General features: G+C 74.5%; 113 protein-coding genes, 3 pseudogenes and 1 riboswitch (1 of these 117 only partly in view). Of the genes and pseudogenes, 54 read left to right on the forward strand and 62 right to left on the reverse strand.

All coding sequences use genetic code 11. From position 1 onward, the window contains the following. Positions 1–573: WD40 repeat domain-containing protein (locus tag AB7J25_RS01475; protein ID WP_428504141.1), on the forward strand; the 573-nt coding region annotated here is incomplete at its 5' end. Positions 574–1,105: 532 nt separating this feature from the next. On the opposite strand, the pseudogene AB7J25_RS01480 reads toward AB7J25_RS01475, so the two are convergent. Further along, positions 1,106–1,654 (reverse strand): annotated as a pseudogene (locus tag AB7J25_RS01480) (TetR/AcrR family transcriptional regulator); the annotation flags it as partial. A gap of 95 nt (positions 1,655–1,749) precedes the next feature. On the opposite strand from AB7J25_RS01480, the gene AB7J25_RS01485 reads away from it, so the two are divergent. Further along, positions 1,750–2,265 (forward strand): DoxX family protein, encoded by a 516-nt coding sequence (locus tag AB7J25_RS01485; protein ID WP_428504143.1) that lies wholly within the window; start codon positions 1,750–1,752, stop codon positions 2,263–2,265. Between the two features lie 640 nt (positions 2,266–2,905). Here the strand turns inward: AB7J25_RS01485 and AB7J25_RS01490 are convergent. The 3 genes from AB7J25_RS01490 to AB7J25_RS01500 all read right to left on the reverse strand — a co-directional run bounded on the left by AB7J25_RS01490 (position 2,906) and on the right by AB7J25_RS01500 (position 6,611). After that, complete coding sequence (locus AB7J25_RS01490; RefSeq protein ID WP_428504145.1) at positions 2,906–4,714, reverse strand: sigma-54-dependent Fis family transcriptional regulator; 1,809 nt, start codon at positions 4,712–4,714, stop codon at positions 2,906–2,908. A gap of 147 nt (positions 4,715–4,861) precedes the next feature. Then, positions 4,862–5,692 (reverse strand): mycofactocin-coupled SDR family oxidoreductase, encoded by an 831-nt coding sequence (locus AB7J25_RS01495; RefSeq protein WP_428504147.1) that lies wholly within the window; start codon positions 5,690–5,692, stop codon positions 4,862–4,864. A 25-nt stretch (positions 5,693–5,717) separates the two neighbouring features. Continuing rightward, on the reverse strand, positions 5,718–6,611 hold the full coding sequence (locus AB7J25_RS01500; protein WP_428504149.1) for a polysaccharide deacetylase family protein: 894 nt from the start codon (positions 6,609–6,611) through the stop codon (positions 5,718–5,720). Positions 6,612–6,774: 163 nt separating this feature from the next. Between AB7J25_RS01500 and AB7J25_RS01505 the strand changes: the two genes are divergently transcribed. The 5 genes from AB7J25_RS01505 to AB7J25_RS01525 all read left to right on the forward strand — a co-directional run bounded on the left by AB7J25_RS01505 (position 6,775) and on the right by AB7J25_RS01525 (position 10,012). Then, positions 6,775–7,107 carry a response regulator transcription factor gene (locus tag AB7J25_RS01505; protein ID WP_428504151.1) on the forward strand — a complete coding sequence of 111 codons (333 nt, stop codon included), beginning with the start codon at positions 6,775–6,777 and terminating at the stop codon, positions 7,105–7,107. A gap of 60 nt (positions 7,108–7,167) precedes the next feature. After that, on the forward strand, positions 7,168–7,830 hold the full coding sequence (locus AB7J25_RS01510) for a helix-turn-helix domain-containing protein (protein WP_428504153.1): 663 nt from the start codon (positions 7,168–7,170) through the stop codon (positions 7,828–7,830). Continuing rightward, the gene (locus AB7J25_RS01515; RefSeq protein ID WP_428504155.1) at positions 7,827–8,477 is read left to right on the forward strand and encodes an arsenate reductase ArsC; all 651 of its coding nucleotides are present in this window, start codon (positions 7,827–7,829) and stop codon (positions 8,475–8,477) included. Before AB7J25_RS01510 ends, AB7J25_RS01515 begins: the two co-directional genes overlap by 4 nt. Continuing rightward, entirely contained in the window at positions 8,470–9,216 is a 747-nt protein-coding gene (locus tag AB7J25_RS01520; RefSeq protein ID WP_428504157.1) for an aquaporin, read from the forward strand. Before AB7J25_RS01515 ends, AB7J25_RS01520 begins: the two co-directional genes overlap by 8 nt. 208 nt (positions 9,217–9,424) lie before the next feature. Further along, positions 9,425–10,012: a sigma-70 family RNA polymerase sigma factor gene (locus tag AB7J25_RS01525; protein WP_428504159.1), complete on the forward strand. Its 588-nt coding sequence runs from the start codon at positions 9,425–9,427 to the stop codon at positions 10,010–10,012. Positions 10,013–10,052: 40 nt separating this feature from the next. On the opposite strand, the gene AB7J25_RS01530 is transcribed toward AB7J25_RS01525, so the two are convergent. The 4 genes from AB7J25_RS01530 to AB7J25_RS01545 all read right to left on the reverse strand — a co-directional run bounded on the left by AB7J25_RS01530 (position 10,053) and on the right by AB7J25_RS01545 (position 12,000). Next, the gene (locus AB7J25_RS01530) at positions 10,053–10,514 is read right to left on the reverse strand and encodes an ArsI/CadI family heavy metal resistance metalloenzyme (RefSeq protein WP_428504161.1); all 462 of its coding nucleotides are present in this window, start codon (positions 10,512–10,514) and stop codon (positions 10,053–10,055) included. An 85-nt stretch (positions 10,515–10,599) separates the two neighbouring features. Next, a complete protein-coding gene (locus tag AB7J25_RS01535) occupies positions 10,600–11,151 on the reverse strand; it encodes a TetR/AcrR family transcriptional regulator (RefSeq protein ID WP_428504163.1) in 552 nt (183 codons plus the stop codon). Continuing rightward, on the reverse strand, positions 11,148–11,465 hold the full coding sequence (locus AB7J25_RS01540) for a DMT family transporter (protein ID WP_428504165.1): 318 nt from the start codon (positions 11,463–11,465) through the stop codon (positions 11,148–11,150). The genes AB7J25_RS01535 and AB7J25_RS01540 overlap by 4 nt, the downstream gene beginning before the upstream one ends. 79 nt (positions 11,466–11,544) lie before the next feature. Beyond that, positions 11,545–12,000 carry a hypothetical protein gene (locus AB7J25_RS01545; RefSeq protein ID WP_428504167.1) on the reverse strand — a complete coding sequence of 152 codons (456 nt, stop codon included), beginning with the start codon at positions 11,998–12,000 and terminating at the stop codon, positions 11,545–11,547. A 92-nt stretch (positions 12,001–12,092) separates the two neighbouring features. Here AB7J25_RS01545 and AB7J25_RS01550 point away from each other — a divergent pair, with 92 nt between their 5' ends. Then, positions 12,093–12,284, forward strand: a complete 192-nt coding sequence (locus AB7J25_RS01550; protein ID WP_428504169.1) for a hypothetical protein — start codon at positions 12,093–12,095, stop codon at positions 12,282–12,284. After that, positions 12,277–13,173, forward strand: coding sequence for a helix-turn-helix domain-containing protein (locus AB7J25_RS01555; RefSeq protein WP_428504171.1), 897 nt, complete (start codon positions 12,277–12,279; stop codon positions 13,171–13,173). Before AB7J25_RS01550 ends, AB7J25_RS01555 begins: the two co-directional genes overlap by 8 nt. Positions 13,174–13,337: 164 nt before the next feature. Here the strand turns inward: AB7J25_RS01555 and AB7J25_RS01560 are convergent, their stop codons facing one another. Then, positions 13,338–13,892 carry a hypothetical protein gene (locus tag AB7J25_RS01560; protein WP_428504173.1) on the reverse strand — a complete coding sequence of 185 codons (555 nt, stop codon included), beginning with the start codon at positions 13,890–13,892 and terminating at the stop codon, positions 13,338–13,340. A 164-nt stretch (positions 13,893–14,056) separates the two neighbouring features. On the opposite strand from AB7J25_RS01560, the gene AB7J25_RS01565 reads away from it, so the two are divergent. Next, on the forward strand, positions 14,057–16,516 hold the full coding sequence (locus AB7J25_RS01565; protein ID WP_428504175.1) for a glycoside hydrolase family 65 protein: 2,460 nt from the start codon (positions 14,057–14,059) through the stop codon (positions 16,514–16,516). 53 nt (positions 16,517–16,569) lie between these two features. Here AB7J25_RS01565 and AB7J25_RS01570 read toward each other — a convergent pair whose 3' ends face one another. Further along, on the reverse strand, positions 16,570–16,788 hold the full coding sequence (locus AB7J25_RS01570; RefSeq protein WP_428504177.1) for a DUF1918 domain-containing protein: 219 nt from the start codon (positions 16,786–16,788) through the stop codon (positions 16,570–16,572). Between the two features lie 327 nt (positions 16,789–17,115). On the opposite strand from AB7J25_RS01570, the gene AB7J25_RS01575 reads away from it, so the two are divergent. After that, entirely contained in the window at positions 17,116–17,385 is a 270-nt protein-coding gene (locus AB7J25_RS01575) for a DUF1876 domain-containing protein (RefSeq protein ID WP_428504179.1), read from the forward strand. Between the two features lie 132 nt (positions 17,386–17,517). On the opposite strand, the gene AB7J25_RS01580 is transcribed toward AB7J25_RS01575, so the two are convergent. Both AB7J25_RS01580 and AB7J25_RS01585 read right to left on the reverse strand, forming a co-directional pair. Then, positions 17,518–18,312 (reverse strand): SDR family NAD(P)-dependent oxidoreductase, encoded by a 795-nt coding sequence (locus AB7J25_RS01580; RefSeq protein ID WP_428504425.1) that lies wholly within the window; start codon positions 18,310–18,312, stop codon positions 17,518–17,520. Between the two features lie 110 nt (positions 18,313–18,422). Further along, on the reverse strand, positions 18,423–19,073 hold the full coding sequence (locus AB7J25_RS01585) for an FMN-dependent NADH-azoreductase (protein ID WP_428504181.1): 651 nt from the start codon (positions 19,071–19,073) through the stop codon (positions 18,423–18,425). A gap of 111 nt (positions 19,074–19,184) precedes the next feature. Between AB7J25_RS01585 and AB7J25_RS01590 the strand changes: the two genes are divergently transcribed. Both AB7J25_RS01590 and AB7J25_RS01595 read left to right on the forward strand, forming a co-directional pair. Further along, positions 19,185–19,703 carry a MarR family winged helix-turn-helix transcriptional regulator gene (locus AB7J25_RS01590; RefSeq protein WP_428504183.1) on the forward strand — a complete coding sequence of 173 codons (519 nt, stop codon included), beginning with the start codon at positions 19,185–19,187 and terminating at the stop codon, positions 19,701–19,703. A gap of 172 nt (positions 19,704–19,875) precedes the next feature. Beyond that, positions 19,876–20,076, forward strand: a complete 201-nt coding sequence (locus tag AB7J25_RS01595) for a hypothetical protein (RefSeq protein ID WP_428504185.1) — start codon at positions 19,876–19,878, stop codon at positions 20,074–20,076. Between the two features lie 870 nt (positions 20,077–20,946). Here AB7J25_RS01595 and AB7J25_RS01600 read toward each other — a convergent pair. The 5 genes from AB7J25_RS01600 to AB7J25_RS01620 all read right to left on the reverse strand — a co-directional run bounded on the left by AB7J25_RS01600 (position 20,947) and on the right by AB7J25_RS01620 (position 26,682). Next, positions 20,947–21,852: a Dyp-type peroxidase gene (locus tag AB7J25_RS01600; protein ID WP_428504187.1), complete on the reverse strand. Its 906-nt coding sequence runs from the start codon at positions 21,850–21,852 to the stop codon at positions 20,947–20,949. 63 nt (positions 21,853–21,915) lie between these two features. After that, positions 21,916–24,432: a bifunctional lysylphosphatidylglycerol flippase/synthetase MprF gene (locus AB7J25_RS01605; RefSeq protein WP_428504189.1), complete on the reverse strand. Its 2,517-nt coding sequence runs from the start codon at positions 24,430–24,432 to the stop codon at positions 21,916–21,918. Beyond that, positions 24,429–25,733 carry an alpha/beta hydrolase gene (locus AB7J25_RS01610; protein ID WP_428504191.1) on the reverse strand — a complete coding sequence of 435 codons (1,305 nt, stop codon included), beginning with the start codon at positions 25,731–25,733 and terminating at the stop codon, positions 24,429–24,431. Before AB7J25_RS01610 ends, AB7J25_RS01605 begins: the two co-directional genes overlap by 4 nt. 67 nt (positions 25,734–25,800) lie before the next feature. Continuing rightward, entirely contained in the window at positions 25,801–26,049 is a 249-nt protein-coding gene (locus tag AB7J25_RS01615; protein WP_428504193.1) for a hypothetical protein, read from the reverse strand. 48 nt (positions 26,050–26,097) lie between these two features. Then, a complete protein-coding gene (locus tag AB7J25_RS01620; RefSeq protein WP_428504195.1) occupies positions 26,098–26,682 on the reverse strand; it encodes a DUF4232 domain-containing protein in 585 nt (194 codons plus the stop codon). A 155-nt stretch (positions 26,683–26,837) separates the two neighbouring features. Here AB7J25_RS01620 and AB7J25_RS01625 point away from each other — a divergent pair, with 155 nt between their 5' ends. The 6 genes and pseudogenes from AB7J25_RS01625 to AB7J25_RS01650 all read left to right on the forward strand — a co-directional run bounded on the left by AB7J25_RS01625 (position 26,838) and on the right by AB7J25_RS01650 (position 32,575). After that, positions 26,838–28,802, forward strand: coding sequence for an alpha-amylase family protein (locus tag AB7J25_RS01625; RefSeq protein WP_428504427.1), 1,965 nt, complete (start codon positions 26,838–26,840; stop codon positions 28,800–28,802). Between the two features lie 78 nt (positions 28,803–28,880). Further along, positions 28,881–29,534: a universal stress protein gene (locus AB7J25_RS01630; protein WP_428504196.1), complete on the forward strand. Its 654-nt coding sequence runs from the start codon at positions 28,881–28,883 to the stop codon at positions 29,532–29,534. Between the two features lie 5 nt (positions 29,535–29,539). Continuing rightward, complete coding sequence (locus AB7J25_RS01635; RefSeq protein WP_428504198.1) at positions 29,540–30,745, forward strand: ABC transporter permease; 1,206 nt, start codon at positions 29,540–29,542, stop codon at positions 30,743–30,745. Between the two features lie 275 nt (positions 30,746–31,020). Then, positions 31,021–31,365: pseudogene (locus AB7J25_RS01640) on the forward strand (site-2 protease family protein); the annotation flags it as partial. Between the two features lie 137 nt (positions 31,366–31,502). Then, positions 31,503–31,976: a CBS domain-containing protein gene (locus tag AB7J25_RS01645; RefSeq protein ID WP_428504200.1), complete on the forward strand. Its 474-nt coding sequence runs from the start codon at positions 31,503–31,505 to the stop codon at positions 31,974–31,976. 56 nt (positions 31,977–32,032) lie between these two features. Next, positions 32,033–32,575: a flavodoxin domain-containing protein gene (locus AB7J25_RS01650; protein ID WP_428504202.1), complete on the forward strand. Its 543-nt coding sequence runs from the start codon at positions 32,033–32,035 to the stop codon at positions 32,573–32,575. An 8-nt stretch (positions 32,576–32,583) separates the two neighbouring features. Here the strand turns inward: AB7J25_RS01650 and AB7J25_RS01655 are convergent, their stop codons facing one another. Beyond that, entirely contained in the window at positions 32,584–33,342 is a 759-nt protein-coding gene (locus AB7J25_RS01655; RefSeq protein ID WP_428504204.1) for an SDR family NAD(P)-dependent oxidoreductase, read from the reverse strand. 20 nt (positions 33,343–33,362) lie between these two features. After that, positions 33,363–34,502: an acyl-CoA dehydrogenase family protein gene (locus AB7J25_RS01660; protein ID WP_428504206.1), complete on the reverse strand. Its 1,140-nt coding sequence runs from the start codon at positions 34,500–34,502 to the stop codon at positions 33,363–33,365. A gap of 74 nt (positions 34,503–34,576) precedes the next feature. Between AB7J25_RS01660 and AB7J25_RS01665 the strand changes: the two genes are divergently transcribed. The 5 genes from AB7J25_RS01665 to AB7J25_RS01685 all read left to right on the forward strand — a co-directional run bounded on the left by AB7J25_RS01665 (position 34,577) and on the right by AB7J25_RS01685 (position 37,800). Further along, entirely contained in the window at positions 34,577–35,164 is a 588-nt protein-coding gene (locus AB7J25_RS01665; protein WP_428504208.1) for a TetR/AcrR family transcriptional regulator, read from the forward strand. Between the two features lie 46 nt (positions 35,165–35,210). Next, positions 35,211–35,402: a ferredoxin gene (locus AB7J25_RS01670; protein WP_428504210.1), complete on the forward strand. Its 192-nt coding sequence runs from the start codon at positions 35,211–35,213 to the stop codon at positions 35,400–35,402. A gap of 226 nt (positions 35,403–35,628) precedes the next feature. Then, positions 35,629–36,165 (forward strand): hypothetical protein, encoded by a 537-nt coding sequence (locus tag AB7J25_RS01675; RefSeq protein ID WP_428504212.1) that lies wholly within the window; start codon positions 35,629–35,631, stop codon positions 36,163–36,165. Positions 36,166–36,334: 169 nt separating this feature from the next. Further along, positions 36,335–37,054: a YcnI family protein gene (locus tag AB7J25_RS01680; RefSeq protein WP_428504214.1), complete on the forward strand. Its 720-nt coding sequence runs from the start codon at positions 36,335–36,337 to the stop codon at positions 37,052–37,054. A gap of 185 nt (positions 37,055–37,239) precedes the next feature. Then, the gene (locus AB7J25_RS01685) at positions 37,240–37,800 is read left to right on the forward strand and encodes a copper resistance CopC family protein (protein ID WP_428504216.1); all 561 of its coding nucleotides are present in this window, start codon (positions 37,240–37,242) and stop codon (positions 37,798–37,800) included. 1,003 nt (positions 37,801–38,803) lie between these two features. Here AB7J25_RS01685 and AB7J25_RS01690 read toward each other — a convergent pair. The 6 genes from AB7J25_RS01690 to AB7J25_RS01715 are packed head-to-tail and all read right to left on the reverse strand — an operon-like array spanning position 38,804 to position 44,437. Continuing rightward, positions 38,804–39,391: a superoxide dismutase gene (locus tag AB7J25_RS01690; protein ID WP_428504218.1), complete on the reverse strand. Its 588-nt coding sequence runs from the start codon at positions 39,389–39,391 to the stop codon at positions 38,804–38,806. Beyond that, entirely contained in the window at positions 39,388–40,065 is a 678-nt protein-coding gene (locus tag AB7J25_RS01695) for an ABC transporter ATP-binding protein (protein ID WP_428504220.1), read from the reverse strand. The genes AB7J25_RS01690 and AB7J25_RS01695 overlap by 4 nt, the downstream gene beginning before the upstream one ends. After that, positions 40,047–40,958 carry an ABC transporter ATP-binding protein gene (locus tag AB7J25_RS01700; protein WP_428504222.1) on the reverse strand — a complete coding sequence of 304 codons (912 nt, stop codon included), beginning with the start codon at positions 40,956–40,958 and terminating at the stop codon, positions 40,047–40,049. The genes AB7J25_RS01695 and AB7J25_RS01700 overlap by 19 nt, the downstream gene beginning before the upstream one ends. Further along, positions 40,952–41,860: an ABC transporter permease gene (locus AB7J25_RS01705; RefSeq protein WP_428504224.1), complete on the reverse strand. Its 909-nt coding sequence runs from the start codon at positions 41,858–41,860 to the stop codon at positions 40,952–40,954. Before AB7J25_RS01705 ends, AB7J25_RS01700 begins: the two co-directional genes overlap by 7 nt. Continuing rightward, entirely contained in the window at positions 41,853–42,842 is a 990-nt protein-coding gene (locus tag AB7J25_RS01710; RefSeq protein ID WP_428504226.1) for an ABC transporter permease, read from the reverse strand. Before AB7J25_RS01710 ends, AB7J25_RS01705 begins: the two co-directional genes overlap by 8 nt. After that, on the reverse strand, positions 42,839–44,437 hold the full coding sequence (locus tag AB7J25_RS01715) for an ABC transporter substrate-binding protein (RefSeq protein WP_428504228.1): 1,599 nt from the start codon (positions 44,435–44,437) through the stop codon (positions 42,839–42,841). The genes AB7J25_RS01710 and AB7J25_RS01715 overlap by 4 nt, the downstream gene beginning before the upstream one ends. Positions 44,438–44,652: 215 nt before the next feature. Between AB7J25_RS01715 and AB7J25_RS01720 the strand changes: the two genes are divergently transcribed. Further along, complete coding sequence (locus tag AB7J25_RS01720; protein ID WP_428504230.1) at positions 44,653–45,321, forward strand: hypothetical protein; 669 nt, start codon at positions 44,653–44,655, stop codon at positions 45,319–45,321. A gap of 59 nt (positions 45,322–45,380) precedes the next feature. On the opposite strand, the gene AB7J25_RS01725 is transcribed toward AB7J25_RS01720, so the two are convergent. Next, positions 45,381–46,868: a PepSY-associated TM helix domain-containing protein gene (locus AB7J25_RS01725; protein ID WP_428504232.1), complete on the reverse strand. Its 1,488-nt coding sequence runs from the start codon at positions 46,866–46,868 to the stop codon at positions 45,381–45,383. Between the two features lie 171 nt (positions 46,869–47,039). Continuing rightward, complete coding sequence (locus AB7J25_RS01730) at positions 47,040–47,630, reverse strand: hypothetical protein (protein ID WP_428504234.1); 591 nt, start codon at positions 47,628–47,630, stop codon at positions 47,040–47,042. Positions 47,631–47,809: 179 nt separating this feature from the next. On the opposite strand from AB7J25_RS01730, the gene AB7J25_RS01735 reads away from it, so the two are divergent. The 8 genes from AB7J25_RS01735 to AB7J25_RS01770 all read left to right on the forward strand — a co-directional run bounded on the left by AB7J25_RS01735 (position 47,810) and on the right by AB7J25_RS01770 (position 56,532). Further along, positions 47,810–48,748, forward strand: a complete 939-nt coding sequence (locus AB7J25_RS01735; RefSeq protein ID WP_428504236.1) for a LysR family transcriptional regulator — start codon at positions 47,810–47,812, stop codon at positions 48,746–48,748. Between the two features lie 70 nt (positions 48,749–48,818). Then, positions 48,819–49,295, forward strand: coding sequence for a formate dehydrogenase subunit gamma (locus tag AB7J25_RS01740; RefSeq protein ID WP_428504238.1), 477 nt, complete (start codon positions 48,819–48,821; stop codon positions 49,293–49,295). Positions 49,296–49,303: 8 nt separating this feature from the next. Further along, entirely contained in the window at positions 49,304–50,833 is a 1,530-nt protein-coding gene (locus AB7J25_RS01745; RefSeq protein WP_428504240.1) for a formate dehydrogenase beta subunit, read from the forward strand. Continuing rightward, positions 50,830–53,652, forward strand: a complete 2,823-nt coding sequence (gene fdhF / locus AB7J25_RS01750) for a formate dehydrogenase subunit alpha (RefSeq protein WP_428504242.1) — start codon at positions 50,830–50,832, stop codon at positions 53,650–53,652. The genes AB7J25_RS01745 and fdhF overlap by 4 nt, the downstream gene beginning before the upstream one ends. A gap of 14 nt (positions 53,653–53,666) precedes the next feature. Then, complete coding sequence (locus AB7J25_RS01755) at positions 53,667–53,882, forward strand: formate dehydrogenase subunit delta (RefSeq protein WP_428504244.1); 216 nt, start codon at positions 53,667–53,669, stop codon at positions 53,880–53,882. Continuing rightward, positions 53,879–55,054 carry a molybdopterin molybdotransferase MoeA gene (locus tag AB7J25_RS01760; RefSeq protein WP_428504246.1) on the forward strand — a complete coding sequence of 392 codons (1,176 nt, stop codon included), beginning with the start codon at positions 53,879–53,881 and terminating at the stop codon, positions 55,052–55,054. Before AB7J25_RS01755 ends, AB7J25_RS01760 begins: the two co-directional genes overlap by 4 nt. Further along, the gene (fdhD, locus tag AB7J25_RS01765; RefSeq protein WP_428504247.1) at positions 55,042–55,863 is read left to right on the forward strand and encodes a formate dehydrogenase accessory sulfurtransferase FdhD; all 822 of its coding nucleotides are present in this window, start codon (positions 55,042–55,044) and stop codon (positions 55,861–55,863) included. The genes AB7J25_RS01760 and fdhD overlap by 13 nt, the downstream gene beginning before the upstream one ends. Positions 55,864–55,980: 117 nt before the next feature. After that, complete coding sequence (locus AB7J25_RS01770; protein WP_428504248.1) at positions 55,981–56,532, forward strand: Dps family protein; 552 nt, start codon at positions 55,981–55,983, stop codon at positions 56,530–56,532. Positions 56,533–56,733: 201 nt separating this feature from the next. Here AB7J25_RS01770 and cydD read toward each other — a convergent pair whose 3' ends face one another. From cydD to AB7J25_RS01785, 3 genes are read right to left on the reverse strand one after another with little or no spacing between them, the layout of a single operon-like run. Continuing rightward, entirely contained in the window at positions 56,734–60,567 is a 3,834-nt protein-coding gene (gene cydD, locus AB7J25_RS01775) for a thiol reductant ABC exporter subunit CydD (protein WP_428504250.1), read from the reverse strand. After that, a complete protein-coding gene (gene cydB / locus AB7J25_RS01780; RefSeq protein ID WP_428504252.1) occupies positions 60,564–61,580 on the reverse strand; it encodes a cytochrome d ubiquinol oxidase subunit II in 1,017 nt (338 codons plus the stop codon). Before cydB ends, cydD begins: the two co-directional genes overlap by 4 nt. A gap of 12 nt (positions 61,581–61,592) precedes the next feature. Further along, positions 61,593–62,984 carry a cytochrome ubiquinol oxidase subunit I gene (locus AB7J25_RS01785; protein WP_428504254.1) on the reverse strand — a complete coding sequence of 464 codons (1,392 nt, stop codon included), beginning with the start codon at positions 62,982–62,984 and terminating at the stop codon, positions 61,593–61,595. Between the two features lie 233 nt (positions 62,985–63,217). Here AB7J25_RS01785 and AB7J25_RS01790 point away from each other — a divergent pair, with 233 nt between their 5' ends. Then, positions 63,218–64,096 (forward strand): universal stress protein, encoded by an 879-nt coding sequence (locus tag AB7J25_RS01790; RefSeq protein WP_428504256.1) that lies wholly within the window; start codon positions 63,218–63,220, stop codon positions 64,094–64,096. 131 nt (positions 64,097–64,227) lie between these two features. On the opposite strand, the gene AB7J25_RS01795 is transcribed toward AB7J25_RS01790, so the two are convergent. Beyond that, on the reverse strand, positions 64,228–65,235 hold the full coding sequence (locus AB7J25_RS01795) for an Acg family FMN-binding oxidoreductase (protein ID WP_428504258.1): 1,008 nt from the start codon (positions 65,233–65,235) through the stop codon (positions 64,228–64,230). A 138-nt stretch (positions 65,236–65,373) separates the two neighbouring features. On the opposite strand from AB7J25_RS01795, the gene AB7J25_RS01800 reads away from it, so the two are divergent. Genes AB7J25_RS01800 through AB7J25_RS01810 form a run of 3 tightly spaced genes read left to right on the forward strand, consistent with a single transcriptional unit; the run spans position 65,374 to position 68,449 of the window. After that, the gene (locus tag AB7J25_RS01800) at positions 65,374–66,999 is read left to right on the forward strand and encodes a GAF domain-containing protein (protein WP_428504260.1); all 1,626 of its coding nucleotides are present in this window, start codon (positions 65,374–65,376) and stop codon (positions 66,997–66,999) included. 56 nt (positions 67,000–67,055) lie between these two features. Continuing rightward, the gene (locus tag AB7J25_RS01805) at positions 67,056–67,493 is read left to right on the forward strand and encodes a CBS domain-containing protein (protein WP_428504262.1); all 438 of its coding nucleotides are present in this window, start codon (positions 67,056–67,058) and stop codon (positions 67,491–67,493) included. Then, the gene (locus AB7J25_RS01810) at positions 67,490–68,449 is read left to right on the forward strand and encodes an Acg family FMN-binding oxidoreductase (protein WP_428504264.1); all 960 of its coding nucleotides are present in this window, start codon (positions 67,490–67,492) and stop codon (positions 68,447–68,449) included. Before AB7J25_RS01805 ends, AB7J25_RS01810 begins: the two co-directional genes overlap by 4 nt. Before the next feature lie 42 nt (positions 68,450–68,491). On the opposite strand, the gene AB7J25_RS01815 is transcribed toward AB7J25_RS01810, so the two are convergent. Further along, a complete protein-coding gene (locus AB7J25_RS01815) occupies positions 68,492–69,172 on the reverse strand; it encodes a CDP-alcohol phosphatidyltransferase family protein (RefSeq protein WP_428504266.1) in 681 nt (226 codons plus the stop codon). A 150-nt stretch (positions 69,173–69,322) separates the two neighbouring features. Here AB7J25_RS01815 and AB7J25_RS01820 point away from each other — a divergent pair, with 150 nt between their 5' ends. From AB7J25_RS01820 to AB7J25_RS01835, 4 genes and pseudogenes are all read left to right on the forward strand, one after another. Further along, the gene (locus AB7J25_RS01820) at positions 69,323–70,294 is read left to right on the forward strand and encodes a zinc-dependent alcohol dehydrogenase (protein ID WP_428504268.1); all 972 of its coding nucleotides are present in this window, start codon (positions 69,323–69,325) and stop codon (positions 70,292–70,294) included. Positions 70,295–70,306: 12 nt separating this feature from the next. Continuing rightward, the gene (locus tag AB7J25_RS01825; RefSeq protein WP_428504270.1) at positions 70,307–70,705 is read left to right on the forward strand and encodes a 6-pyruvoyl trahydropterin synthase family protein; all 399 of its coding nucleotides are present in this window, start codon (positions 70,307–70,309) and stop codon (positions 70,703–70,705) included. A 59-nt stretch (positions 70,706–70,764) separates the two neighbouring features. After that, the gene (locus AB7J25_RS01830; protein ID WP_428504429.1) at positions 70,765–71,820 is read left to right on the forward strand and encodes a glycosyltransferase family 4 protein; all 1,056 of its coding nucleotides are present in this window, start codon (positions 70,765–70,767) and stop codon (positions 71,818–71,820) included. An 86-nt stretch (positions 71,821–71,906) separates the two neighbouring features. Next, a pseudogene (locus AB7J25_RS01835) lies at positions 71,907–72,710 on the forward strand (lysylphosphatidylglycerol synthase domain-containing protein); the annotation flags it as partial. A 31-nt stretch (positions 72,711–72,741) separates the two neighbouring features. On the opposite strand, the gene AB7J25_RS01840 reads toward AB7J25_RS01835, so the two are convergent. Then, positions 72,742–73,428 (reverse strand): creatininase family protein, encoded by a 687-nt coding sequence (locus tag AB7J25_RS01840; protein WP_428504272.1) that lies wholly within the window; start codon positions 73,426–73,428, stop codon positions 72,742–72,744. A gap of 53 nt (positions 73,429–73,481) precedes the next feature. Between AB7J25_RS01840 and AB7J25_RS01845 the strand changes: the two genes are divergently transcribed. The 3 genes from AB7J25_RS01845 to AB7J25_RS01855 are packed head-to-tail and all read left to right on the forward strand — an operon-like array spanning position 73,482 to position 76,530. Further along, positions 73,482–74,114, forward strand: coding sequence for a GTP cyclohydrolase II (locus AB7J25_RS01845; protein ID WP_428504274.1), 633 nt, complete (start codon positions 73,482–73,484; stop codon positions 74,112–74,114). Continuing rightward, positions 74,111–75,772 (forward strand): sulfatase, encoded by a 1,662-nt coding sequence (locus AB7J25_RS01850; protein WP_428504276.1) that lies wholly within the window; start codon positions 74,111–74,113, stop codon positions 75,770–75,772. Before AB7J25_RS01845 ends, AB7J25_RS01850 begins: the two co-directional genes overlap by 4 nt. A gap of 8 nt (positions 75,773–75,780) precedes the next feature. Then, positions 75,781–76,530: an FkbM family methyltransferase gene (locus AB7J25_RS01855; RefSeq protein ID WP_428504278.1), complete on the forward strand. Its 750-nt coding sequence runs from the start codon at positions 75,781–75,783 to the stop codon at positions 76,528–76,530. Between the two features lie 65 nt (positions 76,531–76,595). Here AB7J25_RS01855 and AB7J25_RS01860 read toward each other — a convergent pair whose 3' ends face one another. The 6 genes from AB7J25_RS01860 to AB7J25_RS01885 all read right to left on the reverse strand — a co-directional run bounded on the left by AB7J25_RS01860 (position 76,596) and on the right by AB7J25_RS01885 (position 82,603). Then, a complete protein-coding gene (locus AB7J25_RS01860) occupies positions 76,596–77,759 on the reverse strand; it encodes an alpha/beta hydrolase (protein ID WP_428504280.1) in 1,164 nt (387 codons plus the stop codon). A gap of 92 nt (positions 77,760–77,851) precedes the next feature. Further along, positions 77,852–78,691 carry a class I SAM-dependent methyltransferase gene (locus tag AB7J25_RS01865; protein ID WP_428504282.1) on the reverse strand — a complete coding sequence of 280 codons (840 nt, stop codon included), beginning with the start codon at positions 78,689–78,691 and terminating at the stop codon, positions 77,852–77,854. 42 nt (positions 78,692–78,733) lie between these two features. After that, entirely contained in the window at positions 78,734–80,533 is a 1,800-nt protein-coding gene (locus AB7J25_RS01870; protein WP_428504284.1) for a choline/carnitine O-acyltransferase, read from the reverse strand. Between the two features lie 37 nt (positions 80,534–80,570). Continuing rightward, entirely contained in the window at positions 80,571–81,452 is an 882-nt protein-coding gene (locus AB7J25_RS01875) for a HalD/BesD family halogenase (protein WP_428504286.1), read from the reverse strand. 110 nt (positions 81,453–81,562) lie between these two features. Further along, positions 81,563–81,709, reverse strand: coding sequence for a hypothetical protein (locus tag AB7J25_RS01880; RefSeq protein ID WP_428504440.1), 147 nt, complete (start codon positions 81,707–81,709; stop codon positions 81,563–81,565). 93 nt (positions 81,710–81,802) lie between these two features. Next, on the reverse strand, positions 81,803–82,603 hold the full coding sequence (locus AB7J25_RS01885) for an SGNH/GDSL hydrolase family protein (protein WP_428504288.1): 801 nt from the start codon (positions 82,601–82,603) through the stop codon (positions 81,803–81,805). Between the two features lie 100 nt (positions 82,604–82,703). Between AB7J25_RS01885 and AB7J25_RS01890 the strand changes: the two genes are divergently transcribed. Both AB7J25_RS01890 and AB7J25_RS01895 read left to right on the forward strand, forming a co-directional pair. Continuing rightward, entirely contained in the window at positions 82,704–83,381 is a 678-nt protein-coding gene (locus AB7J25_RS01890) for a DUF3159 domain-containing protein (protein ID WP_428504290.1), read from the forward strand. A 95-nt stretch (positions 83,382–83,476) separates the two neighbouring features. Beyond that, positions 83,477–84,739, forward strand: a complete 1,263-nt coding sequence (locus AB7J25_RS01895; protein ID WP_428504292.1) for a hypothetical protein — start codon at positions 83,477–83,479, stop codon at positions 84,737–84,739. A 45-nt stretch (positions 84,740–84,784) separates the two neighbouring features. On the opposite strand, the gene thiE is transcribed toward AB7J25_RS01895, so the two are convergent. Then, positions 84,785–85,450: a thiamine phosphate synthase gene (thiE, locus tag AB7J25_RS01900; RefSeq protein ID WP_428504294.1), complete on the reverse strand. Its 666-nt coding sequence runs from the start codon at positions 85,448–85,450 to the stop codon at positions 84,785–84,787. A 36-nt stretch (positions 85,451–85,486) separates the two neighbouring features. Then, a riboswitch (TPP riboswitch) is annotated at positions 85,487–85,593 on the forward strand. On the opposite strand from thiE, the gene thiO reads away from it, so the two are divergent. The 3 genes from thiO to AB7J25_RS01915 all read left to right on the forward strand — a co-directional run bounded on the left by thiO (position 85,591) and on the right by AB7J25_RS01915 (position 87,679). After that, positions 85,591–86,730 (forward strand): glycine oxidase ThiO, encoded by a 1,140-nt coding sequence (gene thiO / locus AB7J25_RS01905; RefSeq protein ID WP_428504431.1) that lies wholly within the window; start codon positions 85,591–85,593, stop codon positions 86,728–86,730. Its footprint overlaps the riboswitch before it by 3 nt. After that, positions 86,708–86,908 carry a sulfur carrier protein ThiS gene (thiS, locus tag AB7J25_RS01910; protein WP_428504296.1) on the forward strand — a complete coding sequence of 67 codons (201 nt, stop codon included), beginning with the start codon at positions 86,708–86,710 and terminating at the stop codon, positions 86,906–86,908. The genes thiO and thiS overlap by 23 nt, the downstream gene beginning before the upstream one ends. A 6-nt stretch (positions 86,909–86,914) precedes the next feature. Then, complete coding sequence (locus tag AB7J25_RS01915; protein WP_428504298.1) at positions 86,915–87,679, forward strand: thiazole synthase; 765 nt, start codon at positions 86,915–86,917, stop codon at positions 87,677–87,679. Positions 87,680–87,734: 55 nt separating this feature from the next. On the opposite strand, the gene AB7J25_RS01920 is transcribed toward AB7J25_RS01915, so the two are convergent. The 3 genes from AB7J25_RS01920 to AB7J25_RS01930 form a co-directional block, all read right to left on the reverse strand. Continuing rightward, positions 87,735–89,273: an MDR family MFS transporter gene (locus AB7J25_RS01920; RefSeq protein WP_428504300.1), complete on the reverse strand. Its 1,539-nt coding sequence runs from the start codon at positions 89,271–89,273 to the stop codon at positions 87,735–87,737. Between the two features lie 81 nt (positions 89,274–89,354). Further along, positions 89,355–89,801 carry a MarR family winged helix-turn-helix transcriptional regulator gene (locus AB7J25_RS01925; RefSeq protein WP_428504302.1) on the reverse strand — a complete coding sequence of 149 codons (447 nt, stop codon included), beginning with the start codon at positions 89,799–89,801 and terminating at the stop codon, positions 89,355–89,357. A gap of 12 nt (positions 89,802–89,813) precedes the next feature. After that, a complete protein-coding gene (locus AB7J25_RS01930) occupies positions 89,814–90,113 on the reverse strand; it encodes a hypothetical protein (protein WP_428504304.1) in 300 nt (99 codons plus the stop codon). Between the two features lie 41 nt (positions 90,114–90,154). Here AB7J25_RS01930 and AB7J25_RS01935 point away from each other — a divergent pair, with 41 nt between their 5' ends. Next, on the forward strand, positions 90,155–91,132 hold the full coding sequence (locus AB7J25_RS01935) for a Gmad2 immunoglobulin-like domain-containing protein (protein WP_428504433.1): 978 nt from the start codon (positions 90,155–90,157) through the stop codon (positions 91,130–91,132). Positions 91,133–91,149: 17 nt separating this feature from the next. Here AB7J25_RS01935 and AB7J25_RS01940 read toward each other — a convergent pair whose 3' ends face one another. The 4 genes from AB7J25_RS01940 to AB7J25_RS01955 are packed head-to-tail and all read right to left on the reverse strand — an operon-like array spanning position 91,150 to position 95,047. Continuing rightward, positions 91,150–91,758, reverse strand: a complete 609-nt coding sequence (locus AB7J25_RS01940; RefSeq protein WP_428504306.1) for a hypothetical protein — start codon at positions 91,756–91,758, stop codon at positions 91,150–91,152. Between the two features lie 9 nt (positions 91,759–91,767). Continuing rightward, the gene (locus tag AB7J25_RS01945) at positions 91,768–92,442 is read right to left on the reverse strand and encodes a MadR family response regulator transcription factor (RefSeq protein ID WP_428504308.1); all 675 of its coding nucleotides are present in this window, start codon (positions 92,440–92,442) and stop codon (positions 91,768–91,770) included. Next, entirely contained in the window at positions 92,439–93,809 is a 1,371-nt protein-coding gene (locus tag AB7J25_RS01950) for a MadS family sensor histidine kinase (protein ID WP_428504310.1), read from the reverse strand. The genes AB7J25_RS01945 and AB7J25_RS01950 overlap by 4 nt, the downstream gene beginning before the upstream one ends. An 8-nt stretch (positions 93,810–93,817) precedes the next feature. Beyond that, positions 93,818–95,047, reverse strand: coding sequence for an iron-containing alcohol dehydrogenase (locus AB7J25_RS01955; RefSeq protein WP_428504312.1), 1,230 nt, complete (start codon positions 95,045–95,047; stop codon positions 93,818–93,820). Positions 95,048–95,447: 400 nt separating this feature from the next. Here AB7J25_RS01955 and AB7J25_RS01960 point away from each other — a divergent pair, with 400 nt between their 5' ends. Next, positions 95,448–95,945, forward strand: a complete 498-nt coding sequence (locus AB7J25_RS01960; RefSeq protein WP_428504314.1) for a hypothetical protein — start codon at positions 95,448–95,450, stop codon at positions 95,943–95,945. 162 nt (positions 95,946–96,107) lie between these two features. Here the strand turns inward: AB7J25_RS01960 and AB7J25_RS01965 are convergent, their stop codons facing one another. From AB7J25_RS01965 to AB7J25_RS01990, 6 genes are all read right to left on the reverse strand, one after another. Then, complete coding sequence (locus tag AB7J25_RS01965; protein ID WP_428504316.1) at positions 96,108–97,265, reverse strand: acyl-CoA dehydrogenase family protein; 1,158 nt, start codon at positions 97,263–97,265, stop codon at positions 96,108–96,110. After that, positions 97,262–98,155 (reverse strand): alpha/beta fold hydrolase, encoded by an 894-nt coding sequence (locus tag AB7J25_RS01970; RefSeq protein ID WP_428504318.1) that lies wholly within the window; start codon positions 98,153–98,155, stop codon positions 97,262–97,264. Before AB7J25_RS01970 ends, AB7J25_RS01965 begins: the two co-directional genes overlap by 4 nt. 80 nt (positions 98,156–98,235) lie before the next feature. Continuing rightward, complete coding sequence (locus AB7J25_RS01975; protein WP_428504320.1) at positions 98,236–99,882, reverse strand: LuxR C-terminal-related transcriptional regulator; 1,647 nt, start codon at positions 99,880–99,882, stop codon at positions 98,236–98,238. Positions 99,883–99,948: 66 nt separating this feature from the next. Then, positions 99,949–101,073, reverse strand: coding sequence for an XdhC family protein (locus tag AB7J25_RS01980; protein ID WP_428504322.1), 1,125 nt, complete (start codon positions 101,071–101,073; stop codon positions 99,949–99,951). Continuing rightward, a complete protein-coding gene (locus tag AB7J25_RS01985) occupies positions 101,066–102,193 on the reverse strand; it encodes a vWA domain-containing protein (RefSeq protein ID WP_428504324.1) in 1,128 nt (375 codons plus the stop codon). The genes AB7J25_RS01980 and AB7J25_RS01985 overlap by 8 nt, the downstream gene beginning before the upstream one ends. A 4-nt stretch (positions 102,194–102,197) precedes the next feature. Continuing rightward, positions 102,198–103,112, reverse strand: a complete 915-nt coding sequence (locus AB7J25_RS01990) for an AAA family ATPase (protein WP_428504326.1) — start codon at positions 103,110–103,112, stop codon at positions 102,198–102,200. Positions 103,113–103,660: 548 nt separating this feature from the next. On the opposite strand from AB7J25_RS01990, the gene AB7J25_RS01995 reads away from it, so the two are divergent. Continuing rightward, entirely contained in the window at positions 103,661–103,963 is a 303-nt protein-coding gene (locus AB7J25_RS01995) for a transglycosylase family protein (protein ID WP_428504328.1), read from the forward strand. A 106-nt stretch (positions 103,964–104,069) separates the two neighbouring features. Here the strand turns inward: AB7J25_RS01995 and AB7J25_RS02000 are convergent, their stop codons facing one another. From AB7J25_RS02000 to AB7J25_RS02025, 6 genes are all read right to left on the reverse strand, one after another. After that, a complete protein-coding gene (locus AB7J25_RS02000) occupies positions 104,070–104,498 on the reverse strand; it encodes a molybdenum cofactor biosynthesis protein MoaE (protein WP_428504330.1) in 429 nt (142 codons plus the stop codon). After that, complete coding sequence (locus tag AB7J25_RS02005; RefSeq protein WP_428504332.1) at positions 104,498–104,977, reverse strand: MogA/MoaB family molybdenum cofactor biosynthesis protein; 480 nt, start codon at positions 104,975–104,977, stop codon at positions 104,498–104,500. Before AB7J25_RS02005 ends, AB7J25_RS02000 begins: the two co-directional genes overlap by 1 nt. Before the next feature lie 88 nt (positions 104,978–105,065). Further along, entirely contained in the window at positions 105,066–105,545 is a 480-nt protein-coding gene (moaC, locus tag AB7J25_RS02010; RefSeq protein ID WP_428504334.1) for a cyclic pyranopterin monophosphate synthase MoaC, read from the reverse strand. A gap of 46 nt (positions 105,546–105,591) precedes the next feature. Further along, positions 105,592–106,314 carry a hypothetical protein gene (locus AB7J25_RS02015; protein WP_428504336.1) on the reverse strand — a complete coding sequence of 241 codons (723 nt, stop codon included), beginning with the start codon at positions 106,312–106,314 and terminating at the stop codon, positions 105,592–105,594. A gap of 102 nt (positions 106,315–106,416) precedes the next feature. Continuing rightward, positions 106,417–106,989, reverse strand: coding sequence for a nucleotidyltransferase family protein (locus AB7J25_RS02020; protein ID WP_428504435.1), 573 nt, complete (start codon positions 106,987–106,989; stop codon positions 106,417–106,419). Next, on the reverse strand, positions 106,986–107,168 hold the full coding sequence (locus tag AB7J25_RS02025) for a hypothetical protein (RefSeq protein ID WP_428504338.1): 183 nt from the start codon (positions 107,166–107,168) through the stop codon (positions 106,986–106,988). The genes AB7J25_RS02020 and AB7J25_RS02025 overlap by 4 nt, the downstream gene beginning before the upstream one ends. Positions 107,169–107,255: 87 nt before the next feature. On the opposite strand from AB7J25_RS02025, the gene AB7J25_RS02030 reads away from it, so the two are divergent. Both AB7J25_RS02030 and AB7J25_RS02035 read left to right on the forward strand, forming a co-directional pair. Continuing rightward, positions 107,256–109,484: a helicase-associated domain-containing protein gene (locus AB7J25_RS02030; RefSeq protein ID WP_428504340.1), complete on the forward strand. Its 2,229-nt coding sequence runs from the start codon at positions 107,256–107,258 to the stop codon at positions 109,482–109,484. A 33-nt stretch (positions 109,485–109,517) separates the two neighbouring features. Then, the gene (locus AB7J25_RS02035) at positions 109,518–109,988 is read left to right on the forward strand and encodes a hypothetical protein (protein ID WP_428504342.1); all 471 of its coding nucleotides are present in this window, start codon (positions 109,518–109,520) and stop codon (positions 109,986–109,988) included. On the opposite strand, the gene AB7J25_RS02040 is transcribed toward AB7J25_RS02035, so the two are convergent. The 3 genes in view from AB7J25_RS02040 to AB7J25_RS02050 are tightly spaced (at most 40 nt apart) and all read right to left on the reverse strand, a layout consistent with a single transcriptional unit that may run on beyond the window. Next, positions 109,985–110,602 (reverse strand): DUF742 domain-containing protein, encoded by a 618-nt coding sequence (locus tag AB7J25_RS02040; RefSeq protein WP_428504344.1) that lies wholly within the window; start codon positions 110,600–110,602, stop codon positions 109,985–109,987. The genes AB7J25_RS02035 and AB7J25_RS02040 overlap by 4 nt on opposite strands. Positions 110,603–110,642: 40 nt before the next feature. Beyond that, positions 110,643–111,065: a roadblock/LC7 domain-containing protein gene (locus AB7J25_RS02045; RefSeq protein WP_428504346.1), complete on the reverse strand. Its 423-nt coding sequence runs from the start codon at positions 111,063–111,065 to the stop codon at positions 110,643–110,645. Next, positions 111,062–111,156 carry the 3' end of an ABC transporter substrate-binding protein gene (locus AB7J25_RS02050; protein WP_428504348.1) on the reverse strand. The gene runs 1,237 nt beyond the window's last position, so 95 of the gene's 1,332 nt are visible here — the last part of the coding sequence; its start codon lies beyond the right edge, outside the window; its stop codon occupies positions 111,062–111,064. Before AB7J25_RS02050 ends, AB7J25_RS02045 begins: the two co-directional genes overlap by 4 nt.

Raw genomic sequence — 111,156 nt, forward strand, 5'->3', positions numbered from 1 at the left:
GCCGACGGGGCGGTGCGGTTGTGGGACCCGGGCAGCGGGGCGACCGGGCGGGTGCTGGAGGGCCACATCGGCGGGGTGCGGTCGGTGTGTGCGGTGCGGGTCGGGGGTCGGGAGCTGCTGGCCTCGGCCGGCGACGACGGGACGGTGCGGTTGTGGGACCCGGGCAGCGGGGCGACCGAGCGGGTGCTGAAGGGCCGCACCGGCTGGGTGCTCTCGGTGTGTGCGGTGCGGGTCGGGGGTCGGGAGCTGCTGGCCTCGGCCGGCGCCAACGGGGCGGTGCGGTTGTGGGACCCGGGCAGCGGGGCGACCGAGCGGGTGCTGAAGGGCCACACCGACGGGGTGCGGTCGGTGTGTGCGGTGCGGGTCGGGGGTCGGGAGCTGCTGGCCTCGGCCGGCGACGACCGTACGGTGCGGTTGTGGGACCCGGCGATGAAGTCCCGGCCCATCGTGGTCGGGACCAGCGTGCCGGCGTTGTCGGTCGCTCCTTTCAGTGGGGGCCTCTTCATCGGACTTTCGACAGGTGTGCTCGCTCTGCGCCTGGACGGCATCAAACCTGATCAGCCGATGCGGTGAGATCACCTGGACGATGTCAAGGGTAAGGCTGCTTCCATCGCTGAGCCGCTGTCACTTTCGCGGCCGGCTGCGTGGCGACCCGGCGGGGATCCGTGCTGCAACACCCGGGAGGCGAGGCAGCGAGCAGCATTGCGGCCTGAGGCGCACCGATCCGCTGTCGGGCCGGCGGCCGAGCACTCAGCGCCTCCGGCACTTCGGGGAGATGTTCCACCCGTCCCACGCCGACGTGGCATCACATGTGGCGCGAAACGAGGTCAACGAGCGGTGTCAGCGGTGCGGATGAGGTCCGCCGCGCAACCGTTGTCGCAGGTAGAGGCCATGGTCAAGACGGACGGCTTGCCTTGTAAACAGTAGGTCGTCGGTTCGATCCCGACCTCCGGCTCCAGGTTCTGACCAGTAGTTTCCCATTCGGCGTTGGCCACCGGCGCCGTCAGGCTTCTTCAGTTCGAAGCAGTGAGGAAGGACGTCCCGCGCTCGGCTGGGAGACACCTGGGTCTCTGCGCTCCGGCTGGGCGTCCTCGGATCCCGGGCGGAAGAGGACGCCTGCGACGGCGCGGGCCTCGGCCTCGGGATCGTGGCCGAACTCCGGCGGCAGGCCACCGGTGACCCACAGGGTGGCGAAGCCGTGTACCAGCGACCAGGCAGCGATGCCGGTGAGGCGGGGGTCGGCGCCCGCGCGGCCGCCGACCGAACCCACTCCCCCGGCCAGTGCCGCACCGGCCCGTCTGCGCGCGGCGATGAGGTCGGGATTGTCGGCGTGGTAGAGGTCGGGCCGGAACATCACCTCGAAGTGCGCACGGTGCGCGACCGCGAAGGTCACGTACGCCACGCCCATGTCGAGGAAGCTGCCCGTGCCTTCCAGCGCGGCGGCCAGCAGGTTGAAGCCTTCGACGGCGACCGCGGTGAGCACCCCGGCCTTGTCGCCGAAGTGGTGGGCGGGGGCGGCGTGGGAGACGCCGGCCCGGCGCGCGAGGTCGCGCAGGCTCACGCTCGCTGGACCGCGCTCGGTGATGACGTCGACGGCGGCGCGCAGCACCGCCGCACGCAGATCTCCGTGGTGGTAGGGGCGGGGGGTGGACACGGTCACAGGCTAGACGGCGCATCTTTCCGTTGACAAGTTTCGCGTGGAAGCGCAGACTAGTCACTGTCAAGTTCACATCAGCCTAGGGACGCACCATGGCTCCACTCGTCGTTCTCAGCACCGTCACCCTGCTGCTGCTCGCCGCCGGCGCCGCCGGTGTGCGGCGGCTCCGCCCCTGGCCGGTCGCGCTGCGGGGCGGCCTCGCCGCGATGTTCACACTGACCGGGCTGTCGCACTTCATCGGCATGCGCGCCGACCTGATCAGCATGGTGCCACCGGCACTGCCCGAGCCGGCTCTGCTCGTCACGGTCACCGGCATCCTCGAACTCGCTGGCGCGGCCGGCCTGCTCTGGCGGCAGACCGCCCCCTGGGCAGCCGCCGGGCTCTCGGCCCTGCTCGTCGCGATGTTCCCGGCGAACGTGTACGCCGCGGTCGCGGGCCTGACGCTCGGCGGCGAGCCTGCGATGGCCCTGCTGCCTCGCACCCTGCTGCAGCTGCTCTTCCTCGGCGCGACGCTCACCGTGCTGGCGTGGCACGTCCGGCAGCGCCGATCGGCCACCGCGACCGCCGCCGGGGGCGGCGACCAGGCAAGGCCCGCCGTGACCATCTGAGGTTCGCCGCGATCCGCCCGGCACATGCACGCGCCCGGCCCTACCCAGGGCCGGGCGCGTGCCGACACGCGCGGCATCGTCCGGGTGGCGTCCGCGATCGTGGTCGAGAGCTACGTCAGCAGGGACGGCACCCGCGCGTCGCTTGCTCTCGATCACCGGCGCCGGGCGGGGCCGCGGCCCTCGCCATCAGCCGAAGCCTCGGATTCCGCCCGCGCGCTGACGGTCTCGGATCCGGCCGGAACTCGGAGTCCGGTCGCCGGCGGGTCGCCGCACCGTGGCGGTGGCCCCGCCACCGAACCGCGCCGACAGCGCGCGGCCGGGGCACAGCGGTGCCACAGCGGTGGGGCGGCCGTGAAGCGTGTGGCTGCGGTTCGACCGGTGACCCGGCCCCTGTGGCCGTGCCAACTCCCGCCACCGTGCACGGCAACGCGTCGTCGTGCACACGTTCCGCCGTCTGCACGGCGACGTCGCGATGTGCACGGCGCCCGAGGATGTGCACGGCCGGGCTCAGGCCTTCGCGAACTCCTCCACCGTCCCACCCGACTCGGGGCGGCGGACACCTCGGCCGACGAGTCCGCTGCGCCCGCGGCCTCGGCGCCTGGCCGGCGGGCTTCCCAGCAGCACGGTCACAGGCCCTGCCTCACCTGGTCGGGCCGGTCGAGAATCCCCCGTTGTCCCCGAGTCGGTATCGGTGGATCCGCCGGTGGAAGGTCTTGCGGGACATCCCGAGGGCGGCGGCCGCGGCGGACTTGTTGCCGTCCGACTCGACCAGGGCCTGCTGTATCGCCGCGCGTTCCATGGACTCGATCCGCGACAGCCCGGTGCGGCCCGCCGACAGGACCGAGTCCGGCAGGTCGACGCTGGTCAGCACCGGGCCTCGACGCCGGGCCAGCGCTGCACCGATCGCCGCGTGCAGCTCGCGGATGTTGCCCGGCCATGTGTGGCGGGCGAGGGCTGTGGCGGCATCGGCGGACAGCCGCGGCGGCGGACGGTGCGATCCGGCCATGGCCAGGCGGTGTTCGGCCAGGTCGTGCACGTCACGAAGGCGCTCGCGCAGCGGGGGCAGCGCGACGATCTGCAGGTCGTTGAGCCGGTCGACGAGGTTCGCCGGACCGGGATCCACCGTCGACGTGGTCACGGTCGCGACGACGAGACGGTCGCCGTGCGCCGCGCCGATGAGTTCGCTCGCCGCGCGGGCGCATCGGGGACTCAGCTCCTGGGCCTGGAGGATCACGAGGGTGCCGACCGCATCGTCCGACAACGATTCGTGCAGCATCCGGAGCCACTGCTGCGGGCCGTCGACGAGTTCGAGGCTCGCGGGCAGGAGCCGCAGATGCCCCGTGCTGTGGTGGCGGTGCAGGAACTCGGCAATGGCGCGCTTGCCGATGCCCGGCTCGCCGAGGATCGCCACGGGGCGGTCCCGCCGCAACTGCACCACGGTCCGGCAGATGTGTTGCCAGGTCGGGCTGCAGCCGGCGAGGCCGGACGCCCGAAGGCGGGCCATCGCGGCATCCGGGGGCTCCGTGAGCGACAGTCGTCGGACGGACGGATCCGATGCGAACAGGATGATCGACCCGACCGTCCGGCCTTCGACGACGACGCCCCGGAACGTGGCCGGCAGCGTCTCGCGGTCGAGCTGGACCGTGCCGGACAGGGCCGACTCCCCGAGGCGTCCGGGAACCTGCTCCCACAGCGCGCTGCGGGCGACCCCGTCGAGGACGGACGTGGCGGCGGAGTTCGCCATCATGAACGACTCGCTCACGGCGACGATCGGCCCTCGAACGGTCCTGTTCGCGAGAAGGAAGGCCTCGAGGACCGCTTGCTCCCTGTGCGTCGAGCGAGCGTGCATCTCGCGTCCGATCCGCCGTGCGAGATCGATCACCGTGGGTAGCAGGAGTCCGTTCACCTCGGCGTTCGGGCAGGCGAGGTTGACCACACCGTCGATCTGCCGGGACAAGGGGTTGCGCAGTGGAGCACCCGCGCACGTGAGCGCGTGCAGCGACTTCGCGTAGTGCTCGGGTCCGCACACCTTGACGGGGCGCATCGTCTCCAGGGCGGTGCCGATCCCGTTCGTGCCGGCGTGTTCCTCCGACAGCACGAAACCGAGACTGATCGACTCGGCCTCGAGCCGGCGCTCGAGTGCCGTCTCGCCGCTCCACCGGGCCACCACGCGCCCGGTCCGGTCGGCGAGGATCACCGAGACCGGCGATCCGGCGACACTGTCCGCGAACTGGTCGAGCACCGGTTCGGCAGCGAGCAGCAGCCGCGAATCCTCCATCGCGACAGGTGTGAAGGGCAGGTGCAGGCCATCGACCGAGACCTGGCTGAGCTGGCTGCGCCGCCAGGACGCGATGATCTCCGGGCGGACGTCGGCCGGAACCGGTCTCCCCTCGACGAAGGTCGCCCAGGCCTTGCGCAGGTTCCGTACCTCGTCAGCGCTGACGACCACGGCTGCACTCCCTTCCGCGCATGCACGTCGTCGTGCCGACAGGCGGGCGGACGGGTTGTGGGCCTGTTCGGCGAGGGGTCGGTCGAGTATGCCTCGCGGGTATGGGCGAGGCGAGGCGCCTCGGGGCGGCGGGCCCGCCCGCGCCGGTCACGGGAACTTGTTGAACGAGCCCGCGTCGACGAGATGGGCCAGGCCGGTGATGTAGCGGGCGTCGTCGGAAGCCGGGAAGAGGACCATGTTGGAGACGTCCTGCATGTCGATCAGCGCCACCGGCTGCGCGTTGAGGCTCGCCGTGCCGATCAGCTGGTCCTCGCGGGTTCCGCCCGGACCGCCGAAGAGGCTGAACGCCCACTCGTTGTCCATCATGGGTGAGTCGACGGCCGTCGGGCAGACCGCGTTGACCCGGATTCCGAGCTTGGCGGTCTCGTTCGCGAGCGCGCGGGTGATGCCGACGACGCCGTGCTTGGCCGCGGTGTAGTGGGTGATGTTGCTGAATCCCATCAAGCCTGCCGCGGAAGCGGTCATGACGATGCTTCCGCTGCCCTGCGTGATCATGTGCGGCACGACGTACTTGCACATGAGCCACACGCCCTTGAGGTTGACGCGCAGCTCCTCGTCCCACTGGGCTTCCTCGAGCTCCCAGGTCGGTACGCCACCTGCGACGATCCCGTGGTTGACGACGAGGATGTCGATGCGCCCGAACTCGGAGATCGCGGTCTCGGTGAGCCGGCGCGCGCCGTCGGCGGTCGACACATCGGCCTGGACCGCGACGCACCGCCGGTCCAGGTCCTCGATGATCCTGACCGACTCCTGCAGGTCGGCGGGTGTCGAGCCGGGGTAGCTCGTGTGCGGGAACGACTCGCAGATGTCGCCGATGACGATGTCGGCGCCTTCCGCGGCGAGCGTTCGCGCGTGGCTGCGCCCCTGCCCGCGTGCGCCGCCGGTGATCAGAGCGACCTTTCCGTCGAGCTTTCCCATGGATTCCTCCTGGAGTCGGTTTGTGTCAGGAAGTTGCGGGTGCGTGCACCGACGGCGTCGCGCACCATTTGTCGTGGGGGTTTTCCGAGCGCCATCGGGCGGCGTAGGCCCCGAGTGTTTCGAAGACCACGTTGTCGGAGTTCGCGAAGTGCTCCACGAGCCGTTCGAACATCAGCCAGCGGTGGCCGCGCCCGATGGTCTGCGGATGAAGGGTGAGAATGTAGATCCCGCCGGGGTTGCGCTCGACCGCGAAGTCGAAGTCGCCGCGCCAGATCTCCTCGACGGCGGAGGGTGGGCGCAGCCCGGGGAGGGCACCCCAGACGAACTCGAAGCACGGAACGTCGGTGAGCGCCCACGAGGCGGGGAGTTCGACCAGGTCGACGGGACCGCCGAAACGGTACGGCTGCGTGGGCGATGCCTGATCGCCTTCGCGCAGGTAGTAGGCGTTGAAGTCGTCGCCCATGAAGCTGGAGTCGTAGGAGAACCCGAACTCCTGCAGCAGCGAGACCGTCCGTGGGCTGAAGTCGAACCCGGGGGCGCGGTAGCCGGTCGGGCGGATCCCGAGAACCTTCTCGAACGCCTCGAACCCGCGCTCGAAGACCTCGCGTTCGCCGGCCTCGTCCGTCAGGCTCACGAGCTCGTGCACCCAGCCGTGATGGGCGAACTCGTGGCCGTCAGCGGCGATCGCCTTGGCGATGTCGGGGTAGGCGAGCAATGTGTGACCTGGCGTCGCGAAGGTGGCCGGAATCCTGTGCGACCGCAGATAGGTCAGGATTCGGGGCATCGCCACCGCGGCGAACTCGCCCCGCGAGATCTGTGTCGGGTTGGTACTCCCCAGCATTCCCGCCCATAGGGACAGCGCGTCGTAGTCGAACGTGATGCACACGGAAAGTGGTCGTTCTCCCGAACCGTCGGTCACGGCTGCTCCCTCGTCGATATCGGTGCGGTGCTCGTACCGCCAGATGCTGGTCGGCAGGGGGCGGTCCGGGGTGGGTCAATCTGGCCCATCGGTCGTGCAGCGGCCCCGCCGACGATGAGGCGGAGCGGCGTTCGCCGTTCGCGTCGGATCGAGAAGGGCTCACATGGACATGGGTCGGGTCGACAAGTCAGCCGCGCCCGCGGAGCTCGTCGGGTTCGTCCTCGCGCTCTGCCGCCGCTGCCTGGTCGACGACCGCTTCTGCCGGCGAACGGTGTCCCGGACCGGCGCCGGCGCTGCCGGCATCACCCGGCGCGAGCTGGAGGTCCTGGCCCTGTACGCCGACGGGCTGAGCAACAAGCAGGTGGCCCGGCGCCTGCACGTGTCGGAGACGACGGTGCGCTACCACTCGAAGAACATCCTGCGGAAGCTGTCCGCGGCGACCCGGTCGCAGGCCGTCTTCAACGCCGTCCGTGCCGGGATGCTGCGTTCACATTGACATCGGGCATATCACTCAGCAACTATTGACTCAATGAATACTGAGCAGAACGGTCGGTTGATGCGTCGGGCCGCGGTGCACGCCGCGCTCGGCGATCCCGGCCGCCTCGCGATCGTCGATGCGCTCGTCCTCGGCGAGGCGTCGCCGTCGGAGCTGCAGACGCTGCTGGCGATGCCGTCGAACCTGCTCGCCCACCACGTCAAGGTGCTGGAACGCGCCGGCGTGCTCACCCGGCACCGCTCGGAGGGCGATCGCCGTCGCACCTACCTCGCCCTCGACCCCGGCACCGTCGAGGGGCTGTGGCCTGCGCGGATGCGCGACGCCGTGCGGGTGGTGTTCGTCTGCACCGGGAACTCCGCCCGGTCCCAGCTCGCCGCTGCACTCTGGCGGGCCGAGAGCACGGTCCCGGCGGCGTCGGCCGGCACGCATCCCGCTCCTGCGGTGCATCCGGGCGCGCTCGCCGTGGCCCGGCGTCGCGGTGTGCCACTGGCTGCGGCGGCGCCCCGGCACGTCGACGACGTCCTCGCAGCCGACGACGTCGTGATCACCGTCTGCGACGCGGCCCACGAGGAGCTCGGCGATGCGCCCGGGCGGCTGCACTGGTCGGTCGCGGACCCGGTGCGCCGCGGCGACGATGCCGCGTTCGACGCCACGCTCGACGAGCTGAGCGTCCGCATCGCTCGGTTCGCCCCCGCTGTCCGCCCGGCCGAGGAGGTACCGTGACCAGCACCCACCGCCAGTTGTCCATCGACCAGCAACTCGCCCTGCGCACCGCCGCGACCCATCTGGCCCGGGAGTTCGACGGCACGTTCGGCACCGAGACCATCGAGCGGTTCCTGCACAGTTCCTACGACGCGTTCGCCGCCCGCGCCGTCGTGCTCAACCACCTGCCGCTGCTGGCCGAACGGTTCGCCCGCCAGCGCCTGCGCGCCCTGGCCAAGGTCGAGGGCCGCCAAGCCAGCGGGGTGCCGGTGGTGCTGTTCCTGTGCACCCACAACGCCGGGCGCTCGCAGATGGCGCTCGGGTTCTTCACCCATCTCGCGGGTGACCACGCGATCGCCTGGTCCGGCGGCTCCGACCCCGCCGGGCGGATCAACGACGCGGCGATCGCCGCCATGGCCGAGCGTGGCATCGACATCACCGGCGAGTACCCCAAGCCGTGGACCGAGGAGATCGTCCGCGCCGCCGACGTCGTGATCACGATGGGCTGCGGGGACGCCTGCCCGGTCTTCCCCGGCCGCCGCTACGAGGACTGGCAGATCGCGGACCCCGCCGGTCTCGACGTGGCGGAAGTCCGGCCGATCCGCGACGAGATCGAGCGCCGGGTGCATCGCCTGCTCAGCGAGATGAACGTGCCGGCCGGTGGCTGACCGCGCCCCGCTCGGCCGCAGGCTGCTGGCGGAGTTCCTCGGCACCGGGCTGCTGGTCGCCGTCGTCATCGGCTCCGGCATCGCCGCGCAGCGGCTCTCCCCTGACGACACCGGGCTGCAGCTGCTGCAGAACTCGATCACGACGGTGCTCGGGCTCGGTGTGCTGATCGTCGTGCTCGGCCCCGTATCGGGCGCGCATTTCAACCCGGTGGTGTCGGGCGTGGACTGGCTGCTGGGCCGCCGCGCCGGCACCGGGTTGTCCGGCCGGGACACGGCGTCCTACTGCGGTGCGCAGATCCTCGGCGGCGTCGGTGGTGCGGTCCTGGCCAACCTGATGTTCGCGCTCCCGCCGGTGAGCATCTCGTCCACCGCGCGGAACAGCCCGAACCTGTGGCTTGGTGAGGTGGTGGCCACCGCCGGGTTGATCGTGACGATCTGGGCGCTGGCCCGGACCGGGCGCGTCGGGCTGGTCGCCGCCGGGGTGGCGTCGTGGATCGGGGCGGCGTACTGGTTCACGTCCTCGACCTCGTTCGCCAACCCCGCGGTGACGGTCGCCCGGATGTTCAGCGACACGTTCGCCGGTATCAGCCCCTCGTCCGTGCCGGGGTTCGTCGTGGCGCAGATCCTCGGCGCCGGGGTCGGGGCACTCCTCGTCATCGCCCTGTATCCGGACGCGCCACGGATCGCGGACGACGTCGTCGTCGCACACCCCGCGCCCGTCCGCCAGGAGACCACGTGACCGACCGTGGCCGGTGCCCGCCACCCGTGCGGCGAGCGGCCGGCGCCTCGGGTCGGCGAGGACCGGCCCGCCCGATCGGCTCCCGAACCAGCTCCGGGTGTAGCGGAGCCGAGCCGCCGGTTGCGTCCTCGCGGCGTTACCGTCGTCAGTCACGGTGAAGGCGCCGCCCGGGCGCCCGGAAGCGGGAGTGAACGAAGCGGTGGTGAACATGGACGCGACCGGCCGTGCGGCGAGCGTCGACGTCGCTGAGGAGACCTGGCGGGACGTGATCGCGCAGCTTCGCGCGTTCGTCCGGCGCCGCATAGCCGATCCGGACCGGGCCGAGGACCTCGTCGGGGACATCCTGCTGCGGATCCACCGCAACCTCGGCACGGTCGACGACCGCGAACGGCTCGCGCACTGGGTCTCCGGGGTCGCCCGCAACGCCGTCGTCGACGAGTACCGCCGGGCCGGCCGTGGCCGCGAGCAGCTCGTCGCGACCCCGCACGACGTCCCCGCCGCCGAGCCGGACGACGCGAACGAGGCCCTCGATGAACTCGCCCGCTGCCTGCGCCCACTGCTGCCCGGGCTACCGGTCGAGCAGCGCCGGGCCGTCGAGCTGATCGACCTCGACGGCCTGCCCCAGGCCGAAGCCGCCCGCCGCGAGGGCGTGTCGCTGTCCGGGATGAAATCCCGCGTGCAGCGCGGCCGCCGCCGCCTCGCCGAGCTGCTCGACGCGTGCTGCGCCCTGACCCTGGACGCCCGCGGCCTGCCGATGGACTACACACCGACCTCGCGCTGCGACGGCTGCACCTGACCGCGCGGTGGCCGCCCGGCGACCACCGCGCGCCGCGCCGTCATGCGCAACAGCTGACCTCGCCGGCGTCGCCCGCGGCGCAGGTCAGCTCGCACACCGAGGTCGTCGCACCCTCCGGGTCGGCCGGGTCGTCGTCGGTAACCGCGTAGAACTCCCAGAACCCCAGCGGCACGTCCGGGGCGGCCACGAACACCTTGTGCTGCGCGGCATGGCAACACACGTCCTGCTCGGCGACCTCGGCGTGCAGCCCGGCCTGCTGGAACCGGGCCAGCGCCGCATCAACCTGCTCCGAGGTGAGCGCCTCGACACCGAGGTGGTTCAGCCCGCCGCCCGCGCCCGGCTTCTCGATCAGCACCAGCTTCAGCGGCGGGTCGGCGACGACGAAGTTGGCGTAGCCGTCGCGCCGCTTGTGCGCGGGCACGCCGAACAGGCGCTCGTAGAACTCCGTCGCCTCGGTGACGTTCTCCACGTTGAGCGCGAGCTGGATACGGGTGGTCGACATGTCGGGCTCCTCCGGTGAGGGGTTTCGGACACCCCTACTGACGTCGGAGTCGCATCCGGGACGCAGCATCGGCGCCGCGCGCCCGTCATCCGTGCGCGGCGTGCAATAGCACGGCCCGGATCGCGTCGACCGGCAGCGGTTCGAGCAGGACCTGGGTGCACAGCCCGTCGGCGGCGGCGGACACGGCGGACACGGCGAGCGGGTCGTCGGTGTGCTCCCGAGCGGCCTGTGCGACCAGGTCGGGCCAGCGGCGCGCGAGCGGGTACAGCGCCGGCCGCCGGGCCGCCAGCAGCGCGAGCTCGCGTTCGGCGATCCCGCGGCGCCTGCCGTCTCCGGCGCAGTCACCGATGAGCTCGGCGACCGCGTCGAGCGGGTCCGTCCCGGCCTGCCGCCGCGCCGCGTACTGCGCCGTGTACTCCTCGGCTGCGGCCGCGAGGGCGGCGACGAGCAGGTCGTCGAGGGTGGCGAAGTAGTACAGCGCCGAGCTCGCCGGAACTCCGGCCTCCCGGGCCACCGTCCGGTGGCTGACCCCTGCGACCCCGTCCCGCTCCACCACCGCCAGCGTCGCAGCGATGATCGCGGCCCGTCGTCGCTCGCCCCGTGCGCGCCGCCCGTCGACCCGGTCCGGCCCGCTCATCCGCCCAACTCCAGCGAGACGACCCCGCCGACCACGAGCAGCATGCCGAGTACCTGCAGCCCGGACAGCGAGTCGCCCAGCAGCACACCCGCCCCGGCGACCAGCGCGATACCCACCGCCGACCAGATCGCGTACGCCACCCCCAGCTCCATCCCTCGCCGAAGGACCTGAGCCAGGAGGTAGTACGCGGCCAGGACACCCCCGACCGCGACGAGCGTCGGGCCGAGCCGGGTGAAGCCGTCCGACAGCCGTGTCGCGACCGCCGCGATCACCTCGACGACGATCGCCCCGAGCAGCAGTAGGTAAACGACCACCGCGACCTCCTGACCTCCTCAACTTCTTGAACGATCGCACAACTTGTTCGGGCCGTTCAAGCGGTGGCCGGCGGAAAGCTCAGCACTCGGCGAGGTACACCGGATGGACGTCGAGCACGCGGTAGCGCCAGCGGCCGTCCGACCGGGGCGGCTCGGACGTGCGCTGGTAGACCGCCGTCGGACGCCCGGTGGATGTCCGATAGTGGGACATGTCGCGGCGGCTCCGGCCGCTCGACGATGGGGCCGCCCAGTGCCGGGAGGTGGTCGTCATGGTGGAGCCCACGGATCGGCGGCGCCTGCTGGTGACCGCCCGCGACCGGTTCCTCGAGGGCCGCGACTCGTACCTGCGCAGCGTGCCCGCCCACGTGGCCGCGTCCTGGCGGCGGTGCGTCTCGTCGGGTGTGCAGCCGGACGTCGTGTCGAGCGAGTACTTCACCGACGTCGACTTCGGCTCGCGACTGGTCCACTGTGCACAGCCCGTGATGGGCCAGGTCGCCGAGCAGATCGCCGACATGCCCATGTGCCTCGCGCTCACGGACAACCAGGTCCGCCTGCTCACCCGGCGCGACAGCGACCCCGAGTTCGGGCGGCTCGTCGAACGGGTGTGTTTCGCGCGGTCGGCAGGCGGTGCTCGCGGTCGGGCCCCGCCTGGTGATGGCCAACCCGGCCATGCAGGCGCTGGTGGACCCGGGCGACCGGGAGGTGCTGCTCGAGCACATGCGCTTCGTGATGCAGCGCCACCCGACCGTCGACGAAACCGTGGACCTGCCGTCCGGGGTGCAGGTGCCGGGTGCGCGGCTCGACGATCTCCGTGGGTAGCGACGTGGCCGGCATGGTCGCCGTCGTCACGGCGCTCCGCGGGGCCGGTGACGCCACGGCGCCTGCACCTCGGGCGGCCGGGTCCGGAGCGCCTGTGACCGGCGGCTGCCCGGCCTGGCTGGCAGCCGCGTCGACGGTCGAGGCGGCGTTGCGCTCGAAGGCTCCGGTGCTGGTCCTGGGGGAATCGGGAACCGGCCGGACGACCCTGCTGGCGGACCTGTTCGCCCGGCTCCACGACGGCGGTCGCGCGGTCAGCCTGTCGGCCGACGCGGTGGAGGCCGCGCCGCAGGACATCGCGGACCGGCTGACGCGGACGTCGAGCCGGCCCATCCTGCACATCCTGCGCGACGTCGACTCCCTGTCGACGCGGACGGCCGAGATCCTCGCCGCGGCGCTCGGACAGCACCCGCTGCACCTCGCCGCCACCGCGACCGACGGTGGGCGGCCGGACGCGCCGTACCACCCGTTGCTGGCCGTCTTCCGGGCATCGGCGACCGTGCCACCGCTGCGGCACCGCGGATCCGCCATTCAGTCCCTGGTCGAGTCGGTGCTCGCCGATCTCGCACCGCGCCGGGAGGTGCGGCTGTCCCGGGACGCCCTGCGGGTGGTCGGGCAGTACCACTGGCCCGGGAACGTGCGCCAGCTCGTCGACGCGCTCACCTCGGCGCTGCGGCGCCGTCCCGTGGGCCGCATCGAGGCGGAGGACCTGCCCGCGTACTGCCACAGCACACCACGACATGTGCTGCGGCCCGTCGACGAGATCGAGCGCGACGCGATCGTCGCCGCATTGCGGGAGGCCAGCGGGAATCGGGTCGCGGCGGCTGCGGCACTGGGTCTCGCGCGGTCCACCCTGTACCGCAAGATCCGCCATTACGGGATCACCGCCTGAATCTGTCCCATCTGGTCGGCGCGTGCGAGCATTCGAGGCGGCCCGGATGTCGGTGGACCTGGCACTGGAACCGAGGCCTGGTTGACGTACGTCAGGCAGAAGTGCGAGGACGAGGCGGCCGCGGGGCACCCGACCTTCCCGCGACGCTGATGACCCCCGCCCTCTCAGCGGCTCGCGGTGACCGCCCTGAGGGTGGGCACGACCGCGCCGTTCCCCGGCTCGACGGCGAGCAGGAGCCAGGAGCGGATCGCGGACACGCGCGACATGCGCCGGTAGAACGGTCCGAGCTCGTCCGCGATCGCGGCGGTCGGCAGCACCCGCGGCTGCTCGACGGCGTAGCGGGTGCCCCCGACGACCAGCGTCGCGCGACCGGACGCCTGGATGTTGCGCAGCCAGTCCACGTCGGTTCCGTAGGGCAGCGGCACGGCGAACCCGGCCCGCAGCGGCCGGGCAACGACCGGCGTGGCGCGGGCGAGCCCGGAACGGCGGCCGACGTGCTCCAGCCGCGCGGCGTACCAGTGCCTGCGCCCGGCGAGGTGCAGCATCGCCGGGTTGAGGATGTTCCGGTTGAACCGGCGAACCCCGTCGAGCACCGCGGGGCGGTGCCCGCGGAACGCCACGGCGGCGATCACCGGCGCCGCCACCAGGGCGGCGGCGATCCCCCGGACGACGGGTCGGCGCCACCACGCCCGCCGGAGCGACCGTTCCCTCTGCTGCATTCGCCCTCCCTCCGGAGCCTGCCTCACCATCCGCGCCCGGCCCGGTCCCGGCCAGAGCCTTCCGGCCGTCGCTTCCGGGCAGCACGTCCCGCTCGCCGAGGCGATCGGCCGACCGGGCCCGGGCGGGCTCTACGTTCGAGTGGACACCCAGGGGAGGAGCGGTCGTGGAGGACGCGTGGGCGCTGGAGTTCGACGGATGGGACCCGGCGGACGAGGGACGGCGCGAGGCGCTCGGCACGCTGGGCAACGGCCGGTTCGCGACCCGCGGCGCGGCGCCGGAGTCGGTGGCGGACGGCGTGCACTACCCCGGCACCTACGCGGCGGGCTGCTTCAACCGGCTGACCGACGAGATCGACGGCCACACCGTCGAGAACGAGAGCATGGTCAACCTGCCGAACTGGCTCGACCTGCGCGTCGCGGTCGGGGACGGGGACTGGGTGGCGTTGTCCGGGGTCCGCGTACTCGTGCACCGCGTCCGGCTCGACCTGCGGCGCGGGATCCTGATCCGGCAGCTGCGCTTCACCGACGCCGACGGCCGGACCACCTCGATCCGGCAGCGCCGGTTCGTGCACATGGGCCACCCGTACCTGGCCGGCCTGCAGACGGTCGTCACGGCCGAGGACTGGACCGGGCGGCTACGGGTCGAGTCGGGCATCGACGGCCGGGTGACCAACGGCGGAGTGCGGCGCTACCAGGGCCTGGCGGACCGCCATCTCGAGGTGCTCCGGACGGACGCCCCCGACGACTCGACGCTGCTGATGCTGGCCCGCACGGTCCGCTCCGACGTGCGGATCGCCGTGGCCGCGCGCACGACGGTGAACACGCCGGACGGCGACCGTCGCCGTCACGAGGAGCCGGGCCGCATCGCGCACGAGCTGGAGCTGACCGCTCGGGCCGGGGAGCCGGTCGTGGTGGACAAGGTGATCGCCCTGGTCACGTCGCGGGACCCGGCCGTCTCCGAGCCGAGCGGTGCGGCCGTCGACGCGCTGGGGGCGGCCCCCGGGTTCGACGAGCTGCTCGGAAGCCACGAGCTGGCGTGGCACCAGCTGTGGCGGCGGTTCCACCTCGACCTCACCGACGGTCAGGACGCCCACGACGGGAGCCCGGCGGCCGCCGAGACGCTGCGCACCCTGCGGTTGTCGATCTTCCACCTCCTGCAGACGGTCTCGCCGCACAGCGTCGATCTCGACGCGGGCCTGCCCGCACGGGGACTGCACGGGGAGGCCTACCGGGGACACGTGTTCTGGGACGAGCTCTTCGTGTTCCCGGTGCTCACCCTGCGGCTGCCAGGGCTCGCCCGCGCGCTGCTGCGCTACCGGACCCGGCGTCTCGACGCGGCCCGCAGAGCGGCGCGCGAGGCCGGGCACGCGGGGGCGATGTACCCGTGGCAGTCCGGCAGCGACGGGCGTGAGGAGTCGCAGCGCGTCCACCTCAACCCGCTCTCCGGGCGTTGGCTCCCCGACACGAGCCACCTCCAGCGCCACGTCGGGCTGGCCATCGCCTACAGCATCTGGGAGTACTACCAGGCGAGCGGTGATCTCGAGTTCCTCGCCGACCACGGCGCCGAGACGCTTCTGGAGATCGCACGCTTCTTCGCAGGCCTCGCGACCTACGACGCCGCGCGCGACCGCTACCGGATCCGCGGGGTGATGGGGCCCGACGAGTACAGCACGCGCTATCCCGGCGCAGCCGAGCCCGGCATCGACGACAACGCCTACACCAACGTGATGGCGGTCTGGCTGCTGCTGCGCGCGCGGGACGTCCTCGACGTGCTTCCCGCGATCCGGCGGGCCGAGCTGCTGGAGCGCCTGGAGCTGGGACCCGCCGAGCTGCTGCGCTGGCGTGACGTCAGCCGCAGGATGTACGTCCCGATCGCCCCCGACGGCGTCATCAGCCAGTTCGAGGGCTACCACGACCTTCCGGAGCTCGACTGGGACGACTACCGGCGCCGCTACGGTGGCGACATCCAGCGGCTCGACCGGATCCTCGAGGCCGAGGGGCGCTCGGTCGACGACGTCAAGGCGTCCAAGCAGGCCGACGTCCTGATGTTGTTCTACCTGCTGTCGGCCGACGAGCTGCGGGAGCTGCTCGGAGATCTGGGCTACGAGCTGGCACCGGACGCGATCCCACGCACCATCGAGTACTACCTCGCGCGCACCAGCCACGGCTCGACGCTCAGCGCGCTCGTCGGCGCCTGGGTGCTCGCCAGGGCCAACCGGGAGCAGGCCCTGGAGCACTTCGAGCGGGCGCTGCGCAGCGACGTGGCGGACCTTCAGGGCGGCACCACCGCGGAGGGCATCCACGTCGGCGCCATGGCGGGATGCGTCGACCTGCTGCAGCGGTGCTTCGGAGGCCTGGAGACCCGCCAGGACGCGCTGTGGTTCAACCCGAACTGGCCGCGGCGGTTCGGCGGGCTCGAGTTCGCCGTCGAGTACCGGGGACAGCCGTTGACGGTCCGCGTCTCCGGCCGGGCCGTGCGGGTCCGCTCCGAGCCCGGGCCCGGCCGGGTCGTGCGCGTCGGGTGCGGCAGGCAGGTGCACGACCTGCATCCGGGTGACGCGGTCGAGTTCGTCGCCCACCGGCGGGGCTCCGAGTCCGGCCCGGTGGTCGACGGCCGGGTGTGAGGGGCTGCTCCGTGACCGGCAGTGCCGTGCCAAGTGCCGTGCCGAGTGCCCTGTCAGTCGTCGTCCACGCGGATCGACGGTGGGACGGGATGCGGTTCGATACGCGCCTCCGGGCCGGGGAACACGACCGACTCGTGGCCGTCCTCCACCCACCGCACGCGGTAGGGAGGTGAGCCGTCGGCGTGCTGCACCTCCAGGATCTGACCCTGCCGACGTCGGTCGTCGACCTTCCTGCCCTCGATGATCAGCCAGTCCCCGACCTTCGCCCTCATCGCTGCCCTCCTCGCGCGCCGACCCCAGCCTGGGCCACTCGACCGCACCTCGCCAGGGTTTCCACGCCGCGGGGCGGGCCGGGTCACGCCGCGACAGGACGTGCCAGCGGCCGCAGGCGCCTACGGGTGCCGGGTGGGTGGCAGCCATGAGCCTCCTGCAGGGTTCGGGCGGGTAATTCGATGCCGGTTGCGGGTCTTCCGCCACCTCCCCCGCCGGCGCCGCCGCAGGAGCATGAAGGGGCGGGGTCGCCGCCGGACGGGACCGGGCACGGCGCGCACCGCCCGCCGGGACGCGCCGGGCGTGACCGGCAGGGGAGAGGAGGAACGATGAACGTCGCGAAGCAGTGGACCGTCGTCATCGACATCGACGAGCACGACGGCCGGACCCGGGCGGTCGCCCGGTTGGACGCCCACGGCGCCGAGGATCTGGTCGGCACGGGGCTCGCCCGGTGCAACCCGGCCGACCGGGACGTGCCGGAGATCGGCGACGAGCTGGCCGCGGCCCGTGCGCTGTCCGACCTGGGACACCGGCTGCTCGACGCGGCGGCGGGCGACATCGAGCAGATCGTCCGGCGGCCGGTGCATCTGGACCGCTGACCGCCACGCGCGACGGCCCCTCCCCGGGATCCGCGGAGGGGCCGTCCGCTCGCGGTGTCCCGTCCACCGGCAGCGGCGGCCCCGGCCGTCCGGCCGCTGCTCGGCCGGTGTGTGCGGTGCACGCCGCACGGATCAGGGCAGGATCGCGTCGACGTAGCCGCCGTCCACCCGGATCGCCCCGCCCGTCGTCGCCGACGCGAGCGGCGAGCTGAGGTAGGCGACCATGTTCGCGATCTCGGCCGGCTCGATGAGTCGCTGCAGCAGCGACTGCGGGCGGTGCTCGCGCATGAAGGTGCGCTGGGCCTGTTCCCACGGCTGGTCCGCGCCGACCATCTGCTCGACGAGCTCCTCGACGCCCCCGGTGTGGGTCGGCCCGGCCAGCACCGAGTTGACCGTCACCCCGGTGCCGGCGGCGACCTTCGCGAAGCCGCGGGTCACCGCGAGCTGGGCCGTCTTCGTGACCCCGTAGTGCACCATCTCGACCGGGATGACGACCGAGGAGTCGCTGGAGATCGACAGTACCCGGCCGAACCCGCGTGCCATCATCTCCGGCAGGTAGGCGCGGATCAGGCGCACCCCGGCGAGCACGTTGATCTCGAAGTAGCGGCGCCACTCGGCGTCGTCGATCTCCAGGGCGGGGCGGGCGCCGAAGATCCCCAGGTTGTTGACGAGGATGTCGACCGAGGGCACCTCGAGCAGCAGGTCGTCCACCGCCTCGCCGTCGGTCAGGTCGGCGACGACGCCGCGCACCGTCGCGTCCGGGACCGCGTCCCGGATCCGGGCCGCCGCCGCCTCCACCCTGCCGCCGACACGCCCGTTCACCACGACGGCCGCGCCCGCCTGCGCCAGCCGCGTGGCGATCGCGTGACCGATGCCCTGGGTCGAGCCCGTCACCAGGGCGACCCGGCCGCCGAGATCGATGTCCAGGGTGCTGCCGGTGGTCGACACGGGATCCTCCTCGTCGGGAGCCCCCATCCTGCCCGGGACCGCCGACGCTCGGAGGTGCGGCGCCCCGCGGTCGTCGGCGCGGTGCGCCGCTAGGCGGCCCGGGCCGGGACGAGGGTCCGCGCAGCGGCGCGCGCGGCGTGCACCGCGTCGGTGCGCATCTGCTCCGCGACCTCGACGAACTCGTCGAGAGTGGGGTTGACCCCGGCGAGGGTGAACTCGCGCTCGACGACGGTGAGATCGGTCCCCCAGACGTCGCCGACGATGCGGGTGAGGTAGCCCGTCGAGTGGTCCCAGCCGTGCCGCGGGGTGCCCGGGCCGTACGCGCCGCCGCGCACGGTGACGAGGACCGTGGGCTTGCCGGCCAGCATCCCGGCACCGCCGTTGACGGCGCGGGGGTCCGCGGTGACGAGGTCGATCCAGCCCTTGACGTGCTGGGAGACGCCGAAGTTGTACATCGGGACGGCCAGCAGGAGGGCGTCCGCTGCGTGCAGCTCGTCGAACAGCGTCGCGGCGAGCCGGGAGGCCTCCCGCTGCTCCGCGGTGTGCTGCTCGGGCGAGGTCTGTGCGGCGCCGAGGGCCAGCGGCCAGGCATGGGCGGGGACCGGGTCCGTGCCGACGTCGCGGCGCACGACGGGGGAGCCCGGGTGCACAGCGCGCCACTCGGACTCGACGACGTCGGCGAGCTCGCGGCTGGCGGAGCCGTCCAGCCGGATGCTGGCGTCCAGTCGAAATAGGGTCATGCCGGGCCTCCCGTGGGTTCGATTACTTCATGCGTGAAGTTGCGCTCGTACGGTATCACTTCATGTGTGAAGTCACGAGGGAGGCCGTGCCGCCCCGATACGCTGGGCGGCATGGCAAGCCCGACCGGTCCGGACGTCTCCGAGACCAGTGACGCACCGGTCCGGTGGCTCTCCGAGGAGGAGACCGGCGCCTGGAAGGCTCTCGTCAGCCTGCTGCTGCAGCTCACCGGTCCGCTGGACGCCCAGCTCCAGCGCGACTCCGGCCTGAGCCTGTTCGAGTACCTCGTGCTCAGCAGCATGTCGATGGCCCCGGGGAGGGCGCTGCGGATGAGCGAGCTCGCCCGGCTCGCCAACGGATCGCTCTCGCGGCTGTCGAACGTCGTCAAGCGGCTGGAGGCCGCAGGCTGGGTGCGGCGCTGCCCGGACCCGGTCGACGGGCGCTACACCGTCGCCGCGCTGACCGACGAGGGTTTCGCCGTGGTGGAGGCGGCCGCGCCGGGCCACGTCGACGCGGTGCGCCGGCTCGTGATCGACCCCCTCACCGCCGCGCAGCAGCGCTCCCTCACCGCGATCAGCGCGCGGCTCCTGGCCGCGATGCAGAGTTCGGGCGAGGGCGCCGGCACCTGCTGATCGGCGGTCCGCGGTCGCTGATCGCCGTCCGCACGACCCGATCGAGGGTTGCTCACCGTGTCCGCCGATGTGCCCCTCAGGGTGACGATCGTCCCGCCGGACGGGGAGGCCACACCTTCGGGTGATGTCGCTCGTTGGACCGATCGTGACGGACCCGACGGGGAGGCGCGAAATGACGTCGACACTGCAGCGGCTCCGCCGCGCGTACCGCACCGCGAGGAACGCCCGCGACGACGCGCGCCGCCAGGCCCGCCTCGCCACCGCCGGGCGCGGCTACCTGATCACCGACGTCGACGCGCTCCTCGACTCGGGGGAGCCCCCGATCGGCGACGGGTACCTGTTCGTCCCGAACGTGCACGCCGCCCGCGGCTGACCTGGCGGGGTGGGCGTCCGCCGTCGGGGCCTACCTGGTGGGGCACGGCTCGTTGCGCGGGGGGCCGCCTGCTGCTGCGCGGGGCGGCGGGGCCTGCGAGGGTGGTGCTGGGGCTGGGGCTGGTCGCCGGTTGGGCTGGTCGCCGGTTGGGCTGATCGCCGGTTGGGCGGGGTGCCCGGCTGTGGCGCGTGGGTGTCGCCGCTTCGCAGGGTCTGGGTGCGCTTCGCAGATGCTGCGGCGTCTGCGAAGGGTGTGCGAGGTCTGCGGGGACTGCGGTGGGCTCTGCGAAGCAGCGGTGGGGGTCTGCGAGGACTGCGGTGGGGTCTGCGAGGGCGGCGGCGGGGTCTGCGTGGGCGACGGGCGGGGTTGCGAGGGCAGCGGGCGGGGTTGCGAGGGCAGCGGTGCGCTCTGCGAGGGTGGTGCCTGCCGCGCGGTCGATGGGTTGATGGTCCGCCGCCGGGTCGCCCGGCGCTGGGGCTGGTCGCCGACCGGGCGGGGTGCCGGGCTGTGGTGCGTGGGTGTTGCTGCTTCGCAGGGTGTGGGTGCGCTTCGCAGGTGCTGCGGCGTCTGCGAAGGGTGTGCGGGCTCTGCGAAGCAGCGGTGGGCTCTGCGAAGCAGCGGTGGGATCTGCGAAGCAGCGGTGGGATCTGTGAGGGCTGCGGCGGGGTCTGTGAGGGCTGCGGCGGGGTCTGTGAGGGCTGCGGCGGGGTCTGTGAGGGCGAGGGCGGGGTCTGCGAGGGCGAGGGCGGGGTCGGCGGCGGGCCTGGGCCCGGCCGGTGGTCCGGCCCGGTCGGTGGTCCGGCCCGGCCGGTGGTCCGGCCCGGCCGGCGGCCCGGCCCGATCCCCGGGTCAGACCCCGCCGCGGATCCTTCAGTCCTCGTCCGGCGGCGCGTACGCGGCCAGCGCCTCCACCGGCGGGACCGTGTAGTACGCCCCGGTGACCGGCGTCAGGTATTGGGTGAGCGCGCACCGGATCCCGTCAGCGGCCCCGGCCATGCGGCGCAGCATCTCCGCGAGGCGCCACTGCCGCGCCGCGAACCCGACGAAGACCGTGCCGTGCTCGGTGACGCCGCCGTAGGCGACGTTGCGGCGGAAGATCTTCTGCTCCTCGCCGTCGAGGACCAGCGTCGTGCGCGCGACGTGGGCCGTCGCCGGCATGGTGGCGTCGTCGAGCTCGATGCTGTCGGGCTTCGTGCGGCCCATCGCCAGCTCCTGGTCGCGCTGCGTGAGCGCCTCCCAGCCGATCTGGTCGTGCACCCATTTCTGGACGAGCACGACGCTCGACCCGGCCCCCGGCTCGCCCTCGGCGACGCAGGCCACCGCGCGCGCCTCCAGCAGCGACGGGTTCTCCGTGCCGTCGATGAACCCGGTGAGGTCGCGGTCGTGGCGGTAGTGCCAGCCGGTCAGCTCCGAGGCGACGGTCGTGAGGTCGCGCAGCCGCCCGATGACCAGGCGCCCGTTGTCGAACACGAGCGTGCGGTCCGCGCCCGCGATCCACACCCACGCGTCGTGCTGGGTGGCGGGCATCCCGAACCCGTCCACGCCCGCGAGATCCTCGGTCCACCCGGCGGCGTCCGGTGGGCCGTCGCCGAGACCGGCCCACAGCTCAGGGCGCAGGCCGACGACCACGTTGACGCCGCTGGTCGTCGCGAACGGCTCGGCGAGGCCCGCCAGCGCGCGGATCAGCTCCTCGGCGGTGTGGCCCGGTCGCAGGTCCAGCTCCAGGTAGCAGTGCTCCGGTGTGCCCGACGCGAAGATCCCCGGTTGTGGTGTCACGAGCGAAGCATGCCCGCGCGGCCCGGAATCGTCGCAACCGAGGTGGGGTTCGGCGCGCGGGGATCAGGCCCGCAACCCCCGCAACAGCCGCAGGGTGGAGACGGCGTCCAGGTCGGGCAGGTACGCGCGGGTGATCGCGGTCGCGATCGCGGGCAGCGCCGCCACGTCCGGGTAGGCCATGTACAGCGGCCGGTAGCTCGGCTGGAACTTCGCCTTGAACGCGAGCAGCGACCGGAACCCGTAGACCGGTTCGAGCGTGCGCCCGGTGAGGTCCAGGAGCCGCTGCAGCGGGTCGGGCTGCTCGCCGCGGTCGAGCCGCGCCAGGGGAGCGCCGGACAGGCTCATCTCCGGGACGCCCTCGTCGCGGAACCGCAGGGCCGCCGATGCGATGAGGAACTCCATGACACCCCGGAATCCCTGGTCGCGGCGGCGCATGAAGTCCAGCGTCCAGCACGCGATCTTCCCGTCGCGGTAGGCGGGCAACCAGCTCGTCACGCCGTGGACGGTGCGGTCGGCGTCCACCGCCACCAGGCAGCGGACGTGCTCGTCGTCCAGCTCGGCCAGGCCACCGAGGGTGAACCCCATCTCGGGCAGGCCCTTGTCGGTCACCCACTCCTCGGAGATGGCGCGGATCTGGTCGGTGAGCGCGAGCGGCGCGCTCCCGACGGTGATCCACTCGGCGGTGACGCCCGCCTTGCCCGCCTTGTTGAGCGCCGTGCGGACGTCCTGCCACTTCCGCCCGGTGAACGCGAGGTCCGGCAGCGCGACGACGGTCTCCTCCGCCACCTGGACGGCGTCCCAGCCCAGCGCGGCGGTGGCCGTCCGGGTGTCCTCGCCGATGCTGTAGAGGCACGGGGTCCAGGCGCGCTCGGCGCAGAAGCGGGCGAACTGCGCCACCGCAGGCCCGCGGGCAGCCGGTGCGCCGAAGGGGTCGCCGGTGGTGAGCGCGATCCGCCCGATCACCCGGTACGCGACGCCGGCGCGGCCGTCCGGGGCGAACCAGTAGCTGTTGCCCGGCCAGGTGGCCTGCCACGACAGCGCCGTCCCGCCCTCGGTGAGCAGTAGCTCGCGGGCCGCAGCGGCGTCCCCGGTGTCCGTCGCGGTGCGGCGCAGCACCCGCAGTGACGCCACCAGCACGACGGCCCAGAACACGACACCGCCCCACTCGTAGACGACCGTCGCGAGCGTGCCGACCGGGAGGAACCGCACCTCGACCTCGCCGAGGTAGCCGGGCGGGAGGAACCGGGTCGGGACGTCCAGGGCGAGGTCGGCCCACCCGGGCACGGGGGAGAAGTCCTGGCGCAGCGCGTGCCCGAGCAGGACGTACGCCACCGAGACGGCGACGAGGGTGGCGACGACGGTCACCGTCCACCCCCGGTACGTGCCCGGTGGCGCGAGGATCGTGAAGCGGCGCCGCGTGAGCACCAGCAGGCCCGCGACGGCCAGCGGGAGCAGCACCGCCGTCGCGACCGCGGCGTAGAACAGCGCGTCCGTGGCGCCGCCGAACGCGACCAGGCGCTCCGTCGGCGTGCGGGCGGTGGTGAGTGCGAGCGCGAGCCCGAACGCGGCCAGCACCACGTTCACGAGCACCGCACCCCACCAGGCGAAGCGCCTGCCGCGGCGCAGCCCGTCGGCGAGCCCCAGCAACAGCACGACGGGCAGCAGCGACATCACCGCGGGCCCGATCCCGCCGACCCGCAGCCGGAACTGCAGGCCCAGGCAGTCGTCCGACGCGGTGGGGTCGGCGCACAGCGCCTGCACCTGTGCGGGCTCCGGCGGCGGGGGCAGCACCAGGTAGCGCAGCACCGACAGCGGCCCGATGGACGTCCCGGACAGCGCCGCGATCAGCGGCCCCGCCGCCGACGCCGCCACCACCAGCGCGATCAGCACCCGCGTCTCCGCGGCCGACGGTCGTCCGGCCCGCTCCGGGGCGCGCCCGCGCAGCAGCGGTCCCGCGGCGAGGCCGACGAGGCCCGCGACGAGGCGCAGCACGTCCTCCAGCGAGCCCGAGTACAGCGCGAGCATCGCGAGCACCACGAGGGTGACGACGCGGACGCGCCGCCGCCACAACGGGCCCCAGAACGCGCTCGCGGCGAGCCCGACGCCGACGGCGGCGGGCGACGCCCCGACCGCGACGTCCGTGGCGAGGCTCTGCGCCCAGCCGTCCCCGGTGAGCCCGCCGAGCGCCACGAGCCCGGTGCCGAGCGCGGTGCCGACGACCTGGGTGCCGACGAGCAGCAGCGCCGTGCGGGCCGGGCCGAAGCGGCGTTCGGCGGGCACGACGAGGATCAGCAGAAGGGCGGTCGTGGCGAGGTAGCTGACCGCGTCCGCGCCCCACGCGATGCTCGTGAGCGGGGTCCACCAGCGGCCGGCCTGCAGCGACGGCACCCCCACCCCGACGACCTGTTCCAGCGCGGGCGCGGGCCCGGCCACGATGCTGTCGGTCACGAGCCCGACCACCCACAGCGCGACGGCGAACCCCACCGTCACGGGGGCGGCGCGGGCCACGGCCCGGACGCGGCCCGCCGGCAGCGCGAGCCGCCCCGGCGCCCAGCGCCGGGGCGGGGCGGGGGCGCTCATGGCGTGAGCCGCAGCCGGGCGCCCAGCCACGGCAAGGCGTCGGAGAGGCCCGGGCCCCACACGTCGAAGCTGTGGCCGCCGGGGATCACGACGAGCCGCGTGTCAATGCCGGCGGCGCCCGTGGCCTCGTGGACCCGCTCCGCCTGCGGCAGGTAGGTGGCGTCCTGCGCGCCGCCGACGAGGAACCCCGCGCTCGCGGGGAAGCGGGTGCGCGCCAGCACGTCCAGCGGGTTGACGGCGGCGAACGCGGCCTCGTCCCCGGCGAAGGCGGCCTGGACGGTGCGGGCGTGGTCGCCGAGCGTCGGCCCGTCCTCCCCGGAGATGAACACGAACGTCGGATACACCCGGGGGGCGTTCACGGCCAGCTGCAACGCGCACGTCGCGCCGCCTGAGAACCCGCCGACCGCCCACCTCGACGGGTCCGGGTCGACCTGCAGGTGGGTCCGGACCCACCCCGGCACGTCCACGCTCAGGTAGGTGGCGACCCGGCCGAGCCGTGAGTCCATGCACAGCGGGTTGGCGGTGGTGGAGCCGAGGTCGTCCGCGACCACGACGACGGGGGCGAGGCCGTCGTGCGCGCTCGCGTAGGCGTCCATCCGCGCGGCGAGCCGGCCGCCGTCGAACCACTGCTCCGGCGCGCCCGGCTGGCCGCCCATGAGCACCAGCACGGGCAGCAGCGCCCGCGGCGAGGCGAGGTAGGCGGGCGGTAGGTACATCCATGCCTGCCGGGCCACGAACCCGGACCGCGGCCCGGGGATGTCGACCTGGGTGACCGCGCCCTCGGCCGGCATCCCCGCGGGTGGCGTCCACGCCTGCGACAGCGGGTGGCCAGGGCGGGCCGCGACGAGCGGGGCGTGCAGCGGGATGTCGGCGAACAGCCGCTGGTCCGACGGGGGCAGGCCCAGCGCCGTGCGCGGCGTCGGGTAGGCCCCGAACGCGAGGTTGGTCCACTGCGCCCCGCCGAGCAGGACGGCGGGCACCGCGAGCAGCGACACCACGCGCGTCCAGCGGCCCCGCGCGCGCCAGCCGAGCACGGCCAGCACCACGGCCGCGACGAGCGCCCCGGCCGACACCACGACCTGCGCCGGGAGCGGGTCCGGGAACGGCCGCCACACCCGGTCCACCGCCACGGCGACGGCGACCGCCGCGACCGCACCGACCGCGAGCGCCAGCGGGACCGCCCGCAGCCACCACCGCCTGCCGCGGCCCGCGAGCAGCACCAACGCCGCGCCCGCGGCCACGGCGAAGATCGCGACCGGCAGCCCGCCCTGCAGCAGCGACACGTCGAGCAGGCGCGCCATCCCGTCCTCCGCGAACCGCAGCCGGACCGTCCGGCTCGGTTCGGACGCTACCCGCGTGCGGCCCGCGTCAGCGGGGACCGATCCGCCGCACCACCTCGACCCGGGACCCGTCCTCCCCGACGATGCCCGCACCCGGCCACCACAGCTCCAGGACGGTGCGTTCGGAGTGCGGGTTGAGGATCATGCGCAGCTCGCCGGCGACCTCGTCCGGGAGGCGGTCCGGGACGTCGTCGGTCCCGAGCACGGTGCGGGCGAGGTACTCGACGTCGCCGGGGTCGACGGCGAGATGCTCGGCGAGGCGGTCGACGGTGCACACCCTCCCGGAGTAGCACGCCGGTGCCGTCGCGTGCCAGCTCGACCTGACTCAGCTCGCCGCCGTCACCGTCGTCACGGTCAGCTGGGGCTGTGGCGGGGTGCCCGAGCAGCCGGTGCCCTCGGCGGGCACGAAGAGCGAGGCGGTGTCGCCGGGCGGGTAGACGCGCAGCCCGCGCACCGGGACGGGCACGCACGCGGCCTCGTCGAAGTTGCCGACGTTGACGAACCGGACCGTCGCGGACGCCGCCTCCCCCGGCGCGAGCTCGACCTGCGGGCCGCGCTCGCCCTCCTCCTGCGCGGCCGGACCCACCTGCTGGCCGTCGTCGCCGGTCACGTACGAGACGCCGGGGAAGCCGCGCAGCTCGCACGTCCGGGTCCCGGTGTTGGTGAGCAGCAGCGGCCGGTAGGTCGAGCCGGCGGCCCCGTCGGGGGTGCCGAGCGAGCCCGTCAGCTCGGCGGTGGTGCAGCGCGGCACCGCACCCCCGGTCGGCGCGGCCGGGGACGCGGGTGCGGGCGAGGTGGCGGGGGCGGCCGGGGCGGGCCCGGGAGCCGTGCCGCAGGCCGCCAGCAGGGCGGCGAGGGCGGTCACGAGCGCCGTCACGAGCACGGCGGGCAGGGCGTGCGTGCGGCGCACGGGCGCCTCCGATTCTCCGACGGTCACACCGACGATCACCGACGTCGGCCAGTCGACCACGACCCGCCCCACCCGATCCCGCGACGCGCCCGGCGGGGCACCCGGAGGTGTCGCACGATCCCCGCGGGCCGCGGCAGGATGTCCGGGTGATCGCCATGCGGCCGGACGTCGAGCGCCGCCGCCGAGCCGCGTCCGCGCTGGCCCGGCTGCACCCCCGGCTGGACGCGGAGGCCCGGCGCCTCCTCGGTCACGAGGCCGAGGGCTTCCTCGCCCGCCTGGACCTGTGGTTCGCCGACCTGCACGGCCCCCTGGAGCACCTCTACGGCGACGGGGACGACGTGGCCGACCTCCTGGTGCGCCTCGCGCTGGCGGCGGCGGCGCAGCGCCCCGCGGAGCTGCGGGCCCTGGACCGGCGTCGGGAGATCCGGCCGCGCTGGTACCAGGAGCCGGGCATGATCGGCTACGTCGCCTACACCGACCGGTTCTGCGGCACGCTGAAGGACCTGCCGTCGCGGCTGGACCACCTCGCGGACCTGGGCGTGCGCTACCTGCACCTCATGCCGCTGCTGCAGCCCCGTCCCGGGGAGAACGACGGCGGGTACGCCGTCATGGACTATCGCGCCGTCGATCCCCGGCTGGGCACGATGGAGGACCTGGAGTCGGCCGCGCGGGCGTTGCGCCAGCGCGGGATGAGCCTGTGCGTCGATCTCGTGATCAACCACACCGCGCGGGAGCACCCGTGGGCGCGTGGCTGGGTGGCGGGCGAGCCTGCCTACGCGGACTTCTACCTGGCGTTCGCCGACCGCACGATGCCCGACGCCTACGAGGCGACCATCGCCGACGTCTTCCCGGACCGGGCGCCCGGTTCGTTCACGTGGTTCGACGAGGCGAACGGCGGGTGTGGCGGCTGGGTGTGGACGACCTTCTTCGCCTACCAGTGGGATCTCAACTGGGCCAACCCGAACGTCTTCGCCGCCGTCCTGGAGACCGTCCTGTGGCTCGCGAACCGGGGTGTGGAGATCTTCCGGATGGACGCGGTCCCGTTCCTGTGGAAGCGGCTGGGGACGTCGTGTCTCAACCTGCCCGAGGTGCACGAGCTGCTGCAGGCGCTGCACGCGCTGACCAAGCTCGCGGCGCCGGGCACGGTGTTCAAGGCCGAGGCGATCGTCGCGCCCGAGGACCTCGTGCCCTACCTCGGCGGGCACGCCCGCTACCGGCCGGAATGCGAGCTGGCCTACCACAACCAGCTCATGGTGATGCTCTGGTCGAGCCTCGCGACGAAGGACGCGCGGCTGGCCGTCCAGTCGCTGCGGCGGATGGCGCCCGTCCCGGACGAGGCGGCCTGGGCGACGTATGTGCGCTGCCACGACGACATCGGCTGGGCGGTCGCCGACACCGACGCGTGGGCGGTGGGCTACGACCCCTTCGCGCACCGGCGCTTCCTCAACGACTTCTTCGCGGGTGCCTTCCCCCTGTCCTACGCGCGGGGAGCGCTGTTCCAGGACAACCCGGAGACCGGGGACGCCCGCATCTCGGGCACGTGCGCGGCGCTGTGCGGGATCGACGAGGCCCGCGAGCGCGGCGACGAGCACGCGCTGGCCCTCGGCATCCGCCGCCACCTGCTGCTGCACGCCGTGACGTTCGCGTGGGGCGGGGTGCCGCTGCTCTACATGGGCGACGAGCTCGCGCTGGCCAACGACACGGGCTACCTCGAGGATCCGGCGCTGGCCGCGGACAACCGCTGGATGCACCGGCCGTACCTCGACCCGGAGGCGTTCGCCCGCCGTGTCGACCCGGCATCGGTCGAGGGGCGCGTGTACGCCGGGATCCGCACGCTCGCCCGGATCCGCGCGGAGCTGCCCGCGCTGCATGCCGCGGGTGCCTCCGGGGTGCTGGAGCTCGACGACCCGCACGTGCTGGCCTGGTGGCGGCGCCATCCGCGCAGCGGGCACTTCGTGGGGCTGGTCAACGTCGCCGAGCACCCGGTGACGATCGACGCGGGCCTGCTGCGCCGCTTCGGTCCACTCGAGACGGTGCACGCGAGCGACGGGCCGGTGCGCGTCGAGGGCGGGCGGGTGCACCTGCCGGGGCTCGCGTTCGCCTGGCTCGCCGAGCCCTGACCTGCCCGGGCCCTTCGCCTCTTCCCGGTCCGTCGCCCGGGGCACACGCTGTGATGCGGATCCTCGGGGAGGAACGAGATGAGGCGCATCCTGTCTCCGGAGGACGGCACCGACGCGGTCCTCACCCCGGTCCCCGCGCGCGTGGTCCTGCTGACCACCTCCGGCGAGGTACCTCGCTGGACCGCGGACTGGTGCCGGCACACCGGGCGGGTCCTGCACGTCCGCCGCCTGCGGCCGGGTGGCGGGTCGGACGCGGGGGGCCACGCGGTCGAGCGCGTGTGCGCGCTGGCGGGGGATCTCGTGCTCGTCGTGCCTCCCGGCCTCGACGGCGCCACCCCGCGGCGGGTCGTCGCCGCGCTGCGCGATCTCGACGCGGAGCCCGGTGTGCTGCGCCACGCCGCGCAGGTCGCCGAGGAGACCGGGGGCGAGCTCGTCGTCCTGCACGCCGTCCCGCGGTCGTTCGGCGAACGCTCGATCGGCCTCGACGCCGCCGTCGGCGCCGGGCAGGCGCTGGTGGCCGCGGCGGCGCGGTGGACCGCCGCGCGGGCTCCGGACGTCCCGTGCCGGGGCACGCTGGTGCGCGCGCACCCGCACGAGGCGGTCGGGGGGAACCTCCGGGCGGACCTGCTCGTCCTCGGCGGGCCCCGGCCGGGCCGGCCCGAGCCGGGCCCCGTCGTCAGCACCGCGCTGCAGCACGCGCCCTGCCCGGTGCTGCTCGTTCCCCGTGGCTGACGGCCGTGCTCACCCTGCGCGACGCCGGGTCGGCGGCGGTTCAGGCCCTGCAGGCCAACCGGATCCGCTCGGCGCTCACCACCCTCGGCATCGTCATCGGCATCGCCGCGGTCATCGTCGGGGTCGCGCTCGGCAACGGTGTGCAGGCCTACTTCGACGAGATCGTCGGCCCGCTCACCACGCAGATCACGGTGGCCCCCGTGACGCACGTCGCGGGGGGCGGCCGGGCTCGTCCGCTGACCGACGGCGACGTGTCCGCGCTGGACGATCCCGCGCGCGCACCCGACATCGCGTCCGCGACGCCGGTCGTCATCGGCAGCGCCGCGGTGCGCGCTCCTGCGGGGGAGCGGCGGACGACGGTCGTCGGCACGGAGGCCGGCTACTGGGACGTCACGGACCGCGGCCTGGTGGCGGGGCGGTTCTTCGCCGGCGACGGCGACGACCGTGAGGTCGTCCTCGGCCCGGTGACCGCCGCCGAGATGTTCGGCGGGGACGGCTCGGCGGCCGTGGGCACGACCCTGCGGATCGGGCGGCAGCGCTTCCGGGTCGTCGGCGTGCTGACGTCCAACAGCCAGCTCGACGACGTGGCCGTGATGGGCATCGAACCCGCCCGCGCGTACCTCTTCGGCGACAGCGGCGAGCTCAGCCAGATCCTCGTGCGCGCCCGCAGCGCGCAGGCCGTCCCGGCGGCGACCGGGCAGATCGTCACGGTGCTCACCGATCGCCACCGGATCCGCGATCCCGCGGACCGTGACTTCGAGGTCGTCTCGCTGCAGAACCTCATCGAGCAGCGCGAGGAGTTCCTCGGCGTGCTGCGCACGTTCATCGGGTTGGTCGCGGCGATCTCGCTGCTGGTCGGCGGGATCGGGGTCGCGAACATCATGCTGGTGGCGGTCACCGAGCGGACCCCGGAGATCGGTCTGCGTAAGGCGGTCGGGGCCTCGCGGGGGGCGATCGTCGAGCAGTTCCTCACCGAGGCGGCCATGCTGTCCGGCGCGGGCGGGCTCGCCGGGATGGTGCTCGGCGTCGGGTTGTGCGAGCTGGCTGCGCTGGCGTTGCAGGGCTCCACGACCTTCCCCGCTCCCGTCGTGTCCCCGGTGTCGGTGGTGGTGTCCTTCGTGATCAGCGTCGGCGTCGGCCTGGTCGCGGGCAGCTATCCGGCAGGCCGGGCGGCGCGGCTGGAGCCCGCCGACGCCCTGCGCCACCACTGAGCGGGGACCTCTCCCGGCCGGATGCGTGCCGTTCGGCCCGGGTGCCGCGCCCGGCCCAGCGCGCAGCATCGGCAGGAGCGAGGAGGTGCGACGTGCCCGCGACGGTTCCGCTCGGCCGGGTGGCCGGGATCGCTGTGACGGCCCGGTGGTCGGCGCTCGCCGGGACGGCCCTCATCGGCGTGCTGCTGTCCGTGTCGGTGCTGCCGGCGCTCGCGCCCGGGTACGGGAGCGCGGCGTACGCGCTGGCTGGCGGCCTGGCCGCGGTCGGGTTCGGCGTGTCGCTGCTCGCGCACGAGCTCGCCCACTCCGTCGTCGCCCGCCGGGCGAGGGTGGAGGTCCGCGGGATCACGTTGTGGTTGCTCGGCGGCGTGTCGGAGCTGGCGACGCCGCCCCGTGACCCGGCGGCCGAGGTCCGGATCGCGCTGGCCGGGCCGGCGACCAGCGTCGCGCTCGGCATCCTGACCGGGGCGGTGGCAGCCGCCGCTGCCGGCCTCGGCACACCGGCGCTGCCACTGGCGACGCTGTCCTGGCTGGCCACGATGAACCTCGTGCTCGGCGTGTTCAACCTGCTCCCGGGCACCCCCCTCGACGGCGGCCGCGTGCTCCACGGCGTGGTGTGGCGCCACTGCGGGGACCGCGTGCGCGCCACCCGGATCGCGAGCACGGCAGGCCGGGTCCTGGGCGCCGTCCTCGCCGGGCTCGGCGCGATCCTGGCGGTCACCGGCCGCCTCGACGGGCTCTGGCTGGTCCTCGTCGGGTGGTTCATCGCGGGCTCCGCAGCGGCCGAGTCGGATGCGGCGGACGCGGCGCAGGGGTCGGCGCGGCTGGCCGGGCTGCGGGTCGCCGACGCCATGTCCGCCCCGGCGACACCGCCCCCGGATGGCAGACGGTCTCCGCGTTCGCCGAGCGCCTCGCCGCGGGTGGGCCGGAGAGCCGCCACCGCAGCTTCCCGGTCGTCGAGTTCGACGGGCGGGTGGTCGGGACCGTCGAGCTCGCCGATCTCGCCCGCTGCCCGGCCACCGAGCGCCCCCGCACGGTGGTGCGTGAGCTCGCCCGGCCGCTGCCGCCGTCGCAGGTGCTCGCGGCCGGTGCGCCGCTGCGGGAGGTGCTGTCCGGGCCGCTGGCGCGCGGCAGCGGGCTGGGCGTGGTGGTGGACGGCGGCCGGGTCGTCGGTGTCCTCACCGGGGCCGACCTGGTCCGGGCCGAGCTCGGGGCCCTCGCCACGCGCTGAGCCGCCGCCGCGCACCACGGGCGGCGACGGTGGAGAGGCAGGGAAAGGGGACGACGATGAGGATCCTGGTGGCCTACGCGGGCGTGCACGGGGCGACGCGGTCGATCGCCGAACGGATCGCCGACCGCCTGCGCCGCGCCGGGCTCGACGCCGACCTGCGGCCCGCGCACGAGGTGGGATCCGTTGCGGGCCACGACGCGATCGTCCTCGGCAGCGCGATCCACGACGGCCAGTGGCTGCCGGAGGCGGCGGAGCTCGCCGGCCGCGAGGCCGCGGCGCTGGCGGACCACCCGGCATGGCTCTTCAGCGTCGGGATGGTCGGCGACCGGTCCAGCTCGCTGCCGCGCCCGGTCGCGCGGATGCTGCGCTCGCGCCAACCCGTCCCGGATGCCGTCGCCGCGGCCGTCCGCGCGGGCGTGCTCGCGGGACGCCACCACCGGTTCACCGGGGTGTTCCTGCGCGAGCACACCGGCCGCAACGGGGCGCTGCTCTACCGCGCCATGGGCGGCCGGTTCGGCGACCACCGCGACTGGGACGACGTGCACGGCTGGGCCGACAGCATCGCCGCCGCGCTGGTGGGGGAGCGGGCCGGCCGCTGACCGCGCCGTCAGCGGGCGGTCATGCGCAGGGCACCGTCCATCCGGATCGTCTCGCCGTTGAGGTAGTCGTGCTCGACGATCATGGCGACGAGCCGGGCGAACTCGGCCGGGGTCGCGAGCCGGCGCGGGAAGGGCACGCCGGCGGCGAGCCCGGCGCGGATCTCGTCGGAGAACCCGGCCATCATCGGGGTATCGACGATGCCGGGGGCGACGGTGACGACGCGGATGCCGTACTGGGCGAGGTCGCGGGCCGCCGTGACGGTCATCCCGGCCACGCCCGCCTTCGAGGCGGCGTAGGCGATCTGGCCGATCTGGGCCTCGAACGCGGCGATGGACGCGGTGTTCACGATCACCCCGCGCTGGCCGTGCTCGTCGGGTTCGTTGCCCGCCATCGCCTCGGCGGCCAGCCGCATCACGTTGAACGTGCCGAGCAGGTTGACCCGCAGCACGGACTCGAACAGGTCCAGGTCGTGCGGGCCGCGGCGGGACAGGATCCGGGCGGACGGCGCGATTCCGGCGCAGCTCACGGCCACCCGCAGCTCCTGGCCGTCGTCGGCGATGCGGGCGAGGGCGGCGCGGACGGGCAGCTCGGTGGTGACGTCGGCCTCGATCAGAGCGATGCCCGCGGACGGGACGGCCTCCGCGATCGACTTGCCGAGATCCAGGCCGTAGACCGTGGCACCCGCGGCGGCGAGGTGCGTGGCGGTGGCGGCGCCGAGGCCGGAGGCGGCCCCGGTGACGAGCGCGGCGGCTCCGGAGATGTCCATGGAGTGCGGTTCCTCTCGGGTCAGCGGGCGAACTGGCGGCTGATGACGAGGCGCTGGATCTGGTTGGTGCCCTCGAAGATCTGCATGATCTTCGCCTCGCGCATGTAGCGCTCGACCGGGAAGTCGCGCGTGTAGCCGTAGCCGCCGAGCACCTGCACGGCGTCCGTGGTGACCTTCATCGCGGCGTCGGTGCAGACCAGCTTCGCGACGCTGGCCTGCCGACCGTACGGGCGGCCGAGATCGCGGCGGCGGGCGGCGTCCAGGTACGTCGCGCGGGCGGAGTCCACGGCGGCCGCCATGTCGGCGAGCAGGAACCCGAGCCCCTGGTGGTCGACGATCCTCTTCCCGAACGTCGTGCGCTCGTTCGCGTAGTCGACGGCGGTGTCCAGCGCGGCCTGGGCGAGCCCCGTGGCACACGCGGCGATGCCGAGGCGGCCGGAGTCCAGGGCGGCGAACGCGATCGGCAGGCCCTGGCCCTCCGCGCCGATCAGCCGCTCCGCGCCGAGGAGGGCGCCGTCCCAGTTCGCGGTCGTGGTGGGCACGGCGTGCAGGCCCATCTTCTCCTCGGGCCTGCCGAACGACAGGCCCTCGGCCTGCCCGGGCGCGAGGAAGCAGGAGATGCCGCGCGGGCCCTCCCCGGTGCGGGCGAAGAGGGCGTAGAAGTCGGCGATACCGCCGTGGGTGATCCACGCCTTCGTGCCGGTGATCCGGAAGCCGCCGTCGGTCCTCTCGGCCTTGCAGGTGAGCGCCGCGGCGTCCGAGCCCGCCTGCGGTTCGGAGAGCGAGTAGCCGCCGACCAGCTCACCGGCGAGCATGCGCGGTAGCCACTTCTGCTTCTGCTCCTCGGTGCCGAAGGTGAAGACCGGGAAGCAGGCCAGCGTGTGCACGCTCGTGGCGACCGCGACGGCGGCCCACCGGGCGGCCAGCTCCTCGACGACCTGCAGGTACACCTCGTAGGGCTGCTCGCCGCCGCCGTACTCCTCGGGGTAGGCCAGGCCCAGCAGCCCCGCCTGGCCGAGGGTGGCGAACAGGCCCTCCGGGTAGCTCTCGGCGCGCTCGTGCTCCTCGACCCGCGTCGCCAGCTCCTTGTCCGCGATGTCGCGGGTGAGGGCGATGAGATCCTCGGCTTCCTGGGTGGGCAGGAGGCGGTCGACGGCCATGGCGACTCCTAGCGGCGGTACTCTGATAGGTACGAGAGTACCGTAACGCATCGTCCTTCGGATAGCATGGCGACGTGACGAACACCCCTGTGCGTGCCCGGCGGGGCTCGGCGCGGCGCGAGGAGCTGTTCGACGCGCTGGTCGCGCTGCTGCTCGCCGAGGGCTTCGCCCACCTCACCCTGGACGACCTGGCCGCCCGGCTGCGCTGCTCCAAGCGCACCCTCTACGGGCTCGCGGACTCCAAGGAACAGCTCGTCCGCGCCGCGGTCGTGCACTTCTTCCGGCGGGCCACCGCCGACGTCGAGGCCGAGGTCGCCCGCCACGGCGGCGCGCAGGAGCGGTTCGTGGCCTACCTCGGCGCCGTCGCCCGGCAGCTCGAGCCGGCCTCGGCGGTCTTCTTCGACGACGTCGCCGCGTTCGCCCCGGCCGCCGAGATCTACGAGCGCAACACCCGCGCCGCGGCCCGGCGGGTGGAGCAGCTGCTCGACGCCGGCGTGCGCGACGGGGTGTTCCGACCGGTGCACCGGGCGTTCGCGGCGGACGTCATCGCGTCGGTCATGGTGCGCATCCAGCAGCGACAGGTCGCGGCCGCCACCGGGCTCGGGGACGCCGAGGCCTACGAGCAGCTGACCACGCTGCTGCTGCACGGGCTGCGGCGCTAACGTGACCCCGACCGGCCCATCGGGGCTCGCGACCAGGAGGCCAACCGTGAAGATCGTCGTCGACTACAACAAGTGCTCCGGGCTCGGGCTCTGCGAGGCGACCGCGCCGGACTACTTCGAGGTGCAGGACGACGGTTCGCTCACCCTCCTGCGCGAGGAGGGCGACGAGGCCGACCGCGCGATCCTGGAGGAAGCGGTCGTGAGCTGCCCGACGGAGGCGCTGCGCCTGGAAGGCTGAGCCGCGACGGCGGCACAGGCCCGCGGGCGGCGGCACACACCGTCGAGTGGCGGCACACACCGTCGGCGGTGTGTGCGAGGGCCTTGGGGCGTGTGCGAGGGCCGGGCGTCCGACACCCGGATGCGCGAGGACGCCGTTGCCTGCATCACCTGGAGTGCTGTCTGGGCGGTCACCTAGGGTAGTACCGGCCGCACCAGCGGCGACGACCTGACCGAGCGAGGTGCGGATGGGCGAGGCGTACGGCCTGCTGCCGCCTCTGCGGATCGTCCGCGCCGGGGCGTCGGCCGGGGCGGCCACGGCCCTCGGCCTCGCGGGCCACCTCGCTGCGGGTGGCGCGTTCACCCTCACCGGCACCCTGCTCGCGTTCGCCGCCGTACTCGCGCCGTCATGGCTCCTGGCCGGGCGCGAGCGCGGCTGGACGTTCATCGCCACCGTGCAGGTCGTGGCGCAGCAGGTGATCCATCCGCTGCTCACGGGCGTCGCACCCGAGCCCGCCGCGCTGCCGCACGACGTCATGTTCTTCCTGCACGTGCTCGGCGCGCTCGCGATGGCCGCGTGGCTGCGCCTCGGCGAGCGTCGCGCCTGGGCGGCCGCCCGCCGCCTCGCCGCGCGGATCCTCCACTGGGCGATCCGGTTCCTCGCCGGTGCCGCCCGCCCGGCCGGGCCGGTCGTCCGGGCCCGCCCGTCCGGTGCCGTCGCACTCCCCGCGGCGGCGCTGCTGCGCCACGCCGTCGTCCGGCGCGGCCCGCCTCTCCCGGCCTGACGGTCCGACCCCGGCCGGGCTCCGCCCGGCCGCCCGCCCGTCGTGGTGGCCCGCTGCCCGCCCCTCGCGCGTCCTGAGCTCCGCGCGACCCGGTCGGGAGCGCGGCCGTCCGGCCGTCGGTCACCGCCCGGTTCCCGGAGCTCTCCCCACTCCCGAGAGGTTCCCTCCCATGATCGTCCGTTCTCTGGCGCGCACCGCCGCGGTCGTCGCGGCCGCAGCGGCCCTCGTCGTCGCGGCCGCCGCGCCCGCCCTTGCCCACGTCACCGCCCAACCCGGCCGCGCCGAGCAGGGCGGGTACACCGTCGTCTCGATGCGGGTGCCCAACGAGTCCGACACGGCGGGCACCGTGAAGCTGGAGGTCAGCCTGCCCGCCGACACCCCCATCACCGGCGTCCGCACCACGCCGGTCCCCGGCTGGACGGCCACGGTCACGAAGGCCGCGTTGAACCCGCCGCTGGAGCGCCACGGCCGCCAGATCACCGAGGTGGTCCGCACCGTCACGTGGACCGCGCAGCCGGGCACCCGCATCGGGCCGGGGGAGTTCCTCGAGTTCCCGCTCTCGCTCGGGCCGATGCCCACCGGCGTGGACCGCATCCTGCTGCCTGCCGTGCAGACCTACGACGACGGCGAGATCGTCCGCTGGGACCAGCCGCCCGCCGACGGGGCGGAGCCGGAGCGGCCCGCGCCGGTCGTCGAGCTGACGGCGGTGTCGTCAGGCGACGGCCACGGCGCCGCAGCGGCGATCGCGGCCGGTGCCGGCGGCCTCGGGGGCGCGGACGGTACCGACAGCACCGCGCGTTGGCTCGGCGGTGCCGGCCTGCTGCTCGGCGGGCTCGGTCTCGGGCTCGGCGTGGGAGCCCTGCTGCGCGGACGGCGGGGGTCGGCGTGAGCGGCGGGACGGGTGTGGGCCGTGGAGTGCGCGGTGGGATCGGTGTGAGGGGCGGTGGGACCGGCGTGGGCCGTGGGTTGCGCGGCGGGTTCGGTGTGAGGGGCGGCGTGAGCGGTGGGATCGGTGTGAGGGGCAGTGGTCCGGTGGGTCGTCGGGACGGGACGGGCGCGGGGGGCACTGGTCGCGTGGGTCGTGCGGCCGGTGCCAGGCGGCACCTGCGCCGCGGGGTCGCGGTGGTGCTGCTCGCCGTCGCCGCGATGCTGGGCGTCGCCGCGCCCGCGTTCGCGCACACCCGGCTGGAGGGCACGGACCCGGCCGACGGGTCCTCGCTGGCCGAGGCCCCGCAGCGGGTGTCGCTGACGTTCAACGAGAACCTGCCGGCCGAGTTCAGCGCGATCACCGTGATCGGGCCGGACGGCGCGGCCTACCAGAGCGGGGCGGTCTCGGCCCAGGGCACCACGATCTCCACGGCCGTCCGCCCGCTCGGCCCGGCCGGCCGCTACGAGATCGGCTACCGCGTGGTGTCCGACGACGGGCACCCGGTGGAGGGCAAGGTCGCGTTCACGCTGACCGCACCCGGACCGGCCGCCGCCGCCGCGACCTCCCCGAGCGCGGCGTCGCCGGCCCCCGTGGCGGCCACCCCGGCACCGGACGGCGGCTCGGCGCCGGTCTGGCCGTGGATCGCCGGTGCGGTGGTGCTCGTCGCCGCCGGGGTGACGGTGGCGCTGCGGGTGGGCCGCCGGTAGCCGAGGCGCGGCGCCTGATCCGGTGACCGCGCCGGAGGGTGGGTCGGTCGAGCTGGTCGTACACCGTGACGAGTCGGCCGGCCGACCCGGCCCGCTTCGCGGGGGGTTCGGCACTGCTTCGCGGGGGTTCGGCCCGCCTGGATAAGGCTTCGCAGGGGTCCGGTACCGCCTCGCAGGGGGTTCGCAGGGATCCGGTACAGCCTCGCAGGGGTCCGGCACAGCCTCGCAGGGGTTCGACACCGCCTCGCAGGGGTCCGACACCACTTCGCAGGGGTCCGACACCACTTCGCAGGGGTCCGACACGGTTCGCAGGGGCCCGGTACCGCCTCGCAGGGGCCCGGTACGGCCTCGCAGGGGTCCGGTACGGCCTCGCAGGGGTCCGGCACGGTTCGCAGGGGCTGCAGCGTCTGCGAACCGTGCCAGGGGTCTGCGAAGGGCGGCCGCGGACTGGTGTGAGCGGCGATCCGACGGCTCGCGCCGTTCAGGTGGCCGGCGGGCGGCGCCGGGCTGTGCTGCACGGCGGCACCGGGCGTCGGGCCGTGCCGCGGGGCGGCCGGGGTCGGGCCGTCGGCACCGCCTCGCAGGGCTCCGGTACCGCCTCGCAGGGGTCCGGTACCGCTTCGCAGGGGTCCGGTACCGCTTCGCAGGGGTTCGGTACCGCTTCGCAGGGGTTCGGCACCGCTTCGCAGGGGTTCGGCACCGCTTCGCAGGGGTTCGGCACGGTTCGCAGGGGCTGCAGCGTCTGCGAACCGTGCCAGGGGTCTGCGAAGGGCGGCCGCGGACTGGTGCGAGCGGCGATCCGACGGCTCGCGCCGATCAAGTGACCCGGCAGGCGGCGCCGGGGGTCGGGCCGTACCCCACGACGGCGCCGGGGGTCGGGCCGTACCCCACGACGGCACCGGGGTCGGGCCGTGCCATGGCGGCACCGGGGACCGGACCGTGCCCCACCGCTGCGCCCGAGGCCGGGCCGTGCCCCGCGGCGGCGCCGCGATGGGCCCGCGGATCAGCCCCCGAAGCGGGCGGCAGCGTCGGCCCAGTTCACGACGTTCCACCAGGCCTTCACGTAGTCCGGCTTCACGTTCTTGTACTGCAGGTAGAACGCGTGCTCCCACATGTCCAGCATCACCACGGGCGTGAGCCCGACCGGCACGTTGCCCTGCTGGTCGGTGAGCTGGAAGACGTGCAGCCGCCCGGCGATCGGGTCGCGGGCGAGCACGGCCCAGCCGGAGCCCTGGATCGTCGTCGCGGCTGCTGTGAAGTGGGCCTGGAAGGCGTCGAAGGATCCGAACTGGTCCTCGATCGCGGCGGCCAGCTCGCCCTCGGGCGCGCCGCCGCCGTCCGGCGACAGGTTCTGCCAGAAGATCGAGTGGTTGACGTGGCCGCCGAGGTTGAACGCCAGGGTCTTCTCCAGCCCGACGATCGCGCCGAAGTCGCCCTTCTCGCGAGCGGCGGCGAGCTTGTCGAGGGTGTCGTTGAGCCCGTTGACGTAGGTCTGGTGGTGCTTGGAGTGGTGGAGCTGCATGATCTCGCCCGAGATGTGCGGTTCGAGCGCGCCGTAGTCGTAGGGCAGGTCGGGGAGGGTGTAGGTCACGCCGCCACGCTATCGCTCCTACCATTCATGTGCATCTGCACGATCCGGTCCGCCCAACGGCCGAGGAGGACGCCGTCGTGGGAGACCGCGAGCACCGCGCATCCGGTGTCGGCCTGGTACTCGCGGATCACACCGACGAGGGTGGCCGTCGTCGAGGCATCGAGCATGGTCGTCATCTCGTCGCACAGCAGGTACGCCGGGCGCAGCACGAGTGCCCTCGCGAGGCCGGCCCGCTGGAGCTGCCCGTCGCTGACCTCGTGCGGGCGCCTGCCCAGCAGGTCCGGCGTGAGCCCCACGCGCTCGGCGATCTCGGCCACCTGTACGGGCAGCCGGTTGGCCCGCAACGGTTCGGCGATCGTGGCCCGCAGCGTCATCCGCGGATCGATGGCCAGCCGCGGCTGCTGGAAGACCATCCCGACCCGGGTGCGCAGCCCGCGCGACGCACGGTGGCGGAACCCGGGCACGGGCGCACCGTCGATCTCCACGGTGCCCGCGTCGGGACGGTGCAGCAGCGCGAGCACACGCCCCAGGGTCGTCTTGCCGCAGCCGCTGGGGCCCGCGAGCCCGACGGTCTCCCCGCCCCGGACCTCGATGCCGACCCCCTCCAGCACGGGCGCGCTACCGTAGCCCGCGACGACGTCCCGGGCCGCCCAGATCAGATCGGGTGATGACACGCCACACCTCCGACGGGTTCGGGAAGGGTCGCGCACACCGCGTCCGCGTGGTCGCAGCGCGGCGCGAACGCGCACCCCGCGGGTAGGTCGGTGAGCAGCGGCGGGTGCCCCCGGACGGGGACGAACCCGCGGTCCGGGAGGGCATCGACCAGGCCGCGGGTGTAGGGATGGCGGGGCCGGTCCAGTAGCTCCGCCGTCTCGCCGGTCTCGACGATCCGCCCCGCGTACATGACCGCCACGCGGTCGGCGACGACACGGGCGGCGGCGAGGTCGTGGGTGATGAGCAGGACCGCGTGGCCCACCGCGACCAGCCGGGCCAGCTCGCCGACCAGGGCGTCGACGAGCGCGCGGTCCAGCCCGGTGGTGGGCTCGTCCGCGATCAGCAGCGGCGGGTCGCCCACCAGCGCGAGCGCGGTCGCGACCCGCTGCGCCATGCCGCCGGACAGCTCGTGCGGGTAGCGGTCGAGGTCCGCCGGATCGAGCCCGGCGCGGATCGCGGCGGCGTCCGCGCGGACCCGCCGCTGCGGCCGTGGCACGTGGACGGCGGCCGCCTCCTCCAGCTGCGCCCGCGCCGTCCGTACGGGGGTGAGGTGTCCCGCGGGGCTCTGCGGCACCAGCCCGATCCGCCGCCCCCGCACCGCCGTGGCGAGCTCCCGCTCGGAGGCGGTGAGCAGGTCCAGGTCGTCCAGCAGGGCGCGCCCCGCCACCTCCGCGTTCGCCGGCAGGAACCCGAGCAGGGCCGAGGCCAACACGGACTTGCCGCACCCGCTCTCGCCGACCAGCGCGACGCAGCGGCCCGGCTCCAGCGTGAAGCTCACGTCCGACACCGCCGCGACGCTCGCCCCGGGCAGCGCGAACCGCACCGACAGGCCGTCCACCCGCAGGCTCACCACGACAGCTCCGAGCGCCGCCGCGGGTTCAGCCGGTCCCGCCACACCCCGCCCACGCCCGCCACGGCGAGCGTCGCCACGACCAGGACCAGCCCCGGTGCCGCCGACATCCACCAGTGCCCGAGCAGCAGCGAGCGCGACGCGTCGTTGAGCATGTTGCCGATGCTCGCCGTGTGCGCCGGCAGGCCGAGCCCGAGGAACGACAGCGCCGTCTCGTGCCAGATGGCGTGCGGCACCATGAGCGTCGTCGTGAGCAGCACCTGCGGGGCGACGTTGGGCAGCAGGTGCCGCACCATGATCCGGGACCGCGACGAGCCGCCCAGCACCGCCGCGTCGACGAACGGGCGCCCGCGCAGCGCCAGCACCTCGGAGCGGACGATCCGCGCCGACGACAGCCAGTGCGTCAGCGCGATCGATGCGACGACGCTGAACAGGCTCGGCCCGAGGATCGCGACGATCACGATCCCGAGCAGCAGGTGCGGCACCGCCGCGACGCCGTCGACGGTGCGCATCAGCAGCCGGTCCGTCCAGCCGCCCGCCACCCCGGCCAACGCCCCCACCGCCGTCCCGACGACCGACGACACCACCGCGGCCAGCAGCCCGACGGCGAGCGAGATCCGCAGGGCGTAGATGCAGCGCAACAGGACGTCGCGGCCCAGCTCGTCCGTGCCGAACGGGTGCGCGGGCCCCGGCGGCAGGTTCGCGGCCGCGAGATCGACGAACTGCTGGTCGAGCTGCACCACCATGGGCACGACCAGCGCGGCCCCCACCAGGACGGCCAGCACGCCGCCCGACACCCAGGCCCGCAGCCGCGGGGCCCCGCCGGTGCCTGCTGCGGTCAGCCGGGAGCGGGTCGCGGGGCGCCAGGCGGGTGCGGTCTCGCGGCGGCTCAGTACCTCAACCATCGACGGCCACCCTCGGGTCGGCGAGTGCGTACAAGATGTCGGCCAGCAGGTTGCCCATCAGCACCGTGGTGGTGAGGATCAGCGTGCACGCGGCCAGGAGCGCGAGATCGAGGTTCAGCCCGGCCTGCACCGTCGCGCTCGCGATCCCCGGCCAGGAGAACACCACCTCGACGAGCAGCGCTCCCGACACCAGTTCCGCGACGCGCGTGCCGAGCAGGCTCAGGAACGGCAGCAGGGAGGTGCGCAACGCGTGCCCGAGGAGCACCACCCGGTCCGGCACGCCCCTGCTGCGCGCGCCGATGACATGGCTCTGCGAGAGCGACTCGATCAGCGCCTGCCGCACGAACAGCACGAACCAGGGCGCCTGCGAGATCGCCAGCACCGATGCCGGCAGCACCAGGTGGCGCGCCACCTGCGCGACATCGAGTGCTGCTCCCGGGTCGGTCAGGCCGCCGCCTGGCAACCACTGCAGTGCCTGCGCGAAGACGTAGATCGCGAGCAGGCCGATCCAGAACACCGGGGCGGCCTCCAGTGTGAAGCACGTCCCGGTGATCACCCGGTCCGTCCACGTGCCCTGCAGCCAGGCCGAGAGGGTGCCGAGCACCAGTCCGAGGAGCAGCGCCGCCACGAACGCCGTCCCCGCCAGCAGCGCGGACCACGCCAGCCGCTCGCCCAGCACCTGCGCCACGGGCTGGTGCAGGAACAGCGAGTCCCCGAGATCACCCGAGACCACGTTGCCCAGCCACGCCCACCACTGGCTCAGGAGCGGCTCGTCCACCCCCCAGTTCTCCCGGATCTGCGCCACCCGCGCCGGGTCCGCCCCGATGATCCGCACCCCGAAGTAGCGCTCCACCGGGTCGAACGGGGAGAGCTTCGCCAGCGCGAACTGGGCGAAGCTCACCACCACCAGCAGCGGGACCACGAACCACAGTCGCCGCAGCGCCATCCGGGCGATGTCGCGGTATCTGGTGTGTGGCGTCATGCCGGGGACGGCGCCCACTTCTCGAGGTTCCACCACGGCCCGTGCAGCAGCCCGTGGTCATGTGGCTCGACCTGTTCCTGCATGCCGCTCCACCCCGTGCGCATGACGTAGGTGTGGTCGAGGAACACGAGGAACGCCCAGCCGGGATCGGCGACGTAGGCCTCCTGGAACTCGTCGTAGGCGGCCTTGCGGGTGGCCGGGTCCAGGCTGGACCGGCCCCGGTCCAGCGCGGCGTCGACGGTCGCGTTGCGGTAGTGCGTCATGTTCACGTAGCCGTCCTGGCCGATGTACCGCGAGTGCAGCAGGGTGTACGTGGCCGTGTCCGGGTCGTACGGGTCGCCGCCGCCCCAGATCGCCGCCGTCTCCTTCTGCCGCGCCAGCATCACCTCGAACGTGGTGCCCTCCACGGGCGCGTCGATGCCGAGCTTCGCGATGTCCGACGCCGTCGCGAGCGCGAGTTCCTTGCGCAGCGAGTCCGTCCCCGGATACAGCACCGGCAGCCGGGCGCGCACCCCGTCCTTGCTGCGGGCGCCGTCCGGGCCGCGCACCCAGCCGGCGGCGTCGAGCACGCGGCCCGCCTCGTCGGGGCCGTAGGTGAACGTCGCCGCCGGGTCGTACCACTCGGCGAGGTAGGGCGAGATCGGCGTCGCCGCGGGCTTCCCGGCGCCCGCGAGCACGGTGTCGATCATCGCCTGCCGGTTGATGCCGAGGTTGATCGCGCGACGCACCGCGGGGTCGCTCGTCAGCGGCAGGTCCGACGGGATGCCGAGCCCGCGGTAGTCCGCGCTCTCGCTCTGCACGACCTGGTAGCCCTCGCGGCCCTCGTAGGCCTTCGCGAGCTTCGGCGGCAGCGCCGTCGCGTCGAACTCACCCGCGGCCATCCGTTGCGCGCGGGCGTTGTCGTCGGTGACGAACACGAACGTCGCGGAGGTGACCTGGGGCGCCGGGCCCCAGTACTCCGGGTTCGCCTCCAGGACCAGCCGGTCGCCCTTGCGCCACTCGACGACCCGGTAGGGGCCGGTGCCGATCGGTGCGGTGTTGAAGGGCGCGGTGTTCACGTCCTGGCCCTCGAACGCCTTCGCGGGCACGACCCCCAGCGTCAGCCGCTGCGCGAACGGGGCGTACGGGTACTTCAGCCCGAACACCACCGTGCGCGGGTCAGGGGACGTCACCGACTCCAGCGCGTCGAAGCTCGACGCGATCGTCGAGTCGACCTTGGGGTCGATCACCGACGAGTAGGTGAACACCACGTCCTGCGCGGTCAGGGCGGTGCCGTCGGAGAAACGGACGCCATCGCGCAGCGTCGCCGTCCAGGTCAGGCCGTCCGGCGAGGCCGTCGGCAGCGTCTGCGCCAGCGCCGGGACCAGGTCGAGGCCCGCGTCGCGGGCCACGAGACCGTCGAAGATCTTCGAGGCGCCGTCCGGGGCGTACCCGAGTATCGGGTTGAGGCTCTCCTGCTCCGACCCGGCGGCGATGACGATCGACCGCCCGTCCCGCGCCGTTCCGCCGTCGCCGCCGACGCCCGTGGGCGCCGCACATCCCACGGTCGTGAGCAGCACCGCTAGCCCGACCGTCATCATCCTGATCGCCCGCATGGGGGACAGTGAACGTGTTCATGCCATCTATCGGCAATAAGCCAACAGTGGCATGTGCAGTCATCTTGCCAAGTGATGCCACTGCAGGTAATTTGCAGGAAGTCGCAGATCGTTCTGGCAGCTCGATGGCGGCGACGCGAGGGTCCTGGCCGGTGGGGCAGGGCCCTCGCGGCATCTGTTGCGAGTGGGTGGCAACAGTGCGCAGGCTGTGGCCCATGCATCCCGTCGAGATCGAGGTGTTGCTCCTGCGGGCGCTGGCCCCGCCGGGTCCGGGAGTGGCGTACCGGGTGGTGCGGGCTCCTCTCGCCCACGGCACCACCCCGGACGGCGCGGCTTTGCGGCTGGCGGGGATCGAGGGCCCGGCAGCGGGCGGGAGCGCCGAAGCGGGCGGCAGGGCGGTGGCGGGCCACCCGCCCGGGCCCACGGTGGCGGGCGCGTGCGTGCCGGGCGGCGCCGGGTCGGTCCCCGTCGCGGGCCCGGCTACCGTCTGCCACTCGACGTCCTGGCGCCACGAGGCCGGCACCGTCGTCCTCACCTACGCGGCGCTGCCGGATCCGCGGCCCGGCCTGCCCGCCGCGACGCTCGATGCCCCGGCGGTCCTCTGCTCGGAGGACCCGCTGCGCCCCGCACCGGCCGGGCTGCACGGCCACCACGTCGTCGCGCACGCCGTCCGTCACCTCGCCTACCTTGCCGCGCACGATCCCGTCGTCGCCCGAGCAGCCGCCGCGGACCGCACCGGTGTGTGGCGCGCCGTGCTGCACGGTGCCGCGGGGATGCCCGTCGGCACGCACGTCGAGCTGCTGGCCGGTGGTCACCTCCACCCCGGGCGGGGCGGAGCGGCGATGCCCGCGGCGGGCGTGCCGGGGGGCGAGGCGGCCTCCTGATGATCCGTGCGTGCGGTGCGGAGCGGCCACGGATGGCCGCCCCGCACCACGGACGCGGATCATGCGGCCCGGCGGCCGCGCGGGTGCCGGTCCCCGCCGTTCGGAGCCGTTCCGAACGCGCGGGCGAGCGCAGGCACCCGCTGGACGACCAGCGTGTCGAGCACCAGCACCGCCAGGATCGAGGCCCCGAGCAGCGGGAACAGGATCCCGAGCATCGCGATGACGAGCAGCAGCCCGAACCCGAGCGTCCGGCTCGGGACCTTGCGTGGGGCGCCGATCCCCGTCGGGCGCCGCCTGCGCCACATGACGACCGCCGAGGCGAGCGACACGAGCAGCGCCAGGGCGCCGATCGCCGACAGGATCTGGTTGACGGTGCCGAACTCCCGACCCTCGTGCAGGGCGATGCCGACGTTGGTGGACTTGCTGAGCCAGCCGAGGTCGGCGAACCCGTACTGCGAGATCGGCGTGGCGGCGTACTGGTCGATGTAGGCGATGTGGACGTCGGTCGCGCTGCGGTTCGGCTGCTGCGGGCCGTCCTCCCAGCTCGTGGCCAGGTAGGAACCGGTCTCGTCCTCGGGGTAGTACAGCGAGAGCCCGTCGCGGATCACCAGCTGCTGGCCGACGGCGACCACGGCGTCCAGCGGTGCGCCCCGGGCCGGGTCCCAGCTCAGCGGCGCACCGACGGCGCCGGGCGGCGCCGATGCCGGGATCGGCTGGTTGCCGAACGCCCACGCCGACCTGCCGTTGGGCAGCAGCTCGCCGACCGTCGTGGATGTCGTCTCCACCTCCGGGGTGCCCCCGAGCGCGCTGCTCGCCACGGACAGGTAGTTCGGACCCCAGACACCCGTCCAGGCCATGCCGGTGAGCAGGAAGAACAGGGTGACGAAGGAGAACAGCACCCCCGTGACGGCGTGCAGGTCGCGCCAGAACGTGCGGCGGCCCGACGGCCCGCGGACGGCGAGCGCCCGGCGCAGGCCGCGGCCGCGCGGCCACCACAGGTAGCTCCCGGTGATCAGCAGCACCACTCCCCAGCCGGCGACGATCTCGACGAACCCGTCGCCGATCGCCTCGTTGCCGAGCCAGCGACCGGTCATCAGCGAGCCGTGCAGCTCCAGCGCGATCGACGGCAGGTCGGTGGACTTGTCGACCTCGCCGAGGACGGTGCCGCGGTAGGGATCCACGTACACCATGAGCTCGCGCCCGTCGGCCGCGGCGATGTCGAAGATCGTCGAGCGGGTCGCGTCGGCGGGTGTGTAGACGGCGACGAGGGTTGCGTCCGGGTGGGCGGCGAGGACGGCCTGCTCCCGGTCCTCGTAGGTCGCCGTCGTCGCCGCCGGGGTCACGTGCTGGAGATCGCCGTACTGCAGGCTCCAGATCTGCGGCTTGAACAGCCACACCAGACCCGAGAGGCAGAGGATCGCGAGCACGGGGACGACGAAGAGGCCGGCGAAGAAGTGCCAACGCCAGAACGTGCGGTAGAGCGAGCCGGCGGCGGGTGCGGCCGGTTCGGCGGGGTCGATGGCGCTGGTCGAGCCGGTGGTGGTCATCGGGACCGTCCAGGGGTGACGGGCATGTCGGTGCTCCTGTGGATGGGCGCGCGACGGCGGCGCACCGGCCGGGAAGGTCGGCGCGCGCGTGCGCGGGAGGTCAGGGGGGTGGCGTGCCGGCGGGACGGCCGACGCGGGCCGTCCGGACGTGCTCCCGGCGGGGGAGCGGGATCAGGCAGGAAGCGGCGGGCCGCGCAGCGCCGCGCACCCGCGTCCGGAGCGCTGGTGCGCCCGGAACGCCGGTCGGACGGCCGGGATCGCGGCTGGCGCGGAGGCTGTGCTCCCGGGGCCTGCGAGGCGTTCCAGGCACCGGGCGACGGCGGCCGCGACGCGTCCGACGCCCGCCCACAGCCGGCGTTCCGCCGGCCGCAGCAGCGTCGCGGCGAGCAGGCCCGCCACGACGTGCAGGGCGAACATCAGGTCGTGGGGCAGGAGCGCGGCACCGTCCGGCGCGGCCAGGCCCGAGGCTGCGGCGTGCACGACGAGCTGCGTGCCCACCTGCTGGCCGGCAAGCCACAGCCAGCCGCGCTCGCGCCCCGCGAAGGCGGCGGTCACCGCGACGGCCGCCAGCAGCGTGGCGATCGCGGCGGGAGCCGAGACGGCGCCGCCGGCGAGGACGTGGCCGGTCAGACCGCAGCCGACGGCGAGGCTCGCCGCGACGCTCGCGCGCAGCGTCCGCGGAGGCCTGGCGCGCAGGGCCCACGGGTGACCCGGGAGGGGAAGCGACGCGGCAGTGTGGCCGCGTCCCCGCGTCGGGGTCACCGGTGGTCAGCCTGTGGCGGTGTGACGGCGTGGGGTGAGCGGGCGGGGCGTCCCGTCGACATCCACGGGCCCTCCTCACCTCGGCGAGTGACTGCTACGTGACGGTAGGTGATCCGTCGACCACTCTCAATACGGTGGCGGGGTAGGCGGGCGATGCCGCGCTGTTCGGGGCCGCACGCGTGCGGTATGCCGATGCGGTGCTGCTCAACCAGCTCGAGTACCTCACCGCTCTCGCCCGCGAGCGTCACTTCGGCCGGGCCGCGGCGGCGTGCCACGTCTCCCAGCCGGCTCTGTCGTCGGCGATCCGCAAGCTGGAGCAGGACCTGCGCGTGCAGGTGGTGCGCCGGGGTAGGCGGTTCGGCGGGTTCACCCCGGAGGGGGAGGTCGTGCTGGCCTGGGCGCAGCGCATCCTGCAGGACCGCGACAGCCTGCGCCACGAGCTCGACCGGATGGCGGGCGGGCTCGCGGGCAACCTGCAGATCGGCGCGATCCCGTCGGCGCTCATGGTCTCGTCGCTGCTCACCGGGCCGTTCAGCGCACGGCACCCGGGCGTGCGGATCGGGCTCGAGTCGCTGTCGTCGCGGGCGATCGTGCGGCGGCTCGCGGAGTTCGACCTGGACGTCGGCATGACCTACGTGGACGGCGAGCCGCTCGGCCCGGTGCGGACGGTGCCGCTCTACGTCGAGCGCTACCTGCTGCTCGCTCCCGAGGGGATGGCCGCCGCGACGCGCGACGAGATCGGGTGGGCGGAGCTGGCCGAGATCCCGCTGTGCCTGCTGTCGCCGGTCATGCAGAACCGCCGCATCCTGGACCGGAACGCAGCCGTCGCGGGCGTCGTGCTCGCCCCGTCGGTGGAGGCGGACGCGGTGTCGGTCCTCTACTCGCACGTGGCCACCGGCCGGTTCGCGACGGTCGTGGCGCACGCCTGGCTGCACCTGTTCGGCGTGCCGGAGGGGATGCGGGTGGTGCCGATGGCCGAGCCCGCACACAGCCATACGATCGGGTTGGTGCTGCCCGACCGGCAGCCGGGGTCGTTGCTCGCCAGAGCCTTCGTGGACGTGGTCGCCGGGGTGGACCTGCGGGGTGCGCTGGACGTCCTCCTGGCCCGCCACGTGTGATAGACGGCACCTATCAGGCGATGCAAGATGCCCGTTTGACCAGGTCGGACGGGGTGGGCACAGTGGACGAATGACCGAGCGCGACGACGCGCCGCCACGTCCCGATCGCGTCCGTGCGATCGCCGAGGCGCGCCACCGGGAGCGCGGGCCGCTCATGCCCGTGCTGCATGCGGTGCAGGACGAACTGGGGTACATCGACGAGGCCGACGTGGCGGTGATCGCGGACGTGCTCAACCTGGCGGTGGCCGAGGTGCACGGCGTCGTCACCTTCTACAAGGACTTCCGCCGTGCTCCCGCGGGCCGCACGGTGGTGCGGATCTGCCGGGCCGAGGCGTGCCAGGCCGTGGGGGCTGAGGCGCTCGCCGCGCACGCGAAGGCCGGTCTGGGCCTGGAGTTCGGGCAGACGGCACCCGACGGTTCGGTCACCCTGGACGAGGTGTTCTGCCTGGGCAACTGCGCGCTCGGCCCGTCGGTGCAGGTGGACGGCACGCTGCACGGGCGGGTCGGGGACGCGCGGTTCGATGCGTTGATCGGCGGCGTGCGATGAGGGTGTACGTGCCGTGCGACTCCGCTGCGCGGTCGGTCGGCGCCGACGAGGTGGCCGAGCGGATCGCCGCGGTCGGCGGGGACGTCGAGGTGGTCCGCACCGGTTCCCGTGGGCTCCTGTGGCTGGAGCCGCTCGTCGAGGTGGAGACGGCCGCGGGCCGCGTCGGGTACGGGCCCGTCGCCGTCGAGGACGTGGACGGCCTGGTGGCGGCCGGGATGCTCACCGGCGAGGCGATCGACACGGTGGGGCTCGGCCTCGTCGAGGAGCTGCCCTGGCTGCGCCGCCAGCAGCGGTTGACGTTCGCGCGGGTCGGCGTCGTCGATCCGCGGTCGGCCGACGACTACCAGGCGCACGGCGGGATGGCGGGCCTGCGGGCCGCGCTGGCGCTCGACCCGGCCGAGGTGGTCGAGGCCGTGATCGGGTCGGGCCTGCGCGGCCGGGGCGGTGCGGGGTTCCCGGCCGGCATCAAGTGGCGGACGGTCGCGGGCGCGGAGGCGGACGTGAAGTTCGTCTGCTGCAACGCCGACGAGGGCGACTCCGGCACGTTCGCCGACCGCATGCTGATGGAGGGCGACCCGTTCACGCTGCTGGAGGGCATGGCGATCGCCGCCCACGCGGTCGGCGCGGTCGAGGGCTTCGTCTACCTCCGCTCCGAGTACCCGGACGCGATCGCCACGCTCACCGCCGCGATCGAGACCGCGCGGGAGCGTGGCTGGCTGGGCAAGCGGATCCTCGACTCGGACCTGTGCTTCGACGTGGAGGTGCGGGTCGGCGCCGGCGCCTACATCTGCGGCGAGGAGACCTCCATGCTGGAGAGCCTGGAGGGCAAGCGGGGGCAGGTGCGGCCCAAGCCGCCGATCCCCGCGCTGGAAGGCCTGTTCGGCCGCCCCACCGTGGTGAACAACGTGCTCACGCTCGCCGCGGTGCCGTGGATCCTGGAGCACGGCGGCCAGGCCTACGCCGACCTCGGCACCGGCCGCAGCCGCGGCACGAGCGTCTTCCAGCTCGCCGGGAACATCGCCCGCGGCGGGATCGTCGAGACCGCGTTCGGGATCACGCTCGGCGAGCTGGTCGAGGACTTCGGCGGGGGCACCCGGTCCGGGCGCCCGGTGCGCGCGGTGCAGGTCGGCGGCCCGCTGGGGGCCTACCTGCCCGTCGGGCAGTTCGACCTGCCCATGGACTACGAGGCGTTCGCCCGGGCCGGCGCGATGGTCGGGCACGGCGGCGTCGTCGTGTTCGACGACACCGTCGACATGGCCGCCATGGCGAGGTTCGCGATGGAGTTCTGCGCCGAGGAGTCCTGCGGCAAGTGCACCCCGTGCCGCGTCGGTGCGGTGCGCGGCGTCGAGACGATCGACCGGATCCGCGCCGGCGTGGAGCGCGGCCGCAACCTCGTGCTGCTCGACGACCTGTGCGACCTGATGACCGACGGCTCGCTGTGTGCGATGGGCGGGCTCACCCCGATGCCGGTGCGCAGTGCGCTGCGGCACTTCCCCGAGGACTTCGGCGCTGATCGCAGCGAGGAGGCGAAGGCATGAGCCTGCTGAAGGAACCCGATTTCGGCACCCCTGCCCGCGAGGGCGCGATCGTGGAGGTGACGATCGACGGCACCGCGGTGGCCGTCCCGGCAGGGACGTCCGTGCTGCGCGCGGCCAAGCACGCCGGGATCGACATCCCCAAGCTGTGCGCCACGGACTCGCTGGAGGCGTTCGGCTCGTGCCGGCTGTGCATCGTCGAGATCGACGGCGCCAAGGGCGTGCCCGCCTCGTGTACCACGCCCGTCGCGGACGGGATGGTGGTGCGCACGCAGACCGAGAAGGTCGCGAAGCTGCGCCGCGGGGTCATGGAGCTCTACATCTCCGATCACCCGCTGGACTGCCTCACCTGTTCGGCCAACGGCGACTGCGAGCTGCAGGACATGGCGGGCGTGACGGGGCTGCGGGAGGTCCGCTACGGCTCGGGGGTGGACGCGGGGGCGAACCACATGGACGCGCCGACGGACACGTCCAACCCGTACTTCACGTTCGAGGCGTCCAAGTGCATCGTCTGCTCGCGCTGCGTGCGGGCCTGCGACGAGGTGCAGGGCACCATCGCGCTGACGATCGAGGGCCGCGGGTTCGGCTCGAAGGTCGCCGCGGGCGCCGGGGTGTCGTTCTTCGAGTCCGACTGCGTGTCCTGCGGGGCGTGCGTGCAGGCGTGCCCGACGGCGACGCTGCAGGAGAACACCGTCATCGAGCTGGGGATGCCCACCCGCAGCGTCGTCACCACCTGTGCGTACTGCGGGGTGGGCTGCTCGTTCAAGGCCGAGCTGCGCGGGGACGAGCTGGTGCGGATGGTCCCCTACAAGGACGGTGGGGCGAACGAGGGCCACAGCTGCGTCAAGGGGCGGTTCGCGTTCGGCTACGCCAGCCACCCGGACCGCGTGCTGGAACCGATGGTGCGCGACTCCATCGCCGACGACTGGCGCACCGTCTCCTGGGAGGAGGCGATCTCGTTCACCGCGCGGCGGCTGCGCGAGATCCAGGCCGAGCACGGCGCGGGCGCGATCGGCGCGATCACCTCGTCGCGGTGCACGAACGAGGAGGTCTACGTCGTCCAGAAGATGGTGCGGGCGGCGTTCGGCAACAACAACGTCGACACCTGCGCCCGGGTCTGCCACTCGCCGACCGGCTACGGGCTCAAGCAGACCTTCGGCACCTCCGCGGGCACGCAGGACTTCAAGTCCGTGGACCAGGCCGACGTGATCATGGTGATCGGGGCGAACCCGACCGACGGGCACCCCGTGTTCGCCTCCCGGATGAAGCGGCGGCTGCGGCAGGGCGCCAAGCTGATCGTCGTCGATCCGCGCCGGATCGACCTCGTCCGCACCCCGCACATCGAGGCGACACACCACCTCCAGCTCGCGCCCGGCACGAACGTCGCGGTGGTCAACGCGCTGGCGCACGTCGCCGTCACCGAGGGGCTCGCGGACCTGGAGTTCATGGCGGAGCGCTGCGAGGGCGTGCAGGAGTGGACGGCGTTCATCTCCCGGCCTGAGCACTCCCCGGAGGCCGTCGCGGACATCACCGGGGTGCCGGCGGAGGAGCTGCGGGCCGCCGCCCGGCTCTACGCCGGGTCCCGCAACGCCGCCATCTACTACGGCCTGGGCGTCACCGAGCACAGCCAGGGCTCCACGATGGTCATGGGTATGGCCAACCTCGCGATGGCCACCGGCAACATCGGCCGCGACGGCGTCGGCGTGAACCCGCTGCGCGGGCAGAACAACGTCCAGGGCTCCTGCGACATGGGCTCGTTCCCGCACGAGCTGCCCGGCTACCGCCACGTCTCCGACGACGGCGTGCGCGCCATCTACGACGAGCTGTGGGGCGTCGAGGTGCTCGACGAGCCGGGGCTGCGGATCCCGAACATGTTCGACTCCGCGATCGACGGCACCTTCCGGGCGCTGTTCGTGCAGGGCGAGGACATCGCGCAGTCCGACCCCAACACCCACCACGTCCAGGCCGCGCTCGCCGCGCTGGACCTGCTCGTCGTGCAGGACCTGTTCGTCAACGAGACGGCGAAGTTCGCCCACGTACTGCTGCCCGGTACGTCGTTCCTGGAGAAGGACGGTACGTTCACCAACGCCGAGCGGCGCATCAACCGCGTCCGCCCGGTGATGGCGCCGCGCACGGGCAAGCAGGAGTGGGAGATCGTCTGCGAGATCGCCCAGGCCATGGGCTACCCGATGCACTACGACTCGGCCGCAGAGATCATGGACGAGATCGCGCTCACCACGCCCACGTTCGCGGGGGTGTCGTTCGCGCACCTGGACCGCGTCGGCTCGGTGCAGTGGCCCTGCAACGACGCCGCACCCGAGGGCACGCCGATCATGCACGTGGGCGGGTTCGTCCGGGGCAAGGGCAAGCTGGTCCAGACCGTCTACGTGCCCACGAAGGAGCGCTCCACGCGGAAGTTCCCGCTCATCCTCACCACGGGACGGATCCTGTCGCAGTACAACGTGGGCGCGCAGACCCGCCGCACCGCGAACGTCGCCTGGCATCCTGAGGACGTGTTGGAGCTGCACCCGCACGACGCCGAGGTGCGCGGGATCGTGGACGGCGACATCGTCACCCTCGCCAGCCGGGTCGGCGTGACCTCGCTGCACGCGGTGATCTCGGACCGGATGCCCGTCGGGGTCTGCTACACGACGTTCCACCACCCGGTCACGGGTGCGAACGTGGTCACCACCGAGCACTCGGACTGGGCCACGAACTGCCCGGAGTACAAGGTGACGGCCGTGCAGGTGGCACTCGCCACCGAGGCGTCGACGCCACGGCAGCGGGCGGGTGAGCGGCCGGTGCCGGTCGCGGGCCAGTGAGCGACGATGGAGTCATGACCGCTGACGTGGAGGTGCCGCCGTACGTGCGGCTGGTCAACGACATCGCCCTGCAGTTCGGGCACCTGCCACCCGACGCGGGTGCCGCGGCGGTCGCCGCACACCTGCAGACGTTCTGGGATCCGCGGATGCGGACCGCGCTTGTCAGGCACGCCGCCGAGGGCGGCGCCGGGCTGGACCCGCTCGCGGCACGCGCGGCCGGATTGCTGTGACGCCCGGGGGGATCGCCTGGGACGAGGCGCGGCTCGTCGCGCACCGGTCGGCCCGCCGGGGCGCGGTCCGCAGCGTGCCGCTGCCGCAGGCCCTCGGCGCGGTGCTCGCCGCGCCGCTGGTGTCGCAGGTGTCGCTCCCACCCGCCGCGTGCTCGGCGATGGACGGCTTCGCCGTGTCCGGGCCGGGCCCGTGGGCGCTGCTGGCGGCGGGGCCGCTGCGGCCGGGCGAGGCCGTGCCCGTCGTCACCGGCGCGCCCGTCCCGGCGGGGACGACGACCGTGCTCCCCGTCGAGGACGCGACCGTCGACGGCGTCGCGGTGGACGGCGCCCCGGACGCGGCGGTCGCCGGTGCCACTCTTCACGGGCGGGTCGAGCCCGGCCGCCACATCCGGCCCGCGGGGGAGGAGTGCACCGCGGGGGACGTCGTGCTGCCCGCGGGAGGCCGTGCCACGCCTGCCGTTCTCGGGCTCGCCGCAGCGCTCGGCTACGACGCGATCCTCGTCCACCGCCCGCCCGCCGTCGCGGCCCTCGTCACCGGCGACGAGCTCGCCGAGACGGGCCTGCCCGCACCCGGGCGCACCCGGGACGCGATCGGGCCGATGCTGCCCGGTCTCGTCGCCGCCGCCGGGGGCCGCCTCATCGGCGCCGCCCGGGTCCCGGACCGGTCCGACGCGTTCCGCGACGCCCTCGCCACGAACCCCGCCGACCTCGTCCTGCTCTCCGGCGCGTCCGGCAAGGGGCCCGCGGACCACCTCCGGTCCGTCCTGCACGACCTCGGCGCCGAGCTGCTCGTGGACGGCGTCGCGTGCCGCCCCGGGCACCCCCAGACCCTCGCCCGCCTGCCCGGCGGCCGACTTCTCGTCGGCCTGCCGGGAAATCCGTTCGCCGCGCTCACCGCCTTCCTCACCCTCGCCGTGCCCGCCGTCGCCGGCTTCTGCGGGGCCCCGCTCCCGGAGCTGCAGAAGGCCCCCGCGCGCGGCTTCGCCCCCCACGACCACAGCCACCGCGTCGTCCCGGCCCGGCTCGTGGACGGCGTCGCGGAACCGCTCGACCACCGCGGGCCCGCCATGCTCCGCGGGGTCGCGGCCGCGGACTGCCTGGCGGTCGTCGATCCCGGCACCGCGGGCGCGGTCCGGCTGATGGGCCCCGGAGGCACCCCGTGGGCAGGCTGACCGCGCGCCGCCCGGTCGTCCGTATCGGTCCGGGCGTGCGCGCGTCGCGTCCGGACGCGCTGGCCGTCGAGGAGCCCCTGGAGCTGCGCGTCGGCGGGCGCGCGCTCGCCGTCACGATGCGCACGCCGGGCCACGACGTCGAGCTCGCGCACGGGTTCCTGCTCACCGAGGGCGTCATCGGCAGCCCGGCGGACGTCCGCGACGCCCGCTACTGCGACTCCCGTGACGACAGCGGGATGCACACCTACAACGTCCTCGACGTCGGCCTCGCCCCCGGGATCGAACCCCCGGTCGTCGGCGTCGAGCGGAACTTCTACACGACGTCGTCGTGCGGTGTCTGCGGCAAGGCCTCGCTGGACGCGGTGCGGCTCAAGACCCGCTTCCCGCCCGCGGACGATCCGGTGCGCGTGCCGGCCGAGGTGCTCGCGGCCCTGCCGGACGCACTGCGCGCGCAGCAGCGGGTGTTCGACCGCACCGGCGGTCTGCACGCCGCCGGGCTCTTCACCGCCTCCGGGGAACCGGTCGTGGTGCGGGAGGACGTCGGGCGGCACAACGCCGTCGACAAGGTGCTCGGCCGGGTGCTGCTCGACGGCGGGATCCCGGCCCGCGGGAGCGTCCTGATGGTGTCGGGGCGCGCGTCGTTCGAGCTGGTGCAGAAGGCCGTGATGGCCGGGGTGCCGCTGCTCGGCGCGGTGTCCGCCCCCTCGTCGCTGGCCGTCGAGCTGGCCGACGACGCCGGTATGACGCTCGTCGGCTTCATCCGTGGGGACTCGATGAACGTCTACACCCGCCCGGAGCGCGTCGCCTGACGTTGCGTGCGCCACGCCGCGGTTTCCGGCCCGGCCGCACCGGGTACCTTTCTGACAGCCGACGGCGCCCACCCGGCGACCGTCATCCGTGCCCGACGTCGAGCGAGAGGACATCTGATGGCGACCATGAGTTTCACCGTCCCCGGCATGACCACCGAGGACGCCACCGACGTCGTGACCGTGCTCCAGAACCGCCTGCACGCCCTCAACGACCTGCAGCTCACGCTGAAGCACGTCCACTGGAACGTCGTGGGCCCGCACTTCATCGCGGTACACACGATGCTCGACCCCCAGGTCGACAGCGTGCGCACCATGGTCGACGACACCGCGGAGCGGATCGCGACCCTCGGCGGCGCCCCGGACGGGACGCCGGGAGCGATCGTCCGCGAGCGCACCTGGGACGACTACTCGGTCCACCGCGCCGACGCGATCGCCCACCTTGGCGCCCTGGACCTGGTCTACGCGGGCGTCATCGCCGACCACCGGGCGGCGATCGAGCGCACCGAGAAGACCGACCCGATCACCCAGGACATGCTGATCGCGCAGGCGGGCGAGCTCGAGCAGTTCCAGTGGTTCGTGCGCGCCCACCTCGAGAGCGGGGACGGCAGGCTGCGCACCGCGGGTGCGCACACCGAGGCGGAGGCGGCGAAGGCGGGCGCCGGGTCGTAACCCCCACCCGGCCCCGCCCAGCCCCACCCCGGCCGCACCCGGCCCCCACCCCGGCCGCACCCGGCCCCCACCCTGCGCGAACGGCCCATATGGGAAGACCTATTTCCCGTATGGGCCGTTCGCTCGCCCAACCGGGGTGGCGGGGGCAGTAGCGGGGTGGGGCGGCAACGGTGGTGGGGTGGCAGCGGCGGACGGGGCGGGTCAGCGCGGTACGGGCTCCCGCGTGGCAGCCGGCGCGCCGAGCCGTAGCTCCGGCAGGCCCGGGGTCTGCTCCGGGCGGTGCGTGACCAGCAGCGCCGTCCGGCCCTCGGTGGTGGCCAGCAGCTCGGCGGCCAGCGCGTCGCCGGTGGCGGAGTCGAGATGCGCGGTGGGCTCGTCCAGCAGCAGGACGGGCCGGTCCGCGAGCAGCGCGCGGGCGACCCCGAGCCGCTGGCGCTCGCCCCCCGAGACTGCGCCGCCGTGCATCCCGATCGGGGTGTCGAGCCCCTCGGGCAGGCTCGCGTGCCACTCGCCGAGCCGCGCGCGGTGCAGGACGTCGACCAGCTCGGCGTCGGACGCGTCGGGCCGGGCCAGCCGGAGGTTCTCCCGCAAGGTCGAGTCGAACAGGTGCGTCCAGGGCCCGCACCAGGCGATGCCGGCGCGCAGCTCGTCCCCGGTGAGGTCGCGGGCGTCGTGGCCGTCGGCCAGCACCACCCCGGCCGAAGGGTCCAGGCTGCGCATCAGCGCCGCCACCACGGTCGACTTGCCCGAACCGGACGGCCCGGTGAGCGCGAGCCGGGTGCCGCGGTGCAGGTCGAGGTCGACGTCGCGGACGGCGTCGGCGGCCGCCCCCGGCCAGCGGACGGCGAGATCCTCGGTCGCGAGCTCGGTCGGCGGGGCGATCCCGGCCGGCGCCGCGGGTTCGGTGACGGCGGGTTCGCGGCGTTCGAGCGCGCGCAGGCGGCGCGCGGCGGGCAGGGCCGTGAGCAGCCGCACCGCGGCGTCCGGGAGGGTCGCGACGACGTCCGCCAGCGCGAGCGGGGTCAGCGCGAGCACCACGAGCGCCGGGCCGCTGATCGTCCCCGCGCGCAGCGCGGCGATCCCGGCAGCGGTCGCGCCGAGCACGGCGAGGCCCACGCCGGCGACGGCGATCCCCGCTCCCAGGCCACGGGCGGTGGCGGCGCGGCGCAGCAGCGCCCCGAGCCGGGCGTCGGCGAAGCCCAGCTCCTCGCGGTGGCGCGTCGCGGCGCCGAACACGACGAGGTCCGCGGCACCGTCGAGCAGCGCCACCGTGCGGCCGACGACGTCACCGCGCGCGGCGGCCGTCTCCCGCTCGGTGCGGTGTGCCGCCCAGGCCGTGACGGCGGGCGCCACGACGGCGGCGATCAGTGTCCCGGCCGCGACGGCCAGCCCGGCCGCCGGAAGGACGAGGGTCAGCGCGGCAGCCGTGCCCAGCCCGACGAGGCCCGCGGCCGCGGCGGGAAGGAGGCTGCGCAGCAGCAGGTCCTGCTGGGTGTCGACGTCGCCGACCAGCCGGGCGAGCAGGTCCCCGCGGCGCATCCGAGCGGTGTCGGCGGGCCCGAGGCGGACGAGCGCGGTCCAGATCCGCTCGCGCAGCACCGCACCGGCGCGCAGGGCGGCGTCGTGCGCGACGAGCCGCTCCGCATAGCGCAGCACGCCGCGGGAGAGCCCGAACGTGCGCACCGCGACGATCGCGACCATCAGCGTGAGCACGGGCGGGTGCAGCGCGGCGGTCGCGATCAGCCAGGCCGAGGTACCCGCGAGCGCGACCCCGCTGCCCAGGGCGGCCGCGCCGAGGAGCGCCGCGAGGAGCAGCCGCCCCCGCTGCGCCCGCGCGGTGCCGAGCGACCAGCGCAGGGCCGCCCAGGCGGTGTCCGACCCGGCGGGGGCAGCCTCCGCCGTTCCCCCGCCTCGCAGGGTCTGGATGCCCCTCGCAGGGCCTGCAGCCTCTGCGAGGTCCGCCGTTTCCCCACCTCGCAGGGCATGGAGACGCTTCGCAGGGGCTGCGGCGCCTGCGAAGCGTGTGTGATCCCTGCGAGGCAGCGGGATGGCAGCGGGATGGGCCGGATCGGCGGGATCGGCGGTCGTGCGCGCGGCGGCTGCGGGGGGCGCCCCGGGGTCGAGCGGGGCGGAATCGGCGACCGCGGCCGATGCCCCGGGTCCGGGGCCCGCTGCTGCCCCGGGTCCGGCGTCGGCGGTGGCTGTCCCGGGTCCGGCGTCAGTGGCGGTTGCCCCGGGTCCGGCGTCCGCTGCTGCCCCGGGTCCGGCCGCCGCGGCTGCTGCCGTGCGTCCGGCGTCGGCGGCGGGCGTTGCGGGCACCGGCCCCGGCAGCGTCACGACCCGGTCGCACGCGGCGAGCGGCGTCGCCCGGTGGCTCACCACGAGCACCGTTCGTCCCGCCGCGATCTGCGGCAGTGCACAGGCGATAGCCGCCTCGGTGGCGGCGTCGACGCCCTCGGTGGGCTCGTCGAGCAGCAGGAGCGGCCGGTCGGCGAGGACGGCGCGGGCCAGCGCGACGCGGCGGCGCTGCCCCGTCGAGAGCCCGGCCCCGTCCTCGCCGACGCGCGTGTCGAGGTCGACGTCGAGCGCGGCTGCCGCGCCGGCCGCCGCCACCTCCTCGTCCGAGGCCGACGGCAGGGCGAGCCGGATGTTGGCGGCCACCGTCCCGGCGACGAGGACGGGTCGCTGCGGCACCCAGGCGACCCGGCGCAGCCAGGCGGCGCGGTCGATCACGGCGAGATCGACGCCGCCGACGGTGATGCGGCCCTCGTCGGGGGCGCGCAGGTCCAGGAGCAGGTCCACCAGCGTCGACTTGCCTGCCCCGCTCGGGCCGCGCAGGCCCACGACCTCGCCGGGCTGCAGGGTCATGCTGAACCCGTCGAGGATCGGGCCCGACCGGCCCCGCACGCCGACCGCCTCGACCCGCACCGGCACGCGCGACGGGTCCGGGGCGGGGGTGCGCCGGTAGCCGCGGGTCTGGCGGTCGGGCAGCTCCAGCACGGCGAAGCACTCCGCGGCCGCGGCGAGGCCCTCGGCGGAGTCGTGGAAGCGGGCGCCGACGGCGCGCAGCGGCAGGTAGACCTCGGGGGCGAGGATCAGCACGAGCAGCGCGGTGGCGAGGTCCATCCGGCCCTCGACGAGCCGCAGCCCGACGGAGACGGCGACGAGCGCGACGGACAGCGTCGCGAGCAGCTCCAGGGCGAGCGCGGAGAGGAACGCGACGCGCAGCGTGCGCATGGTGGTCCGGCGGTAGGCGTCGGCGAGCTCGCGCATTCGCCCGCTCTGGCGGCGGGCCCGGCCGAACGCGACGAGGACGTCCAGGCCTGCGACGAGGTCGAGGAAGTGGTGCCCCAGCGTGGCGAGCGCGCGCCACTGCCGCGACGTCGCGCGCTCGGTGTGCAGCCCGATGAGGATCATGAAGATCGGGATCAGCGGCACGGTGAGCCCGATGATCAGCGCGGACCAGCCGTCGGCGAGCAGGATCCAGCCGCCGATCGTGAGGGGCACGACGGCGGCGACGAGCAGGGTGGGCAGGTAGCGGCCGAAGTAGCCGTCGAGCCCGTCGAGCCCGCGGGTGGCGAGGTTCGCGAGCTCCCCGCCGGGTGGCAGGTCGGGGTGGCGGGGCCCGAGGCGCAGCACGTGGGTGACCAGCGCCGCGCGCAGCTGGCGCACGACGTCCGCGGCCGCCCGGTGGGCGGCGACCTCGCCCGCCCAGGAGAGCCCGGCCCTGGCGAGCACGACGACGGCGAGGCCGGCGAGCAGCCAGCCGAGGCCGGTCACCGCGGCCGTGCCGTCGACGAGGCCGCCCGCGCCGCCGACCGTGCCGTCGACCGTGCCGCCCGGCGGATCGGGCACGCCCCCGCCGCCCCCGCCGTCCGCGACCCAGCCGTGGAAGACCGTGTCCAGCAACCGCGCGAGCAGCTCGGCCTGCACGATCAGCAGCACCGCCGCGGCGACCGCAACGCCCGCGGCCAGCGCGACGTAGCGTCGCGCGGCCGCGGCGTGGCGCAGCAGCCTCGGGTCGAGGGGCTTCATCGCAGCGGCAGCCCGGCGGCCGCGGGGATGTCGGTCGGCCGGATGCGGCGGCGGAACACCCAGAACGTCCAGCTCTGGTAGATCAGCACGATCGGGGTGAACACGACCGCCACCCACGTCATGATCATGAGCGTGTACGGCGTGGACGCCGCGTTGACGACGGTCAGGCTGTTCGCCGGGTCCGTGGTCGACGGCAGGACGTCGGGGTAGAGCGAGCCGAAGAGCGTGACCGACACGGCGAGGATCGCGACGGCCGTCCCGATGAACGCCCAACCCTCACGCCCGCCCGCGTTCGCGACCAGCGCCGCGACGAGGCCCGCCGCGGCCAGCACGACGAAGATCCAGGTCCACGGGGCGCCGTAGGCGAGCTGGGTCCAGATCAGGAACACCGCCCCCACGACGACGGCGGCCAGCCCGATCCGCGAGGCCAGCCTGTTGGCGCGGTCGCGGACGTCGCCCTCGGTCTTCAGGGCGAGGAACACCGCGCCGTGCAGGGCGAAGACGAGCAGCGTCGCGAGGCCCCCGAGCAGCGCGTACGGGTTGAGCAGCGTGAAGAGGTTGCCGGTGAACTCGTGGTCGGCGTCGAGCGGCACGCCGGCGACGATGTTGGCCAGCGCCACCCCCCACAGCAGCGCCGGGACCGTCGAGCCGAAGACGATGGCGCGGTCCCACATGCGCCGCCATCCCGGGTCGTCGATCTTGCCGCGGTACTCGAACGCGACGCCCCGCACGATCAGCGCGACCAGGATGATCAGCAGCGCGAGGTAGAACCCGGAGAACAGGCTCGCGTACCACTCGGGGAACGCCGCGAACGTCGCACCGCCCGCGACGAGCAGCCACACCTCGTTGCCGTCCCAGACCGGGCCGATGGTGTTGATGGCGACCCGGCGGTCGTTGTCGGTGCGGCCGACGAACGGCAGCAGCATCCCGACGCCGAAGTCGAAGCCCTCCAGGACGAGGTAGCCGGTCCAGAGGACGGCGATGAGCACGAACCAGAGATCGGTGAGTTCCATGGTGGGTGCCTCTCAGTACGCGACGGCGAGCGGCGCGGGCTCGTCGGTGTCCTCGTCGGGCGGAGCGATCTCGGGTGGGCCCGCCTTCGCGTAGCGGACCATCAGCACGGCCTCGACGACCGCGAGCGCGCCGTAGAGCAGCGTGAGCACGATCAGCGAGGTGAGCACGTACCCGCTGCCGACCGAGGGTGAGACGCCGTCCGCGGTGCGCAGCGTCCCGAAGACGACCCAGGGCTGGCGGCCCATCTCGGTGAAGATCCAGCCGAAGCTGTTGGCCGCGAACGGGGTCACGAGGGCGAACAGGGCGGCCGCGTAGAACCACCGGGGGACGCCCCGGGAGCGGCGCCGGGTGTACCACAGCCCGAGCACGGACACGAGGCCCGCGAGCACGCCGAAGCCGATCATGAGGCGGAAGGTCCAGTACGTAACCGGGATGTTCGGGGTGTAGTCACCGGGCCCGAACCGCGCTTCCGACGCCGCCTGGACGTCGTTGATGCCCTCGACCTCGCCGTCGAAGGACCCGGTCGCCATGAACGAGAGCAGCCCCGGGATCCGGACCGAGAACAGTTCCTCCGAGCCGTCCAGGCTGCCGATCGTGAACAGGGAGAACGACGCGGGTGCGGACGTGGTGTAGAGGGCCTCGGCGGCGGCCATCTTCATCGGCTGCTGCTCGGTCATGATCCGGGCCTGGATGTCGCCGCTGACGACGACGCCGATGCTCGCGATGAGCACCGTCAGCAGGCCCAGGCGCATCGACGGCCGGAACACGTCGGTGTCGTTGCCCCGGGCGAGGTGCCAGGCGCTGATCGCGACCAGGAACATCCCGCCGGTGACGAAGGCCGCGGTCATCGTGTGCGCGAACGCGGCGACGGCGGTGTTGTTGGTGAGCACCGCGCCGAAGTCGACCAGCTCCGCGCGGCCCCGCGCGTCGTTGATGACGAAGCCGACCGGGTGCTGCATCCACGAGTTCGCGGCGAGGATGAAGTACGCCGAGAGCATCGTGCCGATCGCGGCCAGCCAGATGCAGGCGAGGTGCACGCGCTGGGGCAGCCGGCCCCAGCCGAAGATCCACAGCCCGAGGAACGTTGACTCCAGGAAGAACGCGAGCAGTCCCTCGACGGCCAGCGGCGCGCCGAAGATGTCGCCGACGAAGCGGCTGTAGTCGCTCCAGTTCATCCCGAACTGGAACTCCTGGACGATGCCGGTGACCACGCCGAGCGCGAAGTTGATCAGCAGCAGCTTGCCCCAGAACTTGGTCGCCCGCAGGTACCGTTCCTGACCGGTGCGCACCCATGCCGTCTGGATGCCCGCCACCAGCAGCGACAGCCCGATCGTCAGCGGGACGAACAGGAAGTGGTAGACCGTGGTGATCGCGAACTGCCACCTGGCCAGGTCGAGGTTCATCGTCGGGGCTCCACACCGCCGGCGCGCTCGTCCGGCTCCACGGCGGATGATCCCTCCGTCCACCACCCGATGGGAGGGCCGAGCGGCCCAGTCCTGCCCTGCGGATACCGGCGATGATCGGGTCCAACGTCCCGGGCCGGGTGGGCCGGCCACCCGTTGCGCCATCCGGGACCTGCGTGGACGGTGGAGGTAGGCGAACGCCGGCCGGGGAGGTCGGTCGAGGGAGGGCAACCGTGAACGCGCGCACCGTCGTCGTCGGCATCGACGGCTCCGATCAGGCCCTGGACGCGGCCCGCTGGGCGGCCGGGGAAGCCGTGCGGCGCCGCGCCGCGCTGCGGCTGGTCGTCGCCGTGGACTGGCCGCGCGGCGGCCACATGGGCGACATCGGCATCAACTATCAGGCGGTCTTCGTCGACACCGCCCGCGACCAGGTCGCGGCCGCTGGCGCTGTGGCCCGCGAGGCGGTCCCCGGCGTCGAGACCGAGGAGCAGGTCGTGATCGGCTTCCCGGTTCCGGTGCTGCGCTCGGAGTCGCGCCGCGCGGAGCTGGTCGTGCTCGCGAGCCGCGGCCTGGGCGGCGTGACGGGCCTGCTCATCGGCTCGACGGCGGTGGGCCTCGCGTCGCAGGCCGCGTGCCCGATCGTCGTCGTGCGCGGTCCGGAGGACGGCGAGGTGCCCGGCCTCGCGGCCGACGACGCCCGCCCGGTGGTCGTGGGGATCGACGGCTCGCCGCTGTCGGAGGCGGCCACCGCGTTCGCCTTCGACGCCGCTGCGGCCCGCCACACCGGTCTGGTGGCCGTGCACGCCTGGTCGGACGGCCTGGTCGACCCCACGCTGGCGCCGCTCATCGACTGGACGGAGCTGGAGTCCGAGGAGTCCGAGGTGCTCGCCGAGCGCCTCGCGGGGTGGTCGGCGCGCTACCCCGACGTCCCGGTCGAGCGGGTGGTGCGCCGGGACCGTCCCGCGCACGCGCTGCTGGAGCAGGCCGAGAAGGCGCAGCTCGTCGTGGTCGGGTCGCGGGGCCGCGGCTCGGTGGCGGGGCTCTTCCTCGGGTCGGTCGGGCACACGATGCTGCACCGTGCGCCGTGCCCGGTGGCGATCGTCCGGCGCTGAGTCCGGCGCCGCGGCCGGCCCCGACCGGCCGCGGGCCGGCGCCGATGATCACCACGGCAGGTGCGGAGCGCTCGTATCCGGACGCCCTGCACCTGCCGTGGTGATCTTTGCTGGTCGCGCAGCGCGGCGGGTCAGTTCTCCGCGGCGCACGGATGCGGCGCCAGCAGGTCCGTCGCGGGCCGTCGCGGGGTGGCGAGCACGGGGTGGCCGTAGCCGACCCGCAGCACCACCTGCGGCAGCAGGGTGCCGCCGACGAGCCGTCGCAGCTCCTCGCGGATCGAGGGGACCTCGACGATCTGGGACACGAACGAGGCCGCCAGCCCGTGCACGGTGGCGGTCAGCAGGACGCGCTGCATCGCCTGGCCCGCCTGGATCTCGGCGTGCGGGCCCGTGAGGTAGGCGCTCAGCACCGCCACGAGCGGCTCGCCACCGGGGTCCTTCGCGGGATCGAGACGGGCGCCCGTGCCGCCGGTGAAGTCGCGCAGCGTCCACACCCGGTGGGGCTCGGGCAGGGGCCCGCCCGCGGTGGCGGGCACGCCGTCGGCGCGGTCGGGCGAGACCGCCGTCCAGCGCTCCATCTCGTCGCGGAACCCGGGGTCGGTGAGCTGCGTGTGGTGGGCGCGTACGGCGAGGTCGCGCAACCGCGCCCGCTGCAGCGGGTCGAGCACCTCGTGCAGCCACACCCCTTCCTCCTGCGCGGCCCTGCGCATCGCGGAGCGTTCCGCGGCGCCGACGGGGGTGTCGGCGAACGGGCGGCGGTTGGTGTGGCGCAGCGGCACGGCCCGCAGCAGCGTCCGTTGCTCGGGGGTGGCGGGCCTGCTCCCGCCGTGGCGGACGGCGGCGATGAGGTCGGGGTCGTCCGGATCGGGCCGGATCGTGACCAGCGGGCGGATCCCGTGGCCGTGCAGGGCCAGGCGCAGCGTGTAGAGCGCCGCTCCGCAGGCGAGCCGCATCTCGCGGCTCTCGGGATCGGTGACGGGCAGGCTGCGGGACGGGTCGGCGTGCAGCTCGATCACGTCGGGGCGCACCCGGAACCACCAGGGCTGGGTGTTGTGCAGGGAGGGCGCGCGGCCCGCGGTGGTGAGCACGTCGGCGACCTGCGCGGGCTCGAGGCCGAGGCCTCCCGGGACGTCGCTCATGGCCCACTCCTTCGCTGCCGACATTGTGACCAGCGTGACGGTGGCGCCGAGGCCGTTGTACGGGGCGAAGGTCCCGATCCCAGCAGCAGGAGACCCGACGGGGTGGCGGCGTGCCTGCTGGCATGCCACGGTGGCTCCGTGGAGGGGCACGACGACCGCGAACTACCGCATGTCCTTTCCGGACTGCGGCTCGACGACCTGCTCGCCGAGGTGCAGGAACGCCTGACCGAGATCACCCACGTGCAGGACCGGATGCGCGGTCTGCTCGACGCGGTCCTCGCGGTGGCGTCGGATCTCGATCTGGACTCGACGCTGCACCGCATCGTGCAGGCCGCCGTGGACCTGGTCGACGCTCGGTACGGGGCGCTGGGCGTGCTGGACGTGGACGGCACGATCGCCCGGTTCCTGCACGTCGGCATCGACGAGCAGATGCGGGCCGGGATGGGGCACCTGCCCGAGGGCAAGGGGATCCTCGGCCAGCTCATCATCGATCCGCGGCCGCTGCGGCTGGCCGATCTGGGCGCTCACGAGGCGTCGGTCGGCTTCCCGCCGGGGCACCCGCCGATGAGGTCCTTCCTCGGCGTGCCGGTGCGGGTGCGCGACGCCGTGTTCGGCAATCTCTACCTGACCGAAAAGCGAGGTGCGGGGGAGTTCACAGCCGACGACGAGGTCGTGCTGCAGGCACTGGCCGCGGCCGCCGGCATCGCGGTCCAGAACGCCGATCTCTTCGAGCAGTCCCGGATGCGGCAGCGCTGGCTGGAGGCGACCGCCGAGGTGCGCGCCGAACTCCTCTCCGGCGCCACGGAGGACGACGCGCTGCACCTCATCGCGCAGCGCACGATGGAGCTGGCCACCTCGGACGCCGTGTCGATCATCCTCGGCTCTGAGCAGGAGGGGTTCACCGAGCGGGCCCGCACCGGCGAGGCCGGCGCGGACCTGGCCGAGCCGGAGCTGCTCCTCGAGGTCGTGGAGGGCCGTACCGCGGTGCTGCAGGGCGGGACGCTCGCGGTGCCGCTCGTCGCGCACGAGTCGGTGCTCGGGGTCGTCGTCGCCCACCGCGGCTCCGGCACGGCCGCGTTCCAGCCCACCGAGGTGCCCCTGCTCATCTCGTTCGCGGAGCAGGCGGCGCTGGCGCTCGCCCTGGGGGAGCGCAACCGCGCCCAGCGGGAGCTCGACGTCCTCGCGGACCGCGACCGCATCGCCAGGGACCTGCACGACCACGTCATCCAGCGGCTCTTCGCCACGGGCCTCACGCTGCAGGGCACGCTGCGACGCAGCGGGGATCCCGTCATCGCGGAGCGGCTGCAGCGCGCGGTCGAGGACCTCGACACCACCGTCCGGGAGATCCGGACCGCCATCTTCGACCTGCACGCCCCCACCGCGAACGACACCGGGCTGCGCCGCCGCCTGCTGGACACGGCCGCCGAGGCCGCCACGGGCAGTGGGCTCTCGCCGTCCGTGCGGATCACCGGAGCGGTGGACACGCTGGTGCCGCCGGAGATCGGGGCCCACGCCGTCGCGGTCGTGCGTGAGGCCGTCAGCAACGCGGTGCGGCACGCCCGCGCCCGGACCGTCACCCTCACCGTGGACGCGACGGAGGACCTCGTCGTGGACGTCGTCGACGACGGTGTGGGCATCGACCCTGCCGCCGCCCGCAGCGGCCTGCGCAACCTCGAGCAACGGGCCCGCGCCTGCGGCGGGCGCCTCGACGTCCGGCCCGAGGCCGTGGGCACCCGCCTGCACTGGCAGGTCCCCCTGTCCTGACCTTTCCGGGTCGTGAGACCCTGCCCGCCGCCCGGAGGGCGGAGCACCGTGGGGCCATGACCAGGACGCCGCCGGCTGGCACCGACACCGACCCCGAGGTCGGCACGTTGATGTCGCGGCAGCTCGTGGCGATCGTCCCGGAGGCGACGACGATCGTCGCGCTCCGACTGATGATCACCACCGGCGTGCGCCACCTTCCGGTCGTGGCCGACTCGCGGGTGCTCGGCGTGCTCACGGAGACCGATCTGCTGCACGCGCTCGGCGATCCGGGCGGGGACGGGCGCACCGTGGCCACCCTGGCCAGGGCCGCCGTGGTGGTGCGCTCCGCCGACCGGCGCGGGGAGGCGGCCCGGCGGATGTACGAGGCCGGCGCCGACGCCGTGGTCGTCGCCGACCCCGCCGACCCCGACGACCCCGAGGTCGGCGGTGGGCGGCTGGTCGGGATCGTCACCGCCACCGACGTGCTGCGTTCGCTCGCGGGAGGACACCGATGATCGTGGAACGGATCGAGCCCCGGACGGTGCAGGCGGCGATCGCGCTCGCGATGCGGGCCCCGTCGGTGCACAACACCCAACCCTGGAAGTGGCGCCTCGCGCCCCGCTCGGTGCACCTGTACGCGGACCGGGACCGCTGGCTGCGCGCCACCGATCCGGACGGTCGCGACCTCGTGATGAGCTGTGGTGCCGTCCTGCACCACCTGCGCGTGGCGCTGGCCGCCGCGGGGCTGCGGGCCACCGTCCACCGGCTGCCGAACCCGGCCGAGCCGGACCACCTCGCCGCGGTGGAGCTCACCCCGGGCACCGCGGCCGACGCCGACTACGGGCTGGTGGCGGCGCTCGAACGGCGCCAGACCGACCGTCGCCCGTTCGCGTCGTGGCCGGTGCCCGACGCGGTCGTGGCGGAGCTGGTCGGCGTGGCCGCGGAGCAGGGTGCGGTGCTGCGCCCGGTCACCGAGGGCGCGGGCCGGACCCGGTTGCTCCGCGCGATCGCCGAGGCCGAGCGGATCCAGCGCGAGAGCCCCGCCTACCGCACCGAGCTCGCCCTGTGGAGCGGGCGCCAGGCCGGGCCGGACGGCGTGCCAGCGGCCGCAGCGGACGGCGCCGCCGCCGGGGTGCGCCGGTTCGACGGCGCGACCGGCACCGGCGGTATCGACGGCGCCACGCTGCTCGTCCTCGGCACCGCGTCCGACGACGTCCTGTCCTGGCTGCGGGCGGGCGAGGCGACCAGCGCCGTGCTGCTGCACGTGACGACCGCGGGGCTCGCGTCGTCGCCGCTCAGCCAGCCGTTGGAGGTGGGCGGCACCCGTGCGGTGCTGCGTGACGACGTGCTCGGCGGAACCCTCTCGCCGCAGATGGTGCTGCGGGTGGGGTGGCCGTCGAGTGCGGCGAAAGGGTCGCAACGGACACCGCGGCGACCGGTGGAGGAGACGATCGCCCCCGGCGGAGGCTGAGCGGGCGGGCGATCACCGCGACCTGGCCGTCGGGGCAGTCGGTCAGATCGCGGGCCGCGGCTGCGGGTTGCGTGGATGGTGGTGGACACGCGCGAGGGCCCGCAGCCGCGGCACGTCCCGGCCGAACGACCAGGTGAGCAGCGCGAGCGCCACGGCGACGGCCGCCTCGGCCACGGCGGCCGGGAGCAGGCCGGCCGCGGCGACGGTGAGCACGATCCCCTGGACCGCCGCGATCGTCTTGGCCGCGTAGCTCGGCGGCAGCGTGCCGCGCAGCCATGGCCACACGTACCCGGCGAGGACGAACACGTAGCGCATCGCGCCGATCGCGAGCACCCACCAGCCTGCGACGAGCGCCACCTGCACGCTCAGCACCGCGATGAGGAACGCGTCGACCTCCATGTCGAACCGGGCGCCCAGGGGTGATGCCGTGCCGGTGCGGCGCGCCACCTGCCCGTCCACGGCGTCCAGTGCGAGCGCCACCGCCGCGAGCCCGACGATGGTCTTCACCGCGGGCTCGCCCGTCACGAGCCCGTCCGCGACCAGGGCCGTGACGCCGCCGACGAGCAGCGCCCGCACGAGCGTGACGTGGTCCGCGGGGCTCGGGGAGACCCGCCCGGCGCTGCGCAGCGCGCGCGCCAGGAGCACCGCGAGGCACGTCCCGTAGGCCAGCCCGACCAGGGCGCCGGTGGGGCCCAGCCCGAGGCCCGCACCCAGGGCCGTCACGATGAGCGCGTGCGGGAGTCCCGCCGTCGCCCGCCTCGGTGCGGTCTGCCGCCGTGGCGGCCGCGCCGCCCCACCGTCCGTGTGCCCCACGGTCGTACCCATGTACCTGAACACGAGTGGGCGCGCCGTACGGTTCGATCGGAGGTCCCCGTGATCCGCACCGCAGAGGCGTTCTGGCTCGCCGAGCCGGGCCGCGGCGAGATCCGCCCCGAGCGGATCCCCGAGCCCGGCCCGGGGGACGTCGTCGTCCGCACGCTCCACAGCGGCATCAGCCGGGGGACCGAGACGCTGGTGTTCCGCGGCGGCGTGCCCGCCAACCAGCACGCGCTGATGCGCGCGCCCTTCCAGGAGGGCGACTTCCCGGCACCGGTGAAGTACGGCTACCTCGCCGTCGGCACGGTCGAGGAGGGACCGCTGCGCGGGCGCACCGTGTTCTGCCTGCACCCGCACCAGACGCGGTTCACCGTGCCCGCCGCGGCCGTCACCGTCGTGCCGGAGGACGTCCCGGCGGCGCGCGCGATCCTGGCCGGGACGGTCGAGACGGCCGTCAACGCATTGTGGGACGCCGCGCCGCTGGTCGGGGACCGCATCGCGGTCGTGGGTGGCGGGATGGTCGGGTGCGCGGTCGCGGCGCTCCTCGCGGGCGTCCCCGGGGCCCTGGTCGAGCTGGTGGACGCCGATCCGTCCCGTGCGGCGGTGGCGGCGGCGCTGGGGGTGCGGTTCGCGCTGCCCGCGGAGGCGGCCGGGGACTGCGACCTGGTCGTGCACGCCAGCGCCACCGCCGCGGGCCTCACCCGGGCGCTGGAGCTGCTCGCCCCGGAGGGTGAGGTCGTGGAGCTGAGCTGGTACGGCGACCGCCCCGTCACGCTGCCGCTCGGAGAGGCGTTCCACTCCCGGCGGCTCACCCTGCGCTCCAGCCAGGTCGGTACGGTGGCGCCGCGGCGGGCGCGGCGTGGCCACTCCGGCCGGATGGACGTGGCGATGCGGTTGCTCGCCGACGCACGGTTCGACGCACTGGTCACGGGGACGTGCCGGTTCGCCGAGCTCCCGTCGGTGCTGCCCCGGATGATCTCGGGTGAACTGCCGGGGCTCTGCATCCGTGTGTCCTATGACGGCACGTGAGAAGGAGTCCGGGTGTTCAGCATCACCGTTCGCGATCACGTCATGGTGGCGCACAGCTTCCGTGGTGAGGTCTTCGGACCGGCCCAGGCCCTGCACGGTGCCACGTTCGTCGTGGACGCCACGTTCCGCCGCCCCGAGCTGGACGCGGACAACATCGTCGTCGACATCGGGCTCGCCACAGAGAAGCTCACGGCGACGCTCGCCGACCTGAACTACCGCAACCTCGACGACCTGCCCGAGTTCGCCGGGATCAACACCTCCACCGAGTTCCTCGCGAAGGTGATCGCGGACCGGCTCGCCGAAGGGGTGCACGCCGGGGCGCTCGGTGAGGCGGCCCGCGGCCTCACGGGGATCACCGTGACGCTGCACGAGTCCCACGTCGCGTGGGCGAGCTACGAGCGTGCCCTGTGACCGAGCCCGGCCCGGCGGGTCGCGGCGGGTCGCCGGGGGTCCACGCGGCCGGGCCACCGGTGCACGTCGTCCTGCCCGGTGACGTCGACGACCGCCGCCTGCCCAGCGGCGGAAACGTCTACGGGCTGCGGGTCTGTGCCGGCCTCCCGGCAGCCGGGCGGGCGGTGCACGCGCACCGCATCGGCGGCACCTGGCCGCGGCCCGCCGCCCCGGCCCGCCGCGCCCTGGCCCGCTGCCTCGAGGCGCTGCCCGCGGGTGCCGACGTGCTGCTGGACGGGCTGGTCGCCTGCGGCGTCCCCGAGGCCGTGGTGCCCGCGGCCGCGCGGCTGCGCCTCACCGTGCTCGTGCACCTGCCACTCGGCGACGAGTCCGGGCTGGACCCCGCGGTCGCCGCTGCGCTCTCGACCCGCGAGGGGCGCGTCCTGCGCGCCGCCCGTGCCGTCGTCGCCACCAGCCCGCACACGGCGCGCCGCGTGCGGGACCTGCACGGGGTGGCCGCTCACGTCGTCGCGCCCGGCGTGGACGCGGCAGCGCCCACGCAGCCGAGCGAGGCCGGGTCGCGACTGCTCTGCGTCGGCTCGATCACGCCGACCAAGGGCCAGGACGTGCTGGTCCGCGCGCTGGCGCGGATCGCGGACCGCGAGTGGACCTGCGCGCTCGTCGGACCCACCGAGCGCGACCCCGAGCACGTCGAGCGCGTGCGCGGGCTCGTGCAGTGCCACGATCTCGGCCGACGGGTGCGGCTGGACGGGCCGCGGACGGGCGTCGACCTCGACGCCAGCTACGCCGCGGCCGACCTGCTCGTCGTCCCGTCGCGACGCGAGACCTACGGGATGGTCGTGACCGAGGCGCTGGCCCGGGCGACGCCCGTCGTCGCGGCCGGGGTGGACGGGCTGCCGGAGACGGTGCGCGGCGACGGCACCGGCCGGGGCGACCTCCCCGGACTGCTCGTGGCGCCCGACCCCGACATGGCCGCCGCCCTCGCCGCGGCGCTGCGCCGCTGGCTGGAGGAGCCCGACCTGCGCGCGGACGCCCGCGCCGCGGCCCGGCGACGGCGGCCGCGGCTCGCGGGCTGGGATGTCACCGCCCGCCGGCTCACCGAGGTGCTGGCGTGACGGCCCTCACCCCACCCGTCCCGTCCGGCGGGGGCCCGCGGCACGCCGCGCCATCGCGGGCCGCCACCGCCCGGATCCCGGCCCCGGTGCGCGCGCTGGCCCGGCCGCTGCTGGTGATCGGCGCGCTCGCGCTGCTCGTGCACCACGTCGGCACCGGTGCCGTGCTCGACGGCCTGCAGGGGATCGGCCCCGCCACGGTGCTCGCGGCCCTGGCCCTCGGTGCGGTGACGGTGCTCGCCAACGCGGCCCGCTGGTGCGTGATCGCGCGGCGGTTGGGCATCGCGCTCCCGTTGCGCACCGCGGTCGCGGACAGCTACCAGGCCGTGTTCCTCAACGCGACGCTGCCGGCGGGTGTCCTCGGTGACGTCCACCGGGCGGTGCACCACGGGCGCCGCGACGGGGGCAGGGCCGTGCGCGCGGTCGTCCTGGACCGCCTCGCCGGCCACGTCGTGCTCGTGGCGCTCGGGGTGGCGGTGCTGCTCACCCATCCCGTCGCGGGCGGCGGCGTCGCAGGCTGGACGGTCGCCCCGCTCGTCGCAGCGGCCGTGCTCGCCGCGTACCCGCTGCGGCGCCCGCTGGGCAGGCGGCTGCCCGCGATGCTCGGCGGTACGGGCGCGGCGGTGCACCCGGGCGTGCTGGCGCTGTCGGCGACGGCGCTCGCGGGCTATCTCGCGACCTTCGTCCTCGCGGCCAGGGCCGCCGGTGCGACCGCGTCGCTGCCGACGCTGCTGCCGCTGCTCCTGCTCGCGCTCGCCGCGATGGCGCTGCCGCTCACCGTCGGCGGCTGGGGCCCGCGGGAGGCCGTGGCGGCGGTGGCGTTCGGTGCCGCCGGGCTCGGCGCCGCCCAGGGGGTGACCACGGCCGTCGTGTACGGCCTGCTCGGCTTCGTCGCCGTCGCGCCGGGCCTGGTCGTGCTCGCGCTCAGAGGTATGCGGCGAAGGAGCGCACCAGGCTCGCGAGCACCGCGCGTCCCTTCTCGGCCGAGGCGAGCGTCGGCCGTCCCACCACGCCGGAGGAGGTGTACGCCTGCAGCCCACGGCTCAGCAGGTGGCGCCGATCGTCGGCGGTCTCGTCCTGCACCGGTGCTCTGACGAGGTGGGGGTGCGTGTGCAGCAGGATCGACGTCTCCAGCTCCCCGGCGTGCATGTCGGAGAGGTAGGACGACTCCAGCCCCGCGTCGGCGCGCGCGGCGAGCCAGTCCTGTTCCTGCGGGAAGAGCGCCATCGGCGGGCCCGTGACGCTCGCCTCCTGCACCACGTTACCGAGCACGTAGTTGCCGCCGTGGCCGTTGACGAGTACCAGAGTGGGTACCCCGTGGTGCCGCACGGACGCCGCGACGTCGCGCACGACGGCGACCAGGGTGGTCGCCGAGATGCTCACCGTCCCCGCCCACGCGGCATGCTCGTGGGAGCACGAGATCGTCACCGGTGGCAGCAGCCACACCGGATGGGCGTTCGCGAGCTCGCGCGCGAGCGCGGCGGCGACGAGGGTGTCGGTCGCGAGCGGGAGGTGCGGGCCGTGCTGCTCGTAGCTCCCGATCGGGAGTACGGCGACGGAGGCGCCGCGCTCGCGCACGTCGAGCGTGGTGTCGTTGGGCAGGAGATCCATCGGTCGGACCTTCTCACGGATCGGACGGACAGGGGACGGACATGCAGGAGGCGGTGACCGCCGGTCTGACTGACGTGGCGGAGTCGGAGCTGGTGACGGCGAACGCGACGTTCCGGGCGGTCGCGTTCCGCGACGGGGGCCATGAGCATCTCGCCCTGGTGCACGGCGAGGCCGCCGGGCGGGCCGGGGTGCTCGTGCGGATGCACTCGGAGTGCCTCCAGGGTGACGTGTTCGGGGCGCTGCGCTGCGAGTGCGGGGCGCAGCTGCGCTCGGCGCTGGCCGCCATCGTCGCCGAGGGCACCGGGGTGCTGGTCTACCTGCGGGGGCACGAGGGCCGCGGGATCGGGCTGGTCGCGAAGACCCGCACGCACGTGCTGCAGGACACCCAGGGGCTGGACACGATCGACTCCGCCACCGCGCTCGGGCTCCCGGTCGACGTCCGGGACTTCGGCCCGGCCGCCCGCGTGCTCGCGCACCTGGGCATCGGGTCGGTGCGGCTGCTGTCGAACAACCCGGTGAAGGTGGACGCGCTGGAGTCGCACGGCATCGAGGTCGTGGGTCGGGTGCCGCTCCTGGAACCGGTCAACGTGCACAACGTCCGCTACCTGCGGGCGAAGCGGGACCGCTTCGGCCACGACCTGCCGCACCTGGACGTCCCGACGCAGCTGGACACTGCGCTGCCGTGACGGCCCCACCGCTGACGCGCCCGCCCGCGGTGGGCGCGCCCGCCCGGCGACGCCGCGGGGCCGTGCTGCTGACGGTGCTCGCGGCGCTCTTCGTCGGCGGGATCGTGCTGCTCCCCTCCTCGGTGGAGCAGCTCACACCCGCGGCGTTCCTGCGGCTGCCGCTGGAGCTGGTGCTCGCAGGGGCACTGCTGATGGTCCTGCCGCAGCGGTTGCGCCGGGTGGGGACGCTGGTCCTGGGCGTCGCGCTGGGCCTGCTCCTGGTGCTGAAGCTGCTCGACCTCGGCTTCTCCACCGCGCTGGCCCGCCCGTTCGACCCCGTCCTCGACTGGCAGCTGTTCGCCGACGCGTTCCGGTTCGTCGACGGCGCGGCCGGCCGGGCGGTGGCGGTCGTGGCGGCCGTCGCGGCTGCGGCGCTCGCGGTGGCGGCGCTCGCCGTGCCGGTGCGGGCGGTGCGGCGCCTGGACGGGGCCGCGGCGCGCCACCCGGGCCGGGCCCGGCGCGGGTTCGCCGGGCTGGCGGTGGCGTGGGTGGCCGCGATCCTCCTGGGGCTGCAGCTGGTCCCGGGCCTGCCGGTGGCCGACGACAGCACCACGGCGGCCGTGCGTGCCCGGGCCGCGCTCGTGCAGGAGCGGCTCGCGGACTCCGAGGCCTTCGCCGCCGAGCTCGCGACGGACCCGTTCCGCGACACTCCGCCGGAGGGGCTGCTCGCGGCGTTGCGCGGCAAGGACGTCGTGTTCGCGGTGGTGGAGAGCTACGGCCGAAGCGCCGTGTCGTCCCCGCGGCTCACGGTGGCGCCCGTCCTCGCCGAGGGCGACCGGCGGCTGGCCGCTGCGGGATACGACGTGCGCAGCGGGTGGCTGACCTCGTCCACCTCGGGCGGGGGGAGCTGGCTCGCGCACGCCTCGCTGCTCTCGGGCCTGTGGGTCGACAACCAGCAGCGCTTCGACACCCTCCTCGCCTCGGACCGCCTCACCCTGGGTGCCGCCTTCCGCGACGCGGGCTGGCGCACGGTCGGCGTCATGCCGAACACGACCGCGCCGTGGCCGCAGGGTCAGGCGCTCTACGGCTACGACCGGCTCGCCGCGGGCCCTGATCTCGGGTACGCGGGCCCGCCGTTCAGCTGGTCGGCGATGCCGGACCAGTTCACCCTCGCCGCGTTCCAGCGCACCGAGCGGGCGCGAGCCGACCGGGCGCCCGTGTTCGCCGAGCTGGCGCTCACGTCCAGCCACGCACCGTGGACGGCCGTGCCGCGGCCCGTGCCGTGGGAGACCGTCGGCGACGGGGCGGTGTTCGACGGGACGTCGGCCTCGGACGACTCCGACACGAGGGTGATCTTCTCGCTGGACCCCGAGCAGGTGCGCGACGGCTACCGCAGCTCCGTCGCGTACTCGCTGGAGACCCTCGTGTCCTGGGTCGAGACCTACGGCGACGACAACCTGGTCCTCGTAGTGCTCGGGGACCACGAGCCCACCCCGCTCGTCACCGGGGACGCCGCGAGCCGGGACGTCCCGATCTCGGTGATCACCCGGGACCGGGCCGTGCTGGACCGGGTCGGCCCCTGGGGATGGACGGCCGGGCTCGCCCCCGCCCCGGACGCTCCGGTGTGGCGCATGGACGCCTTCCGGGACCGGTTCCTCACCGCGTTCGGCGCGCCGTGAGGGCGGAGATGACGGCGGCGCTGGCCCGGGCCCGGGGCATCGCACGCTCGCTCGCGATGTACCGGGCCATCCCCGGACGGCGGCGGCGGATGGTCGGGTTCTACGCGCGGTTCCTCGGCCCCGGCGATCTCGCCTTCGACGTCGGCGCGCACGTCGGCAGCCGGGTCGGGGCGTGGCGGAAGCTCGGGGCGCGCGTCGTGGCGCTGGAACCGCAGCCGGACTGCCTGCGCGTGCTGCGGCTCCTGCACGGCCGCGACGGCGGCGTCGTCATCGACCCGCGGGCGGTGGGCGCCTCACCGGGTCGGGCCACCCTGGGCATGTCCAGCGCGAACCCCACGGTGTCGTCGATGTCGGCCGAGTGGATCGAGTCGGTCACCGCGGCGGATTCCCGGTTCTCCACCGTGCGGTGGGACCGGTCGATCGACGTCGAGGTCACGACGCTGGACGCGCTGATCGCCGAGCACGGCGAACCCGCCTTCTGCAAGATCGACGTCGAGGGTTTCGAGGCGGATGTGCTGGCGGGGCTCTCGCGGCCGCTGCGGGCGCTGTCGTTCGAGTACCTGCCCTTCGCCCACGACGCGGCCCTCGCCGCCCTGGATCAGGTGGAGCGGCTCGGGGAGTACCGGTTCACCTACTCGCCGGTGGAGACCATGCGGTTCGCCTCGGAGCGCTGGCTCACCCGCGACGAGCTGCTCGCCCTGCTGGAACGCCACCGCCCGCTCGGGCGCTCCGGGGACGTCTACGCGCGGCGCGCCTGATCCGGGTGGCCCGGGCCGGGTTGTGCCGGGTCGCCCGCTGCGCCCCGGCCGCGACCTGTCGCCCCTCAACCTGCGGCCGCGAAGGCGTGCGCGGCCGCCGCGATCCCGGCGACCACGTCCAGCTCGGCGGCGTCGCGCGGCCCGGGCACCAGCACCGTCCCGCGGGGCAGCCGCACGCCGGCCAGCGGGTGCGGCACCGCCCAGCCCTTCGCGATCCCGTCGTAGGCGAGCGGGTCGGGCAGCACCACGTGCAGGCTCGCGTCGGGAGCCGGGTGCTGGTGGGCGAACTCGCCGTCGTCCGGCACGAGGAACGCCTCGTCCGGTCCGGCCCCGCCCGCCCGCTCCAGCAGCAGCGAGCGGGTGCCGTCCGGGCCGATGCGCGCGGGCTTCGTCGTCACGCCGTCCAGTGCGGCGAGCCGTTCCCACAGGGCGTCGTGCAGCGCCGCCGGGCCGTGCTGGTCGAGCTGTTGCTGCGGGATCCGGGTCGTGCACTCCGGAGCCGGGCCGCTGCGCTGCGGCAGCGGCCCGCGCAGCGACGGCCAGCGGGGCTCGTCCCCGTCGGGGAGCGGGTTCTCGCCGTGCGCGCGCAGGAAGTCCAGCCGGTCCGCGAGCCACGTCCCCACCCCGCCGACGACCGACCCGGCGAGCTGCGCGCCGCCGGGCACCCGCTCCGCCCACAGGGGTGCGCCGCTCTCGCGGGCGAGCCACGTCCAGGTGCGGTCGAGCCGGTCCGCGGGGGTGCGCGGGTCCTCGGTGGCGTGGGCCAGGAAGACGGGCATGCCGGACAGGCGTCCGCGCTGCCGCGGCGGCGGATCGGGCAGCGCCCCGTACAGCAGCACGGCGCCGGAGAACCGTTCCGGTGCGGCCGCCATCAGCGCGCCCGCGAGCGTCACCCCGTCCCGGAAGGCGAGCAGCAGCACCGGCCGGTCCGGGTCGCCCGTGCCGGCGATCCAGGACAGGACCCAGGTGCACGTGGCGGCGAGGTCGTCCGGTTCGGGTGGGCCGTCACGCCACCAGCGGAAGCCCTTGCCGTGCTGGATCGGGCCGCGCAGCGCCGCGTACGCCACCGGCCCGTGCGGCAGCCACGGGGAGATCTCGATCAGCGAGTGCTCGCTCGTGCCGTTGCCGTGCAGCAGCACGACCAGCGGCGCCGACGGGTGCGTGGTGCCCCATTTCGCCACCATCGGCTCGTCGCCGGGCCCGCGCAGGTCGGGGTCGCGCAGGTCCATCGCCGCTCCCTTCACCCGGGAGGCACCCTAGGGCCCGCCGCGGGCCGGGCGGATCTCAGATCGAGACGGCGCTGGACGTCGGCGCGCGGCGGTCAGCAGGCCAGCAGCTCCGCCGCCGGGACGCGCGCCGCCTTCGCCGCGGGGCGGGTGAGGAAGCACTCGGCGTGGTACCACCCGTCGGCTTCCAGGTCCGTGGGATCGAGGCCGCGCCGCTCGACGTCGTGGACCGCCGCGTCGCGCTCGTCCCGGTCGGCGAACCGGCGCTGCCGGAAGGTGCCGGGCAGCTTCTCGGTGACGAGCCCGAACCGGGCCAGGGTGTCCGCGACGGTGGCGTAGTCGAAGACCCGCAGCACGAACACCGCGAGCCACAGCTCCTCGGGGCGCGGCAGCACCCGCAGGATGCGCTCGATCGTCTGCTCGCCGACGTAGCCGATCCCGCCGGTCGAGATCACCAGCCCGACGTCCTGCAGCCCTGCGGCGAGCGCCGCCGAGGCGTCGTCCTGCTCGAGGTCCTCGGCCCAGCCGGCGGCGAGCAGCCCGGTGCGGACGGCGTAGCCGACCGCGGGGTCCGACGCGTCCAGGCCCAGGACGCGCGGGGACGGTCCGCGGCGCCGGGCGGAGTAGAACGCCTCGTCGACGGTCTCGAGGGTGGCGGTCGGCAGGTCGTCGAGGCGTTCGTAGTGCTCGGCGAGCCGCTCCCAGGTGACGTCGTGGCGCAGCAGCGCGGCGTTGATGCCGTAGGAGCAGCACAGATCGAGCACGGCAGCCGGGCGTGCGGCCGCCACGACGGCCTCGACGACGGGCGCCGCGAGCTGGGGGATCTGGTAGTCCAGCGGCCGCAGGGTGGCGTAGTACGCCCGCGGATCCGGCTCGACGTAGATCTCGGAGAAGTCCGCCTTCCGGGTTCCGATCAGTGCACCGTCATCGATCATTCGGTTCCCTTCCGGCCCACGGCGTCGCGGATCCCTACCCGATCATCCCGGAATCTCGGCGCGCAGCAACTCGGAGAGCTCCGCGATCGCGTCCCGGAGGTGGCGTGCGAAGTCGTGCATGCGGTCCGCGACGGCCCTCGGCGTGCTCAGGTAGAGGTCGAACCGGGTGGGCATCAGCGCGTAGCCGATCCCGATGCACCGCGCGCTCGTGGAGCCGAACCCGAAGAACTGCACGTTCGGCGACGGGACGGCGCTGGTCGACAGGTAGTCGTCGCGCATGACCGTCCAGCCGGGGGAGTCGAAGAGCGCGATCGGGTCGGTGGCGCCCAGCTCCTCACCGCGGCGGCGCTGGACGAGCTGCAGTTCCCAGAGGTGCTGCTCGGGCGCATCGCCCGCCTGGCACTGCCTCGCCCGCGCGACGTGGGCGTCGGCGGCGGCCCGGAACGCGGTACGACGAGCGTCGTCCGTGGCCGCACTGTCCCACGTCTCGACGAACCGGACGATCTCCGGGGTGACCACCCGCATGGCCTCGGTGCGGCCGTGGCGGAAGCGGCGGGTGGCGATCGACTCGTACGTCGCACCGGTGAGCCCCTTCGAGCGCCGGTGCGCGAGCTGGAAGGCGAGCTGTGCGAACGCGTCGGGGGAGCACCGCAGCGCTTTCGCGTCCTCGGCGGTGAACCCGTCGATCGAGAGCGTCGTGGTGGCAGTCGCCGCGGCGTAGTCCGCGAACGCCTCGCCCGCCGCGGTGACGTCGCCGCGCAGCGCGCCGTCGAGGGTCCAGGCGAGCTCGACGACGCGCGGCTCGCCCTGGGCGCGGGCGCCCGCCTGCTCGGCGTGGCGGGCTGCGGTGGTGGCGAGCAGGAAGTCGATGAGTCCGACGACGGTGGTGCCGTCCAGCTTGCAGTGCTCGCCGTTGAAGCCTGCGGTGCCGTCGGCGAGGACGACGAAGGTGGTGGCCTTGTCGAACCACCGGTTGGCGCTGTCGCCGTGCAGGAGCTGGTCGCAGGCCTCCAGCGCGGAGGACGGCGAGACGTCCTCCAGCGTGACGCAGAACAGGGCCCGCTCGACGACGTCGAGCAGGTCCGCGTTGTCGCCGAGCTCGGCCAGGCGGGCGCGGCTCGCGGCCCACTCCGCGCGGGCCTTCGTCGTCAGGTGCCCGACGGACGTCCCGGGTTGCGCGGGCTCGGTCGTGTCGACGACCCGCTGCAGCGCAGCCTCGATCTCGGCGAGCGCGTGGGGGACACCCACCGGCCCGATCACGTCCAGGCGGAACATCCGGCCCCGGCGGAACACGATCACGTGCCGCTCGTGCGAGGGGCCGGGGTGCTCGGCGCTGTAGGGGGTGCGTGCGGAGTCGATCTCGACGCCGGGGATGCGCGTGGCGGAGAACAGGTATCTGTTCTGCTCCATCGACAGCGGGACGCCGCGCAGGGTCTCCGGCGGCAGCTCCTCGCGGTCGACGAGGCCCTTGAACGCCAGCGCCCCGGCGATCAGCCCGGCCGCGCGGGCCACCTGGCCCAGGCCTGCGGGCTGGAAGAGGAAGAAGAAGTTCGCGTTGAGCGCGATGCGGTCGCGGCGGCCCAGGTAGCGGTAGGGCCAGAACGCGTCGAGCCAGCTGTCCGCGGTCGCGTCGAACTCCTCCAGCGCGCGGTGCAGGACCCGCGCGGGGCCGTCCGGCTTGAGGAGCTCTGCGACTGCGGTCTCGGTGGCGGCCAGCTCGTCCGCGGTGAGCAGCGGGGCGCACCAGTCCAGGAAGCGGGCGCACGAGTCCTCGAGGGCGGGCAGGGGCACGCGGGGCAGTGCGTCCTCGTTGCCGAAGGTGCGGGTGGAGATCGCGGTCACGAAGGGCCTTCCGGTCAGCGTTGACTGTGAGGGGAGCCTAGATGAGCAGGCCGTCCACCCGCGCCGCCGCGGCCGCGTCGGCGGCCAGGTGCGCCCGGGTGACCCGCCCGAAGAGCTGGCGCGTCCGCGCGACCGTACCGATCACGTCCGGGCGCTCGCTGTAGGCGAAGATCGCCGTGTGCCGGGCGGTGGCGCCGGCCACCTCCGTGACCCGGTGCAGCGAGTAGCGGCCGGTGAACAGCTGCAGGTCGCCGGGGCGCAACGTCAGCCGGCGGACGAGCCGCCCGCCGTCCCCGTCGAGGACGGCACGGACGTCGTCCAGGTTCTCCGCGGCGGGCGAGCGGATGCCCGGGCAGTACTCGAAGACCCCGCCGCCGTCCGGGCTGCGGGTGAGGAGGCTGACCGTGAACTCGTTGGTGTCGAAGTGCCACGGGTGCCCCCGGCCCGGCACCACGACGTTCAGCGTGAGGCCCGACAGCGGATCGGCCAGCGGGTACACGGTGGCCAGGCCGAAGCAGTCCGCGACGAACCGCCGGAAGTCCGGGCTCGGGTAGAGCCGCTGGATCAGCGCGCCTTCGGGGATCCGGTCGCGGGCGACGAACGCGTTGCCGCGGGCCGTCGTCCGGTGCGCCGGATGGTCTGCTGGCAGCGTGGGATCCGGGGCGGTGTTGTAGACGTTGACCGTCTCGACGTCGTGGTAGGCGTGCGGCGCGACCTCGTCGCCCTCTGCGCGCAGCCGGTCGAGCAGTTCCGGGCGGACGAGATCGGCCAGCACGCTGCAGCCGTTCTCGTCCAGCTGGGCGCGGACGGCGTGCAGCAGGTCGTGGTAGGCGGGGTCGGTCGGGTCGGTGATCGGGTAGCGGTCGGTGTCGACGATCTCGTCGAGCGCGGACGGGCGGGGCTCCGCGGGGCTGCGCATGCACCCATCACAGCCGTCCGCCGCGGACGGGACCACCGTCTAACGGACAGGTCGGCGATCGGGATTCGCGCGCGGCCCGCGGGAGTCTCCCCGCGGGCCGCGCAGCACGGTCAGAACCAGACTTTTCGACCGGCGACCGGGCGGCCGATCTGGCCCAGGATGAGCAGCACGATGCCGACGACGATCAGGATGATTCCCAGTGTCGACAGGATGCTGATGCCCAGGAAGTAACCGATCAACCACAGGATGATGCCCAATACGATCATGCTGCCCCCTTCAGGTGACAAGGCGGCGGACGTTATCGAACGTCCGATTCCGCTCAGTACCCGTCTAGTTGCAGCGTCAAACGATCAGGCGACGACCTCCGGGCCGCCGTCGAGCGGCAGCAGCTCCGGCCGCTTCGGCAGGTAGCCCTCGCCCGTCTGGCGGCCGCGCAGCGTCCGGTGCACGTGCGGCATCACGAACTCCCGCATCCAGCGCACGTCCTCCTGCAGCTGCGCGCGCCGCGGCGCGGGCTCCGCGGCGGGCAGGGGCGCGCGCCAGTCCTCCGTCACCGGCTCGCCGAGCACCTCCAGCACCCGCAGCGCCACCCGCCGGTGCGCGTCCGGGGTGAGGTGCAGCCGGTCGCGGCCCCATGCGCGCGGATCGGCCAGCACGGACATCCCCCACAGGTCCACCACGACGCTGCCGTGGCGCTCGGCGCTGGCCCGCATCATCTCGTTGTAGCAGGCCACGCGCCCGCGCAGCCTGCGGATCAGCGGGTGCATCCGGCCCAGGTCGAAGCCGGTGAACACCACGACCGACGCCCCGGTGGCCGTCACCCGTGCCAGCGCGGCGTCGAAGCGGGCAGCGAGGTCGTCGACGTCGCAGGTCAGCTTGATGATGTCGTTCCCGCCGCCGCAGAACGAGACCAGCTCGGGGCGTAGCCGCTCCGCGACCGGGACCTGGTCGGCCACGATCTGGTCCAGCCGCTTGCCGCGCACGGCGAGGTTCGCATACCGGAACCCGGGCCGGCCAGCGCCGATCTGCTCCGCGACGCGGTCCGCCCAGCCACGGGGCGTGCCGTCGGGACGCCAGTCGTCGAGTCCCTCGGTGAAGCTGTCACCGATCGCCACGAAAGAGCCCCAGCCGGTCGTCCTCACCTCGTTCATCCGACGTCTACCCCCCGGTCATGTGTTGATCGGTTCAGGATCACCCAGGATCGGCCCGGCCCGCCACCGGCCGTCGGGGTTAATAGGGCACCCTTGGTTCGTGGCCCCGAGTGACCCCGCCTCCCGCGCCGGACCCGCCGTGGGCGGCCCGTCGCTGCGCGAGGTCCTCGGCGGCCGCGGTGGTGCCGTCGACGCCTCGATCCCGGTCGCCGTCTTCGTCGTCGCGTGGCTCGTCGCCGAGGCGACCGCGACCCGGCCGGCCGTCGCGTGGGCCGCCGGGGCGGCGCTGGTCGCCGGGACCGTCGTCGCCGCCGTCCGGTTCGCCCGCGGCGAGCGCCCGCGCGCCGTGCTGCTCGGCCTGCTCGGCGTCGCCGCGGCCGCCGGGGTGGCGCTCTGGACGGGGCGGGCGGTCGACTTCTTCCTGCTCCAGATGGTCGGCAACGCCGCGAGCGCGCTGGTCTGGGCGGTGTCGATCGTCGTGCGGTGGCCGCTGCTCGGCGTCGTCGTCGGCACGGTGCTCGGGCAGCGCACGCGATGGCGCCGCGATCCCGCCCTGCTGCGTGCCTACCAGCGGGCCAGCTGGGTGTGGGTCGGCCAGTACGTCGTCCGGCTCGCCGTGTTCACCCCCCTCTACCTGGCCGGGGCCGTCGTGGCCCTCGGGGTGGCCCGGGTCGTGCTCACCGCGCCGCTGGTCTTCGCGTGCATCGTCGTGTCGTGGTGGGTGCTGCGGGCGGCACTCCCGCCCGGCCATCCGGGCCTGCGCCATCCGCAAGGGTGAACGCCGCCACTCTCTGTGATCATCAGAAACGATCCACGGTGCCGGCTCGCTATACCAGGTGGAAGCGACACCACGAGCGGATCTGCCCAGGAGCCATGCCCGACAACCCGCGCGCCCAGCACCCTGCCACCCCGTCGCCGGCCGAGGAGGCGGCGTCCGCCGCCCCGCGGTCCGGATCGACGGACGGGCCGGTGCCGCAGCAGCGGTCGGCCGAGCCGGCTGGGTCCGAGCTGCCCACGGTGATCCACGCGCCCGTCACGCCCGTGCAGCCGGGGTTCGGGGCGATGGGTCCCCCGCCTGCGGGCACCCGCCCGGCGGGTCCCGGCGTCCCGCCGGCCGGCCCACCGCGACAGGCGCCCGGCCGGTTCGCCCCCGGACCCCGGCCCGGCACCGGCCCGATTCCCGGACGGCCCGCTACCGCCCCCTTCCCGAACCGGCCCGCCACCGGGGCGTTCCCGAACCGGCCCGCGCCCGCGTCGCCCCGGCCCCTGGCGGGCGGCGCCCGACCGGCCGCCGCGGCGTCGGGATCGGCCCCGGCGGCCACGGCCACCGACGCCGACACGGACACCACGGCGGCGCCCGCGAAGAGCTCGGACATCACCGTCAACAAGGTCATCGCCGGTGCCGGTGCCGCGGCCACCAGCGCCGTCGTCGGCTCCTACCTCGGTGCGGCGGGCACCGTCATGGCCGCGGCGCTCGGGTCCGTCGTCAGCATGGTCGGGGCGTCGGTGTACCAGAGCTACCTCGACCGCACCCGCGACACCGTCAAGGCGAAGATCCGCCTGCCCGGCAGCCAGACCGTCGAGGTCGACGAGCCGGTCGAGGTTCCCGCGGCCCGCACGGCCGCCGACGGTGCGCCGCCCACCGAACTGCTCGTCGCCCCCGCGGGCGACCGGGCCGGCGGACGGTCCGCCGCGGTGTCGCCGGTCGCGGTGCGCTCCGCCCGGCGGCCCTTGTTCACCGTCGCCGCGGGCGTCGTGCTGGCGTTCGTGATCGGGATGCTGGTCGTCACCGGCGTCGAGTGGGTGAAGGGATCGCCGCTCTCGCGCAGCGACTCCGGCAGCGGCACGTCCGTCGGGCGGGTGCTCGGCGGGGAGGGCGACGCGGCCGCCGAGCCCTCCACCACCGACGACGACGGCCAGTCGACGGACGACTCCCGCAGCGACGACTCCACCACCTCGGAGCCGTCCGGCCGGACGTCGACGCGCGAGCCGTTCGGCTCGGCCGAGCCGCCGTCCGCGACGTCCGGGCCGACGACGCGTCCGAACTCCTCGACGAGCCCGGCCCCGACGTCGACCACGCCGTCGACCACCGCTGTCGTGCCCCCGGTGGGCTCGGGTCAGGGGGCGACCGGGTAGCACCGGCGCCGGGGCGGCCCGGTGCCCGGCGCAGGATGGCCGGGGTCACGGCAGCCGCGCCCGGAGCATCTCCGCGGCCGCGCGGGGGTCCTCGGCCTCCGTGATCACCCGGACGACGACGATCCGCTCCGCCCCGGCGGCGAGGACCTCGTCGAGCCGGTCGTGGTCGATCCCCCCGATCGCGAACCACGGCCGGGCGGGGCGGCGGGCCGCGACGGTGCGTACGAGATCGAGTCCCGGCGCCGGACGGCCCGGCTTGGTGGGGGTGGGCCACACCGGGCCTGCGCAGAAGTAGTCGACGCCCGGCTCGTCGGCCGCGGCCGCGGTCTCCGCCGCGCTGTGCGCCGAGCGCCCGATCACCACCTCGTCGCCGAGGATCCGGCGCGCCCAGGCCACCGGCAGGTCGTCCTGCCCGAGGTGGAGCACGTCCGCCCCGGCCGCGAGCGCCACGTCCGCGCGGTCGTTGACGGCCAGGAGCGCTCCGTGCTTCGCGGCGGCCTCGGCCAGCACCTCCAGCGCGGCCAGCTCCTCGCGCGCCTCCAGGGCCCCGTCGTGGCCCTTCTCGCGCAGCTGGATGACGTCCACCCCGCCGGCGAGGGCGGCGTCGGCGAACTCGGCGAGATCGCCGCGGGTGCGGCGGGCACCGGTGCACAGGTAGAGGCGGGCGTCGTCCAGCCGCGCGCGCAGGGCGGCTCCGTCGAGTCCGGGCACGGTCCCATCCTGCCGTGGCGGGCGTAGGGTGGACCGAAGGTGACGCACGGGAGCCCGGTGACCGGGCTGAGAGGGGATCGCGGATCCCGACCGTCGAACCTGATCCGGGTCATGCCGGCGCAGGGAGCGAGTGGGTGTTCATGGACAGGGTGCTGGTCCTCGGGGCCGGGGTGATCGGGTTGAGCTGCGCGTGGCGCGCGGCCCGGTACGTGCAGGTGACGGTGCTGGACCCGGCGCCGGGTTCGGGCTCGTCGTGGGTGGCGGGCGGGATGCTCGCGCCGGTGACGGAGGCGTGGCCGGGGGAGGAGCCGCTGCTGGACCTCGGGCTCGCCTCACTGGAGCGCTGGCCGGGCTTCGCCGCCGAGCTCGACGCGATCGTCGACGACGGGGCGGGGCTGCGCACGGAGGGCACGGTCGTCGCCGCGACCGGCGCGGGGGACCGTGCCGAGCTGGAGGCCGTCGCCGGGCACCTCGAACGGCTCGGCCGGCCGGTGCAGCGGCTCACGGGCCGCGACCTGCGCCGCCTCGAACCGGCGCTGGGCCCGGATGTCCGCGGCGGGCTCTCGGTGCCGGGCGATCTCGCCGTGGACAACCGGATGCTCCTGGCCGCGCTGCGCACGGCCGTCGACGCCGCCGGGGTGACCGTCGACCGCCGCGCGGTCGCCGAGGTGCGCGGCGACGGCACCCGCGTCGTCGGCGTCCGGCTCGCCGACGGCACCGAGCTGGCCGCGGACGCCGTCGTCGTCGCTGCTGGCGCGCACTCCGCCGCGCTGCACCCCGCGCTGCACGGCCTGGTGCGGCCGGTGAAGGGGGAGATCCTGCGGCTGGCGCACCGGCCGGGGGCGCTGCAGCCGCCGTCGCGCACGGTGCGCGCGCTGGTGGACGGCCGCCCCCTCTACCTCGTGCCGCGCGACGGGTCCGGCCTGGTCGTGGGCGCCACGCAGTACGAGGCGGGCTTCGACACCGAGCCGACGGTCGGCGGCGTGCGGGACCTGCTGCGCGACGCCGAGCGCATCGTCCCGGGAATCGCGGAGTTCGCGCTGCACGAGGTGGCGGCGGGCCTGCGGCCCGGGAGCCCGGACAACCTGCCGTTGATCGGCCGCATCGGTCCCGAGGGGTTGCTCGCGGCCACCGGGCACGGCCGCAACGGCATCCTTCTCGCGCCCGTCACGGCCGACACGGTGACGGCGCTGCTGCGTGGCGGACCCGTCCCGGTGCAGGCACGGGCCGCCGACCCGGCCCGGTGGGAGGTGACCCGTGAACGTGTGGATCAACGGTGAACGCCGCGAGCTGCCCGACGGCGCCACGGTCGCGGACGCGCTGGACGCCCTCGGCGCGCCCCGCACCGGCGTCGCCGTCGCCGTGGACGGCACGGTCGTGCCGCGGGCGGCATGGCCGGGGCAGGCGTTGACGGAGGGCACGCGCGTCGAGGTCCTGACCGCGGTGCAGGGAGGATGAGCGGTGATGATCACTGACGAGCTCGCCGTCGGCGGCCGCAAGCTCGGCTCCCGCCTCATCATGGGCACGGGCGGCGCGGCGAACCTGGAGATCCTGGAGCGCGCGCTCGTCGCGTCCGGCACGGAGCTCACGACGGTGGCGATGCGCCGCATCGACGCCACCACCGGCACCGGGGTGCTCGACCTGCTGCGCAGCCTGGAGATCGAGATCCTGCCCAACACCGCCGGGTGCCGCACCGCGGCCGAGGCCGTCCTCACCGCGCGGCTGGCCCGCGAGGCGCTGGGGACCGAGCTGGTCAAGCTCGAGGTGATCGCCGACGAGCGCACCCTTCTCCCGGACCCCGTCGAGCTGCTGGACGCCGCCGAGCAGCTCGTCGACGACGGGTTCACCGTCCTGCCCTACACCAACGACGACCCGGTGCTCGCCCGCCGCCTGGAGCAGGTCGGGTGCGCGGCCGTCATGCCGCTCGGGTCGCCGATCGGCACCGGCCTCGGCATCCGCAACCCGCACAACATCGCCATGATCGTCGAGGCTGCGGGCGTGCCGGTGGTGCTGGACGCCGGCATCGGCACCGCGTCCGAGGCGGCGCAGGCGATGGAGCTGGGCTGCGACGCCGTCCTGCTCGCCACGGCCGTCACCCGGGCGGCCGATCCCGAGCGGATGGCGCACGCGATGCGGCTGGGCGTGGAGGCCGGGCGCGCGGCGCGCCTGGCGGGGCGGATCCCGCGCCGGTACTGGGCGCAGGCGTCCAGCCCGGAGATCGACGTCTGAGCGGCGGGCTCGCGATCACGCCGAGCCTCGGCTGCGGAACGCCGCCCGGCAGCGGTCAGGCGCCCGCGGGCAGCGGCTCGGTCCGCGCGACCGTGGTCCGCAGCGGCACCTCCGGGATCAGCAGCACCGCGGCGAGGGTCACCAGCGAGGCCACGGCGGCGACCAGGAACACCAGCCCGAACGAGTCGCCGTAGGCGGCCTGCACCGCGGCCGCGGCGGCCGGATCGAGCCCGCCCAGGTCGGGCCCCGACGGGCTGTCCGAGCCGAGCAGCGCACCGACGCGGTGGCCGAGCACGACGCCGAGCACCGTCACCCCGGCGGTGCCGCCGAGCGAGCGGACGAACGCGACGAGCGCGCTCGCGACGCCGACCTCGGTGAGGTCGACGGTGTTCTGGACGGCCAGCACGAGGTTCTGCATGGTCATGCCGGCGCCGATGCCGAGGATCGCGAGGTAGCCGCCGACGAGCCCGACGGGCGTGGCGTGGTCGATGGTCGCGAGCAGGGCGAGCCCCGTGGTGGTGAGCGCGGCACCCGTGACGAGGTAGCGCTTCCAGCGGCCGGAGCGGCTGATGAGCTGCCCGGAGACGGTGGACGCGAGCATCAGGCCCGTGACGAGCGGCAGGGTGAGCAGCCCCGCGGTGGTGGGCGCGTAGCCGCGGGCGATCTGGAAGTACTGCCCGAGGAAGACGGTGCCGCCGAAGAGCACCAGGCCGACAGCGACGCTGCCGAGGGCGGCGAGCACGACGGTGCGGTCGCGGAAGAGCCACAGCGGCAGCACGGGCTCGTCGGCGCGGGCCTCGACGACGAGCGCGGCGGCGAGGGCGGCGAGCCCGGCCCCGGCGAGCAGGAGCGACGGCGCGGAGAGCCAGGCGAACTGGTGACCCGCGAGTGACACCCAGACGAGCAGGGCGGAGATGCCTCCGGTGAGCAGCGCGGCCCCGGCGAGGTCGAGCGGTGCCTCCCGGCGCACGGTGGGCAGCCGCAGGGTGCGCTGCAGGACGACGAGCGAGACGAGCCCGATCGGGACGCCCACGAAGAAGCACCAGCGCCAGCCGAGGGCCGGCGTGTCGACGAGCAGGCCGCCGACCAGGGGCCCCGAGACCATCGCGGTGGCGAACACCGCGCCGAGGTAGCCGGAGTAGCGCCCGCGCTCGCGCGGCGGGATGAGGGCCGCGACGACGACCAGCGTGAGCGCCTGCAGGCCGCCTGCGCCGACACCCTGCACGGCCCGCCAGGCGATGAGCTCGCCCATGGAGCCGGCGAGCCCGGCGAGCACCGAGCCGATCACGAAGATCGAGATCGCGACCTGGACCAGCAGCTTCTTGCAGTAGAGATCCGAGAGCTTGCCCCACAGCGGGGTGGTGGCCGTCGTGGTGAGGAGCGTGGCGGTGACGACCCACGTGTAGGAGGTCTGGGTGCCGTGCAGGTCGGCCACGATCGTCGGCAGCGCGTTCGACACGATCGTGGACGACAGGATCGAGACGAACATGGCGAGCAGGAGCCCGGACAGGGCTTCGAGCACCTCGCGGCGGCCGCGCCGGGTCTCGGGCGGTACTTCGGCGGGGAGCGGGGGTGCGCCGGCGACGGCGGTCATGAGCGGGGCCTCTCGGACGTGCACAGTGGTTGTACTGTGCAACCATATGTCCGATGGTTGTATTGCACAACTAGATGAACGTCACCCCGGAAGGTCCCGTGCCAGCCGCGCGAGCCCGTCGGCCAGCGCCGCGACGTCCTCGTCCGGCCACTGCGCCAGCCGCTCCCGCCACGCCGCGCGCCGCTCGCGCGTCACCTCGGCGAGCCGCTGCGCGCCCGAGTCGGTCAGCTCCAGCCGGAACGCCCGTCGGTCCTCCGGGTCCGGCCGGCGCGTCAGCAGGCCGAGTCGGACCAGCTGCCCGAGCTGGCGGCTCATGGTCGACTTGTCCAGGCCCAGCTCCTCGGCGACGTCCACCAGCCGCAGCCCGCCAGCCTCGGCGATGAGCAGCAGCACCGCGTACGCACCAGCGTCCACCTCCGGATGCACCTGCGCCGCCAGCGTCCGGGCCACCTTCCGGGACCGGCGCACGAGCAGCGTCAGCTGGCGCACGAGCCGCTCGATCTCGGCGTCGCGGGGGTCACGTTCCATCCGTGCAGGGTGTCAGGGCGTGCCGGAGCGCATGTGGTCCAGCTCCGCGCGCAGCGCCCGGATCTCGGCGAGGATCTGCGCGTTCGCGATCTGCTCCTCGCTGTGGGCCTCCGCCTCCTCGGCCCGCAGGTCGGCGACGACCTCGCTCTCCATGGCGCTGACCACCACCGCGATGAACAGGTTGAGCACCATGAAGCTCGACACCAGGATGAACACCCCGAAGTACTCCGGCGACACCTGCCCGAAGAGCTTGGTGGCCATCACGGCGGCGACGTAGAGGATGAGCCCTAGCAGCGCGCTGATCGAGGCCATCCCGGGCAGTCTCCAGCCCGAGGGTGATCGCGTTGACCACGATGACCGTGGTGACCATGGGCTGGAAGGCGGGATGGTCGACGATCCGGCAAGCCCGGCGGCGCATCCTGGAGATCACGACAGGGCAGGCTAGCGGCGGCGGGCGGTGTGGGATGGTGTGCGCCGAACGGCTGCAGGGAGGGGTCTCGATGCTCGCGACGACGCGCAGGCTGCTCGCCGTGCTCCTGGTGGTGCTGGCCGCGGCGGGATGCGCGCAGAACCGCCCGGAACCGGGCCCGCCGGCCACGGGGGCCCCGGTCCCGCCGGGGGCCCAGGAGCGCGCCGTGCCGGTCTACTTCGTCGCCGAGACCGGTGCGGGCCCGCGGCTCTACCGCGAGTTCCACCGCGTCGTGACGACCGATCCCGCGAGCGACGCCGTCCGGGAGATGCTGCGCGGGCCCCTCGACCCGGACTACCGCACCACCTGGCCGTCGGGCACCGCGCTGCGCGCGCCGGTGACGGCGGCGGACGGTGTCATCACCGTCGATCTCACGCTCGGCAGCGGGCCCGCCCAGGTCGGCACCGCCGGCGCCGAGATGACGGTGCAGCAGCTCGTCTACACGGTCCAGGGGACGCTGCAGTCCACCGACCCCGTGCGGATCCTCGTCGACGGCGCGCCGGTGCCCGAGCTCTTCGGTGCCGTGGCCACCGCCGAGCCCGTGGCGCGGGGCGACCAGTACGCCGTCCGGTCGCTGCTCCAGATCGACAGCCCGGCCGAGGGGGCGACCGTCGGCCGCACGGTGACGGTGTCGGGCGAGGCGGCGGCGTTCGAGGCCAACGTGCCGTGGGAGGTGCTGCAGGACGGCCGGGTGGTGCAGCGCGGGTTCACCACCGCCGAAGTGGGCCAGCAGTTCGCGGCCTTCCGCTTCACGGTGACGCTGCCCCCGGGCACCTACGTCGTTCGGATCACCGAGGACGACCCGTCCGACGGCGAGGGGCGCCCGCCGTTCACCGACGACAAGACGATCACCGTCACCTGACCGGCGCCGGTCAGCGATCAGTCGAGCACGGTGGGCGTCCGCAGCCCCAGCCGCCGCAGCTCCAGGGCCGCCAGCGCGTGCACGACCTCGCGGTCGTCGCGCCGCCACGCCGACGCCGGGTCCGGCGACACCCCGAGCAGCCGCGCCACCCGTACCCCCGCCAGCGCGCGCAGTGCGAGCAGGTCGGTGTCCGTCCCGCGGACGGCGATCGCCGCCGTCGCGAGCCGCGCGTAGCGCACCCGCAGCACGACCCACACCACGACCACCGGCAGCGCGAACACCGCGACCAGCCCGACCGCGGTGGACGTCGCGACCACGGCCACCGTCTCCGTGCCCTGGGTGCCCGCAGCGGCCAGCGAGGAGCCGGCGGCCGTCCCGCGGCCGAGCGCCGAGGCCAGCTCGTCGCCCACGAACGGGATCCCGGCGGCGGTGCCCGCGGCGCTCGTGAACGCGTCGCGGACCCCCTCGCCCGCCCCGGTGAGCGCCCGGGCCGGGGCCTGCAGGGTCAGCAGGACGTCGCGGGCCGCGAGTGCTCCGGTGACGCACACGTACACCCACACCACGACGAGGACGTCGGCGAGCACCTGCAGGGTGACCCGCACCGGGGTCTCGGCGTAGAAGCGCACGCCGGAACGCTAGAGCAGCCCCAGCTTCGTCGCTGCGTACACCGCCTCCGCGCGCCGCGACACCATCAGCTTGCGCATGAGGTTGCCGACGTGGAACTTCACGGTGGTCTCGGAGATGAACAGCTCCCCGCCGATCGCGCGGTTCGACAGGCCCCGGGCGAGCAGCCGCAGCACGTCCAGCTCGCGGTCGGTGAGCCGCTCGCGGTCCTGCGTGCCACCGGAGAGCGAGCGCACCATCGCCGAGGCGCTGCGGGCGTCGAACGCGCTCTCCCCGCGCGAGACCGCGCGGATGGCCCGCACCAGCTCGGTGGTGTCGACGTCCTTCACGACGTAGCCGCGGGCGCCCGCCTGCACGGACTCCACGACGAGGCGGTCCTCGGCGAACGTGGTGAGGACCAGCACGCCGATCCCCGGGTGCGCCGCGCACAGCCGCCGGCAGACGTCCAGGCCGTCCGTCTGCGGGCCGGAGGTGAGCTTGAGATCGAGCAGCACGACGTGCGGGCGCGTGGCCGCGACCGCGGCGACGGCGTCGGCGGGGGTGCCCGCCTCACCCACCACACGCAGGTCGCTCTCCCGTTCCAGCACGGCCTTGAGGCCCTGCCGCATGATCGAGTGGTCGTCCACCAGGACGATGCGGGTGGGCGCTGGCCGTGGCCGGAACGCCGTCTCTAGCCGCGCGCTCATGCCGCCACCGACCCGGGGACGGGGATGTCGACCTGCACCTGCAGCCCGCCCAGCCGCGCCCGGCGGAAGGTCAGGCTGCCGCCGAGCTCCGCGGCCCTTGCCGCCATGTTCACCAGGCCCCGGTGCTCCCCGCAGGGGGCGGTGACGCTCGCCGCCCGCATGCTGCGGCGCACTTCGTCCGGTCGGCCGCAGCCGTCGTCGGAGATCGTGAGCCGCACCTGGTCCTGCTGGTACGCCAGCCGGACGACGGCGCGGGTGGCGTCCGCGTGCACCGCCGTGTTGAAGAGCGCCTCGCCCGCGATGCGGAACAGCGACTGCTCGTAGTCCGCGGGCAGCGCCACCGGCTTCCCGCCGATGCGCACCTCCACCCGCAGCTCGTCGGGCATGTGCACGCCGGAGAGCCTGCGCAGCATCGACGGGAGGTCCTTGTCCGCGCCGTGGCCGTCCTCGTTCAGGGCGTAGATCGCCGAGCGCAGCTGCTCCACGGCGCGGCGGGTGAGGTCCTTCGCGGTGGCGAGCTGCTCGCGCAGCCGGGCGTCGTGGACCTCGGAACGGACCAGCTCGATGTGCATGCCCGCCGACAGCGCGTACTGGGTGACGCTGTCGTGCAGCTCGCGGGCGATGCGGTGACGTTCCTCGTCCAGCACCTCGCGCTGGCGGGCCGCGCCCAGCTCGGCCTGGGTGGCGACGAGCTCCGCATTGCGCACCCGCAGGTCCTCGGCCTGGCGGCTCGCACGGGCGTAGAGCCGCGCCGAGTGCTCCACGAGCGCGCAGTTCTGCAGCGCGGCCGCCGTCTGGCCGGCGAGGATGCGCAGCACCGAGTGGTCGGTCTCGTCGATCTCCCGATCCGCCGGCGTCCAGGCGACGAAGCCGCCGACGGTGCGCCCGTCCAGCCGTACGGGGACGTGGACGTGGCGGCGGGCGACCTCGCGGTCGTGCGCGTCCTGGTCCTCGTGGGCCTGGTCGTCACCGTGGCGGACGTCGGCGATGTGGCCGAGCACCCGCTCCGGCAGCGACGAGCAGTCCGGCCACTCGACCCCGTCCGGGCCGAGGACGAGGTGGCGGGGCCGCGCGTCGGGCAGCTCGCCGTCCACGAGGGCGAAGACGACCCACTCGGCCGACAGGTGGTCGGCCGCCGCGTCCACGACCGCGCGGACCAGTGCCTCCGAGCCCTCCGTGGTGCGCACCAGGGCCGCGGAGATCCGGTCCAGGGCGTGGATCACCCGGCGCATCCTCTCTGCCGACTCGCGGTGCTCGGGGAAGTAGTGCGGTTTGCCGGAGCGCAGGCCGGTGAGGGCCTCGAGGTCGGCGCGGACCCGCGCGCGGACGGACGCGCGCCGGGGCGGACCGGTCGCCTCGGTGCTCACATCCCGGCTCACATCGCGGCCCGGAACAGCGCGTCGATCTCCTCCACGCTCGCCGAGCGCGGGTTCGTCGTGAGGCAGGCGTCGCCGAGGGTGAGCTGGGCGAGGTTCGGGACGTCGTCGAGCGCGACACCCAGCTCGGCGAGGCCCTTCGGCACGCCCAGCTCGTCGCTCAGCGCGCGGACCTCCTGCGCCACCATCTCGACGCACTCCACCGCGGGCACCCCGCCCACCTCCAGGCCCATCGCCTGCGCGATCGGCACGAACCGCTCGGCGTTCGTGGCCCCGTTGAACCGGATGACGTGCGGCAGCAGAACGGCGTTGCAGACGCCGTGGGGCAGGTCGAGCATGCCGCCGACCTGGTGGCTCATCGCGTGCGTGGCGCCCAGGATCGCGTTGGTGAACGCGAGCCCCGCGACGAGCGCCGCCTGCGCCATCGCCGAGCGGGCCGCCTGGTCCTCGGGGTGGATCATCGTGTGCGCGAGGTTGCCGTTGACCAGGGAGATCGCCTGCAGTGCGTGATGGTCGGTGAGCGGGCCGTGGGCCAGGGACACGAACGACTCGATGCCGTGGGTGAGCGCGTCCAGCCCGGTGGCGGCGTTGAGCCAGTCCGGCATCGTGACCAGCAGGCGCGGGTCGATCACCGAGACGTCCGGGACCAGCGCCCGGCCCATGATCGTGATCTTCGTGTGCCGTGCGGTGTCCGTGACGATGCAGAACTGCGAGACGTCCGCACCCGTGCCCGAGGTGGACGGCAGCATGATCAGCGGCGGGATCGGGTTCGCGATCCGGTCGATGCCCTCGTAGTCCAGGATCCGGCCACCGTTCGAGGACAGCAGCGCGATGCCCTTCGCCGCGTCGATCACCGAGCCGCCGCCGATGCCGAGCACGACGTCGCAGCCCGACTCGACGTAGTGGCGGTAGCCCGCCTCGATCTCGTGGTCCTTCGGGTTGGGCGTGACGTCCGCCCACACCTGCGGGCGCAGCCCGGCCTCGCGGAGGTGGCGCAGCAGCTCGCTCACCCAGCCGGCCTCCGTCAGCCCGGCGTCGGTGACCACCAGCGGGCGGCGCGCACCCAGCCGTCCGGCCGCGTGCGCGGCCTCCTGCAGCGAGTTCTGGCCGAACAAGATCTCGGGGGCGTGGAACTTCGACAGGCGCAGCTCGGTCGACCCGTCGTCACCCGCGCCCCGGTCCAGTACCACCGAGTTCCCCGCTCTGCGGGCCGAACCGACGAGGACCACATTGCCCTCCTGTACCGCGTCGCCCGACACCGCCCACGTCGACAGCGCCCGTGACGGACGCCACTGGGCGATACGGGTCAGGGTACAAGACGTCGCGGGTGCGGGACGGGCGCGAACGGGCCCACCAGCGGCGTTCGTCGCTCCCGGGGGCCTGCGACGGCGCAGCGGGCGGCACGGGCGTGAAGGCCCCGCGACGTCGCCCATCCTCGTTCCCCCTGTCCGTGACGCCGTGGACGCTAGCCCGTGGGAGGGCCCGCGCGGCACCGTCGGCGGGAGGGCGGTTCACCCTGCCCGAACGGACAGCTCCTGGATTCGTGACAGGCGTGTAACTCCCGCGGCACCGCGAACGACACCTCGTTCGGGTGCCCGGACACCGGGCCGGGCGAGTGGGAGGGCGGGCATGCTCGACGATCGGGAGCGGCGGTCGCTGCTGGAGATCGAGGATCGCCTGCGCGAGTCCGACGAGGAGTTCGTGCGCGCCTTCGACATCCTCACCCGGCTCGGCGGCCAGCGGCCCGCGGGCCGGGGCCGTCCCGCCCCTGCGCCGCGGCACCGTCCCGTGCTCCCGCCGCCCACGCTGCACCGCCCGCCGGCGGCGCCGTCGCTGCCGCCCGTCCTGCCGCCGACCCGTTCGGCCCCGCCGCCCGAGGGGTCCCCGCCGCCCGAGGGGTCTGAGGGGTCTGCGGGGTCTGCGGACCGGCTGCGACGTGACACCGGGGCGCTCATGCGGCTCGTGCAGGGCATGCTCGCCGCGGCCCTCCTGCTGCCCCTGATCTCCTTCGGGGTGGCGGTCTTCGACCACGACGCCGCCACGCTCGTGCTGTGCGCCGGGTTCGGCGCGCTCTCGGGCCTCGTCGGGTACGCCGCCGCGACCGCGGCGCGGGCCCGGCGCCGCTGAGGCCCCCACCCCGCTCCCGCCCCGCTCCGCATCCACACCCGCTTCCACCGCGGCCCCGAGTGCCCCGCCCCAACCGCGCGAACGGCCCGTATGGGAAGACCTACGTCCCGTTCGGGCCGTTCGCGCGGCCGTGCGCGGGGCCGTGCGCGCCGGACCCCGCGGTCAGAAGATCGGCACGTCGATCTCGCACCCGGCGAGCACGGCACCCGCGGTCCGCAGGGTGTCGGGCTTGACCACGAAGTGCTGGGTGACGGCGTGGACGTCGCGCAGGCGCCGCTGCAGCGGGCTGGTGGCGTAGAGCGAGCTGCCGCCGCCCGCGTGGTACGCGAAGTCGACGACGGCCGCCGCCCGCGCGGTCGCCCACACGGCGCTCGCGCGGATCCCGGCCCGCTGCGGCAGGGTGAGCTCGGCCCCGTCGAGCGCGGTCGCCCAGGCCGCCCGCGCGTGCTCGTGGAGCAGCGTGCGCGCCGCCTGAAGCTCGACGTCGGCGGTGGCGAGCTGGTACTGGAACAGCGGGTTCGCCGCGAGCGGTGCGGACGCGAGCAGCGGCACCTTCCCCGTCGCGAGGGCGAGGACGTCGCTCAACGCGCCCCGGGCGACGCCCAGCGCGGTGCTCGCGATGCACAGCGCCGGCAGGGCGGGCGGCGGGACGCGCACGATCGGCGCGTCCAGGCAGGGCTGCGCCGAGAAGACGTCGAGCGTGCGCTCCGCCGGGACGAACACCTCGTCGGCCACGACGTGGTGGCTTCCGGTGCCGCACAGCCCGGACACCGTCCACGTGTCCTCGATCGTCACCTCGGCCGGTGCGACGACGGCGATCCGCATCCGCGGCTCGCCGTCCACGTCCTCAAGGCAGTTGCCGAAGAGCCAGGCGCAGTGCTCGCCGCCGCTGACGAAGCCCCAGCGGCCGCTCACCACGTACCCGCCCTCGACGCGCCGCGCGGTGCCCGACGGGCTGATCGCGCCCCCGACGATGACGTCGGGCGTGCCGCAGAGGAGCGCGTCGAACGTCGGCCGCGGCAGGCCCGTCAGGTCGCACCAGGCGGCTGAGCCGATCATGACCGTCCAGCCCACCGACCCGTCCGCCGCGGCGAGTGCCTCGTACACCTCCATCGCCTCGTGCACGGCGACCCCGGATCCGCCGTGGCTCGGCGGGAGGAGCATCCGGAAGCAGCCCACCCGCTTCAGGTCGTCGAGCAGGTCGGCGGGCAGCCGCCGGGCCGTCTCGATCTCGGCGGCCCGACGGGCGATGGCCGGTGCGAGCTCGCCGACGGCGTCGAGGATCTCCCGGGACGTGGCCGGTGCGGCGGTGGCGGTCATCGCGCGCTCCTCCCGGGAGCGGTGTGCATAGCCGCGAGGAACGCCTCCGGGCGCTCCATCGACGGGTCGTCTCCGACGCCGTCGAGCACGTGCAGCGGCCAGCCGTACCGGGTGGCGGTCGCCTCGGCGACCGACAGCGGGACGTGCAGGTCCTGGCGCCCCCAGATCAGCGTGGTCGGTACGGTGATCCGGGCGAGGACGGACGGCGGGATCGCGGGCAGCCCGAACGCCGGCATGAGACCCGCCAGCGCCGCCTGCATCTGCGGCGTCGACGCGCACTCGAGTGCGTAGTCCGCCACCGGCTCCCAGCGCTCACCCCACTGGCGGCGCACCTCGTCGAGGTCGATGAAGCAGTGCGCGAACATCAGGTCGCGGGTGCGCGCGCTCGGGTGCTCGGCGAACGCCTGCGCCGCCGCCGCCATGCTGCTCGCGGGTGCGAAAGCGGCCAGCCCGAGCGCGCTGCTCAGCGCCAGGGCGGCGACCCGGTCCGGCGCCTCGGCGGCCAGGCGCATCGCCATCGCCGCGCCGAGGCCTCGGGCGACGAGGACCGCCGGCGCCGGGCCCGCCCGGTCGAGCAGCTCGTCGAGCCAGCGCAGCCCGTGCGCGGCGTCCATCGGCGCCGCCGTGCCGGACGCGCCGTGACCGGGCAGGTCCGCGGCGAGCACCCGGTGGGTGCGGACCAGGGACGGGAGCACCTGCAGCCAGGTCCCGGCGAACTCGCCGGTGCCGTGCAGCAGCACCAGCGGCGGCCCCGACCCGCCCTCCAGCACCGCCGTCGAGACCCCGGCCAGCATCGTCACGCCGTCGGTGACGGGCGCCCCGGCCAGCATCCGTTCCCGCGTGGCCCCGCCGATCGCCGCGTCACTGCCGTCCCGCATGTCCTGTCGCATGGCCGAGACGGTGCCGATCCGGGCCGCTGGTCCGCGTCGGTCCGAGCACCCAAACCCGCCGCGTCCCGACGTGGGTGGTTTCACCCAGGCCCGGGCGAGACGAGGTTGTGCGCGAAGGCGAAGGCCGCCGCCGCCGTGCGGGACGGCACGTCGAGTTTGGTCAGGATGTTGCTGACGTGCCGGTCGACGGTGCGTTCGCTCAGCACGAGCTGCTCGGCGATCGCCCGGTTGGACCGGCCGGACGCGACCAGGCGCAGTACCTCCAGCTCGCGCGCCGTCAGCCCGCCCGGGATCCGGCTCGCGGCGGCGTCGATCAGCGCGGTGACACGCGTGAGATCAGGAGCGGCACCGAGGCGTGCGAAGCAGTCCCGCGCCGCCACCAGCTCCCACGTCGCGCAGTCCTCGTCGCCGAGCCTGCGGCAGGCGAGTCCCAGCGACTCGCGCGTCCGCGCCACCTCGTACGGAACGTCGAGCTCCTGCCACAGCCGGCAGGCCTCGCGCAGCGCGACCAGCGCTGCCGTCGCGTCGCCGTCGGCCAGCTCGACGAGGCCGGTGGCGTGGCGGGCCATCGCGGTCAGCGCGCTGCGGCCGTGGTCGGCGGCGATGCCGGTCAGCTCGCCGGCGGCCGCTCGGGCCTGCGCGACGTCGCCGGCCGCCAGCATGATCTCGACGCCCGCCGGGAGCAGCGCCGCGCGGGCGAGCCGGCCGGTGGTCTCGGCGAGCACCCGGTGGGCCGCCATCACCGCGTCGCCCGTGCGGCCCTGGGCCAGCCGCAGGAGCGCGAGGCCCGGCTGTGGCTGCCAGCCCCGCGCGCTCGCGTCCCGGAACGCCTCCTCGGCGTCGGCGAGCTCTCCGCGCAGCCGGTGGATCTCGCCCTGGCGGTAGCGGGCCGCGCCCTCGGTCGGCTCGCCGGGGATCGACCGCTCACAGGCACGGCGCGCCTCGTCGATCGCGTCCGGCCACGCTCCGCGCAGCTGCAGGCTGCCCGCGCGGTGCACCAGGCAGATGCCGGTGAAGTTGACCAGCTGGGGCTGCGCCGCGCACCAGCGGCCGAGCGCGTCGGTCCACTCCCGGGTCCGCCGCACCTCGAAGACCTCCTCGCAGGCGCCGATCACGAGGCAGTAGATCAGCCCGGTCAGCAGCGCCGAGGCCAGCTCGCCCGCGAGGACCGCGACCATCGCCTCGTCCAGCAGCGCCAGGCCAGGCCCGGTGCGGCCCTGCTTGATCCGGACGTTGCCCTGGGCGTAACGCCCGAACGCCACGAGGTCGGCGTCGCGGAACCGCTCGCCGATCGCGGCGATGGCCGCGGCGTCGGCGAACGCGGCGTCGAGATCGTCGGCGTTGCCGAGGCTCGCGAGGATCAGCCGGTAGCCCCGCTCGGCGCAGTCCTCGCCGTGCCGGTCGAGCAGCCGGCCCGCCCTCCCGGACCACCCGCTCGCCCGTGCCACCTCGCCGATGCTGAGCAGGCCGAGCCCGATCCAGAACGCGCACCGCGCCGCGCCGACGGGGTCGTCCTCGTCGAGGTGGGTCGCGTACGCCCGCTCCAGGGCGCGGTGGGCGTCGTCGTCGCGGCCGAGCAGGTACGCCGACTCGGCGAGCAATTCCAGGTCGGCGGCGCGCAGTGGCCGGTCGCGGTCCGCGGCCGACAGCTCGGCGAACGCGTCCCGCCAGGCGCGCGACCGGAAGCTCGCCCGGCCCCGGAGCAGGGGGTCGACCTGGTCGGGCATGGTGGCGTGATCCTATGCCGGGCACCGCCCCGGCGCCGCCCTGATGACGACGTCGAGGGGCGACCGTCAGACGTGGATAGGGCCCTCGCGCTCGGCGAGGCGCACCCCGGCGCCGCCCCAGTGCTGGGCGATCATCTCCGCGGCGATGGAGACGGCGGTCTCCTCCGGGGTGCGGGCGCCGAGGTCCAGGCCGATGGGGGAGGACATCCGGGCGATCTCGGCGTCGGTGACGCCGACCTCCTTGAGCCGGGTGATGCGGTCGTCGTGGGTGCGCCGCGAGCCCATGGCGCCGATGTAGGCGACCTCGGGCAGGCGCAGCGCGACCTCGAGCAGCGGGACGTCGAACTTGGGGTCGTGGGTGAGGACGCACAGCACGGTGCGCCTGTCGATGCGCCCGCCCGCGGCCTCGGCCGCGAGATAGCGGTGCGGCCATTCGACGACGACCTCGTTGGCTCCGGGGAACCGGGAGGCGGTGGCGAACACGGGGCGGGCGTCGCAGACGGTGACGCGGTAGCCCAGGAACGAGCCCATCTTCGCGACGGCGGCCGCGAAGTCGATGGCCCCGAACACGATCATCCGCGGCGGTGGGGCGAAGGACTCGACGAACACGTCCAGGCCCTCGCCACGGCGCTGGCCGTCCACGCCGTAGTGCAGCATCGCGTTGCGGCCGACATCGAGCAGGCCGCGGGCGTCGTCGCGGATCGCCGCGTCGAGCCGGGCCGAGCCGGTGCCGCCGGTGGGGGCGGTGTCGTTGCCGTCGGGCCACACGACGAGGCGGCGGCCGAGCCGTTCGGCGGGTCCGGCGACGACCGTGGCGATGGCGACGGGTGCCTCGGTGCGGACGGCCTCGGCGACGGCGGCGAGCTCGGGGTAGGTGTCCTGGGAGACGTCCTCGACGAAGATGTCGATGATGCCGCCGCAGGTCAGGCCGACGGTGAAGGCGTCGTCGTCGGAGACCCCGTAGCGCTGGAAGCGGGGCCGGCCGTCGGCGAGGACCTCCTGGCCGAGCTCGTAGACCGCGCCCTCGACGCAGCCGCCGGAGACGCTGCCGACGGCCTCGCCACCGGGACCGACGAGCATGGAGGCGCCGGGTTGGCGCGGGGCGGAGCTGTAGGTGCCGACGACGGTCGCGAGCGCGGCCGGCTTCCCGTCCTCCCACCAGCCGACCAACCGGTCCAGCACGTCACGCATCGCGCACCACCTCGAGCAGCTTCTCCAGTGTCGCCAGGCTGTGCCCGGCCAGCAGATCGTCCAAGTACGGAAGGGCTGCGACTATTCCACCCTGTACCGGGGCGTAGCCGTCCTTGCCCGCGTGCGGGTTCACCCAGACGATGCGGTGAGCCAGCCGGGACAGCCGGTGCATCTGCTCGCCGAGCATGTCGGTGTCGCCGCGTTCCCAGCCGTCGGAGAACACCACGAGGACCGCCCGGCGCGCCGCCCCGCGCTGACCCCACCGGTCGACGAACGCCCGCAGCACCTCGCCCAGCCGGGTGCCGCCCGACCAGTCGGGGATCGCCTTCCCGGCCGCGGCGAGGGCGTGCTCCGGGTCGCGCAGTCGCAGCTCGCGGGTGATGCGGGTGAGCCGGGTGCCGAGCGTGAACACCTCCGTCGACGCCGGGGCGCGGCGGACCACCACGTGCGCGAAGCGCAGCAGGGCGTCGGAGTAGGGCTCCATCGAGCCGGACACGTCGATCAGCAGGACGACCTTGCGCGGGCGTCGCGAGCGGTCGCGGTGGCGCAGCTCGCGCAGCTCGCCGTGGTTGCGCAGCGCGGCACGCAGCGTGCGGCCCGGGTCGGGCCCGCCGCGGCGGGCCGGGCGCAGCCGCCGCGACGGCCGGGTGGGCGGGTCGGGGCGCAGCAGGGCCAGCAGGCGGCGCAGGTGCTCGCGCTCGGCGGGCGAGAGGTCGCCGACGTCGCGGTGGCGCAGGATCTCGGTTCCGCTGGCACGCGCGGCGAGCTCCTCGGGGTCCTCCCCGCCCTCCCCGGACGTGCCTGCCTGCTCGGTGAGGGCGGCGAGCTTCGGCGGTGGCGGGGGGCGCTCGTCGGTCCGCCGCGCCCGGGCGCCCTTCTCCGGGGTGAACCACTCGCTGAAGGCCGCGTCGTAGCGCGGGATGTCGTCGGGGTCGGAGCAGAGGGTGAGGCGTCCGGCCCAGTAGGTCTGCAGCTCGTTGGTGACGTCGAGCTCGTCGAGTGCGGTCAGGAACGCCGTGACCCGGTCGGTGGTGACGGCGAGGCCCGCTGCGCGCAGCACGGCGGTGAACCCGACCAGCGCCGGCAGCGGCCCCTCGACCGTCGCCTCGGGGGCGCTCATCGGGTCACGAGGCCATCAGGACGTCGAGCCGGTTGCGTACGCGGTCGGCGTCCTCGCGGTACTTGAGCATGGCGCCGAGGGTGCGGGCGGCGGTGTCGACGTCGAGGTGGCTGGCGCCGATGAGCATGAGGGCGCGGGCCCAGTCCAGGGATTCGGCGACGCCGGGGGGTTTGAGCAGGTCCATGGTGCGCAGTTTCTGGGCGGCGACGGCGACCTCTTTGGCCAGCCGTTGGGGCACGCCGGGGATGCGGGAGTGCAGGATCTCGATCTCGCGTTCGACGCCGGGGTGGTCCAGCCACAGGTACAGGCAGCGGCGTTTGAGGGCGTCGTGGACCTCGCGGGTGCGGTTGGAGGTGAGTACGACGATGGGTGGGGTGCTGGCGCGGACTTCGCCGAGTTCGGGGATGGACACGGCGTGTTCGGTGAGGACTTCGAGGAGGAAGGCTTCGAACTCGTCGTCGGCGCGGTCGATCTCGTCGACCAGCAGCACGCTGGGGCTGTGTTGCAGGGCACGCAGGATGGGGCGGGCGAGTAGGAAGCGGTCGTCGTAGAGGGAGGCCTCGACGGCGTGGACGTCCATGGGTGGGCCGCCGGCGGCGGCGGTGGCTTCCAGGGCGCGTAGGTGCAGGAGTTGGCGGGGGAAGTCCCAGTCGTAGAGGGCTTGGGTGGCGTCGATGCCGTCGTGGCATTGCAGGCGGATCAGTTCGGCGTCCAGGACCTGGGCGAGGGCTTGGGCGAGGGCGGTCTTGCCGGTGCCGGGTTCGCCCTCGCAGAACAGGGGGCGGTTCATCCGGATCGCGAGGAACGCCGCGGTGGCCAGCCCCTCGTCGGCGAGGTAGCCCGTGGCGCGCAACGCCGCGGCCAGCGCCGCGGGCGAGTCGGTGGCGGCTTCGGCGCCACTCTGGTAGCGGTCGTTCACCCGTCCAGTCTGACGAACGCGTGGGCGTACTGCCAGCGCGGCGACCAACGCGTGAGGGGTCCCGAAGGTTCACGGGAATGACGTACGTCACACCTCCGGAAGCAACCAGGCAACAATACTTCCGGAATGAATGCAAAGAACCTGCCGTGATCACGGCGTGATCGATTGCTTCGTGACCTGCGAACTTTTACCAGTGTTCGAACGTGTTCGACCATTGCGTGACCCCGCTCACCGCCGCTCGTATTGACGATTCGCCGGACCGGACTCGTACCGTCTCGTCCGATCGCCCCGTGCGATCGAAGAAAGACACCCGGAAGCGTCACACCCGCCCTGTCCCACGGTTCCGGTTCGTCGAGACGGAGGACGGGACAGGGACGAGTGCGCCGATCTCGGACGGATCACGAGCTGTTCGGGAATGGCGCGTCCTGGCCTCGACAGCCCCCATGTCGCAGGTCAGGAGCATCCGGCTCGTACGGTGTGGACAGGAGAAACGCGTCATGACATCTCGACCTTCCCCGCGCAAGGGCCGAGGTATCGCCCGCATTGCCGTGATCGGCGCCATCCTCGTGGCCGCTCCTCTCGGTGTCGCCGGAACCGCAAGCGCCGCCCCGTCCTCCACCTGGGACAAGCTCGCCAAGTGCGAGAGCGGTGGAAACTGGAAGATCAATACCGGGAACGGCTACTACGGTGGCCTGCAGTTCAACCCCCGCACGTGGCGTGCCCACGGCGGTAGCGGCATGCCCCACACCGCCAGCAAGTCCGAGCAGATCCGCATCGCCGAGAAGGTCCTGAAGACCCAGGGCTGGCGGGCGTGGCCGGCCTGCTCGAGGAAGCTCGGGCTGCGCGGCTGACCGTCGTCCCGGGCCGCACCTCATCGAACGAACGCCCCCTCGTACGCCATGTGTACGAGGGGGCCGTGTGGTGCGGGGCCTTCGGGCAGGCTGGGTCCGGCGGGAATCAGGTGGAGTTGACCCACTCGTCGGTGCCGTCGGCGAACACCTGGTGCTTCCACACCGGCAGCAGCCGCTTGACCTCCTCCACCAGCTCGGCACAGGTCGCGAACGCCTCCCGGCGATGGTCCGCGGCCACGGCGCAGGCGAGCGCCACGTCCCCGATGCCCAACTCGCCCACCCGGTGGCTCACCGCGATCGCCCGTACGCCCTCGGCGCGCCCCGCCACCTGGACGGCGATCTCGGCGACGACCTGCCCGGCGCTGGGATGGGCGCTGTAGGTCAGGCCCGCGACACCTCTGCCGCCGTCGTGGTCGCGCACCACGCCGGCGAACGTCACCACGGCACCCGCCGCCGCCCGCTCCACGAGCGCCGCGTGCTCGGCCGCGTCGAGGGGCTCCTCGCCCACGGCCGCCCGCAGGACCTCCGCAGGCATCAGTGATCACCTCCGCGCAACTGGTCGACGGCATGATCCAGCACGCCGTCGAGAACCGCCAGGCCGTCCCGAACTCCCCCTGTCGATCCGGGTAGGTTCACGACCAGCGTCCGGCCCGCGACGCCGGCCACACCGCGCGAGAGCACCGCCGTCGGCACCGCGGGCGCTCCCTTCGCACGGATCGCGTCGGCCAGCCCCGTCACCTCGTAGTCGAGGACGGTCCGGGTGACGTCCGGGGTGGCGTCGGTGGGGGAGATGCCCGTGCCGCCGGTCGTGATCACGACGTCCACCCGCTCCGCGACGGCGGTCCGCAGGGCCTCGCCGACCGGATCGCCGTCCGGCACCACCGCGGCGTCGGGGGTCTCGTAGCCGCGCTCGCGCAGCCAGGTGACGATCAGCGGGCCGCCGCGGTCGGGGTACACGCCCGCCGCCGCCCGGTTCGACGCCGTGACGACCCGGGCCGTCCGCGGTGCGCTCACCGGCCCCCCTCCGTCGAGAACGACATTGTGCTGATCAACAGGGCCCCGGAAGCTGCGCAACGTCGTTCTCGACGGGGGTCGGGGGCGGTCACCGCCGGTCCTCGGGGCGCGTCCACGTGCCGGTCTTACCGCCGTCCTTGCGCTCCACGCGGACGTCGGTGAGCACGGCGGCCGGATCGACGGCCTTCACCATGTCGTGCAGCGTGAGTCCCGCGACCGCGACGGCGGTGAGCGCCTCCATCTCCACGCCCGTGCGGTCCGTGGTCTTCACGGTGGCGCGGATGCCGATCTCGTCGCCGTCCGGCTCCAGGTCCAGCACCACGCCCGACAGCGCGATCGGGTGGCACAGCGGCACGAGATCCGGGGTGCGCTTGGCGCCCATGATCCCCGCGATGCGGGCCGTGGCGAGAGCGTCCCCCTTCGGCAGCCCGTCGCGGCGCAGGAGCTCGACGACCTCCGCCGTGGTGCGCAGCCGCCCCGTCGCCACGGCGGTGCGGGCCGTGGGCTGCTTTCCGGTGACGTCGACCATCCGGGCGGCCCCGGCGGCGTCGACGTGGGTGAGTTCCACGCCGCAGACCCTACGTCGACCCGCCGTCGCCGCGCGGACGGGAGCATCACCCGATGTCGAGCTGCACGTACTCGTACTCGTCGGAGTCGACCACGTCGTCGCGGTTCCGGTCGACGGTCACCGCGAGGTACACGTCCGTCGAGCCGAGCGAGCCCGCGCCGTCGAGTCGGGAGACGAAGAAGGAGTCCTGGTCGTCCGTCCGGTGGCGCACCCGGGTGTCGATCAGGTAGTTCTGTCCCTCCGGGTCGACGAACAGCGTCCCGCTGCCGAACTCGTGGTCGGCGAAGCCGGTCCCCGGTCGCAGGAACGGGACGTCCTCGTGGCGGACCCCGTCGTCGAGAACGAGGATCGACCGGTCGGTCCAGGCGCAGACCTGCAGGGCCACCCCCGACGGCAGCCGCGGGAACCGGATCTCGAACGGCTCGGACCGCAGCGCGACCCGGACGACGGGGGTGCCGAGGTCCTCGACGAACATCGGGGCCTGGGTGTCGCCCTGCCAGAACTCGAGGCCGAGGCGGGGCGTCCGCTGGACGTCACCGGCGGTGGCGGCGGGCCGGCCCGGCGAGTCCCGCGGCCCGGACGGGCCCTCGGCCGGTGGGGCCTGCGGCCACAGCCAGGCGACGACGGCGACCACGACTCCGAGGACGGCCGCGACGACGCCGATGTGCTCGCCGAACGTGCGGTGTCGACGACGGGGTGGGTCCGCCGGTGGGCCGTCCGGCTGCCGGTCCGCGTGCCCGTCGGTGTGCCCGTCGGATTGCCCGTCCACTTGCCCCCCGGCGCCGGACGATGGGCCGGACCGGAGCGGTCGGCGGCCGTGATCAGGTGCGCATCTTGGCCCCGAACGGCCGGGACGGTCAACGGGTGCCCGTCACGCTCCGCGGAACCGCGCCAGGCGCTCGGGGGTGTCGGCGTCGTCCGGCGTGGCGACGTCCCCGCACTCGACGAGGCGGGCGGGGTGGGTCGCCAGGTAGCGACGGGCGCCCTCGTCCCCGGCCGCCGCGGCGCGCACCCCCGTCCAGTGCGCCCGGCCGAACAGCACGGGATGGCCGGGCCGGCCGCCGTAGGCGGCGCGGGCGAGGGTGTGCGGGCCGTCCACGGCGGCGACGAGCCGGGCCACGGCCGTCGCGGTGACACCGGGCAGGTCCACGAGGTGCACGAGCGCGGCGTCCCCGGTGAGCGCGTCCAGGCCGGCGCGCAACGACGCGCCCATGCCCTCGGCCCATCCGTCCGCGACGACCGCCGTGACGTCCTCGGGCACCAGCGGGGCCACCTCGTCCGCCGCGGCGCCGAGCACGACGACCAGCGGCGAGCAGCCCCCGTCGCGCAGCACGCGCAGCGCGCGGCGCACCAGCGGCTCGCCGTCCAGCTCGACCAGCGCCTTGGGCCTCCCGAACCGCCTGCCCGCGCCCGCGGCGAGCAGCAGGCCTGTGACGGGGATCAGCGGTTGATCACCGTGTGCGGGTGCTCGTAGGGGACCTCGTCGACCGGGAACTCGATCTCGCCGAACGGCGACGACGCGCCCTGCAGGGGGCTCACGATCTCACTGACCGGGTGCTCGCCGTCCGGGAGGTCGGGCGGCCAGGTCGGGTCGATCCGCGCAGAGTTGACGGACTTGGCCACCGTGAGTACCTCCTCGAGCCAGGACGGAACACCGTGAGTATCCCGCACCGGACCCCGTACGCACCCGGCGGCTACCGTGGATGTTCTATGCACACCCCGCTGGTCGACTGGCTGCGCGCGCAGGACGACACCGCGCTCGCCACGCTGCTCGCCCGGCGGCCCGATCTCGCCGTCCCGCCGCCCGGCGACCTCACCGTGCTCGCCACCCGGGCCGCGGTTCGCGCCTCCGTCGTGCGGGCCTGCGACGACCTCGACACGGTGACGCTGGCCGTCCTGGAGGCCCTCGTCGTCGCGGACGCGGACACCGCGCCCGTCCCGCTCGCGGAGCTGGAGCGCCTGCTCGGCCCGGACGCGCCCGCCGCCGCCGTCACCGACGCGCTGCGGCGGCTGCGGGAGCGGGCGCTGGCCTGGGGCCCCGACGACGCGCTCATGGTCGTGCCCGCGGTGCGGGACGCCGTGCCGCGCTTCCCCGGTGGCCTCGGCCGCCCCGCCACCGGGCCCGCGGGCTCGAGCGCGCTGCCCGGCCTGCTCGCGGGCGTGGACGACGAGGAGCGCCGCGTCCTGCAGGCCCTCGCGGCCGGGCCCCCGATCGGGCGCAGCCGGGGCGACCCCGCCGGGCCCGTCGGGCGGCTGCTCGCACGGGGCCTGCTGCTGCGCGTGGACGCCGAGACCGTCGAGCTGCCCCGCCAGGTCGGCCTCGCACTGCGCGGCGAGCGCCCGCTCGGCCCGCTCGCCGTCACCCCGCCGGACCTCGCGCCGCGCGAGCGCGGCGCAGCCGTCGTGGACGGCACCGCGGCCGACGCGGCGCTGCGGCTCCTGCGCCAGGTCGAGGCGTTGATCGGGTTCTGGGGAGAGGCGCCGCCCCCCGTGCTGCGCTCCGGCGGGCTCGGGGTGCGCGAGCTGCGCCGCGCCGCCCGCGAGATGGGAGTGGACGAGCCGGCCGCCGCGCTCGTCGTCGAGCTGGCGGTCGCGGCGGACCTGGTGGGCGCGAGCGAGAACACCGCCTCGGAGTGGGTGCCCACCACCGCAGCGGACGGGTGGCTCGCGGGCGGGCCCGAGGTGCGCTGGTCGCTGCTCGCCCGCACCTGGCTGGACCTGCCGCGGCTGCCGGGGCTCGTCGGCCGCCGCGACGACGCGGGCCGGGCCGTCGCGGCGCTCTCGGACGGCGTGCGCAGGCCGCTGGCCGGGCGGGACCGCCGCCGGATCCTCGACGCCCTCGCCGAGCTTCCGCCCGGTACCGCCGCGGGCTCAGCCACCGTGCTCGCCGATCTCCTGGCCTGGCGCGCCCCGCGACGTGGGGGGCGGCTGCGCGACGAGCTCGTCGCCTGGACGCTGGCCGAGGCCACCACGCTCGGTGTCGTGGCGCTGGACGCATTCTCCGGCCCCGGGCGCGCCCTGCTCACCGCCCCCGACACGATCCCGGCCGTGATGCGCGCGGCTCTGCCCCCGCCCGTCGAGCACGTGGTGCTGCAGGCCGACCTCACCGCCGTCGCTCCCGGTCGCCTGGACCCGGAGTTCGCGCGCGAGCTCGACCTCATCGCCGACGTCGAGTCCGCGGGCGGCGCGACCGTCTACCGGTTCACCGAGAGCAGCGTGCGCCGCGCCCTCGACGCCGGGCGGGACGCCGCCGACCTGCACGCCCTGCTCGCCCGCCGCTCCGCGACGCCCGTCCCGCAGGCCCTCACCTACCTGGTCGACGACGTCGCCCGCCGCCACGGGCGGCTGCGCGGCGGCATCGCGGGCTCCTTCCTGCGTTCCGACGACGACGTCCTGCTCGCCGAGGTCCTCGCCCATCCCGAGGCGAGAGCGCTGGAGCTGCGCCGCCTCGCGCCCACCGTCGTCGTCTCCCCGCTCCCGCTGGGGGAGGTGCTCGCCGGGCTTCGCGCCGCGGGGTTCAGCCCCGCCGCCGAGGACGAGGCGGGCGCCGTCCTGGACCTCGGCGGGCGCGGGCGGCGCATCGAACCCCGCCGTCGCGCCACCGGCCGTCCCGGTCCGCCCGCGCCGGACACCGCCCAGCTCGGTGCCCTCGTGGCACGCCTGCGGTCCGGTGACGCGCTCGCCGAGGTCCGGCACACCGCGGGACCGCCGCTGCGCGGCAACGGCTCGGCCGTCGACGCCCTCCGGGAGGCCGCGCAGGCCCGCCGGGCCGTCTGGATCGGGTTCGTCGACGCGCGCGGCACGCTGGGGGAGATGCTGCTGCAGCCTCTGCAGATCGGGGGCGGGGTCGTCGAGGGCCGCGACGGCGTGGACGGGGCGGTGCACCGCGTGCCGTTGCACCGCATCACCTCGATCGCCCCCGTCGAGGACCCCGTTTGACCATCGCGCACCGCGGCTGTCACGGTGGAGGGCGTGACCGTCGGGATCCAGCAGCTCATGTGGGAGATCGAGCGGATCCATGACGCGTTCCACCAGGCGGTGCACGTCGACGGCGACGTCGACGCCGCGTTCGCGCTGGTCACCGAGGACGTCACCGTGACCCACCTGCCCGCGGGAACGGGCGCGGCCGGGCCGGACCTGCGCCGCCACCTCGCGCGGGACGTGCTCGGCCACCTGCCGGCGGACCTCGCGTTCAAGCGGGTCAGCCGCACCACCGACAAGTTGCGCGTCGTGGACGAGAACGTGGTCACCTTCACCCACGACCGCGAGCTGCCGTGGCTCCTGCCCGGGGTGGCGCCGACGCATCGCCGCGCCGAGGTGCTCGCGATCTCCGTGACGGCGTTCCGGCACGCGCGCGTGAACGCGCACCGCACGGAGAGCAGGCTGAGCGCGCGACGCACCCTGTGGGACCAGCAGGGTCTCGCGGCCCAGCTCGGCCTCTAGAGCCGGCGCAGGCCGGAGAGCACGCGCTCCATCAGCGCCAGGTCCGGGCCGGCGCCGGTGCTGCTCGCCGTCTGGTGCACCTTCACCAGCCCCATCCCGGCCATGTCGCCCAGCAGCACCCGGGCCACACCCAGCGGGATCGACAGCAGCGCCGCCACCTCCGCCACCGACCGCGTCTGCTCGCACAGCTGCGCCACCGACCGGTGCTCCACGGTCAGCGCCACCATCTGCTCGCGCCCGTGCGTGCTGGTCGACAGCAACGTCTCGATCGCCAGGTCGAGACCCGGCCTCGTGCGGCCTCGCGTCCACGCGTACGGCCGCACCGCCGACGCGCCCTCCGCGGCGGGCGGCTCGTCGTCGTCCTCCTCGACCGGCTGCGGCATCGGGAACTCGACCGGCGCGGGTGCGGACCGCCGCTCCGGTGCGGACGGCGGCTCCGGCACGGGCGCGGTCATCCAGGCGGGCTGCTCCTCCGGCGGCGGCTCCTCGTCGGCGCGCCACCAGCTCCGCCGTCGCTTCTTCCCCGCCCGGCGCGAGTCGAAGCTGAACGCGTTCACGACGTCGGCGAAGTTCGGTTCTTGACCGGTGTGGTCCTCACCGCGACCGGAGGCCATCCGGACTCACCTACCTCTTCGTATGCCGGAACGGGGAGTGTCAGGCGCCGAACGAACCCTGCAGCTCGGCCCGCAATTCTGGCGTGAGCAACTGCCCCACACGATCGACCAGCAGGGTCATCTCGTAGCCGATCAGACCGATGTCGCAGGTCGGGGCGGCGAGAACGGCGAGGCACGAACCGTCGCTGATCGACATCAGCAGCACGATCCCGCGGTCCATCTCGACGACCGTCTGCACCACACCGCCCGCGTCGAAGCAACGCGCCGCACCCTGTGTGAGGCTGATCAGCCCCGACGCGACGGCCGCCAGCTGATCCGCGCGATCGCGGGGCAGCCGGTCCGATCCGGTGAGCAGGAGGCCGTCGGCCGACACGACGATCGCGTGTGCGACCCCTGGCACACGCTCGGCGAAGTTGTTGACCAGCCACCCGAAGCTGTTCGGGTTCGCGGGGGCGGGATTCACCTGGGCTCCTCTGACGTGGTCGTACGAGCCGCCGCCGTGGTGGTACGGCAGACGGGGTTGGAACGGTCGAACGCGGGCTGGGCGGCGTACT

It is taken from the genome of Pseudonocardia sp., assembly GCF_050246655.1.
GTDB lineage: Bacteria > Actinomycetota > Actinomycetes > Mycobacteriales > Pseudonocardiaceae > Pseudonocardia.

Excerpts from the sequence above, each read along its gene's own strand:
- AB7J25_RS01795 (WP_428504258.1), bottom strand. The coding sequence starts at position 65,235 with ATGAGCGACGTCCCGGGAGGCCTCGGCCTCGAGCCCGCGCAGGTCGCC.
- AB7J25_RS01740 (WP_428504238.1), top strand. The coding sequence starts at position 48,819 with ATGACCGAGCGCGACGACGCGCCGCCACGTCCCGATCGCGTCCGTGCG.
- AB7J25_RS01655 (WP_428504204.1), bottom strand. The coding sequence starts at position 33,342 with ATGGACATCTCCGGAGCCGCCGCGCTCGTCACCGGGGCCGCCTCCGGC.
- AB7J25_RS01935 (WP_428504433.1), top strand. The coding sequence starts at position 90,155 with ATGACCGTGGTGACCATGGGCTGGAAGGCGGGATGGTCGACGATCCGG.
- AB7J25_RS01525 (WP_428504159.1), top strand. The coding sequence starts at position 9,425 with ATGGACGCGACCGGCCGTGCGGCGAGCGTCGACGTCGCTGAGGAGACC.
- AB7J25_RS01710 (WP_428504226.1), bottom strand. The coding sequence starts at position 42,842 with ATGACGCCACACACCAGATACCGCGACATCGCCCGGATGGCGCTGCGG.
- AB7J25_RS01715 (WP_428504228.1), bottom strand. The coding sequence starts at position 44,437 with ATGCGGGCGATCAGGATGATGACGGTCGGGCTAGCGGTGCTGCTCACG.
- AB7J25_RS01965 (WP_428504316.1), bottom strand. The coding sequence starts at position 97,265 with ATGACCGCCACCGCCGCACCGGCCACGTCCCGGGAGATCCTCGACGCC.
- AB7J25_RS01895 (WP_428504292.1), top strand. The coding sequence starts at position 83,477 with ATGCCCGACAACCCGCGCGCCCAGCACCCTGCCACCCCGTCGCCGGCC.
- AB7J25_RS01660 (WP_428504206.1), bottom strand. The coding sequence starts at position 34,502 with ATGGCCGTCGACCGCCTCCTGCCCACCCAGGAAGCCGAGGATCTCATC.
- AB7J25_RS01595 (WP_428504185.1), top strand. The coding sequence starts at position 19,876 with ATGACGTCGACACTGCAGCGGCTCCGCCGCGCGTACCGCACCGCGAGG.
- AB7J25_RS01920 (WP_428504300.1), bottom strand. The coding sequence starts at position 89,273 with ATGACCGCCGTCGCCGGCGCACCCCCGCTCCCCGCCGAAGTACCGCCC.
- AB7J25_RS01855 (WP_428504278.1), top strand. The coding sequence starts at position 75,781 with ATGACGGCGGCGCTGGCCCGGGCCCGGGGCATCGCACGCTCGCTCGCG.
- AB7J25_RS01875 (WP_428504286.1), bottom strand. The coding sequence starts at position 81,452 with ATGCGCAGCCCCGCGGAGCCCCGCCCGTCCGCGCTCGACGAGATCGTC.
- AB7J25_RS01960 (WP_428504314.1), top strand. The coding sequence starts at position 95,448 with ATGCTCGACGATCGGGAGCGGCGGTCGCTGCTGGAGATCGAGGATCGC.
- AB7J25_RS01590 (WP_428504183.1), top strand. The coding sequence starts at position 19,185 with ATGGCAAGCCCGACCGGTCCGGACGTCTCCGAGACCAGTGACGCACCG.
- AB7J25_RS02040 (WP_428504344.1), bottom strand. The coding sequence starts at position 110,602 with ATGGCCTCCGGTCGCGGTGAGGACCACACCGGTCAAGAACCGAACTTC.
- AB7J25_RS01980 (WP_428504322.1), bottom strand. The coding sequence starts at position 101,073 with ATGCGTGACGTGCTGGACCGGTTGGTCGGCTGGTGGGAGGACGGGAAG.
- AB7J25_RS01785 (WP_428504254.1), bottom strand. The coding sequence starts at position 62,984 with ATGAACCTCGACCTGGCCAGGTGGCAGTTCGCGATCACCACGGTCTAC.
- AB7J25_RS01510 (WP_428504153.1), top strand. The coding sequence starts at position 7,168 with ATGCGTCGGGCCGCGGTGCACGCCGCGCTCGGCGATCCCGGCCGCCTC.
- AB7J25_RS01625 (WP_428504427.1), top strand. The coding sequence starts at position 26,838 with ATGCGGCCGGACGTCGAGCGCCGCCGCCGAGCCGCGTCCGCGCTGGCC.
- cydB (WP_428504252.1), bottom strand. The coding sequence starts at position 61,580 with ATGGAACTCACCGATCTCTGGTTCGTGCTCATCGCCGTCCTCTGGACC.
- AB7J25_RS01930 (WP_428504304.1), bottom strand. The coding sequence starts at position 90,113 with ATGGCCTCGATCAGCGCGCTGCTAGGGCTCATCCTCTACGTCGCCGCC.
- AB7J25_RS01680 (WP_428504214.1), top strand. The coding sequence starts at position 36,335 with ATGATCGTCCGTTCTCTGGCGCGCACCGCCGCGGTCGTCGCGGCCGCA.
- AB7J25_RS01725 (WP_428504232.1), bottom strand. The coding sequence starts at position 46,868 with ATGACCACCACCGGCTCGACCAGCGCCATCGACCCCGCCGAACCGGCC.
- AB7J25_RS01705 (WP_428504224.1), bottom strand. The coding sequence starts at position 41,860 with ATGGTTGAGGTACTGAGCCGCCGCGAGACCGCACCCGCCTGGCGCCCC.
- fdhF (WP_428504242.1), top strand. The coding sequence starts at position 50,830 with ATGAGCCTGCTGAAGGAACCCGATTTCGGCACCCCTGCCCGCGAGGGC.
- AB7J25_RS01860 (WP_428504280.1), bottom strand. The coding sequence starts at position 77,759 with ATGGACCTGCGCGACCCCGACCTGCGCGGGCCCGGCGACGAGCCGATG.
- AB7J25_RS01865 (WP_428504282.1), bottom strand. The coding sequence starts at position 78,691 with ATGATCGATGACGGTGCACTGATCGGAACCCGGAAGGCGGACTTCTCC.
- AB7J25_RS01485 (WP_428504143.1), top strand. The coding sequence starts at position 1,750 with ATGGCTCCACTCGTCGTTCTCAGCACCGTCACCCTGCTGCTGCTCGCC.
- AB7J25_RS01975 (WP_428504320.1), bottom strand. The coding sequence starts at position 99,882 with ATGCCCGACCAGGTCGACCCCCTGCTCCGGGGCCGGGCGAGCTTCCGG.
- AB7J25_RS01585 (WP_428504181.1), bottom strand. The coding sequence starts at position 19,073 with ATGACCCTATTTCGACTGGACGCCAGCATCCGGCTGGACGGCTCCGCC.
- AB7J25_RS01505 (WP_428504151.1), top strand. The coding sequence starts at position 6,775 with ATGGACATGGGTCGGGTCGACAAGTCAGCCGCGCCCGCGGAGCTCGTC.
- AB7J25_RS01575 (WP_428504179.1), top strand. The coding sequence starts at position 17,116 with ATGAACGTCGCGAAGCAGTGGACCGTCGTCATCGACATCGACGAGCAC.
- AB7J25_RS02030 (WP_428504340.1), top strand. The coding sequence starts at position 107,256 with ATGCACACCCCGCTGGTCGACTGGCTGCGCGCGCAGGACGACACCGCG.
- AB7J25_RS01805 (WP_428504262.1), top strand. The coding sequence starts at position 67,056 with ATGACCAGGACGCCGCCGGCTGGCACCGACACCGACCCCGAGGTCGGC.
- AB7J25_RS01630 (WP_428504196.1), top strand. The coding sequence starts at position 28,881 with ATGAGGCGCATCCTGTCTCCGGAGGACGGCACCGACGCGGTCCTCACC.
- AB7J25_RS01570 (WP_428504177.1), bottom strand. The coding sequence starts at position 16,788 with ATGAGGGCGAAGGTCGGGGACTGGCTGATCATCGAGGGCAGGAAGGTC.
- AB7J25_RS01610 (WP_428504191.1), bottom strand. The coding sequence starts at position 25,733 with ATGGCGCGCCTGCTCGACGTGTCGCTGCTGCAGGGCGGGCTGCCGGTC.
- AB7J25_RS01915 (WP_428504298.1), top strand. The coding sequence starts at position 86,915 with ATGATCACTGACGAGCTCGCCGTCGGCGGCCGCAAGCTCGGCTCCCGC.
- AB7J25_RS01770 (WP_428504248.1), top strand. The coding sequence starts at position 55,981 with ATGGCGACCATGAGTTTCACCGTCCCCGGCATGACCACCGAGGACGCC.
- AB7J25_RS01675 (WP_428504212.1), top strand. The coding sequence starts at position 35,629 with ATGGGCGAGGCGTACGGCCTGCTGCCGCCTCTGCGGATCGTCCGCGCC.
- AB7J25_RS01530 (WP_428504161.1), bottom strand. The coding sequence starts at position 10,514 with ATGTCGACCACCCGTATCCAGCTCGCGCTCAACGTGGAGAACGTCACC.
- AB7J25_RS01605 (WP_428504189.1), bottom strand. The coding sequence starts at position 24,432 with ATGAGCGCCCCCGCCCCGCCCCGGCGCTGGGCGCCGGGGCGGCTCGCG.
- AB7J25_RS01720 (WP_428504230.1), top strand. The coding sequence starts at position 44,653 with ATGCATCCCGTCGAGATCGAGGTGTTGCTCCTGCGGGCGCTGGCCCCG.
- cydD (WP_428504250.1), bottom strand. The coding sequence starts at position 60,567 with ATGAAGCCCCTCGACCCGAGGCTGCTGCGCCACGCCGCGGCCGCGCGA.
- AB7J25_RS01755 (WP_428504244.1), top strand. The coding sequence starts at position 53,667 with ATGACCGCTGACGTGGAGGTGCCGCCGTACGTGCGGCTGGTCAACGAC.
- AB7J25_RS01970 (WP_428504318.1), bottom strand. The coding sequence starts at position 98,155 with ATGCGACAGGACATGCGGGACGGCAGTGACGCGGCGATCGGCGGGGCC.
- AB7J25_RS01535 (WP_428504163.1), bottom strand. The coding sequence starts at position 11,151 with ATGAGCGGGCCGGACCGGGTCGACGGGCGGCGCGCACGGGGCGAGCGA.
- AB7J25_RS01560 (WP_428504173.1), bottom strand. The coding sequence starts at position 13,892 with ATGCAGCAGAGGGAACGGTCGCTCCGGCGGGCGTGGTGGCGCCGACCC.
- AB7J25_RS01840 (WP_428504272.1), bottom strand. The coding sequence starts at position 73,428 with ATGGATCTCCTGCCCAACGACACCACGCTCGACGTGCGCGAGCGCGGC.
- AB7J25_RS02000 (WP_428504330.1), bottom strand. The coding sequence starts at position 104,498 with ATGCCTGCGGAGGTCCTGCGGGCGGCCGTGGGCGAGGAGCCCCTCGAC.
- AB7J25_RS01985 (WP_428504324.1), bottom strand. The coding sequence starts at position 102,193 with ATGAGCGCCCCCGAGGCGACGGTCGAGGGGCCGCTGCCGGCGCTGGTC.
- AB7J25_RS01495 (WP_428504147.1), bottom strand. The coding sequence starts at position 5,692 with ATGGGAAAGCTCGACGGAAAGGTCGCTCTGATCACCGGCGGCGCACGC.
- AB7J25_RS01925 (WP_428504302.1), bottom strand. The coding sequence starts at position 89,801 with ATGGAACGTGACCCCCGCGACGCCGAGATCGAGCGGCTCGTGCGCCAG.
- AB7J25_RS01810 (WP_428504264.1), top strand. The coding sequence starts at position 67,490 with ATGATCGTGGAACGGATCGAGCCCCGGACGGTGCAGGCGGCGATCGCG.
- AB7J25_RS01650 (WP_428504202.1), top strand. The coding sequence starts at position 32,033 with ATGAGGATCCTGGTGGCCTACGCGGGCGTGCACGGGGCGACGCGGTCG.
- AB7J25_RS01885 (WP_428504288.1), bottom strand. The coding sequence starts at position 82,603 with ATGAACGAGGTGAGGACGACCGGCTGGGGCTCTTTCGTGGCGATCGGT.
- thiO (WP_428504431.1), top strand. The coding sequence starts at position 85,591 with ATGGACAGGGTGCTGGTCCTCGGGGCCGGGGTGATCGGGTTGAGCTGC.
- AB7J25_RS01945 (WP_428504308.1), bottom strand. The coding sequence starts at position 92,442 with ATGAGCGCGCGGCTAGAGACGGCGTTCCGGCCACGGCCAGCGCCCACC.